General features: G+C 61.1%; 100 protein-coding genes, 3 tRNA genes and 3 rRNA genes (2 of these 106 running past the window's edge). 58 read left to right on the plus strand and 48 right to left on the minus strand.

Annotation, left to right across the window (positions count from 1 at the left end; all coding sequences use genetic code 11):
• Both ACUN0E_RS22095 and ACUN0E_RS22100 read left to right on the plus strand, forming a co-directional pair.
• Nucleotides 1-510, plus strand: partial view of an MFS transporter gene (locus ACUN0E_RS22095; RefSeq protein ID WP_408235961.1) — the 3' portion only. It extends 774 nt beyond the left edge of the window; the window shows 510 of its 1,284 coding nt (coding positions 775-1,284); its start codon lies off the left edge, out of view; its stop codon occupies nt 508-510.
• A gap of 185 nt (nt 511-695) precedes the next feature.
• The gene (locus ACUN0E_RS22100; RefSeq protein WP_408235958.1) at nt 696-1,289 is read left to right on the plus strand and encodes a nitroreductase family protein; all 594 of its coding nucleotides are present in this window, start codon (nt 696-698) and stop codon (nt 1,287-1,289) included.
• A gap of 135 nt (nt 1,290-1,424) precedes the next feature.
• Here the strand turns inward: ACUN0E_RS22100 and ACUN0E_RS22105 are convergent, their stop codons facing one another.
• On the minus strand, nt 1,425-2,900 hold the full coding sequence (locus ACUN0E_RS22105) for an MFS transporter (protein WP_408235955.1): 1,476 nt from the start codon (nt 2,898-2,900) through the stop codon (nt 1,425-1,427).
• A 190-nt stretch (nt 2,901-3,090) separates the two neighbouring features.
• Between ACUN0E_RS22105 and ACUN0E_RS22110 the strand changes: the two genes are divergently transcribed.
• Entirely contained in the window at nt 3,091-4,341 is a 1,251-nt protein-coding gene (locus ACUN0E_RS22110) for an Hsp70 family protein (protein ID WP_408235952.1), read from the plus strand.
• Nucleotides 4,342-4,452: 111 nt separating this feature from the next.
• Here the strand turns inward: ACUN0E_RS22110 and ACUN0E_RS22115 are convergent, their stop codons facing one another.
• Nucleotides 4,453-4,656 carry a cold-shock protein gene (locus ACUN0E_RS22115; protein WP_035554962.1) on the minus strand — a complete coding sequence of 68 codons (204 nt, stop codon included), beginning with the start codon at nt 4,654-4,656 and terminating at the stop codon, nt 4,453-4,455.
• A gap of 482 nt (nt 4,657-5,138) precedes the next feature.
• On the opposite strand from ACUN0E_RS22115, the gene ACUN0E_RS22120 reads away from it, so the two are divergent.
• The gene (locus ACUN0E_RS22120) at nt 5,139-6,734 is read left to right on the plus strand and encodes an APC family permease (RefSeq protein WP_408338250.1); all 1,596 of its coding nucleotides are present in this window, start codon (nt 5,139-5,141) and stop codon (nt 6,732-6,734) included.
• Nucleotides 6,735-6,880: 146 nt separating this feature from the next.
• Here the strand turns inward: ACUN0E_RS22120 and ACUN0E_RS22125 are convergent, their stop codons facing one another.
• The 7 genes from ACUN0E_RS22125 to ACUN0E_RS22155 form a co-directional block, all read right to left on the minus strand.
• Entirely contained in the window at nt 6,881-7,666 is a 786-nt protein-coding gene (locus ACUN0E_RS22125; protein WP_408235946.1) for a DODA-type extradiol aromatic ring-opening family dioxygenase, read from the minus strand.
• Nucleotides 7,667-7,803: 137 nt separating this feature from the next.
• On the minus strand, nt 7,804-8,403 hold the full coding sequence (locus ACUN0E_RS22130; RefSeq protein ID WP_445567952.1) for a UbiX family flavin prenyltransferase: 600 nt from the start codon (nt 8,401-8,403) through the stop codon (nt 7,804-7,806).
• Nucleotides 8,404-8,452: 49 nt separating this feature from the next.
• The gene (gene grxD, locus ACUN0E_RS22135; RefSeq protein WP_012434475.1) at nt 8,453-8,764 is read right to left on the minus strand and encodes a Grx4 family monothiol glutaredoxin; all 312 of its coding nucleotides are present in this window, start codon (nt 8,762-8,764) and stop codon (nt 8,453-8,455) included.
• A gap of 115 nt (nt 8,765-8,879) precedes the next feature.
• Nucleotides 8,880-9,722 (minus strand): peptide chain release factor N(5)-glutamine methyltransferase, encoded by an 843-nt coding sequence (gene prmC / locus ACUN0E_RS22140; protein ID WP_445567953.1) that lies wholly within the window; start codon nt 9,720-9,722, stop codon nt 8,880-8,882.
• 6 nt (nt 9,723-9,728) lie between these two features.
• Nucleotides 9,729-10,811, minus strand: a complete 1,083-nt coding sequence (gene prfA / locus ACUN0E_RS22145; protein ID WP_408235937.1) for a peptide chain release factor 1 — start codon at nt 10,809-10,811, stop codon at nt 9,729-9,731.
• Between the two features lie 120 nt (nt 10,812-10,931).
• On the minus strand, nt 10,932-12,218 hold the full coding sequence (gene hemA, locus ACUN0E_RS22150) for a glutamyl-tRNA reductase (RefSeq protein ID WP_408235934.1): 1,287 nt from the start codon (nt 12,216-12,218) through the stop codon (nt 10,932-10,934).
• A 62-nt stretch (nt 12,219-12,280) separates the two neighbouring features.
• Nucleotides 12,281-12,991 (minus strand): response regulator transcription factor, encoded by a 711-nt coding sequence (locus ACUN0E_RS22155; protein ID WP_408235931.1) that lies wholly within the window; start codon nt 12,989-12,991, stop codon nt 12,281-12,283.
• Nucleotides 12,992-13,216: 225 nt separating this feature from the next.
• On the opposite strand from ACUN0E_RS22155, the gene ACUN0E_RS22160 reads away from it, so the two are divergent.
• From ACUN0E_RS22160 to ACUN0E_RS22170, 3 genes are read left to right on the plus strand one after another with little or no spacing between them, the layout of a single operon-like run.
• Entirely contained in the window at nt 13,217-13,471 is a 255-nt protein-coding gene (locus ACUN0E_RS22160; RefSeq protein ID WP_408235928.1) for a hypothetical protein, read from the plus strand.
• Nucleotides 13,472-13,490: 19 nt separating this feature from the next.
• Nucleotides 13,491-15,305, plus strand: a complete 1,815-nt coding sequence (locus tag ACUN0E_RS22165) for an aminopeptidase P family protein (protein WP_445567954.1) — start codon at nt 13,491-13,493, stop codon at nt 15,303-15,305.
• Between the two features lie 33 nt (nt 15,306-15,338).
• Nucleotides 15,339-15,962: an HAD family hydrolase gene (locus tag ACUN0E_RS22170; RefSeq protein ID WP_445567955.1), complete on the plus strand. Its 624-nt coding sequence runs from the start codon at nt 15,339-15,341 to the stop codon at nt 15,960-15,962.
• A gap of 70 nt (nt 15,963-16,032) precedes the next feature.
• Here ACUN0E_RS22170 and ACUN0E_RS22175 read toward each other — a convergent pair whose 3' ends face one another.
• Nucleotides 16,033-17,154: a DUF748 domain-containing protein gene (locus ACUN0E_RS22175; RefSeq protein ID WP_445567956.1), complete on the minus strand. Its 1,122-nt coding sequence runs from the start codon at nt 17,152-17,154 to the stop codon at nt 16,033-16,035.
• 115 nt (nt 17,155-17,269) lie between these two features.
• Between ACUN0E_RS22175 and ACUN0E_RS22180 the strand changes: the two genes are divergently transcribed.
• Nucleotides 17,270-17,527, plus strand: a complete 258-nt coding sequence (locus ACUN0E_RS22180; RefSeq protein ID WP_445567957.1) for a hypothetical protein — start codon at nt 17,270-17,272, stop codon at nt 17,525-17,527.
• Here the strand turns inward: ACUN0E_RS22180 and ettA are convergent.
• From ettA to ychF, 6 genes are all read right to left on the minus strand, one after another.
• A complete protein-coding gene (gene ettA / locus ACUN0E_RS22185) occupies nt 17,506-19,170 on the minus strand; it encodes an energy-dependent translational throttle protein EttA (protein WP_408235916.1) in 1,665 nt (554 codons plus the stop codon). The genes ACUN0E_RS22180 and ettA overlap by 22 nt on opposite strands.
• A 237-nt stretch (nt 19,171-19,407) precedes the next feature.
• Nucleotides 19,408-20,496, minus strand: coding sequence for a sn-glycerol-3-phosphate import ATP-binding protein UgpC (locus ACUN0E_RS22190; RefSeq protein WP_445567958.1), 1,089 nt, complete (start codon nt 20,494-20,496; stop codon nt 19,408-19,410).
• A 91-nt stretch (nt 20,497-20,587) separates the two neighbouring features.
• Nucleotides 20,588-21,433, minus strand: coding sequence for a sn-glycerol-3-phosphate ABC transporter permease UgpE (gene ugpE, locus ACUN0E_RS22195; protein WP_408509872.1), 846 nt, complete (start codon nt 21,431-21,433; stop codon nt 20,588-20,590).
• Nucleotides 21,430-22,314 (minus strand): sn-glycerol-3-phosphate ABC transporter permease UgpA, encoded by an 885-nt coding sequence (gene ugpA, locus ACUN0E_RS22200; protein ID WP_408338268.1) that lies wholly within the window; start codon nt 22,312-22,314, stop codon nt 21,430-21,432. Before ugpA ends, ugpE begins: the two co-directional genes overlap by 4 nt.
• Nucleotides 22,315-22,385: 71 nt before the next feature.
• Nucleotides 22,386-23,711 (minus strand): sn-glycerol-3-phosphate ABC transporter substrate-binding protein UgpB, encoded by a 1,326-nt coding sequence (gene ugpB / locus ACUN0E_RS22205; RefSeq protein WP_408235902.1) that lies wholly within the window; start codon nt 23,709-23,711, stop codon nt 22,386-22,388.
• 294 nt (nt 23,712-24,005) lie between these two features.
• The gene (ychF, locus tag ACUN0E_RS22210) at nt 24,006-25,100 is read right to left on the minus strand and encodes a redox-regulated ATPase YchF (RefSeq protein ID WP_408235899.1); all 1,095 of its coding nucleotides are present in this window, start codon (nt 25,098-25,100) and stop codon (nt 24,006-24,008) included.
• A 294-nt stretch (nt 25,101-25,394) separates the two neighbouring features.
• Here ychF and ACUN0E_RS22215 point away from each other — a divergent pair, with 294 nt between their 5' ends.
• The 5 genes from ACUN0E_RS22215 to ACUN0E_RS22235 all read left to right on the plus strand — a co-directional run bounded on the left by ACUN0E_RS22215 (nt 25,395) and on the right by ACUN0E_RS22235 (nt 30,480).
• Nucleotides 25,395-25,757, plus strand: a complete 363-nt coding sequence (locus ACUN0E_RS22215) for a hypothetical protein (RefSeq protein WP_445567959.1) — start codon at nt 25,395-25,397, stop codon at nt 25,755-25,757.
• Between the two features lie 65 nt (nt 25,758-25,822).
• Nucleotides 25,823-26,995, plus strand: coding sequence for a UbiH/UbiF family hydroxylase (locus ACUN0E_RS22220; protein WP_445567960.1), 1,173 nt, complete (start codon nt 25,823-25,825; stop codon nt 26,993-26,995).
• Between the two features lie 122 nt (nt 26,996-27,117).
• Entirely contained in the window at nt 27,118-27,843 is a 726-nt protein-coding gene (locus ACUN0E_RS22225) for a DsbC family protein (protein ID WP_445567961.1), read from the plus strand.
• A 95-nt stretch (nt 27,844-27,938) separates the two neighbouring features.
• Nucleotides 27,939-29,729, plus strand: coding sequence for a M61 family metallopeptidase (locus ACUN0E_RS22230; protein WP_445567962.1), 1,791 nt, complete (start codon nt 27,939-27,941; stop codon nt 29,727-29,729).
• A 154-nt stretch (nt 29,730-29,883) separates the two neighbouring features.
• Entirely contained in the window at nt 29,884-30,480 is a 597-nt protein-coding gene (locus tag ACUN0E_RS22235; RefSeq protein WP_325045505.1) for an FMN-dependent NADH-azoreductase, read from the plus strand.
• A gap of 187 nt (nt 30,481-30,667) precedes the next feature.
• On the opposite strand, the gene ACUN0E_RS22240 is transcribed toward ACUN0E_RS22235, so the two are convergent.
• From ACUN0E_RS22240 to rpe, 8 genes are all read right to left on the minus strand, one after another.
• Nucleotides 30,668-31,507, minus strand: a complete 840-nt coding sequence (locus ACUN0E_RS22240; protein WP_445567963.1) for a uracil-DNA glycosylase — start codon at nt 31,505-31,507, stop codon at nt 30,668-30,670.
• Nucleotides 31,508-31,680: 173 nt separating this feature from the next.
• The gene (locus ACUN0E_RS22245; RefSeq protein ID WP_445567964.1) at nt 31,681-32,307 is read right to left on the minus strand and encodes a CYTH domain-containing protein; all 627 of its coding nucleotides are present in this window, start codon (nt 32,305-32,307) and stop codon (nt 31,681-31,683) included.
• 39 nt (nt 32,308-32,346) lie between these two features.
• Nucleotides 32,347-33,132, minus strand: a complete 786-nt coding sequence (trpC, locus tag ACUN0E_RS22250) for an indole-3-glycerol phosphate synthase TrpC (RefSeq protein WP_408235878.1) — start codon at nt 33,130-33,132, stop codon at nt 32,347-32,349.
• 18 nt (nt 33,133-33,150) lie between these two features.
• Entirely contained in the window at nt 33,151-34,182 is a 1,032-nt protein-coding gene (gene trpD, locus ACUN0E_RS22255) for an anthranilate phosphoribosyltransferase (protein WP_408235875.1), read from the minus strand.
• Nucleotides 34,183-34,199: 17 nt separating this feature from the next.
• The gene (locus ACUN0E_RS22260; RefSeq protein ID WP_445567965.1) at nt 34,200-34,787 is read right to left on the minus strand and encodes an aminodeoxychorismate/anthranilate synthase component II; all 588 of its coding nucleotides are present in this window, start codon (nt 34,785-34,787) and stop codon (nt 34,200-34,202) included.
• Nucleotides 34,788-34,800: 13 nt separating this feature from the next.
• Nucleotides 34,801-36,294, minus strand: a complete 1,494-nt coding sequence (gene trpE, locus ACUN0E_RS22265; RefSeq protein WP_445567966.1) for an anthranilate synthase component I — start codon at nt 36,292-36,294, stop codon at nt 34,801-34,803.
• Nucleotides 36,295-36,664: 370 nt separating this feature from the next.
• The gene (locus ACUN0E_RS22270; protein WP_445567967.1) at nt 36,665-37,381 is read right to left on the minus strand and encodes a phosphoglycolate phosphatase; all 717 of its coding nucleotides are present in this window, start codon (nt 37,379-37,381) and stop codon (nt 36,665-36,667) included.
• A 37-nt stretch (nt 37,382-37,418) separates the two neighbouring features.
• Nucleotides 37,419-38,102: a ribulose-phosphate 3-epimerase gene (rpe, locus tag ACUN0E_RS22275; RefSeq protein WP_408235866.1), complete on the minus strand. Its 684-nt coding sequence runs from the start codon at nt 38,100-38,102 to the stop codon at nt 37,419-37,421.
• A 277-nt stretch (nt 38,103-38,379) separates the two neighbouring features.
• Here rpe and apaG point away from each other — a divergent pair, with 277 nt between their 5' ends.
• Nucleotides 38,380-38,754 (plus strand): Co2+/Mg2+ efflux protein ApaG, encoded by a 375-nt coding sequence (gene apaG / locus ACUN0E_RS22280; protein WP_325043016.1) that lies wholly within the window; start codon nt 38,380-38,382, stop codon nt 38,752-38,754.
• A gap of 46 nt (nt 38,755-38,800) precedes the next feature.
• Here apaG and ACUN0E_RS22285 read toward each other — a convergent pair whose 3' ends face one another.
• The gene (locus tag ACUN0E_RS22285; protein ID WP_181448382.1) at nt 38,801-38,962 is read right to left on the minus strand and encodes a hypothetical protein; all 162 of its coding nucleotides are present in this window, start codon (nt 38,960-38,962) and stop codon (nt 38,801-38,803) included.
• 28 nt (nt 38,963-38,990) lie between these two features.
• Here ACUN0E_RS22285 and mltA point away from each other — a divergent pair, with 28 nt between their 5' ends.
• Complete coding sequence (gene mltA / locus ACUN0E_RS22290; RefSeq protein WP_408235863.1) at nt 38,991-40,115, plus strand: murein transglycosylase A; 1,125 nt, start codon at nt 38,991-38,993, stop codon at nt 40,113-40,115.
• A gap of 270 nt (nt 40,116-40,385) precedes the next feature.
• On the opposite strand, the gene paaK is transcribed toward mltA, so the two are convergent.
• From paaK to paaN, 5 genes are all read right to left on the minus strand, one after another.
• Nucleotides 40,386-41,690 (minus strand): phenylacetate--CoA ligase PaaK, encoded by a 1,305-nt coding sequence (gene paaK, locus ACUN0E_RS22295; protein WP_445567968.1) that lies wholly within the window; start codon nt 41,688-41,690, stop codon nt 40,386-40,388.
• Nucleotides 41,691-41,817: 127 nt separating this feature from the next.
• Nucleotides 41,818-42,279, minus strand: a complete 462-nt coding sequence (gene paaI / locus ACUN0E_RS22300) for a hydroxyphenylacetyl-CoA thioesterase PaaI (RefSeq protein ID WP_445567969.1) — start codon at nt 42,277-42,279, stop codon at nt 41,818-41,820.
• Nucleotide 42,280: 1 nt separating this feature from the next.
• A complete protein-coding gene (gene paaG / locus ACUN0E_RS22305) occupies nt 42,281-43,072 on the minus strand; it encodes a 2-(1,2-epoxy-1,2-dihydrophenyl)acetyl-CoA isomerase PaaG (RefSeq protein WP_445567970.1) in 792 nt (263 codons plus the stop codon).
• A 58-nt stretch (nt 43,073-43,130) separates the two neighbouring features.
• Complete coding sequence (gene pcaF, locus ACUN0E_RS22310) at nt 43,131-44,333, minus strand: 3-oxoadipyl-CoA thiolase (protein WP_445567971.1); 1,203 nt, start codon at nt 44,331-44,333, stop codon at nt 43,131-43,133.
• 126 nt (nt 44,334-44,459) lie between these two features.
• Entirely contained in the window at nt 44,460-46,160 is a 1,701-nt protein-coding gene (gene paaN, locus ACUN0E_RS22315; RefSeq protein ID WP_445567972.1) for a phenylacetic acid degradation protein PaaN, read from the minus strand.
• 132 nt (nt 46,161-46,292) lie between these two features.
• Here paaN and ACUN0E_RS22320 point away from each other — a divergent pair, with 132 nt between their 5' ends.
• From ACUN0E_RS22320 to rrf, 6 genes are all read left to right on the plus strand, one after another.
• Complete coding sequence (locus ACUN0E_RS22320; protein WP_445567973.1) at nt 46,293-47,069, plus strand: enoyl-CoA hydratase; 777 nt, start codon at nt 46,293-46,295, stop codon at nt 47,067-47,069.
• A gap of 502 nt (nt 47,070-47,571) precedes the next feature.
• Nucleotides 47,572-49,102 (plus strand): 16S ribosomal RNA (locus tag ACUN0E_RS22325).
• 79 nt (nt 49,103-49,181) lie between these two features.
• Nucleotides 49,182-49,258: transfer RNA gene (locus tag ACUN0E_RS22330), tRNA-Ile, on the plus strand.
• A 70-nt stretch (nt 49,259-49,328) separates the two neighbouring features.
• Nucleotides 49,329-49,404: transfer RNA gene (locus ACUN0E_RS22335), tRNA-Ala, on the plus strand.
• Nucleotides 49,405-49,720: 316 nt separating this feature from the next.
• Nucleotides 49,721-52,600, plus strand: a 23S ribosomal RNA gene (locus ACUN0E_RS22340).
• Nucleotides 52,601-52,800: 200 nt separating this feature from the next.
• Nucleotides 52,801-52,913: ribosomal RNA gene (gene rrf / locus ACUN0E_RS22345) — 5S ribosomal RNA — on the plus strand.
• Together the 16S, 23S and 5S rRNA genes with 2 tRNA genes alongside form the textbook arrangement of a ribosomal RNA operon.
• A 214-nt stretch (nt 52,914-53,127) precedes the next feature.
• On the opposite strand, the gene ACUN0E_RS22350 is transcribed toward rrf, so the two are convergent.
• A complete protein-coding gene (locus ACUN0E_RS22350; RefSeq protein WP_445567974.1) occupies nt 53,128-54,324 on the minus strand; it encodes a M20 aminoacylase family protein in 1,197 nt (398 codons plus the stop codon).
• A 178-nt stretch (nt 54,325-54,502) separates the two neighbouring features.
• Here ACUN0E_RS22350 and ACUN0E_RS22355 point away from each other — a divergent pair, with 178 nt between their 5' ends.
• Together ACUN0E_RS22355 and ACUN0E_RS22360 are read left to right on the plus strand one after the other, a co-directional pair.
• Complete coding sequence (locus tag ACUN0E_RS22355) at nt 54,503-56,581, plus strand: molybdopterin-containing oxidoreductase family protein (RefSeq protein WP_445567975.1); 2,079 nt, start codon at nt 54,503-54,505, stop codon at nt 56,579-56,581.
• A 149-nt stretch (nt 56,582-56,730) separates the two neighbouring features.
• Nucleotides 56,731-58,404 (plus strand): long-chain fatty acid--CoA ligase, encoded by a 1,674-nt coding sequence (locus ACUN0E_RS22360; protein WP_408511218.1) that lies wholly within the window; start codon nt 56,731-56,733, stop codon nt 58,402-58,404.
• Between the two features lie 200 nt (nt 58,405-58,604).
• On the opposite strand, the gene ACUN0E_RS22365 is transcribed toward ACUN0E_RS22360, so the two are convergent.
• Nucleotides 58,605-59,774: a porin gene (locus tag ACUN0E_RS22365; RefSeq protein WP_445567976.1), complete on the minus strand. Its 1,170-nt coding sequence runs from the start codon at nt 59,772-59,774 to the stop codon at nt 58,605-58,607.
• Between the two features lie 302 nt (nt 59,775-60,076).
• Here ACUN0E_RS22365 and coq7 point away from each other — a divergent pair, with 302 nt between their 5' ends.
• The 18 genes from coq7 (at nt 60,077) to lpxC (ending at nt 80,848) form a co-directional block, all read left to right on the plus strand.
• Nucleotides 60,077-60,709 (plus strand): 2-polyprenyl-3-methyl-6-methoxy-1,4-benzoquinone monooxygenase, encoded by a 633-nt coding sequence (coq7, locus tag ACUN0E_RS22370; protein WP_445567977.1) that lies wholly within the window; start codon nt 60,077-60,079, stop codon nt 60,707-60,709.
• A 513-nt stretch (nt 60,710-61,222) separates the two neighbouring features.
• Nucleotides 61,223-61,651 (plus strand): division/cell wall cluster transcriptional repressor MraZ, encoded by a 429-nt coding sequence (gene mraZ / locus ACUN0E_RS22375; RefSeq protein WP_006053203.1) that lies wholly within the window; start codon nt 61,223-61,225, stop codon nt 61,649-61,651.
• A gap of 15 nt (nt 61,652-61,666) precedes the next feature.
• A complete protein-coding gene (rsmH, locus tag ACUN0E_RS22380; protein ID WP_445567978.1) occupies nt 61,667-62,620 on the plus strand; it encodes a 16S rRNA (cytosine(1402)-N(4))-methyltransferase RsmH in 954 nt (317 codons plus the stop codon).
• The gene (gene ftsL, locus ACUN0E_RS22385; protein ID WP_445567979.1) at nt 62,617-62,967 is read left to right on the plus strand and encodes a cell division protein FtsL; all 351 of its coding nucleotides are present in this window, start codon (nt 62,617-62,619) and stop codon (nt 62,965-62,967) included. Before rsmH ends, ftsL begins: the two co-directional genes overlap by 4 nt.
• Nucleotides 62,964-64,829, plus strand: coding sequence for a peptidoglycan D,D-transpeptidase FtsI family protein (locus ACUN0E_RS22390; protein WP_445567980.1), 1,866 nt, complete (start codon nt 62,964-62,966; stop codon nt 64,827-64,829). The genes ftsL and ACUN0E_RS22390 overlap by 4 nt, the downstream gene beginning before the upstream one ends.
• The gene (locus ACUN0E_RS22395) at nt 64,826-66,388 is read left to right on the plus strand and encodes a UDP-N-acetylmuramoyl-L-alanyl-D-glutamate--2,6-diaminopimelate ligase (RefSeq protein ID WP_445567981.1); all 1,563 of its coding nucleotides are present in this window, start codon (nt 64,826-64,828) and stop codon (nt 66,386-66,388) included. Before ACUN0E_RS22390 ends, ACUN0E_RS22395 begins: the two co-directional genes overlap by 4 nt.
• Nucleotides 66,385-67,812 carry a UDP-N-acetylmuramoyl-tripeptide--D-alanyl-D-alanine ligase gene (locus ACUN0E_RS22400; protein WP_445567982.1) on the plus strand — a complete coding sequence of 476 codons (1,428 nt, stop codon included), beginning with the start codon at nt 66,385-66,387 and terminating at the stop codon, nt 67,810-67,812. The genes ACUN0E_RS22395 and ACUN0E_RS22400 overlap by 4 nt, the downstream gene beginning before the upstream one ends.
• 17 nt (nt 67,813-67,829) lie before the next feature.
• Complete coding sequence (mraY, locus tag ACUN0E_RS22405) at nt 67,830-68,999, plus strand: phospho-N-acetylmuramoyl-pentapeptide-transferase (RefSeq protein WP_408218445.1); 1,170 nt, start codon at nt 67,830-67,832, stop codon at nt 68,997-68,999.
• Nucleotides 69,000-69,022: 23 nt separating this feature from the next.
• A complete protein-coding gene (gene murD, locus ACUN0E_RS22410) occupies nt 69,023-70,537 on the plus strand; it encodes a UDP-N-acetylmuramoyl-L-alanine--D-glutamate ligase (RefSeq protein ID WP_445567983.1) in 1,515 nt (504 codons plus the stop codon).
• On the plus strand, nt 70,534-71,802 hold the full coding sequence (gene ftsW, locus ACUN0E_RS22415) for a putative lipid II flippase FtsW (RefSeq protein WP_408340985.1): 1,269 nt from the start codon (nt 70,534-70,536) through the stop codon (nt 71,800-71,802). Before murD ends, ftsW begins: the two co-directional genes overlap by 4 nt.
• 246 nt (nt 71,803-72,048) lie before the next feature.
• Nucleotides 72,049-73,167: an undecaprenyldiphospho-muramoylpentapeptide beta-N-acetylglucosaminyltransferase gene (gene murG, locus ACUN0E_RS22420; RefSeq protein WP_408393470.1), complete on the plus strand. Its 1,119-nt coding sequence runs from the start codon at nt 72,049-72,051 to the stop codon at nt 73,165-73,167.
• Nucleotides 73,164-74,567: a UDP-N-acetylmuramate--L-alanine ligase gene (gene murC, locus ACUN0E_RS22425; protein ID WP_445567984.1), complete on the plus strand. Its 1,404-nt coding sequence runs from the start codon at nt 73,164-73,166 to the stop codon at nt 74,565-74,567. Before murG ends, murC begins: the two co-directional genes overlap by 4 nt.
• Before the next feature lies 1 nt (nt 74,568).
• Complete coding sequence (locus ACUN0E_RS22430) at nt 74,569-75,510, plus strand: D-alanine--D-alanine ligase (protein WP_445567985.1); 942 nt, start codon at nt 74,569-74,571, stop codon at nt 75,508-75,510.
• 35 nt (nt 75,511-75,545) lie between these two features.
• Nucleotides 75,546-76,298: a cell division protein FtsQ/DivIB gene (locus ACUN0E_RS22435; protein ID WP_408231181.1), complete on the plus strand. Its 753-nt coding sequence runs from the start codon at nt 75,546-75,548 to the stop codon at nt 76,296-76,298.
• A 27-nt stretch (nt 76,299-76,325) separates the two neighbouring features.
• Entirely contained in the window at nt 76,326-77,558 is a 1,233-nt protein-coding gene (gene ftsA, locus ACUN0E_RS22440; RefSeq protein ID WP_007180311.1) for a cell division protein FtsA, read from the plus strand.
• A 132-nt stretch (nt 77,559-77,690) separates the two neighbouring features.
• Nucleotides 77,691-78,887 (plus strand): cell division protein FtsZ, encoded by a 1,197-nt coding sequence (gene ftsZ, locus ACUN0E_RS22445; RefSeq protein WP_408231184.1) that lies wholly within the window; start codon nt 77,691-77,693, stop codon nt 78,885-78,887.
• 250 nt (nt 78,888-79,137) lie between these two features.
• A complete protein-coding gene (locus tag ACUN0E_RS22450) occupies nt 79,138-79,641 on the plus strand; it encodes a peroxiredoxin (protein ID WP_445567986.1) in 504 nt (167 codons plus the stop codon).
• 289 nt (nt 79,642-79,930) lie between these two features.
• The gene (lpxC, locus tag ACUN0E_RS22455; protein WP_445567987.1) at nt 79,931-80,848 is read left to right on the plus strand and encodes a UDP-3-O-acyl-N-acetylglucosamine deacetylase; all 918 of its coding nucleotides are present in this window, start codon (nt 79,931-79,933) and stop codon (nt 80,846-80,848) included.
• 80 nt (nt 80,849-80,928) lie between these two features.
• On the opposite strand, the gene ACUN0E_RS22460 is transcribed toward lpxC, so the two are convergent.
• Complete coding sequence (locus ACUN0E_RS22460) at nt 80,929-81,414, minus strand: DciA family protein (RefSeq protein ID WP_325046550.1); 486 nt, start codon at nt 81,412-81,414, stop codon at nt 80,929-80,931.
• Nucleotides 81,415-81,704: 290 nt separating this feature from the next.
• On the opposite strand from ACUN0E_RS22460, the gene secA reads away from it, so the two are divergent.
• The 4 genes from secA (at nt 81,705) to ACUN0E_RS22480 (ending at nt 87,249) form a co-directional block, all read left to right on the plus strand.
• Nucleotides 81,705-84,515: a preprotein translocase subunit SecA gene (gene secA / locus ACUN0E_RS22465; protein WP_445570503.1), complete on the plus strand. Its 2,811-nt coding sequence runs from the start codon at nt 81,705-81,707 to the stop codon at nt 84,513-84,515.
• A 150-nt stretch (nt 84,516-84,665) separates the two neighbouring features.
• A complete protein-coding gene (argJ, locus tag ACUN0E_RS22470) occupies nt 84,666-85,907 on the plus strand; it encodes a bifunctional glutamate N-acetyltransferase/amino-acid acetyltransferase ArgJ (RefSeq protein WP_445567988.1) in 1,242 nt (413 codons plus the stop codon).
• Nucleotides 85,908-85,960: 53 nt separating this feature from the next.
• Nucleotides 85,961-86,830, plus strand: a complete 870-nt coding sequence (locus ACUN0E_RS22475) for an ATP-binding protein (RefSeq protein ID WP_408231197.1) — start codon at nt 85,961-85,963, stop codon at nt 86,828-86,830.
• Nucleotides 86,827-87,249: an NUDIX domain-containing protein gene (locus ACUN0E_RS22480; RefSeq protein WP_325046547.1), complete on the plus strand. Its 423-nt coding sequence runs from the start codon at nt 86,827-86,829 to the stop codon at nt 87,247-87,249. The genes ACUN0E_RS22475 and ACUN0E_RS22480 overlap by 4 nt, the downstream gene beginning before the upstream one ends.
• A 102-nt stretch (nt 87,250-87,351) precedes the next feature.
• Here the strand turns inward: ACUN0E_RS22480 and ACUN0E_RS22485 are convergent, their stop codons facing one another.
• From ACUN0E_RS22485 to ACUN0E_RS22525, 9 genes are all read right to left on the minus strand, one after another.
• Nucleotides 87,352-87,549, minus strand: a complete 198-nt coding sequence (locus tag ACUN0E_RS22485; protein WP_445567989.1) for a DNA gyrase inhibitor YacG — start codon at nt 87,547-87,549, stop codon at nt 87,352-87,354.
• Nucleotides 87,550-87,663: 114 nt separating this feature from the next.
• The gene (gene zapD, locus ACUN0E_RS22490; protein ID WP_325046545.1) at nt 87,664-88,419 is read right to left on the minus strand and encodes a cell division protein ZapD; all 756 of its coding nucleotides are present in this window, start codon (nt 88,417-88,419) and stop codon (nt 87,664-87,666) included.
• 316 nt (nt 88,420-88,735) lie between these two features.
• Nucleotides 88,736-89,338 carry a dephospho-CoA kinase gene (coaE, locus tag ACUN0E_RS22495; RefSeq protein ID WP_445567990.1) on the minus strand — a complete coding sequence of 201 codons (603 nt, stop codon included), beginning with the start codon at nt 89,336-89,338 and terminating at the stop codon, nt 88,736-88,738.
• A gap of 3 nt (nt 89,339-89,341) precedes the next feature.
• The gene (locus ACUN0E_RS22500; RefSeq protein WP_445567991.1) at nt 89,342-90,283 is read right to left on the minus strand and encodes a prepilin peptidase; all 942 of its coding nucleotides are present in this window, start codon (nt 90,281-90,283) and stop codon (nt 89,342-89,344) included.
• A gap of 28 nt (nt 90,284-90,311) precedes the next feature.
• Nucleotides 90,312-91,541, minus strand: coding sequence for a type II secretion system F family protein (locus ACUN0E_RS22505; protein ID WP_445567992.1), 1,230 nt, complete (start codon nt 91,539-91,541; stop codon nt 90,312-90,314).
• The gene (locus tag ACUN0E_RS22510; protein ID WP_445567993.1) at nt 91,538-92,845 is read right to left on the minus strand and encodes a GspE/PulE family protein; all 1,308 of its coding nucleotides are present in this window, start codon (nt 92,843-92,845) and stop codon (nt 91,538-91,540) included. Before ACUN0E_RS22510 ends, ACUN0E_RS22505 begins: the two co-directional genes overlap by 4 nt.
• A 130-nt stretch (nt 92,846-92,975) precedes the next feature.
• Entirely contained in the window at nt 92,976-94,280 is a 1,305-nt protein-coding gene (locus ACUN0E_RS22515) for an HlyC/CorC family transporter (RefSeq protein WP_408510459.1), read from the minus strand.
• 203 nt (nt 94,281-94,483) lie between these two features.
• A tRNA-Pro gene (locus ACUN0E_RS22520) sits at nt 94,484-94,560 on the minus strand.
• Between the two features lie 38 nt (nt 94,561-94,598).
• Nucleotides 94,599-95,591, minus strand: coding sequence for a polyprenyl synthetase family protein (locus ACUN0E_RS22525; protein ID WP_408231218.1), 993 nt, complete (start codon nt 95,589-95,591; stop codon nt 94,599-94,601).
• A 238-nt stretch (nt 95,592-95,829) separates the two neighbouring features.
• On the opposite strand from ACUN0E_RS22525, the gene rplU reads away from it, so the two are divergent.
• From rplU to proB, 4 genes are all read left to right on the plus strand, one after another.
• On the plus strand, nt 95,830-96,141 hold the full coding sequence (gene rplU, locus ACUN0E_RS22530) for a 50S ribosomal protein L21 (protein ID WP_007180329.1): 312 nt from the start codon (nt 95,830-95,832) through the stop codon (nt 96,139-96,141).
• 25 nt (nt 96,142-96,166) lie between these two features.
• Nucleotides 96,167-96,430, plus strand: coding sequence for a 50S ribosomal protein L27 (rpmA, locus tag ACUN0E_RS22535; RefSeq protein WP_007180330.1), 264 nt, complete (start codon nt 96,167-96,169; stop codon nt 96,428-96,430).
• 241 nt (nt 96,431-96,671) lie between these two features.
• Nucleotides 96,672-97,793: an Obg family GTPase CgtA gene (cgtA, locus tag ACUN0E_RS22540; protein WP_445567994.1), complete on the plus strand. Its 1,122-nt coding sequence runs from the start codon at nt 96,672-96,674 to the stop codon at nt 97,791-97,793.
• 73 nt (nt 97,794-97,866) lie between these two features.
• Nucleotides 97,867-98,985, plus strand: a complete 1,119-nt coding sequence (proB, locus tag ACUN0E_RS22545; protein WP_408231224.1) for a glutamate 5-kinase — start codon at nt 97,867-97,869, stop codon at nt 98,983-98,985.
• Between the two features lie 113 nt (nt 98,986-99,098).
• Here proB and ACUN0E_RS22550 read toward each other — a convergent pair whose 3' ends face one another.
• The gene (locus ACUN0E_RS22550; RefSeq protein WP_408231227.1) at nt 99,099-99,650 is read right to left on the minus strand and encodes a CNP1-like family protein; all 552 of its coding nucleotides are present in this window, start codon (nt 99,648-99,650) and stop codon (nt 99,099-99,101) included.
• A 77-nt stretch (nt 99,651-99,727) separates the two neighbouring features.
• Nucleotides 99,728-100,471 (minus strand): RNA pyrophosphohydrolase, encoded by a 744-nt coding sequence (locus tag ACUN0E_RS22555; RefSeq protein ID WP_408231230.1) that lies wholly within the window; start codon nt 100,469-100,471, stop codon nt 99,728-99,730.
• A 360-nt stretch (nt 100,472-100,831) separates the two neighbouring features.
• Between ACUN0E_RS22555 and ACUN0E_RS22560 the strand changes: the two genes are divergently transcribed.
• Complete coding sequence (locus ACUN0E_RS22560) at nt 100,832-102,568, plus strand: proline--tRNA ligase (RefSeq protein ID WP_445567995.1); 1,737 nt, start codon at nt 100,832-100,834, stop codon at nt 102,566-102,568.
• A gap of 12 nt (nt 102,569-102,580) precedes the next feature.
• Entirely contained in the window at nt 102,581-103,180 is a 600-nt protein-coding gene (locus tag ACUN0E_RS22565) for a MarC family protein (RefSeq protein WP_408231236.1), read from the plus strand.
• A gap of 136 nt (nt 103,181-103,316) precedes the next feature.
• Here ACUN0E_RS22565 and ACUN0E_RS22570 read toward each other — a convergent pair whose 3' ends face one another.
• Nucleotides 103,317-103,868, minus strand: a complete 552-nt coding sequence (locus tag ACUN0E_RS22570) for a hypoxanthine-guanine phosphoribosyltransferase (RefSeq protein WP_408231239.1) — start codon at nt 103,866-103,868, stop codon at nt 103,317-103,319.
• A 170-nt stretch (nt 103,869-104,038) separates the two neighbouring features.
• Nucleotides 104,039-105,406 (minus strand): signal recognition particle protein, encoded by a 1,368-nt coding sequence (gene ffh / locus ACUN0E_RS22575; RefSeq protein WP_408231242.1) that lies wholly within the window; start codon nt 105,404-105,406, stop codon nt 104,039-104,041.
• Between the two features lie 81 nt (nt 105,407-105,487).
• On the opposite strand from ffh, the gene ACUN0E_RS22580 reads away from it, so the two are divergent.
• The 7 genes from ACUN0E_RS22580 (at nt 105,488) to ACUN0E_RS22610 (ending at nt 113,869) form a co-directional block, all read left to right on the plus strand.
• Nucleotides 105,488-106,405, plus strand: a complete 918-nt coding sequence (locus ACUN0E_RS22580) for a cytochrome C assembly family protein (protein ID WP_408231245.1) — start codon at nt 105,488-105,490, stop codon at nt 106,403-106,405.
• Nucleotides 106,406-106,415: 10 nt separating this feature from the next.
• Nucleotides 106,416-106,751, plus strand: coding sequence for a PP0621 family protein (locus tag ACUN0E_RS22585; protein WP_408231247.1), 336 nt, complete (start codon nt 106,416-106,418; stop codon nt 106,749-106,751).
• Nucleotides 106,748-107,344, plus strand: coding sequence for a 1,6-anhydro-N-acetylmuramyl-L-alanine amidase AmpD (ampD, locus tag ACUN0E_RS22590; RefSeq protein WP_445567996.1), 597 nt, complete (start codon nt 106,748-106,750; stop codon nt 107,342-107,344). The genes ACUN0E_RS22585 and ampD overlap by 4 nt, the downstream gene beginning before the upstream one ends.
• Before the next feature lie 531 nt (nt 107,345-107,875).
• The gene (locus ACUN0E_RS22595) at nt 107,876-110,872 is read left to right on the plus strand and encodes a ribonucleoside-diphosphate reductase subunit alpha (protein WP_445567997.1); all 2,997 of its coding nucleotides are present in this window, start codon (nt 107,876-107,878) and stop codon (nt 110,870-110,872) included.
• 671 nt (nt 110,873-111,543) lie between these two features.
• The gene (locus ACUN0E_RS22600) at nt 111,544-112,776 is read left to right on the plus strand and encodes a ribonucleotide-diphosphate reductase subunit beta (protein WP_325043204.1); all 1,233 of its coding nucleotides are present in this window, start codon (nt 111,544-111,546) and stop codon (nt 112,774-112,776) included.
• 85 nt (nt 112,777-112,861) lie between these two features.
• The gene (locus ACUN0E_RS22605; protein WP_445567998.1) at nt 112,862-113,188 is read left to right on the plus strand and encodes a hypothetical protein; all 327 of its coding nucleotides are present in this window, start codon (nt 112,862-112,864) and stop codon (nt 113,186-113,188) included.
• A 30-nt stretch (nt 113,189-113,218) separates the two neighbouring features.
• Nucleotides 113,219-113,869: a histone H1-like DNA-binding protein gene (locus ACUN0E_RS22610; RefSeq protein ID WP_445567999.1), complete on the plus strand. Its 651-nt coding sequence runs from the start codon at nt 113,219-113,221 to the stop codon at nt 113,867-113,869.
• Nucleotides 113,870-114,149: 280 nt separating this feature from the next.
• On the opposite strand, the gene ACUN0E_RS22615 is transcribed toward ACUN0E_RS22610, so the two are convergent.
• Both ACUN0E_RS22615 and ACUN0E_RS22620 read right to left on the minus strand, forming a co-directional pair.
• Complete coding sequence (locus ACUN0E_RS22615) at nt 114,150-114,626, minus strand: outer membrane lipoprotein (protein WP_445568000.1); 477 nt, start codon at nt 114,624-114,626, stop codon at nt 114,150-114,152.
• A 25-nt stretch (nt 114,627-114,651) separates the two neighbouring features.
• A protein-coding gene (locus ACUN0E_RS22620; RefSeq protein WP_445568001.1) for a carbohydrate kinase family protein crosses the window boundary here: on the minus strand, nt 114,652-114,750 show its 3' end. It continues 840 nt past the right edge of the window; only the last 99 of its 939 coding nucleotides appear in the window; its start codon lies off the right edge, out of view — the gene reads right to left on this strand; the stop codon is at nt 114,652-114,654.

Raw genomic sequence — 114,750 nt, forward strand, 5'->3', positions numbered from 1 at the left:
ACGCACCTGATCGCGATGTGCGGCGACTACGGCATGACCGAAGTGCAGGGCGCATCCTTGCTCGCGGCAATGGGCATCTTCGATCTGTTCGGCACGACGTTGTCCGGTTGGCTGTCGGACCGTTTCAATAGTCGCGTGCTGCTGTTCTGGTACTACGGCCTGCGCGGTTTGTCGCTCATGTATCTGCCGCACGCGTTCGGTATCGATTTCTTCGGCCTGCCGTTGTTCGCGGTGTTCTACGGTCTCGACTGGATCGCCACCGTGCCGCCCACCGTACGTCTCGCAACCGATGTCTACGGCAAGGAAGCGGCGCCGGTCGTGTTCGGCTGGATCGTTGCCGGCCACCAACTCGGCGCGGCCTTTGCGGCACTCGGCGCGGGCATGCTGCGCGCGAGCCTCGGCACGTACACGGTGGCGTCGATGATTTCCGGCGGGCTGTGCCTGGTTGCCGCCGTGATCGTGCTGCGGATCAACCGGCCGGCCAAGGTACCGGAGCCGCAAGCGGTATAAAGCCGCGCCTCAGAGCACGGCGAACAACGCGAACCAGCGCAAACGGCCTCATACGGTCCGTTTGCCATTGCAGCCGACGTGAAAACTAACTGCGCACTTGTTGGAGCGCGAGCGGCCCAGCCCGGTTATGCTATGAGACCCCGGGCAGCCGCCCGTCGATCATGAATTTCGACCGAGAGAAGCGCATGACCAACAAACCCGCCCCTACCGCAGTTGCCATTCACGAGCTGATTGCAGGTCGCTGGAGCCCGCGCGCGTATTCGAGCGAGCCGGTGAGCCGCGAGCATCTGCATTCGGTGCTCGAAGCGGCACGCTGGGCGCCGTCTTCGTATAACGCGCAACCGTGGCGTTTCCTCGTATTCGACCGCAGCGTCGATGAAGTCTCGTTCAAGCAGGCTTTTGCCACGCTGGTGCCGTTCAACCAGGGCTGGAATGCACCGGCGCCGGTGTTGATCGCGGTGACCACGCACACGCTCACCAACAAGGGCGAAGTGAACCGTTGCGCGCCGTACGACGCGGGTGCCGCGGCGATGGCGCTGGTGTTGCAGGCGCACGCACTGGGTCTCGCCGCGCATCAGATGAGTGGCTTCGATCCGGCCGCGTTCCGCACGGCGTTCAAGCTGCCGAACGACGTCGACGTGATCGCCATGATTTCGCTTGGCCACTACGGCGACGTCGATAAGCTCGATCCGGTGCTGCGCGAGCGCGAGAAGTCGGTGCGCCAACGTCTGCCGCTTGCCGACATCGCTTATGGCGGCGGCTGGAAGAAGGCGTTCTGAGCGTCTTGCAGCCTTGGTGGTGACAAAAACGCGCGGCGCTGACCGCGCGTTTTTTTATTCCGCATCGCATTTGCTGCGACTTCGGAGGGGCGTTGGTCCAGTCCGCGCCTTCCTCGACACGTTAATGGGCGTGATTCATTCCGCGCCGTCCGTGACGCTCGAAAGTGGCGCGGCGACATTCTCGAGCGACTTCCGCTCCGCATCCACGCCCCATATCGCAGCGATCACCGCGGCTGCGAGCATCAGCCCCGAGCCGACCAGATAGCCCGAAAACACTTCGCTGCGCTGATGCGTATCGATCAGCCGGCCGAAGAACGCCGGGCCAATGATGCCGCCTAGCGCTGTACCGAATGCGTAGAACACCGCGATCGCCAGCGCGCGGATCTCCAGTGGAAACGATTCGCTGACCGTCAGATATGCCGAACTCGCTGCCGCCGAGGCGAAGAAGAAGACCACCATCCACGCAATCGTCTGCGTCACGACGGTGAGCATATGCTGCTCGAACAGGTAGCCGCTCAGCGTCAGCAGGATGCCGGACAGCGCGTAAGTCGTAGCGATCATTTTGCGTCGCCCGATGACGTCGAAGAGCCGGCCGAGCACCAGCGGTCCAAGAAAGTTACCGAGTGCGAACGGCAACAGATACCAGCCAATGTGGTCACCCGGCACGTGATAGAAATCGGTCAACACCAGCGCGTAGGTGAAAAAGATCGCGTTGTAGAAAAACGCCTGAGCGGTCATCAGCGACAGGCCAACCAGCGCGCGCCGTCGGTGCACATTGAACAGCGTGTGAAACACCTCGCGCAACGGCGTATGTCCGCGTGCGCGCAGTTTTAGCCGCGTGAGGTCGTGGTCGGAGAGTGCATGGCCTTCCTTGCGAAGGCGTGTTTCGATGCCTTCCACGATCGAGCGCGCATCGCGTTCGCCGCCGTGTGTAAGCAGCCAGCGAGGACTTTCGGGTACCCAGATGCGCATCGGCAGAATCGCCAGCGCCAGCACCGCGCCGATGAAGAAACAGGCGCGCCAGCCCCAGTCGCCCGGCAGTAAATTCGGATCGAGCAGGATCAGTGAGCCCGCCGCGCCGAGTCCCGCACCGATCCAGAAAGTGCCGTTGATGCCGAGATCGGTCCAGCCGCGCACCCGCGCCGGCGTGAATTCCTGGATCGTCGAATTAATCGCCGTATATTCGCCGCCGATGCCTGCGCCGGTCAGAAAGCGAAACAGCAGAAAACTGGCGAGATTCCATGACAGCGCGGTCGCCGCGGTGGCGGCCAGATACAGCGCGAGTGTGATGAAGAACAGTTTGCGGCGGCCGAGACGGTCGGTCAGCCAGCCGAAGCCGAGCGCGCCGAGCACGGCGCCGGCAATGTAGGCGCTGCCGGCAAGCCCTACGTCGGCGTTGGTAAAGTGCAACGATTGGCTAGACTTCAGCGCACTGGCCACAGCGCCCGCGAGCGTGACCTCAAGACCGTCCAGCAGCCACGTTATGCCCAGCGCGACAACGATCAGCGAGTGGAAGCGCCCCCAGGGCAAACGGTCGAGCCGCGAGGGCAGGTCGGTTTCAATGACAGCGGCGTTTTTCTCGTGAACAGCGGCGGTAGGCGGCGCGCTCATTGCTGTAAGTCTCCTGATTGTCGAAAATTGGCGGCGTATCCTGTCGAATCCAGCAATTTTTGTTCCGTCGAGCGGGCTTGGGACATTATTGCGGGCGTCCCGGAAAGCGTCAGTTGATGCTGATTGGGCTTTCGTGTTACAAAGCCGCTCCCCTTTCTGTCCGCGCCAGCCGTGAGCGGCGATTCCTGCCATGAACTATTGCGCGATTGATTTCGGTACTTCCAATTCGGCCGTAGCCGTCCCTGACGGCGCTGCGCTTAGGCTTGCGCCGGTCGAGGGCGCCTATACGACGCTGCCGACCGCCGTCTTTTTCAACACCGACGAGAACACCCACGAGTTCGGGCGCTCGGCGCTTGCGGCGTACATCGACGGTTTTGACGGCCGTCTGATGCGCTCGATGAAAAGTATTCTCGGCTCGCCGCTCGCCGAGAATTCGACCGATCTCGGCGACGGCTCGGCGATCAAGTACACGGACATCATCGCGATTTTCGTCGACCACCTGAAGCGCTCCGCCGAGAAGAGCGTCGGTGGACCGATCAGCCGTGCCGTGTTGGGCCGCCCGGTGTTCTTCGTCGACGACGATCCGCGCGCGGACCAGATGGCGCAGCAGCAACTCGAAGCCGCGGCGCGTTCAGTCGGTTTGCGGGAGATTCACTTTCAGTATGAGCCGATCGCGGCCGCGTTCGACTACGAATCGCATCTGACAGAAGAGGGACTCGTGCTGGTGGCCGATATCGGCGGCGGCACGTCGGACTTTTCGCTGGTGCGAGTGGGGCCGGAGCGGGTGACGCGCGTCGAGCGGAAGGACGACGTGCTGGCTCACCACGGTGTGCACGTTGCAGGCACCGATTTCGACCGCCGCGTCGAACTGGTGACGATCCTGCGCGAACTCGGCTACCAGACGCTTGACCCCGAAGGCCGTGAGATTCCTAGCCGCATCTATTTCGACCTGGCGACCTGGCACCTGATCAACACCGTCTACGCACCGAAGCGCGTCAGCGAACTCGCGCTCATGCGGCATCTGTTCATCCAGGCCAAACATCACGATCGCCTGATGCGCGTCGTGGAGCGCCGCTTGGGGCATGCGCTGGCGGCTCATGCGGAAGAGGCGAAGATTGGCGTGGCGGCGGGTGGCGAAACCGTGATCGACCTCGACGAGGTGGAAGACGACTTACGCCTCGCATTCGACGAAGCGCAACTCATCAAGGCCGGTCAGGATGAGACGCAGCGCATCGTGCAGGCGGCGCGCGATACGGTGCAGGCGGCTGGCGTCGCCCCGCGTGACGTCAACGCGATTTATTTCACGGGTGGCTCGACCGGATTAGCGTTTCTATCGAGTGCCTTGGCGGCCGCATTTCCGGATGCCAAAGCGGTATTCGGCGACCGTCTTGCCAGCGTTGCGACAGGTCTCGGTATTCACGCGCGACGTCTATTCGGATAACCAGACTAACCAATCGCATACTGCCGGGATAATCACTGTATGCAATGGCGATGGATATAAAAAACCCCGCCGAGGCGGGGTTTTTTTGCGTCCAGAAGGAAGCGTGCCTGCTTACGCCGGCTTGATGTCAGCAGCTTGCTTGCCCTTCGGGCCCGTCTTCACTTCAAACGTAACCTTTTGGTTTTCTTGCAGCGTCTTGAAGCCTTCCGTACGGATTTCCGAGAAATGCGCGAACAGATCTTCGCCACCGCCGTCCGGCGTGATGAAGCCAAAGCCCTTTGCGTCATTGAACCACTTGACGGTACCGGTTTCCATATTACTTGTTCCTAAAGATGGTAAATAAGGCCGAAGCCCAATGGGTGCGCATGAAAATCAAGGAAGGGGGTAATGGGACCAACCGGAGTACCGTTGATGGGCGAACTACGAAAGACCAATTCACTCGCCGCTTGAAATCCTGCCCGAACGTTATACGGCCATTTCAGGCCAAGGTCAACACTCCGGGCCGAACTTTACGATATTTTGATAGATTGGCGCAAAAGTTGCTTACAAAGCTTGCTATTCGCCCGAGAATTTTGCTAGGGAGAACCCTTGGTTTCGCTGCAACGTACGGGTGCAACCGTTAAACTACGCGCCGCGCGTCGGTTGCACCTGATTGGAATGGGCCGTCGCGTATGCATGCGCGTCACCCGTCTCCAGCGCCACAAGCGTTGTCACGCGGTGCCGACATGGTCTGCTGCAACTCGCATGGGACCGGAGTAAGTGCTAAAGCACGCACTCCGGCCGACACAGGAGAAGATGTGAAAAGTTCTATACAACGGAACATCGGGCCAGTCGCGCTCTTGCTGACCGGCTTGGGTTCGATCATCGGATCGGGCTGGCTTTTCGGCGCGTGGAAGGCTGCAAAAATTGCCGGGCCGGCTGCCATTTGTGCATGGGTCATTGGGGCGGTCGTGATTCTCGCGATTGCATTGACGTACGCAGAACTCGGCGCGATGTTCCCCGAGTCCGGCGGCATGGTGCGTTACGCGCGCTATTCGCACGGTGCACTGGTTGGTTTCATCAGTGCATGGGCCAACTGGATCGCCATTGTCTCGGTGATTCCAATCGAGGCTGAAGCCTCCATTCAATATATGAGTACATGGCCGTATCCATGGGCGCATGCGCTATTCGTGGACGGGTCATTAACGACTACCGGGCTATTGCTGTCCGCAGCGCTCGTGATCATTTACTTCCTGCTGAACTACTGGGGCGTGAAACTGTTCGCGCGCGCCAATTCGGCAATCACGATCTTCAAGTTCCTGATTCCGGGGGCGACGATCCTCGGTTTGATGCTGACGGGCTTCCACAAGGAAAACTTCGGCGAAGCGAGCACCTTTGCGCCGTATGGCTGGTCGGCTGTGCTGACGGCAGTGTCGACGAGCGGTATCGTGTTTGCCTTCAACGGTTTCCAGAGCCCGATCAACCTCGCGGGTGAGGCGCGCAATCCGGCCAGGAGCGTACCGTTTGCGGTGATCGGCTCGATCCTGCTGGCGCTGGTGATCTACGTGCTGCTGCAGGTCGCGTATATCGGCGCGGTGAGCCCGGGCGACGTGATGAAGGGCTGGAGCCACTTCAACTTCGCTTCGCCGTTCGCCGAACTGGCGATCGCGCTGAACCTGAACTGGCTGGCTATCCTGCTGTACGTCGACGCGTTCGTCAGCCCGAGCGGCACGGGCACGACCTACATGGCCACCACTACCCGCATGATCTACGCGATGGAGCGCAACAACACGATGCCGAAGATGTTCGGCAACGTGCACCCGTTCTACGGGGTGCCGCGTCAGGCGATGTGGTTCAACCTGCTGGTGTCGTTCATTTTCCTGTTCTTCTTCCGCGGCTGGAGCTCGTTGGCGGCGGTGATCTCGGTTGCGACCGTGATCTCGTACCTGACCGGCCCGATCAGCCTGATGGCGCTGCGCCGCGCGGCGACGGATCTGGAGCGCCCGCTGCACATTCCGGGCATGAAGATCATTGCGCCGTTCGCGTTCGTGTGCGCGTCACTGATCCTGTACTGGGCAAAGTGGCCGCTGACCGGCGAAATCATTCTGCTCATGGTCGTCGCGCTGCCGGTGTACTTCTACTTCCAGGCCAAGTCGGGTTTCGGCGGCTGGGGGCGTGATCTGAAGGCCGCATGGTGGCTCGTGGCCTACCTGCCGGTGATGGCGATCCTGTCGCTGATCGGCAGCAAGGAATTCGGTGGCCGTGGCGTCCTGCCGTATGGCTGGGACATGCTGGTGGTGATCGCGTTCTCGCTGGTGTTCTACTACTGGGGCGTGCATAGCGGCTATCGCTCGGACTACCTCGAGGAGCGTCAGACGCACGACGAAGTTCTCGAAGGCATGGGCGCACATTAAGAGTTGCTGCGCTAAGTCTTCCGCCGGATCAGCTTGATCCGGCACAGTACGAAAAAGCCCGCCTGGTTGCTCAGGCGGGCTTTTTTGTTTGCGACGGCGCTCAGATCCTGTTTGGGTGTTTCCGATGGCGCTGGGTTGCCGTCGAATCAGGCCGTGCCGAACACGTAATTCGTCATGGCGAGCGACCGTTGGTAGGTCCCAAGCGACTGGATTGCCAGCGAATAATCGTCGTCCGCCGCCCCAAGGGCCGCGAATACGGGCAGCAGGTGCTCGTCGGTGGGATGCATCAGCACCGCGTGCGGCGCCTGACGGCGGTAGTCGAGCAACGCCTCGATGTCATGCGCAGCGAGCTTTGCCTCGAACCAGCCGGTGAATTCGGCCACGCGCGGGTCGGCGTCCTCCGGGCGCGCGGAAAAGTCGGCTGCGCGCAGGTTGTGCGTGATCTGGCCCGAGCCGATCACCATCACGCCGTCGTCTTTCAGTGAGCGCAGCGCGCGACCCACGCGGAAGTGATGGGCGGCGTCCTGGTGCGGCTGGATCGACAACTGTGCGACCGGCACGTCGGCGGCCGGGAACATCAGCAGCATCGGCACCCACGCGCCGTGATCGAGCCCATGCGGCTGGGCGTTGGTAAGGATGCCGTGTTCACCGAGCAGTACGGCGGCACGGCGCGCCACAGCGGGCGCACCCGGAGCCGGATACTGAATTTCATACAACTGACGCGGGAAGCCGTAGAAATCGTGGATGGTTTCCGGTGCGGTGGAGGTGCTCACCTCAGGCTGTGCCGTGCCCCAATGGGCCGACAGCATCAGCACGGCTTCAGGACGCGGCAATTGCGCCGACAGTGCGCCGAATTCGGCGGACGGCATGGATGGGTCGATTGGCAGCGTAGGTGCGCCGTGGGAAAGGAAAAGCGACGGTAAGCGATTCATGGCAGCAACGCCGCCGCAGGGATGCGGCGCGGAAGTGGGGTTGCTATCAATATAGGTCCGTACCGACGTTTGATAAACGGGTGAAAACGGAATTGATTGTGTCGCCGGTGTTATTAATCGATATCCCGCCGCGCGTGTTATTCCTGCTGGTCGCGCAATCCTTGCCACGCCGGCGACAAAGCAGGTCCAAGCGCGAAGAGATCCAGCACACGCGCCACCGTGTGATCGACCATTTCGTCGATCGAGGTGGGGTGGTTGTAGAAGGCAGGTAAGGGCGGGAAGATCACGCCGCCCATTTCGGTCACGGCCGTCATATTGCGCAGATGCGCGAGATTGAACGGCGTTTCGCGCACGAGCAGCACGAGCCGACGGCGCTCTTTGAGCGTGACATCGGCGGCGCGGGTGATCAGGTTGTCGGAAAAGCCATGTGCGACGCTGGCGAGCGTCTTCATCGAGCAGGGAGCGATCACCATGCCATCGGTCGCAAATGAGCCGGACGCGATGCTCGCGCCGACATCGCGTACCGAATGAACGACATCCGCGAGCGGATGCACGTCTTCTTTGCTCAACTGGAGTTCGTGCTGGATATTGAGCCAGCCTGCGCTCGAAATCAGCAGATGGCTTTCGACGCCGCCCAGCCTGCGCAACGTCTCGAGCAACCGGATGCCGTAGATGGCGCCGGTTGCGCCGGTAATCGCAACGATCAGCCGGCGTGGCGCCGCAGCGCGTGTTTCCATGGCTCGCGGCGCCTTATCGGAGGACAACAAACGTTCGGACAGCGGCCGCTTAAGCCGCGGCAAACAGCTGCTGCAGTTCGCCCGATTCGTACATTTCCATCATGATGTCCGAGCCGCCGACGAATTCGCCCTTCACATAGAGCTGCGGAATGGTCGGCCAGTTCGAGAACTGCTTGATGCCCTGGCGGACTTCGTCGTCTTCCAGCACGTTGACGGTTTTGATTTCGCCGACGCCACATGCCTTCAGAATCTGGATGGCGCGGCCGGAAAAGCCGCACATCGGGAACTGAGCGGTGCCCTTCATGAAGAGCACGACATTGTTTTCGTCGACGATTTGCTTGATGCGTTGTTGCGTATCCATGACTGACCTTGCGGTTCCGTTATGTGTAGGGAATAGGCTGAAATGATAGCGGATTTCGGTACGACCGGCCGAGGGCCGCTTTGTCACCCTTGGAGATTGAGGCCATTCATCGAGGTCAACCGTGCAACAGGCCGCCGCTGATTCGCTCGATGCCGGCCAGATCCTGCTCCGAGCGGACTTGCTCAAAACCTTGCGCCGTCAGCAGGCCGCGTACGGCTTCCGCCTGATCGTACCCGTGTTCGATCCACAATACGCCGTTGGCGGCCAAACGCGCGGGCGCCCCGGCGATGATCGCGCGGATCGCGCTGAGTCCGTCGGACTCGTCGGTGAGTGCGCCGCGCGGTTCGAAGCGCAGATCGCCTTCCGACAAATGCGGATCGTTGCTCGCGATGTACGGTGGATTGCTGACGATCACGTTAAGGTGCAATGCTGCGTCGAGCGAGCTGTACCAGTTGCTTTGCTGCAATACCACGGCCCCGCCGGGGCGTTTGGTATCCAGCAGACGTGCGGCGTTGCGTGTGGCTACCGCCAGCGCTTCGGCGGAACGGTCCAGCGCCCAGACCTGCGCGTCGGGCCGCATCGAGGCAATCGCCACGGCAATCGCGCCGGTGCCCGTGCCGAGATCGAGCACGCACGGCCGCGCGATGTTTTCCATTGCCGCTAACGCCGTTTCGACCAGCAATTCGGTTTCTGGACGTGGAATCAGCACGTCGGGCGTCACTTCGAAATCAAGCCCAAAAAATTCGCGTGCGCAGACCAGCTGCGCCACCGGCTCTCCGGCGACACGTCGCGCTTCCAGCAACCGGTATCGTTCAACTAGCGTGCCGTCGAGCGCTTCATCGCTGCGTGTAATCAATTGCGTATGCCGCCAGCCGAGCACGTGCGTGAGCAGAATCCGCGCTTCGAGCGACGGCAGTGGCGAGGCGCGCAACAACGCGGCAGGGGTGACCGGATCCATCCGCGCTTAGTCCGCGTCGCCCAGCGATGCCAGCAACTCGGCCTGATGCTCGCTGACCAGGGCCGCGATCAATTCATGGAGATCGCCGTCCATGATTGCGTCGAGGCGATACAGCGTCAGATTGATCCGGTGATCCGTCAGACGTCCTTGCGGGAAGTTGTAGGTGCGAATCCGTTCCGACCGATCACCCGAGCCGATCAGGCTCTTGCGCGTTGCGGCTTCCTTCTGCTGCTGCTCGTGTGATTGCTTGTCCTTGATGCGCGCAGCCAAAACCTTCAGCGCCCGATCCTTGTTCTTGTGCTGCGACCGGTCGTCCTGACATTCGACGACGATACCCGTCGGCAAGTGTGTGACGCGCACGGCTGAGTCCGTCTTGTTGATGTGCTGGCCGCCCGCACCGGACGCGCGGAACGTGTCGATGCGCAGATCGGCCGGATTGATCTCGACTTCGCCGATTTCGTCCGCTTCCGGCATTACCGCGACCGTGCACGCCGACGTGTGAATGCGGCCCTGCGTTTCGGTAGCCGGCACGCGTTGTACGCGATGGCCGCCCGACTCGAACTTGAGCTTGGAATAGGCCGCTTCGCCGGCGATCCGCACGATCACTTCCTTGTAGCCACCCAGATCCGATTCGCTCGCCGACATCATCTCCACTTGCCAGCGATTGCGCTCGGCAAAACGCAGGTACATGCGCAGCAAATCGCCCGCGAACAGCGCCGATTCGTCGCCACCTGTTCCGGCACGGATTTCGAGAAAGATGTTGCGGTCGTCGTTGGGGTCTTTGGGCAGCAGCATTTTCTGCAATTCGGCGCCGAGTTTTTCCATCCGCTCGCGCGCCGCGCGGATTTCCTCTTCCGCAAAGTCGCGCATCGACACGTCCGCCAGCAGTTCCTGCGCGGTCGCTGCGTCGTTCATTGCGTGGCGCCACAGCGCGTAGTGCTCGACGACCGGCCCGAGCTCGGCGTGTTCACGCGTGAGCTTGCGGTATTGGTCGAGATTCGAGGTGATGTCCTCGCGGCTCAACAGGTCGTTCAGTTCGGCCAGCCGGGTAGTGAGCTGGTCGAGCTTGCGTTGCATGCTCGTTTTCATCGGACGGGTATCGGAGCGGACTCCGGCAAAGACGACGACTAGGGAAGTGGGCGGATGCCCTGGTCAGAAGCACGTCGCGGGCCACAGGGTGGCGCGGACGTTGCGGCAGTGGCTGCGCCGCTAACGCTCCGTAGAACCGGAGTGTTTGTAGAAGCCGCTCATCAACTCGATGAGCGTGTCACGGTTCTCGCTGCTCGCGCGATTGAGCGCGTGCGTGGGGCCGTGGATCAGTTTGTTGGTGAGCGATTGCGACAGCGCTTCGAGCACCGCCGCCGGGTCGTCGCCGCGCGCGAGCATTTTCTGTGCGCGTTCGACTTCGGCGCGACGCAGCACGTCGGCCTGAGTATGCATGTGACGGATCACTGGCACGATGCTGCGCGCGTCGAGCCATTGCATGAAATTCTGCACACGCGTTTCGATGATTGCCTCGGCCTGGGCAACCGCGGCTTGCCGCGACGCGTTGCCTTCGCGCACGATCGCGCCGAGGTCGTCGACGGTGTAGAGGAACACGTCTTCCAGCTGGCCGACTTCGGGTTCGATATCGCGTGGCACGGCCAGATCGACCATGAAAATCGGCCGGTGACGGCGTGCTTTCACCGCTCGCTCGACCGCGCCCAGACCGATGATCGGCAGGGTGGAAGCCGTACACGACACGATGATGTCGAATTCATGCATGCGCGTGGGCAGTTCCGAGAGCGGGATCGCCCGGCCGTTGAAGCGTTCGGCAAGGCGGGTGCCGCGCTCTGCGGTGCGGTTTGCGACCACGAGTTCACGTGGCTGCTGCGCTGCGAAGTGCGTAGCGCACAACTCGATCATTTCGCCCGCGCCGATGAACAGCACGCGCTGGTTCGAGACCTTGTCGAAAATCCGCTGCGCGAGCCGCACGGCGGCTGCCGCCATGGAAACCGACTGCGCGCCGATTTCGGTCGTGCTGCGCACTTCCTTCGCAACGGCGAAGGTGCGCTGGAACAACTGGTTCAGATAGGTGCCAAGCGCGCCGGCTTCAGACGCCGTACGCACCGCATCCTTCATTTGTCCGACGATTTGCGTCTCGCCGAGCACCATCGAATCGAGGCCCGATGCGACGCGGAACGCATGGCGCACGGCCTCCGACTGCGGCAGCGCATATACATGCGGCGCGAGTTCGTCGATGGGCAGGTTGTGGTACTTCGAGAACCACTGGATCGCGGCTTCCCGCGCGGCCTGGTCGTCGGTCGCACAATAGAGTTCGGTGCGATTGCAGGTGGACAGAATTGCCGCTTCCGGCGCCGTGCGGGCGGTGCGGCCGAGCCAGATGCTCTTGAAGGTGTCCAATGCAGGCTTGATCTGTTCGAGCGGAAACGCCACGCGTTCGCGCAAGGCGACAGGAGCAGTGTGGTGATTGATTCCGATCGTTAGAAGCTGCATATGGGGAGCTATGGTTTAGCCCAATATTATAGCGTTTTCATCATTCTTACATTGTTCACACGTCATTTGGCCTCTACAACGGCCTCTGGCGGGATTGCATCGAGTTGATAGCCGTAGCCGTAAAGCGGTGTCAGGCAATAACCATACTCCGGGCGCAACTGCAGTTTGGTCCGCACGCGCGACGCGTGGGTGTCGACGGTGCGCGACTTTACGTCGCGGCGGCGTGTCCAGACGGTTTCGAGAATATGCGCGCGCGACACCGGCCGTGACAGATTGGTAAATAGCAGCAATGCGAAGCGAAATTCCTTCGGCGTCAGGGCGACCGTATGGTCACGAAATGTGACGGCGAAGCGCGCCGCGTCGAACGCATAGCCGCCGATCGTGTCACGCCGCCGGTTGGGCGGCCGCCGCAGGCCCGCCCGTCGCAGCAGTGCGTCCACTCGGGCCAGCATTTCCGGGCCGCGGACCGGTTTGGTCAGGCAGTCGTCGGCGCCAGCGTGCAGCGCGGCAACAATCTGGCTCTCGCGTGGCTCCGACAGCAGCACGATCACCGGCAAGCTCGGCAGGATAGAGCGGGCACGCGGGATCAAGTCTTCAGCGGAATGGTCGCCGGCCCAGCCGTCAGTAATGAGAAGATCGAAGAATTCGTCGGCGGCGCGATGCAGGAACGGGGCGCTCGCAGTGAAGTGTTGGCACATATGGCCGCCGGCAAAGATCAGTCGGCCGACTAATGTGGCGTGCCGAAGGTCCGGCTCGATAAGGGCGATTCGCATGGCGCGCTTTCAGCCTGGCAATAATCGAGGACCGGGATTCTCCGTAAGGCTTACAGCTTGCCTAACATCACCCCGACCCCTAAACTCAACCGCTATGCGGAAAGCGCCGTGCTGAACCTTTATAGTTAATGAGACAAAAATGCTAGCTGCCCAAACCTCCGGCGCCCATGAGACGAATCTGAAACTGCGCGGGACGAATCTAAAACTGCGCCAGACCCGCCGCTAATGGGTTGGTCCGGAATCCTGGTACTGGGCGCCGTGATCGGCCTGGCGGGATGGTGGCTGCATCCGCTGCGCCGTTCGAGCCGTGCCCAATGGTGGGTCGCGCTACTGGCCGGCTTGTTGGGCGCGGGTGTCGCACGCATGGCCGGCAACGTGGTCGGTCTCTTTCATGATGGCGGTATGCTCGAATGGCCGGTATGTACCGCCATCGCGCTGGTCGCCGTTGCCGTGACGGTCGGCTTGCTTTCCCGTCGATGAATACTTGCAGGTGACTCTGATGAATGCCCGACTTCCCGAAACTTCCTCCATCCCTGAACGACTCGCGACATTGCGCAATGCGATGGCGCGCGAAGGCGTAGCCGCTTATCTGGTGCCGTCCGCGGATCCGCATCTTTCCGAATATCTACCCGGGCGCTGGCAAGGCCGGCAGTGGCTGTCGGGTTTCACCGGATCGGCCGGCACGCTGGTCGTGACCGCCGATTTCGCCGGCGTGTGGACCGACAGCCGCTATTGGGAACAAGCCAATGCGCAGCTGGCCGGCACCGGCGTTCAGTTGATGAAGATGACCGGCGGCCAGCAGACCGTGCCGCATTTCGAATGGCTCGCGCAGAACGTCGCAACCGGTGGCACGGTTGGCGTGGACGGGGCCGTGCTCGGTGTGTCGGCGGCGCGTGCTTTGAGCCAGGCGCTCACCGCGCATGGCGTGAAACTGCGCACCGACGTCGATCTGTTCGACGCGATCTGGCCGCAGCGTCCGTCGCTGCCTGTCGCCGCCGTGTTTGAGCATGCCGCCCCGCACGCAAGCGTCGCCCGTTCGGAAAAGCTCGCGCAGATTCGCCGGGCGATGGCGGAAAAGGGCGCGCAGTGGCACTTTATTTCCACGCTCGACGACCTTGCATGGCTTTTGAATCTGCGCGGCGCCGACGTCAGCTATAACCCGGTGTTCGTGGCGCACGCGCTGGTCGGTCAGGAGAGCGCGTCTCTGTTCGTCGCCGACGGCAAAGTGCCACAAGCGTTGGCCGATGCGCTCGCGCTTGATGGTATCAGCGTCGAGCCGTATGCAAAGGCGGCCGATGCACTGGCCGCGCTGCCGGCCGGCAGCACACTGCTGATCGACCCGCGCCGCATTACGTATGGCTCGCTGCAACTGGTGCCGTCTACGGTGAATGTCGTCGAGGCGGTCAATCCGTCCACGTTCTTCAAGTCGCGTAAGACCGAGGCAGAAGCAGAGCACGTGCGCGAGACGATGGAGCAGGACGGCGCGGCACTTGCTGAATTCTTCGCGTGGTTCGAGGGCGCGTTGGGCCGTGAAACGATCACCGAACTGACGATCGACGAGCGCCTGACGGCAGCCCGCGCGCGCCGTCCGGGCTTCGTATCCCTGAGCTTTGCGACGATCGCCGGCTTCAACGCGAACGGCGCGATGCCGCACTACCGCGCGACCGATGATGCGCATCTGGTGATCGAGGGCAATGGCCTGTTGCTGATCGATTCGGGCGCACAGTATCTGAGCGGCACGACCGACATCACCCGCGTTGTGCCGGTCGGCACCATCAGCGAGGCACAGCGGCGCGATTTCACGATTGTGCTGAAAGGCACCATGGCGCTGTCGCGCGCGAAATTCCCGCGCGGCATCCGTTCGCCGATGCTTGACGCGATCGCCCGCGCGCCGATCTGGGAAGCTGGTGCCGATTACGGTCACGGCACGGGTCACGGCGTGGGCTATTTCCTGAACGTGCACGAAGGCCCGCAGGTGATTTCGCACTACGCGCCGGCCGAACCATGGACGGCGATGGAAGAAGGCATGATCACGTCGGTCGAGCCGGGCATTTACCGGCCGGGCAAGTGGGGCGTGCGGATCGAGAACCTGGTGCTGAACGTGCCCGCGGAGAAAACCGAGTTCGGTGATTTTCTCAAGTTCGAAACGCTGACGCTGTGCCCGATCGACACGCGTTGCCTCGATCTGTCGCTGTTGCGTGACGACGAGCGCGCATGGCTCAATGCGTATCACGAGATGGTGCGCACGCGCCTGTCGCCGCATGTGTCGGGTGAGGCCAAAGCGTGGCTGGAGTTGCGCACACAGCCTATCTGATCGTGTCGCCACGACCTTACTGACGGAGAGTGCATGGGCATCAAGGCAGTCGTGTTCGATTTCGGTGGCGTGCTGATCGACTGGAACCCTGAGTATCTATATCGTCAGTTGATTCCTGACGAAACGGAGCGCCGCTGGTTTCTGACTCACGTCTGTTCGATGGACTGGGTGGTCCGTCAGGACGGCGGCCAGCCGATAGTCGAGGCAACAGACGAACTGATCGCGAAGTTTCCCGATCACGCGCCGCTGATCCGTGCGTTCTACGAGCGCTGGCACGAGATGGTGGCCGGCGTGCTGGAAGAGGGCGTGGCAATCATGGAAAAGCTCGAAGCCGCCAATGTGCCGCTTTTCGGGCTGACGAACTGGTCGGCGGAGACGTTTCCCTATGCGTGGGAGCATTACCCCGTGCTGCGGCGGTTCCGCGATATCGTCGTATCGGGCAGGGTGAAGCTGGTAAAGCCTGATCCGGCGATCTTCGCGGAAATGCGTCAGCGGATCGAGGCGCAACTGCCGGGCATCCAGCCGGACGAACTTGTCTTCATCGACGACAATCTGAAAAACGCCGAGGCCGCAACGGCGCTCGGCTGGCACGGCGTGCATCACACGGGCGCCGCGCAAACCGAAGCGAAATTGCGCGAACTGGGGTTGCCGGTTTAAGCGCGGGACGCCGGTTAAAGCGGTGACGCGGCGCGACTTCGCTTTAACGGCGCCGTCGGCCTCGGCCCGCTTACTGACCAAGCAGATTCTTCAACGCGTTACCCAATCCTTTCACTGTCTCCCCGGCGCCCTTCGCCACGCCTTCGACGCTCACGCCCATCGCTTTCGCAAACCCGGCGCCGAGGCGCGTCATCAGACTTTCCTGAACCGAAAACTTTGGGTCGCGCAAATTCCCATCCAGCACGAAATGCAGCGTGATGTCGCCATCGTGCGTCTTGAGCGCGGCGATGGCGGCTTTGGTCGGAATCGACATGAAGGTGTCGAGCGGGTTGTCGCTGTCGGCGAGTTGCAAATGGTGGATCGTCACCGTGCCAGGCGCGTGCAACTGATAGTTGCGCACCGTCGAGTCGACCGTCAGGTCGATCGTGCCGCCCGTCACTTGCGCCTTTGCGCCGGTTTTTTTCAACAGGTATGGATCGAGCATCACGACATCGACGTCGCGCAGTTTGCTGGTGGTCTGCGAATCCTTGCTGGCGATCTTGATCCACCCGTCGAACGAAACCGTGCCCGTGTGTGCCGGGCCCTTGATTGAGCCGGTGACGCTGACGTTGGTCGGTTCGCTGAGCGCGGGCAGATGCAGGTGGTCGACGGTCGCGTTGGCGTTACTGACCGTCACTTTGAATGCCGGCGGACCGACCGTCATGTCGTAAAAATGGAAGTTACCTTGCTCGAAGCTGATGTGGTCGATCAGTTTTTCGCGGGGAGCGGTTGCCGCTACGCCGCTGGCTTCTTCGTCGGACTTGTTGACGGATTGCCGTAGATTCGGCAGCAGGCGGATCGCGCCGTCCTTGGTGCGCAGTACTGCGAGGTCGAAGCCGCGCACCACCACGCTACGAATATGCATGCGCCGCACGAGCAGATCGCGAATATCGGGCGTGAGCGTGATTTCGTCGGCGCGTAGCGGATCACCGGCGGGCCAGCCGGGCGGCGCTTTGAGCAGAACGTTGGTGAGATGGACTGAGGTGAGGCCGACCCGGATGCTTTCGGCGCTGCCCAATGGACCGAGCGCCGCAATCACCCGCTCTTTGACTTCGCGCTGCGCGAACTGCAGCGCACCGACCGCGACGACGATTAGCACCAGCAGCACGCCGCCTATCGCAATGGCCCAGCGCTTGCCCTTCGACATCGCCATGCTTGCCTCCTCGTCGCCGCGCTGTGCACGGTGTGGATGTGATTGGCCTGAGCGTGCGCGGGTTGAACGCACATTGGTTTGATATGGCGGAGTTGCCGCATCCCGCCGGGACAACGTGTATCACGCCGTGGCACGCAATGCGTGTGCCCTGCCGTTCATCGGACAAACGCAAGGCGTTTCCGGCGTGTGCCATGGAGGGCAGAAGGACCGGCTGATCGGCCAGGAGCTAACTGAGACCCGCAAAGCGGCCGACCTGGCGGTCAGTAAAGCGGTCAGCAATCCTGTCAGCAAGAAAACGACCAGCAAAACAGCCCGCTCGTCGACCGACGAGCGGGCTGCCAAGCTTGCGATTTATCGTGCGATCGGCTTGTAACGCAGACGCTTCGGGCGTGCAGCTTCTTCACCGAGGCGTGCGCGCTTGTCCGCTTCGTATTCCTGGTAGTTGCCGTCGAAGAACGTGATTTGCGAATCGCCTTCGAATGCGAGGATGTGCGTCGCGATCCGGTCGAGGAACCAGCGATCGTGCGAGATCACCATCACGGAGCCGGCGAATTCCAGCAATGCATCTTCGAGTGCGCGCAGCGTTTCGACGTCCAGATCGTTCGACGGTTCGTCCAGCAGCAGTACGTTGCCGCCCGCGATCAGCGTCTTCGCCAGATGGAGCCGGCCGCGTTCACCGCCCGACAGATTGCCGACGGTCTTCTGCTGGTCGCCACCCTTGAAGTTGAAGCGGCCGATATACGCACGCGACGGCGTCTCATACTTGCCGACCGTCAGCACGTCAGCACCGCCGGAGATTTCCTCGAATACGGTCTTCGAGCCGTCGAGCGCGTCGCGGCTTTGGTCCACGTAAGCGAGCTTGACCGTCGGGCCTTGCACGATTTCGCCCGAATCCGGCTGTTCGCGGCCGGTCAGCATGCGGAACAGCGTCGACTTACCGGCGCCGTTCGGTCCGATGATGCCGACGATCGCGCCAGCCGGAATCTTGAAGCTGACGTCGTCGAGCAGCAAACGGTCGCCATACGACTTGCTGACGTTCTTGAACTCGATCACTTCATTACCGAGGCGATCGCCGACCGGGATGAAGATTTCCGAGGTTTCATTGCGCTTCTGGTAGTCCTGGCTGTTCAGTTCCTCGAAGCGGGCAATACGCGCCTTCGACTTCGCCTGACGGCCCTTCGGGTTCTGTCGTACCCACTCCAGTTCCTTCTTGATCGCCTTCTGCCGCGCCGATTCCGACGATTCTTCCTGCTTCAGGCGCTCTTCTTTCTGATCGAGCCAGCTGCTGTAGTTGCCCTTCCACGGAATACCGTGGCCGCGGTCGAGTTCGAGAATCCACTCGGCGGCGTTATCGAGGAAGTAGCGATCATGGGTCACGGCGACAACGGTGCCCGGGAAGCGTGTGAGGAACTGTTCTAGCCAGTCGACCGATTCCGCGTCCAGGTGGTTGGTCGGCTCGTCGAGCAGCAGCATGTCCGGCTTTTCGAGCAGCAGCTTGCAGAGTGCCACACGACGCTTTTCACCGCCCGACAGGTGCTCGATTTTCGCGTCCCACGCCGGCAGACGCAGCGCGTCGGCGGCGATTTCGATTTGCTGTTCGGCGCTGCCATCAGTGGTGGCGAGAATGGCTTCGTACTTTGCCTGATCGGCGGCGAGCGCGTCGAAATCGGCGTCTGGCTCCGCGTAGGCGGCATAGATTTCGTCGAGTTTCTTCTGCGCGCCGAAGACGTCGCCGAGACCTTCTTCGACCGCTTCACGCACCGTCTTGTTCGGATCGAGTTGCGGCTCCTGCGGCAGATAGCCGATGTTCAGGTTCGGCATCGGCGTGGCTTCGCCTTCGATGTCTTTGTCCACACCGGCCATGATGCGGATCAGCGTCGACTTGCCCGAGCCGTTCAGGCCGAGCAGGCCGATCTTCGCCCCGGGGAAGAACGACAGCGAGATGTCTTTCAGGATCTGACGCTTGGGCGGCACGATTTTGCCGACCCGGTTCATGGTGAAGACGTATTGGGCCATTTGCTTGCAATAGACGTTGACGACGCCGGCCGCATGGGGGCGGGCGGTCGTGGGTGGATGGGTAATCGGTGTGTTGGCCGGGCAGTGCGCCCGGCGCCGGCCGGCGCGGCGTCGAGCGCGGCTTCGAGCCCCGCGACGCCCCACGCGCGGGCGGGTGGTTCAGGTGGCATTGTACTTCGGGGCGGGGCGGGGCGGGGCGGGGCGGGGCGGTGGCGGCAGAGGGCGTCCGCAGCGACGTCAGTTCGCGCGCCGTCCCGTCGACGGATCGAAGAAATGCAGATGGTGCGCGGGCAGCGCGACTTGCAGCGCTTCGCCTGCTACGGGGCGATGCGTGTGCGGCAAGCGCACGGTCACGTCGTGCTTGCCCCAGCGGCCATGCGCGAGGTTGTCCGCGCCGAGCAGTTCGCAGGAATCGACGGTCAGCGTCGCATGAGATGCGTCAGCTTGACCCGGTGTCATGTGCTCCGGACGAATGCCGAGCGTCCATTCGCGGCCCTTCGCAACTTCCCGGCCGATCGCCGCCGCGCCTGTGAGCGGCAGCTTGGGTCCGTTGCCCGCTACCTCGAATGTAGAACCATCATCCGACACCCGGCCTTCCAGCAGATTCATCCCCGGCGAGCCAATGAAGCTCGCGACGAACACCGTCGCCGGCCGCTCGTAGACCTCGGTCGGCGCACCGATCTGCTCGGCGTGACCCTTGTTCATCACGATCACGCGTTGCGCCAGCGTCATTGCTTCGATTTGATCGTGGGTGACGTACAGGCTGGTTGTGGCAAGCCGCGCATGCAGGCGCTGGATTTCGAGGCGCATCTGTACCCGTAAGCGGGCATCCAGATTCGACAGCGGCTCATCGAACAGAAACACGGCCGGCTCGCGCACGATCGCGCGACCCATGGCGACGCGTTGCCGCTGACCACCGGACAACTCGCGCGGCTTGCGTGCGAGCAGCGGTTCAAGCTCGAGAATCTGCGCCGCGGCCTGCACGCGCTTCGTAATCTGTGCACGATCGACGCCCGCAATCTTCAGCGCATAGCCCATGTTCTCGGCGACGCTCATATGCGGATACAGCGCGTAGTTCTGGAACACCATCGCGATGTTGCGATCCTTCGGCTCCAGTCGATTGACCACCTTGCCGGCAATCGAGATGGTGCCTTCGGAAATGCCTTCGAGCCCGGCCACCATCCGCAGCAAGGTCGATTTGCCGCAACCCGACGGGCCGACCATCACGACGAACTCGCCGTCCGCGACGTCTACGTCGATGCCGTGCAACACGAACTGTTTGCCGTCGTAGGTTTTTTTAACGCTTTGCAGAGTCAGTGCAGCCATGCTGTTTTAGCCTTTTCGTTGCTTGCCGCGCTTGCTACGCCTCGCGCGGTGCGTTCTATTCCAATCCACGAGCACGCCCAAACGGCGCAGCTCATTTTTCTGAGTCCACCAGTCCGCGCACGAACCAGCGCTGCATCGTCAGCACCACGGCGAGCGGCGGCAGCATGGCGAGCAGTGTCGCGGTCATCACCAGGTGCCATTCGGTCGCGGTGTCGCCGGACGCGATCATGCTCTTGATGCCGACCACAGCCGTGGTCAGCGATTGCTGGCTCGTAATCAGGATCGGCCACAGATACTGATTCCAGCCGTAAATGAACGTGATGACGAACAGCGCCGCCATATTCGTTTTCGACAGCGGCAGCACCACGTCCCAGAAGAACCGCATCGCGCCGGCGCCGTCGATACGCGCCGCTTCCATCAATTCGTCTGGCAGCGTCATGAAGAACTGGCGGAACAGGAATGTCGCAGTGGCCGAGGCGATCAGCGGCAACGTCAACCCGCTATAGGTATTGCTCAGATGCATCGACGACACGACCTGCACGGTCGGGAAAATACGCACTTCGACCGGCAGCATCAGCGTGATGAAGATCAGCCAGAACGCGAGATTGCGAAACGGAAAGCGGAAGAACACGATCGCGTACGCGGAGATCATCGAGACAGCAATCTTGCCGATCGAAATCACCAGCGCCATCACGAGGCTGTTGAAGAGCATGCGGCCGAACGGCGCTGCCGCATTGCCGCTGCCTTGTGACCAGACGGTGGCGATGTTCTCGAACAGATGCGTGCTCGGCACCAGCGACAGCGGCACGCTGAACACTTCATGCTCGCTCATCGTCGCCGCGCAAAACGCGACGTACACCGGAAACACCACTAGCACGACGCCCAGAATCAGCACCGCGTGGCAGAAGAGGTCAAAACCGCGGCGGTTCTCGATCATGAGTATTGAACCCTGCGTTCGATAAAGCGGAACTGCACGACCGTCAACGCGACAACGATCACCATCAGGATGACGGACTGTGCACCCGAGCTGCCGATGTCCAGCCCCTGGAAACCTTCGGCGAAGATCTTGTAGATCAGCGTACGGGTGGATTGCGCCGGGCCGCCGCCGGTGGCGGCGTCAATTACCGGGAAGGTGTCGAAGAACGCGTAGGTAATGTTGATCACCAGCAGGAAGAAGCTGGTCGGTGAGAGCAATGGCAGTGCGATACCGAAGAAACGCCGCACCGGCCCGGCGCCGTCGATGGCCGCCGCTTCGATCAGCGAACGTGGGATTGCCTGCAAGCCGGCATAGAAGAACAGAAAGTTATAGCTGACCTGTTTCCATACGGAAGCCAGCACGACCAGAAACATCGCCTGTCCCGAATTCAACGCGTGATTCCACACGATGCCGTACTTCGCGAGCGTATAGGTGACGAGGCCGATGCTCGGATTGAACAGGAACGACCACAAGACAGCTGCGATCGCGGGTGCGACCGCATACGGCCAGATCAGCAGCGTCTGATAGGCCCTCGCGCCGCGCGTCACGCGATCCGCGCAGACTGCCAGCAACAACGAAATCACCAATCCGGACACGGTGACAAGCGCGCAGAAAATCAGCGTCGTATTGAACGACGACAAGTAGAGTGGATCGGCGAGTAACTGCTTGAAATTGGCCAGACCCACAAACTCGCTGGACGTGCCGAACGCATCCTGGCTCTGCGTGGATTGCCACAGCGCCTCGCCCGCCGGCCACAGAAAGAACAGCAGCGTGATCGCGAGTTGCGGCGCAACGAGCAGATAGGGCAGGACGCTGGTGCCGAAGCTGGAGCGCTTTTCCATCGAGAATTCCCAAGGTTCTGCTGCAACATCGGGTTTCGGCGCGAGCGCACCGAAACCCTGCTGGCGAGTACTTAATTACCGGCTTTCTCGAATCGGCGCAGCAACTCGTCGCCTCGCGACACGGATGAATCAAGCGCCTGTTGCGGCGTCTTTTTCCCCGCCCAGACCTGTTCGAGTTCTTCGTCGATAACGGTGCGGATCTGCGGCATGTTGCCAAGACGCAAACCCTTCGTGTACGGCAGCGGCGGCTTGTTGAGCATCTGTTTGATCGCCGTGTCGCTGCCCGGATTCTTCTCGTAGAAGCCTTGCTGCTGCGTCAGTTGATACGCGGCGGTCGTGACCGGCAGATAGCCCGTGTCCTGATGCCACTTCGCGGCAACCGGCGCCGAAGACAGATACGCGAGGAATTTCGCCACGCCCTTGTAGACGGCCGGGTCTTTACCCGAGAGCACCCACAGACTTGCGCCACCGATGATCGCGTTCTGCGGCGCACCCTTCACGCTCGCGTCGTACGGCATCATGCCGGTGCCGAAGTTGAATTTGGCGTACTTCTTGATCGTGGCAAGCGAGCCCGACGAGTTCGTGATGATCCCGCAGTCGCCGCTATAAAACTTCGACACCGGCTCGTCTTTGCGCCCGACATACGTGAAGGTGCCTTCCTTCTGCATGTTCTGCAGGAACTGGATGTGCGCGACCTGCAGCGGCTTGTTGAATTCGAGCTGCGCGTCGAGGCCGTCGAAACCATTGTTCTTCGACGCGAACGGCGCGCCGTGCCAGGCGCTATAGTTTTCGAGCTGAATCCAGCTTTGCCAGCCCGACGAATAGCCGCACGCCATGCCCGACGCCTTCAGCTTCTGCGCGTCCACCTGCAATTCGGCCCAGGTTTTCGGCGGCTGATTCGGATCGAGCCCCGCTTTCTTGAACGCGTCCTTGTTGTAGTACAGCACCGGCGTCGAGCTATTGAACGGCATCGAAATCAGTTCGCCGGTTTTGGCGTCGCTGTAATAGCTCGCGATGGTCGGCACGAAGGCCTTTTCGTCGAGCGGCACGCCGGCTTGTTTGAACACTTCCGAAACCGGGATGACGGCCTTTTTCGCCTGCATCATCGTGGCGGTGCCGACTTCGTAGACCTGCAGAATGGCGGGCGCATTGCCGCTACGATAAGCGGCGATGCCGGCGGCGAGAGTCTGGTCGTAGGTGCCTTTGAACACCGGCACGATCTTGTAGTCGCTTTGAGACGCGTTGAACGCGTTGGCGATGTCGTTCAGACGCTCGCCGAGGGCGGCTTCCATGCCGTGCCAGAACTGGATTTCAGTGGCGGCGTGGGCGGCCTGGCTAATGCCGAAGCTCAATACGGCAGCAACGGAAAGCGAACGGAACAGCGGCTTGCAACGCATCGATTTGTCTCCTGATCGGAACGGGCGCGGATGGGAATCGCGCGATTCTAGTTGTGTTCGATGACAGTTCGGCGTCGGCTACCGGGCGGCGGTCCGCTTTTGACTGGCGCCAACTGCCGCAATTTAACACCGGCTGTCACGAAACGGAAACAATGCGGATCTGAGGCGGCAGGTTTGCACGACGTGCGGAAGTCAAAGCGGGGCGGCGCGAAAAAGCCCGCATTTAGCGGGCCTTCTTTGAGTCTGGCGGCGCTCAGCGTTTCGCTGGCTGCCGTCCCGAGCAGAGACTGAACGTCAAACGTTGAACAGGAAGTTCATCACGTCTCCGTCGTGCACGACGTATTCCTTGCCTTCCGCACGCATCTTGCCGGCTTCCTTCGCGCCTTGCTCACCTTTGTAGGTGATGAAGTCATTGAAGGCGATGGTCTGTGCGCGAATGAAGCCGCGCTCGAAGTCGGTGTGGATCGCGCCGGCTGCTTGCGGTGCGGTATCGCCGACATGGATCGTCCACGCGCGTACTTCCTTCACGCCTGCCGTGAAGTAGGTTTGCAGGCCCAGCAACTTGAAACCCGCACGAATCACGCGGTTCAGACCAGGCTCTTCCATGCCCATGTCGGCGAGAAACACTGCCATGTCCGCTTCTTCGAGGTCGGCGATTTCCGCTTCGATTGCCGCGCACACGGCGACGACCGGTGCGCCTTCGGCTGCCGCGAATTTCGTGACTGCGTCGAGGTGCGGGTTGTTGTGGAAACCGTCGTCCTTCACGTTGGCGACGTACATGGTCGGCTTGGCGGTGATCAGGCAGAACGGCTTGAGGGTGGCCTTTTCTTCATCCGACAGATCGAGCGCGCGGACCGGCTTGGCCTGGTCGAGCTGAGCGCGTACTTTTTCCAGCACCGCGGCGTTCTTGATGGCTTCCTTGTCGTTACCCGACTTGGCGGCTTTCGAATAGCGCGACAGCGCCTTTTCGACGGTCGCGAGGTCGGCCAGCGCCAGCTCAGTGTTGATCACTTCGATATCCGAGAGCGGATCGACCTTGTTCGCGACGTGGATCACATTCTCGTCTTCGAAGCAGCGCACGACGTGCGTGATCGCGTCGGTTTCGCGGATGTTCGCGAGGAACTGGTTGCCCAGACCTTCGCCCTTGCTCGCACCGGCCACGAGGCCGGCGATGTCGACGAACTCCACCACGGCCGGCAGGATACGCTCCGGCTTGACGATTTCGGCGAGCGCCTTCAGACGTGCATCCGGTACTTCGACGATGCCGACGTTCGGCTCGATCGTGCAGAACGGATAGTTTTCGGCGGCGATGCCCGCCTTGGTCAGCGCGTTGAACAGGGTGGACTTGCCGACGTTAGGCAGGCCGACGATGCCGCATTTGAGGCTCATGGAAATCCTTCAGTGAATCAGTAAGTTGCGTGATGCGCTCGACGCTGTGTGCAGGATTCGAAAAGCCTTCGCGCCTGGCGTGGCGGAGGAAGCGCAGCGGAGCGGGACAAGACACCAGATCGGGGCGTTGCCTCGACGATTCTGGGCGAGTTTTGTCACGGAAAATGCAATTGTAACCCGTTCGGATAGGGTTCCTGGGAAGGGGGCGGGAAACCGGGCTTACCCGGAAATATTTTGTCGGAACATTGTAATATGCGGGTCCGGGGCCGCTAGAGCCCTTTCCGGGGAAGCACGATGACAATAAAAACATGGGCCAGATGGGTAGTGTGGGCAGCGCTGCTTGGCGCCGGCGTGGTTGCCTGGCTGTCGCCGAACTACGAAGACGCCCAGGCGGCGACCGATCGCCAGACGGTGGACTGCATGGTGAAGCAGCTTACTCAGGACGATAAGCGCAGCATTGCGCAATTCGCCGATACCAATGATTTCGACTCGCTGTGGCGCGTGTACGACCGGGTTTTCCCAGACTGTACGATACGAGGGGACCAGCGGGACCGTCAGAGCGAGCTGGTGATGAGCGCGTGGAACGTCCTTTCAACCGACCGTGAATTCACGCGTTTTCGCGAAGCCGATGCGGCGCACGCCGCGCTGGGACACTAGGTTTCAGGCCGAAATGCCGCACGCCTCGATCCGTCCCCCGCAACCCCCGCAGCTATAATGCGCGGATGAATGCACACCACCAGACCTTTGATGCCGCCGTGATCGGCGGCGGGCTCGTCGGCAAGACCGCAGCGCTGGCGCTGACGCAAGGCGGCCTGCGCGTGGCGCTGCTCGCGCAACCCTGTGCGGCGCTGCCGCCGGGTGCTACCTTCGACTCGCGGGTCTACGCGCTGTCGTCGAGTTCGCAGGCTCTGCTGGAGCGGTTGCGGGTCTGGCAGGCGCTTGATCTGTCAAAGCTTGCGCCTGTCTACGACATGCGCGTCTACGGGGACGCGCACGCCGAACTTCATTTCTCCGCGTTCCAGGCTTCCGTGCCGCAGTTGGCGTGGATTGTCGAGTCGTCGGTCATTGAGCGCGCGCTGGACGCGGCGCTGCGTTTCCAGCCGAATCTCACCTGGATCGACACGCGCGCGCAGGCACTCGACTTTACCGCCGACGGTGCCAGCGTCGGTCTTGCCAATGGCAATGTGCTCGAGGCCGATCTGGTGGTCGGGGCGGATGGGGCGCATTCGTGGGTGCGCGCGCAGATCGGCTCGAAGATGAACCGGCGCGACTATAAGCAAACCGGCGTGGTCGCGAATTTCACGGCCGAAAAACCGCACGGCGAAACCGCTTATCAGTGGTTCAAGGACGGCGAAATCATCGCGCTGCTGCCCATGCCGGACGGCCACGTGTCGCTGGTCTGGTCGGCACGCACCGAGCACGCCGAACAACTGCTCGCGCTCGACCCTGCGCAACTCGCGGCGGAAGTCGAACGTATGACAGGCGGTCAGTTCGGCGCTCTGGAATGCGTGACGCCCGCCCAAGGCTTCCCGCTCGCGCTGCAAACCGTCGATAAGCTCGTGGCGCCGCGCGTTGCGCTGGTCGGCGATGCCGCGCATCTGATTCACCCGTTAGCGGGCCAGGGTATGAACCTCGGCTTGCGCGATGTCGCGGCGCTCGCCGGGACGGTCGCAGGCAAGGAAGCGTTTCGTGATCTCGGCGACATGGTGCTGCTGCGTCGTTATGAACGCGCTCGCCGCGAAGACATCCGCGCGCTGATGATCGCCACCGACGGCCTGCAAAAACTCTTCTCGGCGCCCGGTCCGTTTGCCAAGGTGCTGCGCAATACCGGCATGGCGTTTGTCGGCGCCCAGCCGTTCATCAAACGCTGGCTGGTGTCGGCCGCGCTGGGGTAAAGCCTCCAGCCCGCATGCCCGTTCGGCGAGACGGGTATCATGAACGGATGGACGCCATTCCGGTCAGACCAGAAACGTCCCAAAAACGCGCATCGCGCGCGATTGAACTCCAGGAATTCAGCATGAAAAAATCCTTCCGCATTGCGGCCGTCGCGCTCGCGATCGCTGCCGTGGCGATCGGTTGCTCCGCACAGGCCGACCAAACCACCGACAAGCTCAAGGCCACGCTGCAAACGCGTCTGGCCGACGTGACGATCAAGAGCGTGACGAAGTCGCCGATTGCCGGCCTCTATGAAGTGAATCTTGGCACACAGATCATCTATAGCGACGCAAACGGCGACTATCTCATGCTCGGCGACATGGTCGACGCGAAGACCCGCAAGAATCTGACTGAAGCGCGTCTGTCGGAGACCAATCGCATCGACTTCGCGAGCCTGCCGTTCGCGAACGCGGTGAAGGTTGTGAAGGGCAACGGCGCGCGCAAGATCGCTGTGTTCTCCGATCCGAACTGCCCGTACTGCAAGCAGCTCGAAACGACGCTCAAGTCGATCGATAACGTTACGGTCTACACCTTCCTGTACCCGGTGCTGTCGCCTGACTCGACTGCCAAGTCGAAGTCGATCTGGTGCTCGACCGACCGCGCGAAGGCGTGGGAATCATGGATGCAGAACCATCAGGCGCCCACCGCCGCCGGTACCTGCGACACCGCCGCGATCGACAAGAACCTGGCACTCGGCCGTGCGATGAGCGTTGACGGCACGCCGACCGTGTTCCTCGCCGACGGCCGCCGCCTGCCTGGCGCCGTGCCGGCAGACCGGTTGGACAAGGAAATGTCCGCCGTGCACTGAGCACGCAACGTCAGTCGAGGAAAGGAGGCGCGAAGTGCGCCTCCTTTCACATCAAGCCCCGAACATCCCCGCCAGAAAACTTCTAATCGCCGCCGATGAAGCCGATCCGCTACACCATCGTTCCGAAGCAACCCGCCGCCCACCTGTTCGAAGTCACCGTCACCGTCACCGATCCCGATCCGGCCGGCCAGCGTTTCATGCTGCCGGTGTGGATTCCGGGCAGCTATATGGTGCGCGAATTCGCTCGCAACATTGTCACGCTGCGCGCCGTCAACGACGCGGGGCGGAAGGTGCGCGTCGAAAAGACCGACAAGCACACGTGGCAGGCAGCGCCGGTCAAAGGCGCGCTAACACTGCGCTACGAAGTGTATGCATGGGATCTGTCGGTGCGCGCGGCGCATCTTGACGACACGACGGGCTTTTTCAATGGCACTAGCGTGTTTCTGTCGCCGCTCGGTCACGAGGAAGCACAATGCGTGGTCGACATCCAGAAGCCGGAAGGCGCGGCGTACCGCAACTGGCGCGTCGCGACTGCGTTGCCGGAAGCGCGTGGCACGAAGCGCTACGGCTTCGGCGAGTATCGCGCGCAGAACTACGACGAGCTGATCGATCATCCGGTTACGTTGGGGGAGTTCGCGTTGGCGACGTTCAAGGCGCACGGCGTGCCGCACGACATCGTGATCGCGGGGCGCGTGATCGGGCTCGATATGGCGCGTCTGTCCGCCGATCTAAAGCGCATCTGCGAAGCGCAGATCGCATTGTTCGAGCCGAAGTCGAAGAAGGCGCCCATGGATCGCTACGTGTTCATGACACAGGCCGTCACCGACGGTTATGGCGGACTGGAGCATCGCGCTTCGACGGCGCTGATCTGCAATCGCGGAGATCTGCCGGTGGAAGGCCGCGACGCGCCCACCGAAGGTTACCGAACCTACCTCGGTCTGTGCAGCCATGAATACTTCCACACCTGGAATGTGAAGCGTATCAAGCCGGCCGTGTTTGCGCCGTACGACCTGAGCGTCGAAAACACCACGTCGCTGCTGTGGCTGTTCGAAGGCTTCACGTCCTACTACGACGACTTGATCCTCGTACGCAGCGGCCTGATCTCGCAAGACGACTATCTCGTCCTACTCGGCAAGGTAGTCGGTGGCGTGCAGCGTGGCAGTGGCCGTCTGAAGCAGACGGTGGCCGAAAGCTCGTTCGACGCGTGGGTCAAATACTATCGGCAGGACGAAAACGCGCCGAACGCGATCGTCAGCTATTACACCAAGGGTTCGCTCGTCGCGCTCGCATTCGATTTGACGATTCGCGCGCAGACCAATAACCGCAAATCGCTCGACGACGTGATGCGTCTGCTTTGGCAGCGGTTTGGGCGCGACTTCTATCGTGGCAAGCCCGTCGGCGTCGAAGAAGGCGAGATCGAGGCGATTTTTGCCGAAGCGACCGGCGTGCAACTGGGCGAATTGCTCGCCGAAGCCGTGCACGGCACGCGCGATCTGCCCCTCGACACGTTGCTCACGCCGTTCGGCATCACGCTCGCGCCGGAGCTGGACAAGAACGGCAAGCCGTCGCTCGGCGCGCGCATGCGCGGCGGCGCGGATTGCACGCTGGCGGCGGTTCACGAAGGTAGCGCGGCGCAAAAAGCAGGGCTTTCGGCGGGCGACGTGCTGATCGCGCTCGACGGTCTGCGTGTGACGGGCTCGAATCTTGATTCCCTGCTGTCGCGCTATCTGCCGGGCGCAAAGGTCGAAGTCCACGCCTTCCGCCGCGATGAACTGCGTACCGCACAAGTCAAGCTGGACGGGCCAGAGGTGTCGCGCTACAAGCTGACTGTGAGCGATAAACAGCCGGCGGCGCGCAAGGCGCGGGAGCGCTGGCTGACAAGCTGATCGTAATCCGGAACGATGTTAATCGCTGTTTCAAAGCGGGGGATTGTTCTACCAGTGCAACAATCCTTCGCTGCCACACGGCTTTTTCCCGGGTTGGTAAAAAATCACAATGGCTCCACTCGCGCAAAACTGCGCGCCCCTACTGGAGTCAACCATGACCACGATCCTGCAAATCAACTCGGCAGCCCGCTCGCAAGGCGCGAACTCGACCCTGCTCCTCAACGAGCTGACCGCAAAGCTACAACAATCGAATCCGGGCGCGCAAGTCGTCGTCCGTAACCTGCAAGCCGAACCGCTGCCGCATCTGGACGACGCCGTCCTCGGCGCGTTCTTCACGCCGGCTGACCAGCGCACGCCGGAACAAGCCGCGATCTCTGCTCGCAGCGAAGCGCTGATCGCCGAACTGCAAGCCGCCGACATCGTTGTGATCGGTGCACCGATGTACAACTTCGGCATCTCGTCGCAACTGAAGACGTATTTCGACTTCATCGCACGCGCCGGCATCACGTTCCAGTACACGGCAAATGGTCCGGAAGGTCTCGTGAAGGGTAAGAAGGTGTTCGTGGTTTCGGCTCGTGGCGGCAAGTATCTGGGCACCCCGAACGACACCCAAACGCCGTATCTGAAGAGTTTCCTCGGCTTCCTCGGTATGACCGATGTGGACTTTATCTACGCCGAAGGTCTGAACATGGGCCCCGACGCTGCTACCGCCGCGCTGGCTGGTGCGCGTGAAGCGATCGCCGCTGCGTAAGGTGTGAGGTTGGTCCCTGCTGCGTGATCGCAGCGGGATGAATGAAAAAACGCCACGGGGTGTAATTCCGTGGCGTTTTTGCTTTTGCGGCGGCTGCGACTTTGGTTCCCGACACCGGATCCTTTGGCCCTTTGGTTCCTGGTGTACGGTCTCTGGCTAGTGTCGGTGCGTTTCGCGCGATTTGGCCTTACGCCAGCATCTGCGCTTCGTCGGGCAAACGCCAGTCGATCGGTGTGCGGCCATGCTTCACGAGATATTCGTTGGCCGACGCAAAATGCCCGCAGCCGAGAAAGCCGCGATGCGCCGACAGCGGCGAGGGATGCGGCGCCTCCAGCACGTAATGCGACTTGCCGCCAAGCAGCGCGCGTTTGGCTTGCGCATGCGCGCCCCACAGCATGAACACGAGTCCGTCATGGCGCATGGCCAGCTCATGGATCAGCGTGTCGGTGCATTTTTCCCAACCGCGCTTTGCATGACTCGCGGCCGCATCGCGCTCGACGGTCAGCACCGTGTTCAACAGCAGCACGCCCTGTTTGGCCCACGTGTCGAGGCAGCCATGGCGTGGCGGCTCGTGGCCGAGGCTCGCGGCGATTTCCTTGAAGATGTTGCGCAGCGACGGTGGCGTGCGCACGTTCGGCGCCACTGAAAACGCCAGTCCGTGCGCTTGCGGCGTGCCGCGGTCTTCGCCGTGATACGGGTCCTGCCCGAGGATCACGACTTTGACTTCGTCGGGGCTGGTGAGGCGCAGGGCCCGGAAGACGTCGGCGGGATAGACGGTTTTGCCCGCCGCGCGTTCACCGTCGACGAAACGGCATAGCGGCGTGTAGGCGTCGCTTTCGATGAACGGTTTAAGGTGCGCGCCCCAGGCCGGGGGCAGGGCGGCGAATTGGGCTTCGAGCGTCGGCGGTGGCGAGCCAGCGGCTGTTTGCGCCGGCTGCTGCGCGGTGGCGTTGGACGGCGTGGTCGAGGCGTCGCCGAACAACGAGGCTTGCGACGGATTGGAGCGGGTGCGGGAAGCTGAGGTCATGGCGAGGAAGTGTCGCAGCAAACGCGGGCTAGCTCAAGTTTGCGCCGCGTGAGGGCCGCGCATTGTGCTGGCGAGCGGCGAGCAGCGGGCAGCCTGGCCGGCGGTACCGAGAAAGGGTTCTGGCGCGCGGCGCAATCGGAGAAACAAACCCGTGCGTCGCACACGCCGAGGGCTTAACTTGCCCGCAATTGATAACCGCGTTGCGCTTTACTGATGTTGTCCGGCGCAAGACCGGTTACCTGTTTGCCGAGTTCTGTCGAGAGCGTGTTGAGCGTTGCTTCGTTGCCGGACTTCAGTTCCAGTTCGACTTCGGAGATCGGCGCGCGGCGTGTCTCGCCGTTCACCTCCGCGATAACGTCGCCCTGATCGATTGCGGCTTCAACTTCCGAACCGTCCAGTTCGACATTCCACAGCGTGCGCGTGAAATTCGTGCGAAACAGTTCGATCAGGTCCGGCGCGGCCTGACGCAGGGCTTCAGCGGCTGTCGGTTCGTCACACTCACGCAGCAGTGCGTCGATTTCGAGTTTCTCGCCCGCAACGGGCATTTCCCATTCGTGCCGGCTGTGCAAACCGTCCTTGGCATTGCCCACAGTCTTGAACGTTTGCAGCCAGCCGTCCGGCGTGTGCCGCAGTCGCAGCGCGCTTTTCGAAGTGGCCAGCGCCAGCTTCGGCGTATCGAAGTAGATATTCGCCAGTTTGATGGGGCGGCCCTCGCTACCGGTGCGCGCGACGAACCACTGCGTCGCCGCTTTCACCTGGCTCACCGGCAGTGCCAGCTTGATTTCACGTTCCATGGCCATTGTGTGCTCCGCTGCGTGCGCTAAATGTTGAAACTGTGCTTAGAAAAACATGCGCGCAAGTTCCACACCCGGCTCTTCCGCGCGCATGAACGCCTCGCCGACGAGGAACGTATGCACGTCCATCGCCCGCAGACGTTCGACATCGACGCGCGACAGAATGCCTGACTCCGTGACCACGATGCGGTCGTCGGGAATCGATTCGAGCATGCCGATGGTTGTCTCGATCGACGTTTCGAACGTACGCAGATTGCGGTTGTTGACGCCGATCAACGGTGTCTTCAGCGTGAGCGCTTCCATCAGTTCGTTGCTGTCATGCACTTCGACCAGCACCGCGAGGCCCAGCGAATGCGCCAGCGCTTCGAGGTCCTGCATCTGCGAAGTTTCGAGTGCGGCGGCGATCAGCAGGATCGCGTCGGCGCCCATCGCGCGGGCTTCGACGATCTGGTACGGGTCGACGATGAAGTCTTTGCGCAGCACCGGCAAATTGCAGGCGGCGCGGGCCTCTTCGAGATACGCCACGCTGCCCTGGAAGAACTGCACGTCGGTGAGCACGGACAAGCAGGCCGCACCGTGCTTTTCGTACGAGCGCGCAATGTCGGCAGGGACAAAGTTTTCGCGCAGCACGCCTTTCGACGGACTCGCTTTCTTCACTTCGGAAATGACAGCGGCGAGGCCGGCCGCGTGTTTCGCGCGCAATGCGCCGACGAAATCGCGGATGTCGCGCGACGATGCTTCGAGGCGCAGTTCTTCGAGCGGCGCGCTTTGTGCGGCCGCGCGGACTTCTTCGCGTTTGACCGCGATGATGCGGTCGAGAATGTCGCTCATGAGTGTCTCGCTACGTAGTTACTGCTTGAATTGCTGGGTGAAGCGGATCAGATCGTCGACCTTGGCGCGTGCCTTGCCGCTCGCGATCGCTTCGCGCGCCAATTGGATGCCGTCCGCAATCGACGCCGCCACGTTCGCCGAATAGAGGGCCGTGCCCGCGTTCAGTGTGACGATTTCACGCGCGACGCCCGGTTTGTTGTCGAGCGCTTCGAGCAGCATCAGTTTGGATTCGGCGGCGTCGGCCACTTTCAGCGTGCGGTTCGACACCATCTGCATGCCGAAGTCTTCCGGATGGATTTCGTACTCGTGGATCTGGCCGTCGCGCAACTCGCCGACCTGCGTGGCCGCGCCGAGCGAGACTTCGTCCATGCCATCCATACCGTACACCACCAGCACGTGCTTGGCGCCCAGACGCTGCATCACGCGCACCTGAATGCCGACGAGGTCGCCGTGGAACACGCCCATCAGTTGATTCGGCGCGCCGGCCGGATTGGTCAGCGGTCCGAGAATGTTGAAAAGGGTCCGTACGCCGAGTTCGCGGCGCACCGGCGCGATGTTCTTCATTGCCGGATGATGGTTCGGCGCGAACATGAAGCCCATGCCGGTTTCCGCAATCGAGGCCGCCACCTGTTCCGGCTGCAGATCGATATTCACGCCGAGCGCTTCGAGCACATCTGCGCTGCCCGACTTGCTCGACACGCCGCGATTACCATGTTTCGCAACCTTCGCGCCGGCCGCGGCGGATACGAACATCGTCGCCGTGGAAATGTTGAAGGTGTGCGAGCCGTCGCCGCCGGTGCCGACGATATCGACGAAGTTTGAGTTGTCCGGTACCTCGACGTGCCGGGCAAATTCACGCATCACCGTGGCGGCAGCGGTGATTTCGCCGATGGTCTCTTTTTTGACGCGCAGGCCGGTGATGATCGCCGCCGACATCACGGGCGACAGTTCGCCGCGCATGATGAGGCGCATCAGATGCAGCATTTCGTCGTGGAAAATTTCGCGGTGCTCGATCGTGCGTTGCAGCGCTTCCTGGGGCGTAATCGACATGATTTCGTCTCTCTTTATCAAGCGCTATGGTGGGCAATCTTCGATTGCTTGACGAAATTCTCAAGCAGCGCGTGCCCGTGTTCGGACAGGATCGATTCCGGATGGAACTGCACGCCTTCAACGGCCAGTTCCTTGTGACGCACGCCCATGATCTCGCCGTCTTCGGTCCATGCGGACACTTCAAGGCAGTCGGGCAGCGATTCGCGTTCGATTGCGAGCGAGTGATAACGCGTCACGACGAAATGCTTCGGCAGGTCGGCGAATACGCCTTTGCAGTCGGTTTCGATCGTGCTCACTTTGCCGTGCATGATGGTTTGCGCGCGCACAACGCGGCCGCCGAATGCTTCGCCGATCGCCTGATGGCCGAGGCACACGCCCAGAATCGGCGTCTTGCCGGCGAACTCACGCAGCACGTCGAGCGTAATGCCGGCGTGTTGCGGATTGCTTGGGCCGGGCGACAGACAAATGCGTTCCGGGTTGAGCTTCGCAATTTCGTCTAACGTGATTTCGTCGTTCCGATAGGTGCGCACGTCTTCGCCGAGTTCGCCGAAGTACTGCACCAGGTTGTAGGTGAACGAGTCGTAGTTGTCGATCATAAGCAGCATGGTGTGTCTCCGGTCAGAAGTCGCTATCGAGGCCGTCTTGAACCTGCTCGGCGGCGCGTAGCACAGCGCGCGCCTTGTTCTCGGTCTCTTGCCATTCGGATTCCGGCACCGAATCCGCGACTACGCCCGCTGCCGCCTGCACATACAGATTGCCGTTGTGGATCACGCCGGTGCGGATCGTGATCGCCATATCCATTTCGCCGGTGAACGACAGATAGCCGACCGCACCGCCGTACAGGCCGCGCTTCACCGGTTCCAGTTCGTCGATCAGTTCCATCGCGCGGATTTTCGGCGCGCCGGACAGCGTGCCGGCGGGGAAAGTGGCGCGCAGCACGTCGAAGTTGGTGGTGCCGGGTTTCAGCTTGCCTTCGACCGAGCTCACGATGTGCTGCACATGTGAGTACTTTTCAATCGCCATCTGATCGGTGACGACCACCGAGCCGATCTGCGAAATCCGGCCCACGTCATTACGCGCGAGGTCGATCAGCATCACGTGTTCGGCGATTTCCTTCGGGTCGTTCAGGAGTTCGGTGGCGAGCTCTGCATCGCGTTCCGGCGTGTTGCCGCGCGGACGTGTGCCGGCAAGCGGCCGGATCGTGACGATACGGTTCTCGCCGCGCTTTTCCTGGCGCACCAGAATTTCCGGCGACGCACCGACCACGTGAAAGTCGCCGAAGTTGTAGTAATACATATACGGCGACGGATTTAGCGAACGCAGCGCGCGATACAGCGACAGCGGATTGTCGCGGTATGGCTTGGTCAGACGCTGGCCGACCTGCACTTGCATCAGCTCGCCGGCGGCGATGTATTCCTTCGCCTTGCGCACGGCGGCCAGATAATCGTCTTTCGCGAATTCGCGATAGGTCTCGGTGCGCACGCTGGCCGACGTGACCGGCGGCTGCACGGTTGTACGCAAACGCTGACGCAATTCACGCAGACGCTGCCTGGCTTTCGTGTACGCCTCGGGTTGCGTCGGATCCGCATACACCACCAGGTAGAGCTTGCCTGCGAGGTTGTCGATCACTGCGACTTCTTCGGTGAGCAGCAACTGAATGTCCGGCAGGTTCAGATCGTCTTTCGGTGCCGTGTGCGCGAGCTTTTTCTCGATGTAGCGCACCGCGTCGTAGCCGAAGTAGCCCGCCAGACCGCCCGCGAAACGCGGCAGACCGGGGCGCTGCGCCACTTTGAAGCGACCCTGGAACTGCTGGATGAATTCGAGCGGATCGCCTTCATGTGTTTCGACGACTTTGCCGTCCCGTACCACTTCCGACACCCCGTTGCGGGTGCGCAGTAGCGTGCGCGCCGGCAGGCCGATGAACGAATAGCGGCCAAAGCGTTCGCCGCCCACCACCGATTCCAGCAGGAACGAGTTGGCGCCGTTCCGTTCGCTCTGCGCGAGCTTCAGGTACAGAGAGAGCGGCGTTTCGAGGTCGGCGAGTGCTTCGGCGATCAGCGGAATGCGGTTGAAACCCTCGTTGGCGAGGGACTGGAATTCGAGTTCGGTCATGTTCCGATCCTGTACGTACGTCAGACGGCACTATGCGTCGGACAAAGCGGGGCGCGGCGCGCCCGGTCAGGCGTTCGTTCGACGTTTCGACACGATGATACCGACCGGCGCGAGTTTCCCATCGACGCGTGCACGGGGTTTCAGCGCACACATGTACTTTGTGGGTACACGAAGGCCGAATCAACCGGTGCAGCGAAACAAGATGATGGAAAAAACGCGTGAGCGCAGCGAAGTAAAAAACGGTTGCCGAAGACGAGCTTCAGCGTACCTCAGGCGAGGTTAGCGCGACCAGCGACGCCAGGGCCAAGCTCCCCGGTCGATGCTAATCAGACTCCGTTTTTTATTCAGAAACATGAGGATGAGGGACTTTTCAAGTCGTGGAATGGTGCGCTGCGATAGCCTTGGCGGCATCGAGCAGCGAGGCAACTATACCATCGGATTTTATTTCTTGTATAGCTCGGCCGTGGTTGTAGCCATACGGCAGTGTCAGCGTTGCCATGCCCGCCGCGCGGCCCGCCAGCGCGTCGTTTTCCGAATCGCCGATGGCGACCGTGGCTTGCGGCAGAACGCCTAGCTGTTCGGCGGCGGTGAGCATGGGAAGCGGATCTGGCTTCTTTTTCGGCAAGCTGTCGCCGCCGAGCACGACGCTGAAATACTCGCTGAGCCCGTATTGCTCCAGCAAATCGACCGCGAAACGGTGCGGTTTGTTGGTGACGCAGGCGAGTTTGAGGCCGGCTTTGCGCATGGCGCTGAGACCGGCTTCCACCTCGGGGTACAGCCGCGTGTGCACGCCGTTGATCTTTGCGTACTCGTCCTGATAAATGGCGAGTGCTTCGTCGAAACGGTCCTGTGCGTGGTCTGTTTCGAAGCGCTGGGCCAGCACGCTGCGGATCAGATTCTCCGAGCCCTTGCCGATATAACCGATCACTTCCTCGCGGGAGGTTTCCGCCGCGTCGAGTTGCGCGAGCATGCCGTTCAGGCCGGCAGTGAAATCGTCGGCGGTATCGATCATCGTGCCGTCCAGGTCGATGATCGCGGCCTGCAGGCGCGGGCTGGTGAAGGTCGGAGCGGGGTATGAAGTCGTCATTTTCAGTGCGGGATCCCGGTGATCGAGTGGTGCTCGATCAGTGCTGGATGTTGGCGAGGGCGGCGCGCATCTTGTCGATCACCACCTTGTGATCCGGCGCGCCGAAGATCGCCGAGCCTGCCACGAACGTGTCCGCGCCAGCTGCTGCAATTTCTGCGATGTTGTCGACCTTCACACCGCCGTCCACTTCGAGATGAATCTCGCGACCGGTCTTTTCCTTGTAGGCATCGATCCGCTTGCGCGCTTCGCGCAGTTTGACGAGCGCCTCAGGAATGAACGATTGACCGCCGAAGCCCGGATTCACCGACATGATCAGCACCAGATCGACCTTGTCCATCACGTAGTCCAGATGGTTCAGCGAGGTGGCCGGGTTGAACACGAGGCCGGCCTTGCAGCCATGGTCGCGAATCAGTGACAGCGTGCGGTCGATATGGTCCGAGCCTTCCGGATGAAAGCTGATCAGGTTCGCGCCGGCCTTGGCGAAGTCCGGCACGATGCGGTCGACCGGGCGCACCATGAGGTGCACGTCGATTGGCACGTCCACGTGCGGGCGGATCGCTTCGCAGACGAGCGGGCCGATCGTAAGGTTCGGCACGTAATGGTTGTCCATCACGTCGAAGTGAATCCAGTCGGCGCCGGCGGCGACAACGTTGCGGACTTCTTCGCCAAGGCGCGAGAAATCGGCAGACAGAATGCTGGGGGCAATGCGGAATTGCGTCATGGCGGGGGCGGATGCAAGCGGGAAAACGCCATTTTACCGTTTTGTGCGCTTCTGAATCGTCTTACGGGCAGTTTGAGGCCGGTGCCGGGCCGTGCTGCAAAGGTGACAAAACGCCTTAGCGGCCCTTGGCCAGAGGGATTTGTCCGGTTGCGGGCGTGCCGCGCATCAAGCAGAATGCCAAACCATAAGCGCTGCTTCGCCAATGCGCCCGCAAACCATTGGCGTTCGGGGCTTCCCGCGATTTTTTACACCCCCGTTTCACCAGACCGGAATCAGGATGAGCCAGTACGAATTCAGCGTCTCGGCGCAGGTGCAGTACCTGCCCGAAGAGTCGGACCCGGAGCGCCGCCAGTATGCGTTTGCATACACGCTGACTATCCGTAACAGTGGCCAGGTGCCCGCACAGTTGATTGCGCGGCACTGGGTGATCACCGACAGCGATAACAACGTGCAGGAAGTAAAAGGACTGGGCGTGGTCGGGCATCAGCCGCTGCTCAAACCGGGCGAGCACTTCGAGTATACGAGTTGGGCCGTGATCGCGACGCCTGTCGGCACCATGCGCGGCGACTATTTCTGCGTGGCGGAGGATGGCGAGCGCTTTGACGCACCCGTGCCCGAGTTCATTCTGCGTATGCCGCGTACTTTGCATTGAACCGCAGGCGCGGCTGGCGGTCTTTAAAAAGCTTCACGGCGCAGCTTTACTGAGATTTTTGCTGCTTTTGCTGCTCATTGGTGGCGGCGCGCGCGGCCTTTTTCTTGCCGGACGACGTCCATACAACGATAAAGACGAGCAGGAAGAGCGCGAGGAGCGATTCCAGCGCGAAGATGAGCATTGGGTATTCGTCGAACAGATCAGACATGGCGGTTTCCATCAAGAACGAACATTGTATGCGTTTTGTCCGCACGGCCGGAGCATGGCTCGGGGCGCTTTCGGTTGCGGTGATGCTGGCTTCCTGCGGTGGCGGCAGCGCGGTCCGGCCTTCGGTTTCGCCGCCCACGGGTGCCGCGATCATACCCGGGCAGATCGCAGCGACGCGACTCACTGCGGTAGCGTGGCAGCAGGTGCCGGGCTGGCAGGACGATTCGCTGATCGGCGCAACGGCTGCGTTGCGGCAAAACTGCGTGAGGCTTGCGCGTCAACCGAATTGGGCTCGCGCATGCGCGGCGGCCTCGCAGATCGATGATCTGGACGTCACCAGTGCGCGGGCGTTTTTTGAGGCGTATTTCACACCGTTCCAGTTAGCCAATAACGACGGCACGCTCGATGGTCTCGTCACCGGCTACTACGAACCGTTGCTGCGCGGCTCGCGCACGCGGCATGGCGTGTATCAGACGGCGCTGTACCGCTGGCCATCCGGTTATCGCGCGGGCGCTCAGTTGCCGACGCGCGCGCAACTCGAGCGTGCGGGCGTGCTCAACGGCAATGAACTCGTGTGGGTAGACGATCCGATCGAAGCCTTCTTCCTGCAGGTGCAGGGCTCCGGGCGCGTCGTGATGGAAGACGGCAGCGTGATGCGGGTTGGCTTTGGCGGCACGAACAATCAGCCGTACAAGTCGATTGGGCGATGGTTGCTCGATCGCGGCGAACTGACGCCGGCGCAGGCAACCATGCAGGGCATCAAGGCATGGGCACGTGCGAACCCCACGCGGGTCGACGCGCTGCTCGATATCAATCCGCGCTTCGTGTTCTTCCGCGAGATGCCCTCCGGCGAGAGTGCGCCGAGCGGCGGGGCGGATGGTCCGATCGGTGCACTGGGTGTGCCGTTGACGCCGGAGCGATCGATCGCGGTGGATCCGACTTCGATTCCTCTGGGTACGCCGGTGTTCCTGCAGACCACGCGTCCGTTGACGAACTCGCCGATGAATCGTCTCGTCTTCGCGCAGGATACGGGTTCCGCGATCAAGGGCGGTGTACGTGCGGACTATTTCTGGGGTCTCGGCGACGATGCAGGTGATCTGGCCGGCAAGATGAAGCAGGGCGGTCGGATGTGGTTGTTGCTGCCGAATTCGTGAGGGTTGGCGGGGCTGCGGCGGGTTTCCTGGTTCCTGGCTGAAACCCGCGCGTGGCTAATTTGCCTGGCAGGTGGCATTTGTCAGCGGCACAGCTTGCAAATACGGACCCTCCCGCTGGGGTTGGCTCTCTCAGCCTTCGCTTGGCCGCGACACGCTGTGCTTTGCCCGGCGCACGGATAATCCCCCTTCACGGCAAGCACATTTGATGGCGGCGTTGATGCCGATCAACTCCGCCATCAAGCATCAATTTTCGGCATTTGGGCGCATGGCTTAAAGCCCCGATTTCCGCTTGTCCACTACCCGCCGCGCTTTGCCGACCGAACGCTCGATTCCGTTTACACCCAGCACATTCACAACGGCGCTCACACCGATCAGCGCCTTGATGTCATAGGTCAACGCCTGCTTCGCCGTGCTCAGTGCGGCAGTATCCGGCGCCGACTCCGGGCAGGGCTCGACGTTCAACGTCAGTACGTCGAGCGGCCCTTCCTTGGTTAGCACGATCTGATAGTGAGGCGCCAGGGCGTGCTGCTTGAGCAGCAATTCTTCGATCTGCGTCGGGAACACGTTGACGCCGCGCACGATCATCATGTCGTCCGAACGGCCCGTGATCTTTTCCATCCGGCGCATGGTGCGCGCGCTGCCCGGCAAGAGGCGCGTCAGATCGCGCGTCCGGTAACGGACGATCGGCAGCGCTTCCTTGGTCAACGACGTGAAGACCAGTTCGCCGAGCGCCCCGTCCGGGAGCACTTCTCCGGTTTCAGGATCGATGATCTCCGGATAGAAATGATCTTCCCAGATGGTCGGACCGTCCTTGGTCTCCACGCATTCCGACGCGACGCCAGGTCCCATCACTTCGGATAGGCCGTAAATATCGACTGCGTCGATGCCCATGCGCTTTTCGATTGCCTGACGCATGTCATTGGTCCATGGTTCCGCGCCGAAGATACCAAGGCGCAGCGAGCAAGTCGCCGGATCGACGCCTTGGCGTTCGAGTTCGTCGGCGATCGACAACATATAGCTCGGCGTCACCATGATGATGTCCGGCCGGAAGTCCTGAATCAGTTGCACCTGCTTTTCAGTCTGGCCGCCGCCAAACGGAATCACCGTCAGCCCCGCGCGCTCGGCGCCGTAGTGTGCGCCCAGGCCGCCAGTGAACAGGCCGTAGCCGTAGCTCACGTGAACCTTATCGCCGCGCTTCGCGCCTGCGGCGCGGATTGAACGTGCGACGAGATTCGCCCACGTATCGATATCGCGTGCCGTGTAGCCGACAACCGTCGGCTTACCCGTCGTCCCAGACGACGCGTGGATTCGCGAGATCTGTTCCTGCGGCACCGCGAACATGCCGAACGGGTAGCTGTCGCGCAGATCCTTCTTGGTGGTGAAGGGGAAGCGTGCCAGGTCCGAGAGGGTCTTCACTTCGCTTGGGTGGACGCCGGCTTCATCGAATTTGCGCCGATAGACCGGCGAATTTTCATAAGCGTGGTTCAGCGACCATTTGAGCCGTTCGAGTTGGAGCGCGGCAAGTTCGTCGCGGCTGGCTGTCTCGATGGGATCGAGCGGGAGGGCGGTGGTCATCGAATGTCTCCTTGCTGCCTCAATGCTTGGGTCTGGTGTGTGGCGCGCTTGCGCGCAAAAACCGCGGACTTGCTGCTGTCTATGTAGGTGCTGCCAATGTGTCGCGAACGCGCCGCGACTCCGCTGTTCAATCGCTCGCAGGAATCAGGTTGCCTTTGATCTGCGCAGATTTGCCGCGAAACATTGCCACGGTCTCCTCAGCGCGATTGGTGACGCGAATATCGTAAATGCCGGTGCGGCCGCTCAGCGTTTGCTCGACTGCTTCGGCCGTCAGCACGTCGCCGCCTTGCACGGGCCGCAGGAACTCAATCGAGCAGCCAGCTGCGACGGTGTTGATGTTGTACGTGTTGCACGCGAAAGCGAACGTCGAATCAGCGAGCGTGAAAATCAGGCCGCCGTGGCAGATCTGATGGCCGTTCAGGAAGTCGGGGCGTACGGCCATGCGCAGGCGCGCGTACCCTGGGCGCACTTCTACGATTTCGAGTCCGAGCGCCCGGCTGCACGCGTCGTTTTCGTACATGGCGGCTGCGGTTGCGCGAGCGAGTTCTTCGGGTGTCATCTGGGCGGGGTGGTTCGGTTGTGCGGACATATCAGCGACCCTCGAAGCGCGGCGCGCGTTTTTCCACGAATGCTTGCACGCCTTCCGCGTAATCGTGGGACGCACCAAGTTCACGTTGCAGATCGCGTTCGAGGTCGAGTTGCTGATCCAGGGGCTGCGTCGTGCCCGCGCGCATTGCCTGCTTGATCGCTGCGATGGCGCGCGTGGGTTGCTGCGCCAGGCGTGCCGCGAGTTTGCTTGCTGTGGCGGCTAGCTCGGCGTCATCAACTGTTTGCCAGATCAGCCCCCAGCTTTCGGCTTTCTCCGCACTGAGTTTGTCGCCGGTGATAGCAAGACCCAAGGCGCGCGCCATGCCGACGCGTTGTGGCAGGAACCAGGTACCCCCTGAGTCCGGTACAAGACCGATCTTCACGAATGCCTGGATGAAGCTGGCTGAACGAGCAGCAAGCACGAGATCGCAAGCCAGCGCGAGATTGGCGCCAGCGCCGGCGGCCGTGCCGTTGACCGCAGCAATCACGGGCAATCGCAGCCCTTGCAGGCGGCGAATCAGCGGATTGAAATGCGCGTCGATCAGTTCGCCCAGATCGGTCATCGCGCCCGGCGTGAAGTCGAGATCCGCGAGATCTTGTCCCGCGCAGAAGCCGCGGCCCGCGCCCGTCAGTACGAGTGCACGGGCGCCAGAGGCTTCGACCTGGTCGAGTGCGGTGCTCAATTCCAGGTGCATTGCACGCGTAAAGCTATTGAGCTTGTCCGGGCGGTTCAGCGTGATGGTCGCTACATGGTTCGATGCGTCCAGGTCGACGCGAATCGCTTCATATGACATTGGGTGTCTCCTCAAGGTCTCTTTGACCGGTGGGGCAGTTGGTGAGACGGCGTTGGTGTCAGAGCCGTTCGATCACCAATGCGATACCTTGACCCACGCCGATACACATCGTGCAAAGCGCAAAGCGGCCATTGATCCGCTCCAGCTGATAAAGCGCAGTGGTGATCAAGCGTGCGCCCGATGCGCCGAGCGGGTGGCCGAGCGCAATTGCTCCGCCATTCGGATTGACGCGCGGATCGTCGTCGCGCAGACCGAGCGTGCGCAAGACCGCCAGCCCCTGCGATGCGAAGGCTTCGTTCAACTCGATCACGTCGAGCTGGTCGAGTGTCATGTTCAGTTGCGTCAACAGCTTTTGCGTGGCCGGCGCCGGGCCGATACCCATAATGCGCGGTTCCACGCCCGCCGTTGCCATGCCCACCACGCGCGCGCGGGGACGCAAACCGTATTGATCGGCAGCTTCCTTGTTCGCGAGCAGCAGTGCGCACGCACCGTCGTTCACGCCCGATGCATTGCCGGCGGTCACGCTGCCGTCGGGGCGGACCACGCCCTTGAGCTTGCCCAGGCTTTCGAGCGACGTTTCGCGTGGATGCTCATCGAGCGTCACGCGTACGGGGTCGCCTTTCTTTTGCGCAATTTCAACGCCGACGATTTCCTGGGCCAAAGTGCCGTCGCGCTGTGCGCGGGCTGCCTTTTGCTGGCTCGAGAGTGCAAACGCGTCCTGATCCGCACGGCTTATGCCGAACTCCACGGCGACGTTTTCCGCGGTCTCCGGCATCGAATCGACGCCATATTGGCGCTTCATTAGCGGATTGATGAAGCGCCAGCCGATAGTCGTGTCGTAAATGTCGGCCTGCCGCGAGAACGCACTGGTGGCCTTGCCCATCACGAACGGCGCGCGCGTCATGCTTTCGACCCCGCCGGCGATCATCAACCGCGCTTCGCCAGCCTTGATGGCGCGAGCAGCGGTGCCGACGGCGTCCATGCCCGAGCCGCACAGGCGGTTGATGGTTGCGCCGGGGGCATCTTTGGGCAAGCCGGCCAGCAACGCCGCCATGCGGGCGACGTTGCGGTTGTCATCACCGGCCTGATTGGCGCAGCCGTAAATCACGTCGTCAATTGCCCGCCAGTCGACGCCGGGATTGCGCTCGATCAGCGCCTTGATCGGCACCGCACCGAGGTCATCCGCGCGGACATCTTTCAGGGCACCGCCGTAACGGCCGATTGGGGTGCGAATCGCATCGCAAATGAAGGCGTCGTTCATGTGAGTTCCTACTGGGACGGATCGGCGGGACATGCCGATCCGATGTCTCATGTTAGTTGGGGCGCACGGCTCGGTCTATTCGGCCAAACGGCATAGGACGAAAGCCGTGCTTTTGTCTTATGCCATTCAGCCAGCTACCGCTGGTGCCGCTTTCGGTTCAACATGAATGCGACTTTGAACGACGCGGAAGCGGTTCGCGACAAAGGCTGCGTCGGCCAGTGCGGCATTTGCCGCCGGGTTTGCGCCCGTGCCATGGAAGTCGGAGAAGGCCGCAGACTGATTGACGAAAACGCCGCCCGTCAAATTGATCGAGAGTGCTACGCCACCGCGGATCGATGCTTCGTGCGCATCTTCGAGCACGGCTTCATCCGTGCTGTAGACCGACAGCGTCAGCGCGCCGTGCTCGGCGGCGATTGCGCCGGCAAGGTCGAGCGACTGCGCTGTCGAGTCCGTCGCGATCACGAACGAGATCGGGCCGAACCATTCTTTGGTGAACTGTGCGTGATCGGTGGCGGCATCCAGTTGGAGCACGAGCGGTGTGCGCACGCGGGCACCGGCAAACGCTGGATGTTCGAGCGATTGGCTTTCTACTAGAACGTGCCCAAGCTTGGCAGCTTCGTCGATGCGTTGGGTTACGCCTTCGTTCTGGATCGCGCCGAGCAGCTCGACGGCGCGCGCTGGGTCCGCAACCAGTTTTTGCACCGTGCCGGCGATAGCTTGGGCGACTTCGTCGAAGCCGAGTTTGCCTTCAGCGGTGCGGATGCCGTCGCGCGGTACGTAGATGTTTTGCGGGGCGGTGCACATCTGGCCTGAGTACAGCGCAAGTGAGAAGGCGATATTGCGAGCGGCGGCTTTGATGTCGTCCACTGAGTCGATCACGATCTGGTTGACGCCGGCTTTTTCGGTGTAGACCTGAGCCTGATGCGCATTGCGCTCGAGCCACGCGCCGTTTTGCGTGCTCCCCGTGAAGTCGATGAGCTTGATTTCAGGGCGCAGTGCCAGGTCCTGGACGAGCGCGCCGTCGTTCGGTTCCGTGGCCAGCAACGTGACGACGTTCGGATCGAAACCGGCCTCGCGCAGCACATCACGTGCGAGGCGGACAGTCAGTGCGAGCGGCAGAATTGCGCCCGGATGCGGTTTGACGATGACCGTGTTGCCCGTGGCCAGATCGGCGAAGAGGCCTGGGTAACCATTCCATGTCGGGAAGGTGCAGCAGCCGAGCACAAGACCGGTGCCGCGCGGCACGACGGTGTAGCGCTTGTGCATGGCGAGCGGCGGATTTTTGCCTTGCGGCTTTTCCCAGTGGGCGTTAGCAGGGATGTGGCGTAATTGGTCCCAGGCGTATACGACCGCTTCGAGCGCACGGTCTTGTGCATGCGGGCCGCCGGCCTGGAAGGCCATCATGAATGCCTGACCGGTTGTGTGCATCACGCTGTAGCCGATTTCGAAGCTGGCGCGATTAACGCGCGCGAGGATTTCGAGGCATACGCCGATCCATGCCTGGGGGCCGGCCGCGCGCCAATCGCGCTGCGCGACGGCGGCTGCGGAGATCAACGCGTCAGGATCGGCTTTCGGATAGCGCACGCCGAGCGGGAACCCGAACGGCGAGACTTCGGCGCCGACGGTTTCTCCGGTCGACGGTTGGTCCAATTCGAACGTCTTGTGCAGATGTGCCTTGAATGCGGCTTCGCCGTCTGCGCTAGCTGTTTCCCCGTACACTTTCGGACTGGGCATCTCGACGAACGGACTCCAGTAGCCGCGCGTTTCAATCGCGGTGAGTGCCTTTTGCAGCGTGTCTTCGTGCTTGGTGAATAGCGGATGTGTCATGGCAGAGGGGCTTTGCTATGCGTTGGGGAAAGCCTGTCGAATAATTGACCGACCGGTTGGTTGGTGAATGGTAGCATTATTAAGACGGCCGCGCGAAGCGTTTTCGCGTGCCATTAACCATTAGGAGGCGGCATGGTTTACGAGAACATCCTGGTTGAGACGCGGGGAAGGGTCGGTTTGGTCACGTTGAACCGCCCGAAGGCGCTGAACGCGCTGAACGACGCGTTGATGGACGAACTGGGCGCTGCGCTGCGCGAGTTCGATGCCGACGAGGCGATTGGTGCGATCGTGATCACAGGCAGTGAGAAAGCGTTCGCCGCCGGAGCCGACATCGGCATGATGGCGACCTATACCTATATGGACGTCTACAAAGGCGACTACATCACCCGCAACTGGGAAACGGTGCGCTCCATTCGTAAGCCGATCATTGCCGCAGTGGCGGGCTTCGCGCTCGGCGGCGGTTGCGAGTTGGCGATGATGTGCGACATTATTTTCGCCGCCGACACGGCGAAGTTCGGCCAGCCGGAAATCAAGCTCGGCATCATGCCGGGAGCAGGCGGCACGCAGCGACTGCCGCGCGCCGTCTCAAAGGCGAAGGCGATGGATCTTTGCCTGACCGCCCGCTTCATGGACGCCGCGGAGGCCGAGCGCGCAGGATTGGTCTCGCGGGTGATTCCCGCGGCTTCCCTGCTTGACGAGGCTATGGCCGCGGCCGCAACCATTGCAGAATTCCCGTTGCCGGCGGTGATGATGGTCAAGGAATCGGTTAACCGTGCGTACGAAACGACACTCGCTGAAGGCGTGCATTTCGAGCGCCGCCTCTTCCATTCGCTCTTCGCTACGGAAGATCAGAAGGAGGGGATGGCTGCGTTCGTTGAGAAGCGCAAACCGGTTTTCAAGCATCGGTAATACGCTTGTCAAAATAACGCTTGCAAGGCGTGGTTGGGCTCGCTAGAATCTCGCTCTTTCGTGTTCCGGACGCCGGGGCACGGGAGGCGGGAGAGCCAGCAGTGGCAAGGCTTTGCGCGAAGTGAGCGGGTTGAGAAAGTTGGAAAAACCTGTTGACGGCGTAGCGAAAGTTCTTCATAATCTCGTTTCTCTGCTGCAGATGCAGCGACGCAGAACGAAGCGGTGCCGGGCGGTTGTGAGGTTGACGACACGCGGTGCGGTTTTTGGTAGTGAATGCGAAATCGATCTTTAAAAATTAACAGCCGATAAGTGTGGGCGCTTGATGCGCGACGCGGCGGTGGGTCCTTCGGGGCCTGCTGCAAAAGCGAAAGTATCAAGTCTCACACTAGTATTAAAGGAAGGTTTTCCTGCTGGGGTGGAAACACGGCGGCAGGATGATCATTCGTCAGTACGTTGAGTGAGCGACCGGGTTCGAAAGAGCCCGAAAAACAGTAACAGGTTTGAACTGAAGAGTTTGATCCTGGCTCAGATTGAACGCTGGCGGCATGCCTTACACATGCAAGTCGAACGGCAGCACGGGGGTAACCCTGGTGGCGAGTGGCGAACGGGTGAGTAATACATCGGAACGTGTCCTGTAGTGGGGGATAGCCCGGCGAAAGCCGGATTAATACCGCATACGCTCTACGGAGGAAAGGGGGGGATCTTAGGACCTCTCGCTACAGGGGCGGCCGATGGCAGATTAGCTAGTTGGTGGGGTAAAGGCCTACCAAGGCGACGATCTGTAGCTGGTCTGAGAGGACGACCAGCCACACTGGGACTGAGACACGGCCCAGACTCCTACGGGAGGCAGCAGTGGGGAATTTTGGACAATGGGGGCAACCCTGATCCAGCAATGCCGCGTGTGTGAAGAAGGCCTTCGGGTTGTAAAGCACTTTTGTCCGGAAAGAAAACTTCTGCCCTAATACGGCGGGAGGATGACGGTACCGGAAGAATAAGCACCGGCTAACTACGTGCCAGCAGCCGCGGTAATACGTAGGGTGCAAGCGTTAATCGGAATTACTGGGCGTAAAGCGTGCGCAGGCGGTCCGCTAAGACAGATGTGAAATCCCCGGGCTTAACCTGGGAACTGCATTTGTGACTGGCGGGCTAGAGTATGGCAGAGGGGGGTAGAATTCCACGTGTAGCAGTGAAATGCGTAGAGATGTGGAGGAATACCGATGGCGAAGGCAGCCCCCTGGGCCAATACTGACGCTCATGCACGAAAGCGTGGGGAGCAAACAGGATTAGATACCCTGGTAGTCCACGCCCTAAACGATGTCAACTAGTTGTCGGGTCTTCATTGACTTGGTAACGAAGCTAACGCGTGAAGTTGACCGCCTGGGGAGTACGGTCGCAAGATTAAAACTCAAAGGAATTGACGGGGACCCGCACAAGCGGTGGATGATGTGGATTAATTCGATGCAACGCGAAAAACCTTACCTACCCTTGACATGTATGGAACCTGGCTGAAAGGTCGGGGTGCCCGAAAGGGAGCCATAACACAGGTGCTGCATGGCTGTCGTCAGCTCGTGTCGTGAGATGTTGGGTTAAGTCCCGCAACGAGCGCAACCCTTGTCCCTAGTTGCTACGCAAGAGCACTCTAGGGAGACTGCCGGTGACAAACCGGAGGAAGGTGGGGATGACGTCAAGTCCTCATGGCCCTTATGGGTAGGGCTTCACACGTCATACAATGGTCGGAACAGAGGGTCGCCAACCCGCGAGGGGGAGCCAATCCCAGAAAACCGATCGTAGTCCGGATCGCACTCTGCAACTCGAGTGCGTGAAGCTGGAATCGCTAGTAATCGCGGATCAGCATGCCGCGGTGAATACGTTCCCGGGTCTTGTACACACCGCCCGTCACACCATGGGAGTGGGTTTTACCAGAAGTGGCTAGTCTAACCGCAAGGAGGACGGTCACCACGGTAGGATTCATGACTGGGGTGAAGTCGTAACAAGGTAGCCGTATCGGAAGGTGCGGCTGGATCACCTCCTTTCTCGAGCTAGACGTGTCAAAGCGTTGAGCGCTCACGCTTATCGGCTGTGAAATCAGGACAGATACGCAGACAGACTCAGGGGTCTGTAGCTCAGTTGGTTAGAGCACCGTCTTGATAAGGCGGGGGTCGATGGTTCGAATCCATCCAGACCCACCACTGTTTCTGCGGTGGCTGCAGCTAACCGGTGAGGACCCCGGGGCGAACAGGTTGCGTGATCTGTATGACTGGGGGATTAGCTCAGCTGGGAGAGCACCTGCTTTGCAAGCAGGGGGTCGTCGGTTCGATCCCGTCATCCTCCACCAATCTTCAATGCCTAGCGTTCGGTATTTACCGAGCTTTATGCATTGGCGATTGAGCCAGTCAGAGTGATATGAAGCAGAGCTTTATATCGGCTGTCGTTCTTTAACAATCAGGAAGAAGTAGTAAAGAGATTCACGAAAGCGTGTCTAGAGATGGGCATGTGAGTAGGTGAATCAGGGTTGTGATTGTATCAATGTATGAAAAGGGAAATCGAAAGATTGCTCTTGGAATACGGCGCAACACGAATACTCAACCTGTAGCGACTGTGACGAAACACTTCATCCCCCGTGGATGCAGTGCGAGACACACCCGTTATAGGGTCAAGCGAACAAGTGCATGTGGTGGATGCCTTGGCGATCACAGGCGATGAAGGACGCGGTAGCCTGCGAAAAGCGGGGGGGAGCTGGCAAACGAGCTTTGATCCCCCGATGTCCGAATGGGGAAACCCACCTCTATTGAGGTATCCATGGCTGAATACATAGGCCATGAGAAGCGAACGCGGTGAACTGAAACATCTAAGTAACCGCAGGAAAAGAAATCAACCGAGATTCCCAGAGTAGTGGCGAGCGAAATGGGACCAGCCTGTACTCTTTATCTTCATTGTTAGTCGAAGGCTCTGGAAAGTGCCGCCATAGCAGGTGATAGCCCTGTAGACGAAAACAGCGAGGAAGAACTGGGTGTACGACAAGTAGGGCGGGACACGTGAAATCCTGTCTGAAGATGGGGGGACCATCCTCCAAGGCTAAATACTCGTGATCGACCGATAGTGAACCAGTACCGTGAGGGAAAGGCGAAAAGAACCCCGGGAGGGGAGTGAAATAGATCCTGAAACCGCATGCATACAAACAGTAGGAGCCTCCTTGTGGGGTGACTGCGTACCTTTTGTATAATGGGTCAGCGACTTACATTCAGTGGCAAGCTTAACCGATTAGGGAAGGCGTAGCGAAAGCGAGTCCGAACAGGGCGTTCAGTCGCTGGGTGTAGACCCGAAACCAGGTGATCTATCCATGGCCAGGATGAAGGTGCGGTAACACGTACTGGAGGTCCGAACCCACTAACGTTGAAAAGTTAGGGGATGAGCTGTGGATAGGGGTGAAAGGCTAAACAAACCTGGAAATAGCTGGTTCTCTCCGAAAACTATTTAGGTAGTGCCTCGTGTATCACCTTCGGGGGTAGAGCACTGTCATGGTTGTGGGGTCCATTGCGGATTACTACGCCATAGCAAACTCCGAATACCGAAGAGTGCAATCACGGGAGACAGACATCGGGTGCTAACGTCCGGTGTCAAGAGGGAAACAACCCAGACCGCCAGCTAAGGTCCCCAAATATTGCTAAGTGGGAAACGAAGTGGGAAGGCTAAAACAGTCAGGAGGTTGGCTTAGAAGCAGCCATCCTTTAAAGAAAGCGTAATAGCTCACTGATCGAGTCGTCCTGCGCGGAAGATGTAACGGGGCTAAGCAATATACCGAAGCTGCGGATGCACATTTATGTGCATGGTAGGAGAGCGTTCCGTAAGCCTGCGAAGGTGCATTGAAAAGTGCGCTGGAGGTATCGGAAGTGCGAATGCTGACATGAGTAGCGATAAAGGGGGTGAAAGGCCCCCTCGCCGTAAGCCCAAGGTTTCCTACGCAACGTTCATCGGCGTAGGGTGAGTCGGCCCCTAAGGCGAGGCAGAAATGCGTAGCTGATGGGAAGCAGGTTAATATTCCTGCACCATTGTTAAATGCGATGGGGGGACGGATCGCGGAAGGTTGTCCGGGTGTTGGAAGTCCCGGTTCCTGTGTTGGAGAAGGCGCTCAGGCAAATCCGGGCGCGCAATTCAAGGGCATGGGACGAGCCGCTTAGGCGGTGAAGCAACTGGAAGTGGTTCCAAGAAAAGCCTCTAAGCTTCAGTTTAACAAGACCGTACCGCAAACCGACACAGGTGGGCGAGATGAGTATTCTAAGGCGCTTGAGAGAACTCGGGAGAAGGAACTCGGCAAATTGGTACCGTAACTTCGGGATAAGGTACGCCCCTGTAGCTTGATGCGCCTGCGCGCAAAGGGTGAAGGGGTTGCAATAAACTGGTGGCTGCGACTGTTTAATAAAAACACAGCACTCTGCAAACACGAAAGTGGACGTATAGGGTGTGACGCCTGCCCGGTGCCGGAAGATTAAATGATGGGGTGCAAGCTCTTGATTGAAGTCCCGGTAAACGGCGGCCGTAACTATAACGGTCCTAAGGTAGCGAAATTCCTTGTCGGGTAAGTTCCGACCTGCACGAATGGCGTAACGATGGCCACACTGTCTCCTCCCGAGACTCAGCGAAGTTGAAGTGTTTGTGATGATGCAATCTCCCCGCGGCTAGACGGAAAGACCCCATGAACCTTTACTGTAGCTTTGCATTGGACTTTGAACCGATCTGTGTAGGATAGGTGGGAGGCTATGAAGCGTGGACGCCAGTCTGCGTGGAGCCGTCCTTGAAATACCACCCTGGTTTGTTTGAGGTTCTAACCTTGGCCCGTGATCCGGGTCGGGGACAGTGCATGGTAGGCAGTTTGACTGGGGCGGTCTCCTCCCAAAGTGTAACGGAGGAGTACGAAGGTACGCTAGGTACGGTCGGAAATCGTGCTGATAGTGCAATGGCATAAGCGTGCTTAACTGCGAGACCGACAAGTCGAGCAGGTGCGAAAGCAGGTCATAGTGATCCGGTGGTTCTGTATGGAAGGGCCATCGCTCAACGGATAAAAGGTACTCTGGGGATAACAGGCTGATACCGCCCAAGAGTTCATATCGACGGCGGTGTTTGGCACCTCGATGTCGGCTCATCTCATCCTGGGGCTGTAGCCGGTCCCAAGGGTATGGCTGTTCGCCATTTAAAGAGGTACGTGAGCTGGGTTTAAAACGTCGTGAGACAGTTTGGTCCCTATCTGCCGTGGGCGCTGGATATTTGAAGGGGGCTGCTCCTAGTACGAGAGGACCGGAGTGGACGAACCTCTGGTGTACCGGTTGTCACGCCAGTGGCATCGCCGGGTAGCTATGTTCGGAAGAGATAACCGCTGAAAGCATCTAAGCGGGAAACTCGCCTTAAGATGAGATATCCCCGGGGCTTCGAGCCCCTTGAAGGGTCGTTCAAGACCAGGACGTTGATAGGTCAGGTGTGGAAGCGCAGTAATGCGTTAAGCTAACTGATACTAATTGCCCGTAAGGCTTGATCCTATAACAGGTGTGTTTTGCGTGATGAGTTAGCACTTCAGTGCTTACTCAGGACCACCCCCGAAGGGGGCAGGGACACGCGACGCACGGTTGAGATCAGTGTTGTGCCAGAAACAACACAACTCCCGCTGGTGAGCATCACCAGAAACTACTTCTTCCAGATTGGCTGTATTGCTCCCCGAGCAGTACGGCAACAAGTCATGCCTGATGACCATAGCGAGTCGGTCCCACCCCTTCCCATCCCGAACAGGACCGTGAAACGACTCCACGCCGATGATAGTGCGGATTCCCGTGTGAAAGTAGGTAATCGTCAGGCTCCCCTGCAGTAACAGAAACCCCACCCCTCAACGGTGGGGTTTCTGCGTTTACCGCAGCAAAAACGGCGCTCACTCTCTCCCGATCCGCAACGCGTTCGCGTAACCCGTCAGTTCCAGATAAGCGCGCCTGACCTCAATAGCGCGTCACACATAGACAGACACGCGTGACGGTGCGACGGCATACAAGCCGTCGACCAGATCCACCCAACCACTTTATTTCTCTTGTGCCAGGAATCGTTGCGCCAGCCGCACCCAATACGTTGAGCCGATCGGCAATAGCTCGTCGTTGAAGTCATAGCTCGCGTTATGTAGCATGCAAGGCCCGGCACCATGTCCTGAGTCCCGGTGCCCACCGTCGCCATTGCCGAGAAATGCGTAACAGCCCGGCTTGGCCAGCAACATGAACGAAAAATCCTCGGCGCCCATTGTCGGCTCGACCGCGTCGTCGACATTTTCCGCGCCAACAATCTCCTTCATGACCGTCGCAGCAAAGCGCGCCTCGTCGCTACTGTTGAGGGTCGGCGGATAGTTGCGGTGGAAGTGGATATTCACCGAGCAATCGTAAGCCTCTGCCGTACTTGCGGCGATCTTGCGCATGCGTGCTTCGATCAGATCAAGCGTTTCGGTGGTAAAAGTCCGTACGGTGCCTGCGATCCACGCATCGTCAGGGACGACATTGAGGGCGTCGCCAGCGTGGATCTGGGTGATGGACAGTACTGCGGTATCGAGCGGTTTCTTGTTTCGCGTGATGATGCTCTGCAACCCGTTCGCGATCTGCACCGCCGTAAACACGGGGTCGCGGCCATTGTGCGGCAGTGCCGCGTGCGAACCCACACCTTTGATTTCAATGCGAAATTCGTTGCTGGACGCCATGATCGGGCCTTCGGTCACACCGAAGTGACCCGCCGGCATGCCCGGCCAGTTGTGAACTCCGAAAACCGCATCGACCGGAAATTTCGTGAACAGGCCATCGTCGATCATTGCCTGTGCGCCGGCACCGCCTTCTTCTGCTGGTTGAAAGATGAACACGATCGTGCCATCAAATTCGCCGTGCTTGACCAGATGTCGCGCCGCGCCGAGCAACATCGCGGTATGTCCATCATGGCCGCACGCGTGCATTTTGCCGTCGTTGTGAGAGCGGTGGTCGAAGCTGTTTAGCTCCTGAATCGGCAGCGCATCCATGTCGGCGCGCAGTCCGATCGAGCGCGATCCATTGCCGCGTTTCAGTATGCCGACTACGCCTGTTTTGCCCAATCCGCGATGAGTTTCGATGCCCCAGGACTCAAGTGTCCTGGCAACAAGGTCCGCTGTGGCTGTCTCTTCGTAACGCAGTTCGGGGTGTGCATGAATCGCTCGGCGGAGGGTTTGAATTTCGCCGTGGGCGGCCTGGATTTCTGGGATCAGTTTCATGATGGTGCGCTTGTGCTTTGCTTTGCGTGGGATCGCTCGGGGCCATATCGCCCGGGCACGTCGATAACCGATTCTACGCCGAAGGCGTTTTTGACGGCACCATGTAGGTCAACGAGCAATGGACGTAATAAAATCCGGGATCGCCTCACCGCTTGCCGCTCTCCTGGACGGATCGCCAATGAATGCTCCGACTGAATTCACCCGCGCGGTGTGCCCGCACGATTGCCCTGATACCTGCGCGATGCGCGTGACCGTTGAAAACGGACGGGCGATCAAGGTCGTTGGAGATCCCGACCATCCTCCGACTCAAGGTGCGCTATGTACCAAAGTTAGTCGTTATGCCGAGCGGGTGCATCATCCGCATCGATTGACGACACCGATGAAACGCGTCGGCCCCAAAGGCGAAGGCCGTTTTGAGCCGATCAGTTGGGATGAAGCGTACGAGTTAGCTGCAGCACGCCTGTCGAAGATCGCGAACCGAACGCCAGAAGCCATCATGCCGTACAGCTACGCGGGCACAATGGGCTTGGTTCAGGGCGATAGTATTGCGCAGCGTTTTTTTCACAAACTCGGCGCATCGCAGTTAGACCGCACGATTTGTGCTGCCGCTGGTGCGGCGGGGCTGAAATACACCTACGGCGCCAGTCTTGGCATGCTCACTGAGTTTTTCGCCGAGAGCGAGGTTATTCTGATCTGGGGCTCGAATCCCATCGTGTCGAATCTGCACTTCTGGACACGCGCCCAGGAAGCCAAGCGTCGCGGTGCACGGTTGATCGCCATCGATCCGTACCGATCACTGACGGCGGAAAAATGCCACCAGCACATTGCTCTGAAACCTGGAACCGACGGTGCTTTAGCGCTCGGCATAATCAACGTGCTGATTACGGAGAATCTGCTCGATCACGCCTACATCGTCGCTCATACGTTGGGCTTCGCTGAACTCGAGGTCCGTGCGCTCAGCTATCCGCCGTCACGTGCCGCGCAAATTTGCGGTGTCGAAGAGCAGGTGATCGTCGATCTCGCACGCCTTTACGGCAGCACGAAAAAGGCCGCGATCCGGATGAACTATGGTCTGCAGCGGGTGCGGGGCGGCGGTAACGCCGTGCGCGCCATTGCCTGTCTGCCGGCGCTGACCGGAGCATGGCGCGAGCGGGCCGGCGGTGTGTTGCTGTCGTCGGGTGGCTGGGCACCGGTAGATTCGCACGCGTTGCAGCGCCCGGACCTGATGCCGGGCTGGCCGGCGAAGCCATCGCGCGTCATTAATATGAACGCAATCGGCGACGCATTGCTGCACCCGGGCGACGCCGTGTTCGGCCCGAAAGTCGAAGCGATCATCGTTTATAACTCGAATCCTGTGGCGGTCGCGCCGGACTCGGAACGGGTCGCCGCAGGTTTTGCACGCGAGGACCTGTTCACGATCGTGCTCGAGCACTTTCAGACCGACACTGCGGACTACGCCGATCTGCTTTTGCCTGCCACGACGCAACTCGAGCACCTCGATGTGCACAAGTCGTACGGACACACGCACGTAATGGTCAACTTGCCGGCGATTGCGCCGGTCGGCGATGCGCGCCCGAACACGGAGATCTTTCGCGGCCTGGCGCGTCATATGGGCTTTCAGGAGCCGGCGCTTTACGACAGCGACGACGCTATCGCACAGTCGGCATTCCGCTGGGACGACACAACGCTGCAAGGCGTCAGCTGGGACTCATTAAAGAAAGCCGGCTGGGCAAAGCTGAACCTGCCTGACGCGCCATTTGCTGAGGGTGGTTTTCGCACACCGTCCGGCAAATGCGAGTTCTTCAGCGAGCGCCTCGCGCAGCAAGGGCTCGATCCGTTGCCGGATTATCTGCCGCCTTACGAATCCGCAGATGGTGCGCCCGAACTTGCCGCCCGTTACCCGCTTGCGATGATCTCGCCGCCGGCCCGCAACTTCCTGAACAGTACCTTCGTCAACGTTGAAAGTTTGCGCTCGACGGAAGGTGAGCCGCACCTGGACATTCACCCGGCCGATGCGCAGCAGCGAAACATTGCTGACGGCATGCAAGTGCGCATATTCAACGATCGCGGCGCGATGCAAGCGCGCGCCCGTGTCACTGACAAGGCACGTCAAGGGCTAGTGGTCGGACTGTCGATCTGGTGGAAAAAACTCGCGCCCGATGGCCGCAACGCCAACCAGGTGACTAGCCAGGCGCTCACCGATCTGGGCGGATCGGCCACGTTCTACGACTGCCTCGTCGAAGTCGAACGCGCCTGAAAATCTGCTCAAAAATCCCGCGCAGTTACGGCCCTCAACGGGTTCGAGGCTGCAGTCTAACCCAGCCGCTTTTCGCGAATAGCAAAGGGTTGCCCATGCTACGATGCGTTTTTAGCACGACCATTCGAAAATAAAGGAGGAGACGCTGCATGGACAAAATCTGGCTGAAATCTTATCCGCCCGGCGTTCCCGCAGAGATCGACCCGACCCGCTATACGTCCGTCGCCGAACTGCTCGAAGAAGCCTTCCGCGACTACCGCGCCAAACCGGCGTTCGTGTGCATGGGCAAGGAGATCAGCTACGGCGAGCTTGACGTGCTTTCGCGCAAACTGGCCGCGTGGTTTCAGTCGAAGGGCCTTGCCCGCGGCGCGCGCATCGCAATCATGATGCCGAACGTGCTGCAATATCCGGTGGCAATTGCGGCGATCTTGCGCGCGGGCTACGTGGTGGTGAATGTGAACCCGCTTTACACTCCGCGGGAGCTCGAGCATCAGCTCAAGGACAGCGGTGCGGAAGCGATCATCCTGCTCGAAAACTTCGCTGTCACGTTGCAGGCGATCGTACGCAATACGGCGATCAAGCACGTCGTTGTCGCCGCAATGGGCGATCTGATGGGCGTGAAAGGCGCGCTGGTGAACTTCGTCGTGCGCCGAGTGAAGAAGATGGTGCCGACGTGGAGTCTGCCGGGTCACGTCAAGTTCAACACCGCAATCGCCGAGGGTGGCCGCCAGAGTTTCAAACCGGTCCAGCAGGGTCCGGACGACGTCGCGTTTCTACAGTACACGGGTGGCACGACAGGCGTGGCCAAGGGCGCGACGCTCCTGCATCGAAACCTGATCGCCAATGTGCTGCAGTCGGAAATCTGGCTCGATCCGGTCCGCGCTAACCGCAAGGACATCGATCAGTTCATCACCGTTGTCGCATTGCCGCTTTATCACGTCTTTGCGCTGACGGTTTGCGGACTTCTGACGATCCGTACCGGCGGCCTCGGCGTGTTGATTCCAAATCCGCGCGACATCCCCGGGATGATCAAGGCGCTGCAAGGCTATCCGATTACGACGATTCCCGCCGTCAACACGCTGTACAACGCGATGCTGAACAGTCCTGATTTCCACAAACTGGATTTTTCGAAGCTGATCGCAGCAAATGGCGGCGGTATGGCGGTGCAGGAAGCTGTCGCCAAGCGCTGGTTCGAACATACGCATACACCGATCATCGAGGGCTACGGTCTGTCGGAGACGTCGCCGTGCGTCACCTGCAATCCGGTCACCGTCACGGAATATAGCGGCACGATCGGTTTGCCGCTGCCGTCGACGGAAATCTCGATTCGCGACGATGATGGCAATGAGGTGCCGCTCGGCCAGCCGGGAGAAATCTGCATTCGTGGCCCGCAGGTGATGGCTGGCTACTGGAATCGTCCGGACGAAACGGCCAAGGTCATGACGCCGGATGGCTTCTTCAAATCGGGCGACGTCGGTTTGATGAACGAAAGCGGCTTCGTCAAGATCGTCGACCGAAAGAAGGACATGATTCTGGTCTCTGGCTTCAACGTCTATCCGAACGAAATCGAGGACGTGGTCGCCAAGCTGCCGGGTGTGTTCGAAGTCGCCGCAGTTGGCGTGCCGGATCAGCATTCGGGCGAAGCAGTAAAGCTGTTCGTCGTAAAGAAAGATCCGGCGCTCACTGATGCGGATATCTTCGCGTACTGCAAACAGCAGTTGACCGGCTACAAGCGGCCGAAGATCGTCGAATTCCGAACGGAGTTGCCCAAGAGCAATGTCGGCAAGATTCTGCGTCGCGAATTGCGCGACGGCCGGGCATAGGCGCATCACGCGCATCAAGCCCATCGTCCGGATCAAAGCCGACTAGACGTAACGCATTGCAGGAAAGAAAGAGAAAGGCCCGGCAGATGAAAGTCTGCCGGGCCTTTCTCTTTGATCCGTCTAGTCGACGTGTGCGTCGCGCGGCCATAAAAAAAGGCGCCCGAAGGCGCCTTTGAGGCAGACTGCTTTATTACGACTTATTAGAACTTGTGGCGAATGCCAACGCGAGCTGCGAGCTGGTTCTGGTTCGACGAACCCGACAGACCGTTGATGCCAGCCGTTGCGTCGACCGTAGCGCCCGCTGCATTCAGCGTTTCGCCCAGAGCGTGCTGGTACACACCAATCACATACACGTCGGTACGCTTGGACAGGAAGTAGTCCACGCCAACCGAGCCTTGGTGGTACTGAGCACGCGATGCGCCGTTGATTTCCGCGCCGCGCGTGTAGTCATACGCTGCGCCGACCAGCAATGCCGGGGTCAACTGATACTTGAAGTTGAGTTCGGCGTTGTTGAACGTAGCCGTCTGACCCTTGAACGGCGACGTGAACGAAGCGCCCAGGTTGCCGAAACGGATGTTCGAGTACGTTGCACCGATCGTTGCTGCGCCGAACGTGTATGCGCCGCCTGCACCGATCACCTGGTACGTGTTAGCCGATGCGAAGCCAGCGTAGACCGGCGACGTCACAGCTGCGTTCGCTGCCGTCGTCGTGCCGCCGTTGTTGAACAGGCCACCCGATGCCGACGGCGTGCGCGCGTTCAAGTAGCCGACGCCCAAGACCAACGGACCGTTGTTGTAGCCAGCGCCCAACGACCAGATCTGGTTCGACGTGACGTTGCCAGCAACGCCGCCGAAGCTGTACGTGCCGCCGAACGTCAGGCCGCCGTAGTTTGCGCTCGTGTACTTGACCGTGTTGTTGGTGCGGTACGCGTTGTTGAAGTTGTCGATGTCACCCGGGTGAGCAGCGATGTAGCCGCCCCATTGGTCACCGGCTTCCAGCGGACCGACGTAGTCCACGACGGAGTCGTACTGACGACCCAGCGTGACCGTGCCGAGTTGGCTCGACAGACCGACGTAAGCTTGACGACCGAACATCAGGCCGCCTTGACCCAGCTTGCCGTTGTTCACGTCAAAGCCGTTTTCCAACACGAAGATTGCCTTCAGACCGCCGCCCAGATCTTCCGTGCCGCGCAGGCCGAAACGCGAGCCTTGCATGACGCCGCTGGACAGGTTGTACAGGTGCTTGCCACCCGAGTTGGTGTTGATGTTGAAGCCTTCGTCAATGATACCGTACAGGGTCACGCTGCTCTGAGCATGTGCGACGCCTGCGAATGCGCCCAGTGCTGCGAGAGCGAGAAGCGACTTTTTCATCGAATGATCTCCAAGGATTACGAATCTTTTGTACAAGGCGAATATTTATGTAGCGTTGAGGCCTTGCATGTCCAACTTCGCGAGAAGTTGCACGTAATGTAACAAAAGGCATACATGCCACAAAGAAAAAGGAGACGGCCAGGACGGTTCCTGTTTCGTTTACGCAACATGGTCTAAAATTCAGAATTGGCCGTTGGATTCGCCCGAATTCACGGTTCGCGGAACGCTGGTTTTGCCTTGCAAAGCCTTGCCACGCGGACCTGCCGGCGTGGCGTAGCGGTTGTCGAATCAGGGAGTGCTGAATGTTTCTGGACGAGTTAATTAGCGAGTTTGATCGGGGTTTACGCTCAATGACTGGCGTGTCGCGGATGAGTCGTCCGTTGCCAGTTCCGCAAGAATCGGCGGCGGAGCCCGCCGAGCTCTCCCAGGCGGAACGTGCGCATGCGGCCGGCTTGATGCGTGTGAACCATGTCGGCGAGGTGTGTGCCCAGGCGCTTTACCAGGCTCAGAAACTCGCTACCCGGTCGCCGTCTTTGCGGGCTGTGTTTAATCACGCTGCCATAGAAGAAGAGGATCATCTGGCGTGGACCGCCAAACGCCTCGAGGCGCTCGATTCGCGTCCAAGTCTGTTGAACCCGCTTTGGTATACAGGTGCGTTGGCAATTGGCCTCGCGGCAGGCCGGCTGGGTGATCGGGTAAGTCTGGGCTTTATGGCCGAAACCGAGCGGCAGGTTGAACAGCATCTGGATAGCCATCTGGATCAGTTACCCGCGGCCGACCGCGAGTCACGCGCGATCGTCGAACAGATGCGCGTGGACGAAGCGGAGCACGGTAAATCCGCCATGGACGCAGGCGGCGTCGAGTTGCCGTTTCCTGCGCGCGCGCTCATGCGGGCGGTATCGAAAGTCATGACACGCACTGCCTATTACATATAAGGTCGAGACATCTGCTCACGCACTGTCTGAGTATGGGGCGGCGCTTCGCGCGCCGTCCGCCCGAAATACCCGGAACGCCAGCAAACACCTTCCAATCCTGCTTCACGATCTCTTACATTCCGCGCCTTTCCCTCGCACTTTTCACGTATCACCTTCACAAGTTTCACTAGCTCATTCATTTATAACGGTTTTCCGTTTTATGTCTGACGTGAAGGAGTCGCGCTAAGTCCTTGTTCTAACAAACAAAATTCGCTCGAAAAGCGCGCATCTCCCTTGACCCCTGTTTAGCGTTACTCTAAAGTGGGAGACAGTGTGAGAAAGTGTATTTTTGTGTGATCTCACGGGCAGTTTCGGGTAGATTTTCACGAATCGGGCAGCCGGCGCAAAAACGCCGCGAGCAACCAGGTTGCATGGGACCAGAGTAAGTGCTCTGCATGGGGCCGGAGTAAGCGCTAAAGCGCTTACTCCGATCGACAGCTAAAGCGCCCACTCTGGTCGACAAGGGAGAGTGAAGTGTTCCAAGGGGCGTCGGCGCTGACACTCGATGCGAAAGGGCGGATGTCGATCCCCTCTCGCTATCGGGATGCGCTGCAAACACAGGCAGAGGGCCGGGTGACGATCACCAAGCACCCGGACGGCTGCCTGTTGCTCTTTCCGCGCCCAGAGTGGGAGATCTTCCGCGACAAGGTCGACAAGCTGCCTATGAACGCGGCCTGGTGGAAGCGCATTTTTCTCGGCAACGCCATGGACGTCGATATGGACGGTGCGGGCCGCGTGCTCGTGTCGCCGGAATTACGCGCGGCCGGCTCGCTGGAGAAAGAAGTGACCTTGCTCGGTATGGGTCGTCACTTCGAGTTGTGGGACGCACAAATTTACGCAGCAAAGGAACAGGCAGCGATCGCCGAGGGCATGCCCGAAGCGTTAAAGAATTTCACGTTCTGATCGCGGATTACATATATGGCACCTGCGATGAGAAACGAATTGCAGCATCGCACGGTGCTGCTGGAAGAGGCGGTCGAAGCGCTGGTTACACGCGCCGACGGCGTTTATGTGGACGGTACGTTCGGGCGCGGCGGTCACAGCCGGTTGGTGCTGGAGAAGCTGGGTGAATCGGGGCGGCTGATTGCGTTCGACAAAGACCCGCTCGCCATCGCCACGGCTCAGCAGATTGCCGATCCGCGCTTTGGCATCGTGCACGAGAGTTTTGCTTCACTGCGTGACGCGATTGCGGAGCGCGGAGTAGGGCGGGTGTCGGGCGTTTTATTGGATCTGGGCGTGTCGTCGCCGCAAGTCGACGATCCGGAGCGGGGTTTCAGTTTCCGCGCCGACGGCCCGCTCGACATGCGGATGGACCCGACGCGCGGCGAGTCAGCTGCTGACTGGCTGGCGCGGGTCACGGTGCAGGAACTGACGGAGGTGATACGAGATTATGGGGAAGAACGGTTTGCTTTTCAGATTGCAAAGGCGCTTGTTGCTCGCCGGGCAGAGTCCGACCGTCTTGGGCCTCTCGTCAGCACGGGCGAGCTTGCCCAAATCGTGGCTAACGTCGTCAAAACCCGTGAGAAGGGCAAGGATCCGGCAACCCGCACCTTTCAAGCTATACGGATTCACATCAATCAAGAGCTTGCGGAGCTGCAAGTCGTTTTAGAAGCAGCGTTGTCGCTGTTGGAGCAAGGGGGGCGGCTGGTGGTCATCAGCTTTCATTCGCTCGAGGACCGGATCGTCAAGCGATTCATGCAGGCGCACGCCAGTACGCCTACGGTGGATCGCCGTCTGCCGATTCGCGCAGTCGATCTGCCGAGCCCTCCGCTCAAACTCATCGGCCGCGTGTTCGCCAGCGACGCTGAAGTTGCCGCGAACCCGCGCGCCCGTTCTGCCGTGATGCGTGTGGCGGAGCGGATTGCACCATGAATCGCCTCAATATCTTCCTGCTGATGATCGTGATGGGCTGCGCTTTGTCTGTCGTCAACGCAACCAATCAGCAGCGTCAGATCTTTATCCAGTTGCAGCGCGCTCAATCGCAGGAGCGCCAGCTGCAGCAGGACTATTCACAGCTTCAATATCAGCAGAGCGCGTTGTCGAAGACCTCGCGCATCGAGCAGATCGCCACTGATTCCCTGAAGATGCAAGCGGTCACGACTGGTCGCACTCAGTACCTGACGCTCGACCCGGGCGCCGCCAAGGCTGAGGACGCGCCGATCCCGACGTCCGGCCCGGCCTCGGCACCGGCTGCGACCGGTCGCGGAGGCGTGCGATGAAAAAATCGTCGACTCGCAAAAGCGTCGCCTTTTCGGCGAACCCGATCCTGTCGGTGCGCCTGCCCATGTGGCGGTCGAAACTTGTCGTGTTCATGCTGTTCATGGCGTTTGTCGCGCTGACCGCGCGCGCCTTCTGGATTCAGGGGCCCGGAAACGCCTTCTATCAGAAGCAGGGTGAGATCCGTTACCAGCGTCGCCTCGAATTGCCGGCCACGCGCGGCAAGATTCTCGACCGCAACGGTCTCGTGCTCGCCACGAGTCTGCCGGTGCGCGCTATTTGGGCGATTCCTGACTCGGTGCCGGACGACCTTGGCGCCGACAAGCTGAACCAGCTCGGCAAGCTGCTCGGCATGACGAACAAGGAGTTGCGCACCAAGCTCTCGGAAGACAAGAACTTCGTCTACGTGAAGCGCCAGGTGCCGGTCGACGTCGCCGCGAAAGTCACCGCGCTGGACATCCCCGGCATTTATGCGCGCGACGAGTACAAGCGCTTTTATCCGGAAGGCGAGATCACGGCTCACCTGATCGGCTTCACCAATGTGGAAGACGAAGGCCAGGAAGGCGTCGAACTCGGCGACCAGAAGTTGCTGGCCGGCATGTCGGGCAGCCGCCGCGTCATTAAAGACCGCATGGGCCACATCATCGAAGATGTGGACGAGCAAGTCGTACCGCACAACGGGCAGGACGTCGATCTCTCGATCGACAGCAAGATACAGTACATCGCTTATACGAACCTGAAAGCGGCCGTCGAGAAGTTCAAGGCGAAGGCCGGTGCGGCGATGGTGATCGACGTGCGGACCGGCGAGGTGCTGGCGCTGGTTAACTACCCGACGTACAACCCGAACGACCGTTCGCACCTTACGGGCGATCAGCTGCGCAACCGCATCTTGACGGACACCTTCGAGCCGGGTTCGATCATGAAACCGTTCACGATCTCGCTGGCACTCGACTTGCACCGCGTGACGCCGACTACACTGGTAGATACGGGGCCGGGCCGCTTTGTGCTCGACGGTGCGCCGATTACCGACGACAGCGCGTTCGGCGTGCTGACGGTGGGCGGCGTGATCCAGAAGTCGAGCAACATCGGCGCGACGAAGATCGCCATGCAGCTCAAGCCCGAAGAGATGTGGAACATGTACACCAGCATCGGTCTCGGCCAGGCGCCGAAGGTCGGCTTCCCAGGCGCGGCGGCGGGCCGTCTGCGTCCATGGAAGAGCTGGCGCCGTATCGAGCAGGCGACCATGTCGTACGGCTACGGCTTGTCGGTGTCGCTGTTCCAGTTGGGCCGCGCATACACCGCGATCGCGCATGACGGCGAGATCATGCCGGTGTCGATTTTCCGTACGCCTAGCGATCAGCCGGCAACCGGGCCGCAAATTTTCGCGCCCACCACGGCTCGCGAAGTGCGTGCAATGCTCGAAACCGTCACGGCGCCGGGCGGCACGTCGCCGGATGCGGCCGTGCCGGGCTATCGCGTCGGCGGCAAGAGCGGTACCGCCTACAAACACGGCGCTCACGGCTACGACCACTCCAAATACCGCGCTTCGTTCGTCGGCATGGCGCCAATGCCGAATCCCCGCATCGTCGTCGCCGTGTCGGTCGACGAACCGACGGCGGGCAGCCACTTTGGCGGTCAGGTGTCGGGTCCGGTGTTCTCGGCGATCGTCGGCGATACGCTGCGCTCGCTGAATGTGCCGCCGGACATGCCGGTCAAACAGATGGTCGTGTCGGACGATTCGGCGCCTGCCGCGCCGAGTGCACCCGCCTCGCCTGGGGCGGTCAAGAAACTGTCCACCAGCAGTGGCGCAAAAAAGATGACGATCTCCGCCAATGCGAGAAGCCATCCCGGAGTTGTGCGATGAGCGCGCTGCGTAAGAAGCATCCAGCGCACCGGCAGATCGCCGCCGCACTCAACTGGCTGCACGCTCGCGTGCAGCCAGGCGCGCATCTGCACGCCGACACGCGCTCGATCGCTGCCGGAGACGCGTTCTTCGCCTATGCGGTCGACGGTGCGGACAACCGCCCGTTCATTAACAGCGCGATCGAACGTGGCGCAGCAGCCGTACTCGTCCAGCCCGAAGGCTTTAGCGACGCGATCGATTCGTCCACGACGCTGGCCGTGCCGGCGTTGAACGAACTCGCGGGGTCGATTGCGAGCGCCTGGTATAACGATCCGAGCGACGGCATGCTGGTGGTCGGCATCACCGGCACCAACGGCAAGACGTCGTGTAGCCAATGGATTTCCGGGGCGCTAACCGCGCTTGGCAAACGTTGCGCGATCATTGGTACGCTCGGCACCGGTCTGCCGGGTCAACTCGTACACACCGGTTTCACGACGCCTGACGCGCCGCAGTTGCAACGCAGTCTCGCGCAGTTGCGCGACGCGGGTGCTCAGGCCGTGGCAATGGAAGTGTCGTCGCACGCGTTGCATCAGGGCCGCGTGAACGGCACGGCGTTCGACATCGCCGTGTTCACGAATCTTACCCAGGACCATCTCGACTATCACGGCACGTTCGAAGCGTACGAAACCGCCAAGGCGCGGCTGTTTGCCTGGCCGGAACTGCGCGCGGCGGTGATCAATCGCGACGATGCTGCTGGTCGCCGTCTGCTTGCCAGCACACAAGGCCGCACCCGTACGATCGCGTACGGTCTCGACGAGACGCTGAAAGACGCGTCGGGCGCCGATGCGCCGCAAGCCGATGCCTTGCTGCTCGCGTCGAATGTACGCGCAACCGCGACTGGCACCGCGTTTCATCTGACCACATCAGCTTGGGGCAACGCCGAAGTCGAAGTGCAAACGCTCGGCGCATTCAACGTCAGCAATCTGCTCGGCGTACTTGGCGCATTGCTCGCCGCCGACGTGCCGTTCGACGCGGCGCTCGCCGAACTCGCAAAGCTCGAACCGGTCAACGGCCGCATGCAACGTCTCGGCGGCCGGTTGCAAAACGACGAGCCGCTCGTCGTGATCGATTACGCGCACACGCCGGACGCGCTGGAAAAGACACTCGAAGCCCTGCGCCCGATGGCGGCTGCACGAGGCGGCGAACTGATCTGTATGTTCGGCTGCGGAGGTGACCGCGACGCGACCAAGCGTCCGCTGATGGGCGCGATCGCCGAGAGGATCGCTGACGGTGTGGTCGTGACCAGCGACAACCCGCGCAGCGAAGATCCGCAGTCGATCATCGAGCAGATCGCCGTAGGCATGAAAGACGCGTCGAAGGCGCGCCGCATCGAGGACCGCGCGAGCGCGATCCTGCAAGCGATCCGCAGCGCCGCACGCGAAGACGTCATCGTGCTGGCCGGCAAAGGGCATGAGGCAACACAGGAAATCATGGGTAAGAAGCGCGCTTTCTCCGATCAGGACCACGCTCGCCTCGCGCTCGCCGCGCGGGCGACGCACGCACGCGGAGGTGGCGAATGACCCTGCGAGATGTCGCGATGTTCTCGCTGCGTGAAGCCGCGGCGCTGATTCCCGGCGCAACCGTGCTGGGTGACGAAAGCGTCACGTTCGAACGCGTTTCGACTGATAGCCGTAGCGCCGGCCCAGGCGATCTGTTCGTTGCGGTCAAGGGCGACCGTTTCGACGCGCACGACTTCCTGCCGGAAGTCGCGTCGCGCAACGTCACGGCTGCGCTGGTGACGCGCACGCCAGGTGACTGGCACGTGCCCGCGTTGCGTGTGGCCGATACGCGTGTCGCGCTCGGCGCACTCGCACGCGGCTGGCGTCGCAAGTTCAGCATGCCGCTCGTCGCCGTGACGGGCAGCAATGGCAAGACGACGGTCAAGGAAATGATCGCGTCGATCTTCGCCGCCGCGGTCGGCGCGGACGCACGCCTCGCGACTGCCGGCAACTTCAATAACGATATCGGCTTGCCGCTCACGCTGTTCCGTCTGCACGCCGCGCATCAACTGGCGGTGGTCGAACTCGGCATGAACCATCCGGGTGAAACCTCGTTGCTCGCAAAGATCGCCGAGCCGACGGTCGCGGTGGTGAACAACGCGCAGCGCGAGCATCAGGAATTCATGGCGACGGTCGAAGCCGTCGCGCTCGAGCATGCGAGCGTGATTCACGCACTCACGCCGGAAGGTATCGCCGTGTTCCCGGCCGACGATGCATACGCGAGCATCTGGCGCGTCGCGGCAACGGGCAGCCGCATCATCGACTTTGCTTTGAACGACGCTGAGCGCATGACCGAAGCCGCGGTAACCGGCACGTTCGCGGACAACATACTGAGCATCGACACGCCGGAAGGCCACGTCGACGTCACGCTGCAAGTGCTCGGTAACCACAACGCGCACAACGCGTTGACCGCGACTTCGGCCGCGCTCGCCGCAGGCGTTCCGCTCGACGCGATCAGGCGCGGTCTCGAATCGTTCGGTGCAGTGAAAGGCCGCTTGCAGGTGAAGCACGCCGCGCTCGGCACGCTCGCTGGCGCCACCGTGATCGACGATACCTACAACGCGAATCCCGACTCGATGCGCGCAGCGATCGACGTGCTCGCGTCGTGCGAGTCCCCGCGCGTGCTGGTGATGGGCGACATGGGCGAAGTCGGAGACAACGGCCCGGCGTTTCACCGCGAAATCGGTGCCTACGCTAAAGAACGCGGCATCGACGCGCTGTACGCCATGGGCGACGCCTCGCGCGACGCCTGCACCGCGTATGGCGCGGACGCGCATCACGTTGCCGATGTCGGCACGCTGATCGCGCAATTGCAGCAGGCGGGTTTCGGCTCTGCTGCAACGCTTCTCGTGAAAGGCTCGCGCTTCATGCAAATGGAGCGCGTGGTGGACGCCGTAACGAGTCCACAACCGAACGCAGCGGGCAACACGCCCGCTGCACATTGAAATAGAAGGACCGAAGCATGCTACTGGCGCTGGCGCAATGGCTGCAGAATGACGCAAGCTTCTTGCGCGTGTTCAGTTATCTGACTTTCCGTGCAGTGATGGCCACCATTACCGCGCTGCTGATTGGGCTTGTCTGCGGCCCGGCGGTGATCCGCAAGCTGACCGCGATGAAGGTCGGTCAGGCCGTTCGTAAAGACGGTCCGCAAACGCACCTCGTCAAATCCGGTACACCGACGATGGGCGGCGTGCTGATTCTGCTCGGCATCGCCGTGTCGACGTTGCTGTGGGCCGATCTGACCAATCGTTTCATCTGGATCGTGATGCTCGTCACGTTTGGTTTCGGTGTGATCGGCTGGGTCGACGATTACCGCAAGGTGGTCTACAAGGACCCGCGCGGGATGTCGTCGCGTGAAAAGTATTTCTGGCAGTCGGTGATCGGCCTGTTCGCGGCGGTGTATCTCGCGTTCAGCGTGTCCGAGGCGAGCAACGTGCGCGTGTTCGATCTGTTCATGGCGTGGGTGCGCAGCGGCTTGTCGATGGGCTTGCCGGCGCGGGCCGACCTGATGCTGCCGTTCGTCAAATCGATCAGCTATCCGCTCGGCGTGTGGGGTTTCATCGTGCTGACGTATCTGGTGATCGTGGGTTCGAGCAACGCGGTGAATCTCACCGACGGTCTCGACGGCCTCGTGATCATGCCGGTCGTGCTGGTCGGCGCATCGCTCGGGGTGTTCGCTTATGTGATGGGTAGTTCGGTCTATTCGAAATACCTCTTGTTTCCGCATATCGCCGGGGCGGGTGAGTTGCTGATCTTCTGTTCGGCGATGGGTGGAGCGGGGCTCGCATTCCTCTGGTTCAACACGCACCCGGCACAGATGTTCATGGGCGACGTCGGCGCATTGGCGCTAGGTGGCGCGCTCGGCACGGTCGCGGTGATCGTGCGTCAGGAAATCGTGCTCTTCATCATGGGCGGCATTTTCGTCGCGGAGACGCTCTCCGTGATGCTGCAGGTTACGTGGTTCAAGTTCACCAAGCGTCGCTTCGGCGAAGGGCGGCGTCTCTTCAAGATGGCGCCGCTGCATCACCATTTTGAATTGTCGGGCTGGAAGGAAACGCAGGTGGTGGTGCGTTTCTGGATCATCACGTTGATGTTGTGCCTGTTCGGTTTGTCCACGCTCAAGTTGCGTTAAGTCGTATTTAGGGGAAGCAGGCGATGTTTGGCGAGAAGTTTCGGGATCGGCAAAAGCCGATGGTGCTCGTGCTGGGACTCGGTGAATCCGGTCTCGCGATGGCGCGCTGGTGCGCGCGGCACGGCTGTCGGCTGCGTGTGGCCGATACGCGCGAGGTACCGCCGAACCTGTCCGCTATGGAAGCGCATGGCGTCGATGCCGAGTTCGTCGGCGGCCCGTTTTCGCCGGTGCTGCTCGAGGGTGTCGAACTCGTGGCGATCAGCCCGGGTTTGTCGCCGCTCGCCGCCGACTTGCTGCCGTTGATCTCGGCGGCGCGTGAGCGGGACATCCCGGTGTGGGGCGAACTCGAATTCTTCGCGCAAGCGTTGAAGACGCTTGGCGAAAGCGGCTATGCGCCGAAGGTGATCGCGATCACCGGCACCAACGGCAAGACCACAACGACGAGCCTGACTGGCTTGCTGTGCGAACGCGCCGGCAAGAAGGTCGCGGTGGCGGGCAATATCAGCCCGGCCGCGCTGGACAAGCTCAGCGAAGCGATCGACAACACAGCCTTGCCTGACGTGTGGGTACTGGAGTTGTCGAGCTTCCAGCTGGAAACCGCCCATACGTTTACGCCGGACGCAGCGGTCGTACTGAACATCACCCAGGATCACCTGGACTGGCACGGCGGCCTCGATGCGTACGCCGCCGCGAAGGGCCGTATCTTCGGTACACAGACCGTGCGTGTACTGAACCGCGACGACTCGCGCGTGATGGCGCTTGCTCCTTCCGCGGGCAGCGAGGCGACGATGATCACGTTCGGCGTGACCGAGCCGAAGAACGATGGTGACTACGGTCTGCTGCGCGACAACGGCATGGTCTGGCTGGTGGAAGCACACGATCGTGACGTGAGTGACGAACCTGCGCCGACGCGCCGTCGCAAGAGCGAAGTGGCGGCACCGAAGAACATCGCACTCAAACGTCTGATGCCGGCGGACGCGCTGCGTATTCGCGGCCTGCACAACGCCGCAAACGCATTGGCCGCCTATGCATTGGCGCGCGCGGTCGGTCTGCCTGGCGCGCCGCTCCTGCACGGCTTGCGTGAATACCGTGGCGAGCCGCATCGCGTGGAATTGATCGCGTCGATCGAAGGCGTCGATTACGTCGACGACAGCAAGGGCACCAACGTCGGCGCGACGGTTGCCGCGCTCGACGGTCTCGCGCAACGCGCGGTGCTGATCGTTGGTGGCGACGGCAAGGGTCAGGATTTCGAACCGCTCTCCACGCCTGTGATGCGCTGGTGCCGCGCCGTGATGTTGATTGGCCGTGACGCACCGCAGATTCGCGCCGCGCTGGAAGACAGCGGCATCGCAATGACCGATCACGCGACGCTCGAAGAAGCGACGCGGGCCGCCACCGCATTGGCGCAACCCGGGGACGTCGTGCTGCTGTCGCCGGCTTGCGCGAGCTTCGACATGTTCAAGGGTTACGCACATCGTGCGGCGGTGTTTCGCAGCACGGTGGAAGACATCGCGGCCGAACGGGGGACGATGATATGAGCTGGTCGGAACGCTTCGGTTCGCGCCTTGCCGGCAATGGCGATACAGCTAGCGCGGGCCGCACCTCCAGCCGCACTGGCGGGAGTGGTCTCGCGAGCGCCGTGAACGGCGTGCGTCCACTGCGCTCGCGGATGCTCGACTACGATCACTCGCTGCTGTGGGTGGTCGTGGCGCTGCTTGGCCTTGGCGTCGTGATGGTGTATTCGGCGTCGATCGCGATGCCCGATTCGCCGAAGTACGCGTCGTACCGCGATTACGCATTTCTGGTGCGCCAGCTCATTTTCGTGGTGATGGGCTCGGTAATCGGCGTCGTATCGTTCCGCATCCCGATCTCGACGTGGGATAAGTACGCGCCAAAGCTCTTCCTGCTTTCGCTGCTCGCGCTGGTGATCGTGCTGATCCCGCACGTCGGTAAGGGTGTGAACGGCGCGCGTCGCTGGATTCCTCTCGGCATTACGAATATGCAGCCGTCGGAAATCATGAAGCTCGCCGTGACGATTTACGCGGCCAACTACACGGTGCGCAAACAGGAATACATGCAGAGCTTCGCCAAGGGCTTTCTGCCGATGGCGGTTGCAGTGGGTCTCGTCGGCGCGTTGTTGCTGCTCGAGCCGGACATGGGCGCGTTCATGGTGATCGCCGCGATCGCGATGGGCGTGCTGTTCCTCGGAGGCGTGAATGGCAAGCTGTTCGGCGGCCTTGTGGCCACTGCGGTCGGTACGTTCAGCTTGCTGGTGTGGGCGTCCCCGTGGCGTCGTGAGCGGATCTTCGCTTACCTCGATCCGTGGGACGACCGTTACGCGCAGGGCAAGGCCTATCAATTGACGCACTCGCTGATCGCTTTCGGGCGCGGCGAGTGGTTTGGCGTGGGCTTGGGCGGTAGTGTCGAGAAGCTCAACTATCTGCCCGAAGCGCATACCGACTTTATCCTCGCGGTGATCGGCGAGGAACTCGGTTTTGTCGGCGTGCTCGTCGTGATCCTGATGTTCTACTGGATCGTGCGCCGCTCGTTTGAGATCGGCCGCCAGGCACTCGCGCTCGACCGCACGTTCGCGGGGCTGGTGGCGAAGGGCATCGGCATCTGGTTCGGCGCGCAGACCTTTATCAACATGGGTGTGAACCTCGGCCTGCTACCGACCAAGGGCCTTACGTTGCCGCTCGTCAGCTACGGCGGGTCGGGCATCTTGCTGAACTGCGTCGCGATAGCCGTGCTGATGCGTGTCGACTATGAAAATCGTGTGCTGATGCGTGGGGGGAAGGTATGACCCCCATGCAGCAGCGCACGATTTCGGCGGAGGCTAACTTCGTGCGCAAAGCGCGCGAAGTTAAGCGAAGCGGCCGGAGCCAAAACGAATTCCTTTTTTTGCTGATGCGTGGGGGGAAGGTATGACCCCCATGCAGCAGCGCACGATTTCGGCGGAGGCTAACTTCGTGCGCAAAGCGCGCGAAGTTAAGCGAAGCGGCCGGAGCCAAAACGAGTTCTTTTTCTTGCTGATGCGTGGGGGGAAGGTATGACCGCTCTTCCGCAACGCACGCTGATGGTGATGGCCGGTGGCACCGGGGGACATGTGTTCCCGGGGCTCGCGGTCGCGCACCTGATGCAGGCGTGGGGCTGGAAGGTCGTATGGCTTGGCAACCCCGCGGGCATGGAAGCCACGCTAGTGCCGAAACACGGCATCCCGATGGAATACGTGCGCTTTGGCGGACTGCGCGGCAAAGGCCTGAAGACCAAGCTGATGTTGCCGCTGAATCTGCTGCGCGCCTGCTCGCAGAGTCTGAGCGTGTTGCGTCGCGTGAAGCCGGACGTCGTGCTCGGCATGGGCGGCTACATCACGTTCCCGGCAGGTTTGATGACTGCGTTAAGCGGCCGTCCGCTGGTGCTGCATGAACAGAATTCGATCGCGGGTCTCGCGAACAAGGTGCTTGCGAAAGTCGCCAAACGCGTGCTGGTGGCATTTCCGAATGCGCTGCCGCACGGCGAATGGACCGGAAACCCGATTCGCGCGGAACTTGCGCGCGCAATTGCACCCAAAGCACGCTACGCGCAGCGCAGCGGTCCACTGAATGTGCTGGTGGTGGGCGGCAGTCTGGGCGCGGCGGCGTTGAATGAAGTGGTGCCGCGCGCGGTTGCGCTGCTGGCGCCGAATGAACGTCCGCGCATCGTGCATCAGGCGGGCGCGAAGCATATTGACGCGCTGCGTGAGAACTACGCGGCAGCGGGTCTGCAGGCTGGTGCCGATGTAGAACTCGTACCCTTCATCGACGACATGACGAGCGCGTATGCAAATGCGGATCTGGTGATCTGCCGTTCGGGCGCGATGACGGTGTCGGAAATTTCAGCAGTAGGGGTGGCGGCGTTTTTTGTGCCGTTCCCATTTGCAGTAGACGATCACCAAACCACTAATGCAGCGTTCCTCGCCGATAACGGCGCGGCGCTGGTCGTGCAGCAACGCGATCTGTCGGCGGAAAAGCTCGCCGACTGGTTGCGCAGCCAGACGCGAGAGACGCTCGCGGAAATGGCGGAGCGTTCGCGCTCGCTCGCGAAACCCGACGCCACGGAACAGGTCGCACAGATTTGCGCGACAGTGGCGGGTTCGATTTCGGGCGCGAGCCCAGAAGGAAAGCAATGAAACACATCGTCAAACATATTCACTTTGTCGGCATCGGCGGTGTCGGCATGAGCGGCATCGCGGAGGTGCTGGTCAACCTCGGCTATCAGGTGAGCGGTTCGGATCTTACGAGCAACGCGATCACCGATCGCCTCGCCGCACTCGGCGCGCGGATCGCGATCGGTCACGCGGCGGAGAACATCGAAGGCGCCAACGCCGTGGTCGTTTCCACAGCGGTGCGCAGCGACAACCCGGAAGTGCTGGCCGCGCGTCATCGCCGCATTCCGATCGTGCCGCGCGCGGTGATGCTCGCGGAACTGATGCGCCTGAAGCAGGGCATCGCGATTGCCGGCACGCACGGCAAGACCACAACCACGTCGCTGGTGGCGAGCGTGCTGGCGGCGGGCGGCCTGGATCCGACGTTTGTGATTGGCGGCCGTCTGATCAGCGCGGGCGCGAATGCGCGTCTGGGTACGGGCGACTTCATCGTTGCTGAAGCGGATGAGTCGGATGCGTCGTTCCTGAATCTGTTCCCGGTGATCGAGGTCATCACGAACATCGACGCCGATCACATGGACACCTACGGTCACGACTTCGCGCGGCTCAAGCAGGCGTTCATTGAATTCACGCACCGTCTGCCGTTCTATGGGATCGCGGTGCTGTGTGTCGACGATCCGAACGTGAAGGAGATTCTGCCGTTCGTGTCGAAGCCGATCATCCGCTACGGTTTTGCTCCGGACGCGCAAGTGCGCGCGGTCAATGTAGAAGCACACAACGGCAAGATGCATTTCACGGCAATGCGCGAAGACGCGGCGCCGATCGACATCGTCCTGAACCTGCCGGGCGAGCACAACGTGCAGAACGCTTTGGCCGCAATCGCAATTGCGACTGAACTTGAAGTGAAAGATGCCGATATCCAGCGAGCACTCGCGGATTTCAACGGCGTGGGACGGCGCTTCCAGCGTTACGGTGAAGTGCCGGTCGTGTCGGAAGGCAAACCTGCCGGCGCGTACACGCTGGTCGACGACTACGGTCATCACCCGGTTGAAATGGCGGCTACGGTAGCGGCGGCGCGCGGTGCGTTTCCGGGGCGGCGTCTGGTGCTGGCATTCCAGCCGCACCGCTTCACGCGCACGCGCGATTGCTTCGAAGATTTTGTGAAGGTGCTGTCGACCGTCGACGCTCTTGTGCTGACCGAAGTCTATTCGGCCGGTGAAGCGCCGATCGTCGCCGCGGACGGCCGCGCCCTGGCACGCGCACTGCGCGTGGGGGGCAAGGTCGAACCGGTGTTTGTCGATACGGTGGATGAAGTGCCGGACGCGCTCTCAGCATTGGTGCGCGACGGCGACGTGGTGATCACGATGGGCGCGGGTTCGATCGGCGGTGTGCCGGGTCGCCTGGCGCAAGAAACGAAGGTGTGAGATGAGCAGCATCGACCCTAAACAATTCGGCAAAGTGGCAGTGCTGCTCGGTGGTGTATCTGCCGAGCGCGAAGTGTCGCTTACGTCCGGCCGCCTGGTGCTGCAAGCGCTGCGCGATGCCGGTATCGACGCCCATCCTTTCGACCCGTCCGAGCGTCCGCTCGCCGAGCTGAAGGCAGAAGGTTTCGACCGTGCGTTCATTGCACTGCATGGCGGCTATGGCGAGAACGGCCAGATTCAGGGCGCGCTCGATTTTTACGGCATCAAGTACAACGGCAGCGGCGTGCTCGGCTCGGCGCTCGGTCTGGACAAGTTCCGCACCAAGCTCGTGTGGCAGCAACTCGGCATTCCGACGCCGCCGTTCGAGGCCGTGCTGCGCGGCGACGACTACGAAGCACGCGCGAAAGACATCGTCGCGAAGCTCGGCTTGCCGTTGTTCGTGAAGCCAGCGAGCGAAGGCTCGAGCGTCGCGGTGATCAAGGTGAAAAGTGCCGACGCATTGCCAGCAGCGCTGATCGAAGCGGTCAAGTACGACAAGATCGTCGTGGTCGAAAAGAGCATTGAAGGCGGCGGCGAGTACACCGCGTGTATCGCCGGCGATCTCGATCTGCCGGTGATCCGCATCGTGCCGGCCGGCGAGTTCTACGACTACCACGCTAAGTACATCGCTAACGACACGCAGTACCTGATTCCATGCGGTCTGGCAGCCGACGAAGAGGCGCGTCTGAAAGTGCTGGCGCGCCGTTCGTTCGACGTACTCGGCTGCACCGATTGGGGCCGTGCCGATTTCATGCTGGATGCGGACGGCAATCCGTATTTCCTGGAAGTGAACACGGCGCCTGGCATGACCGATCACTCGCTGCCGCCGAAAGCGGCGCGTGCGGTGGGCATCAGCTATCAGGAACTGGTTGTCAGCGTGTTGGCGCTGACGCTTAAGGACTAACCAAGGACTAAGCGGGGCAACCCGAAAGCAACACCATGTGGAACAACGTTCGCCAGCTCAATCTCGCCGCCAACGCATTGCATGCGTTGCTGGTGCTCGTGCTGCTGGCGGCAGGCGGTTACTGGCTGATCCAGCGTCCGAATTTCGCGTTGCGCGAAATCCAGATCGACGGCGACACGGAGCACATCAATTCGCCGACGGTGCGCGCCGGTGTAGTAGGGCGGTTGAAAGGCAACTTTTTTACGGTGGATCTCGATGTCGCGCGGCAGGCGTTCGAGCAGATGCCGTGGGTGCGTCACGCGAGCGTGCGGCGAGTCTGGCCGAATGCGCTGGCTGTCACGCTCGAGGAGTACAAACCGCTTGGAACGTGGGGCAGCGATCAACTGGTGAGCGTGGACGGCGAACTGTTCACCGCGAACCAGGGTGAGCTCGAAGAAGAGCTGCCCGCGTTCGACGGCCCGGACGGTACGGCAAAAGAAGTCGTCGCGCGTTATAGCGATTTCAAGAAGTGGTTTGCGCCGTTAGGCGCGACGCCGGATGAAGTCACGCTGTCGCCGCGTTACGCGTGGACGGTGAAGCTGTCGAACGGAATGCAGGTGGAACTTGGGCGCGAACGCAATCAGGACACGTTGCTGGATCGCAGCAAGCGCCTGACCGCGGCGTGGAACGCGGTGACGCAACGTTGGGGGAAGGATATTGAGTATGCGGACTTGCGCTATCCGAACGGTTTCGCGATTCGTGCCGCTGGCATGCGCTTCATCAGCGAACCCGACAAGGGCAAGAAGTAAACGGACATCACACGCAATGAGCACGCTATGAGTAAAGACTATAAAGATCTGCTGGTCGCCCTCGACATTGGGACGTCGAAGGTAGTGGCTATCGTCGCCGAATTGAAGGGCGAGGGTCACTACGAGGTGATCGGCCTCGGCCAGAGCGAATCGAAGGGGCTCAAGAAAGGCGTGGTGGTGAACATCGAAGCCACCGTGCAGTCCATTCAGCGCGCGCTTGAAGAAGCCGAACTGATGGCCGACTGCAAGATTACGAACGTGTTTACCGGGATCGCCGGCAGCCATATCCGCAGCTTCAATTCGAGCGGCATGGTGGCGATCAAGGAGAAGGAAGTCACGCAGACCGACGTCGCGCGCGTGATCGAGACGGCGAAGGCGATCAACATCCCGACCGATCAGCAGGTGCTGCACATCCTGACGCAGGAATTCATCATCGACGGTCAGGAAGATGTGCGCGAGCCGATCGGTATGAGCGGCATCCGGCTGGAAGTGAAGGTGCATATCGTCACCGGCGCGGTGAGCGCGGCGCAGAACATCGTCAAGTGCGTGCGCCGTTGCGGGCTAGAGGTCAACGATCTGATCCTGCAGCCGCTCGCTTCGTCGCTGGCGGTGCTGACAGAAGATGAAAAAGAACTTGGCGTGGTGCTGGTCGATATCGGCGGCGGCACGACTGATATTGCGATTTTCAGCGAAGGCGCGATTCGTCACACGGCGGTGATTCCGATCGCCGGCGACCAGATCACGAGCGACATCGCGATGGCATTGCGTACGCCGACGCCGGACGCGGAAGACATCAAGGTCGACTACGGCATTGCGAAGCAGGCCTTGGCCGACCCGGACGAAATGATCGAAGTGCCGGGTCTCGGCGAGCGCGGTCCGCGCACGCTGTCGCGCCAGGCGCTGGCGGCGGTGGTCGAGCCGCGTGTCGAAGAACTGTTTTCGCTCGTGCAGCAAGTCGTGCGCGAGTCGGGTTACGAGGAATTGCTGAGCTCCGGCGTGGTGCTGACTGGCGGCGCGTCGATGATGCTCGGCATGGTCGAACTCGGCGAGGACATTTTCCTGAAGCCGGTGCGCATTGGTGTGCCGGAATACGCGGGCGGTCTCGCTGACGTAGTGCGGAACCCGCGCTACTCGACGGCGATGGGTCTGCTCGTCGAAGGGCGCTCGCAACGGATGCGCGGGCGCAAGGTCGCAGTGCAGTCGGGGTCGATGGGTCAGGTCTTCACGCGAATGAAAGACTGGTTCCTCGGCAACTTCTGACGAATTCGAGTTTTGAACGGTTTGACGTAAACACGCGCTGGTGCCGGCGGCTGGCGCGCGACAGGGGGTTGCCCGATCTCCTGCCGAATAACGGCCGAAGTGGCTGCAATTTTTTATCTTGACGGAGGCAACATGGAATTCCAGATGCTGGAAACCGAAACGAACGGCACCATCATCAAGGTGATCGGAGTAGGTGGCGCTGGCGGCAATGCCGTTCAGCACATGATCAACAAAGGCGTGCAAGGCGTCGACTTCATCGTGATGAACACGGACGCGCAGGCTCTGTCGCGTTCGCGCGCTTCCGCGGTGATCCAGCTCGGCAACACGGGTCTGGGCGCTGGTGCCAAGCCGGAAATGGGCCGCGCCGCTGCAGAAGAAGCACGTGAGCGCATCGCAGACGCACTGCGCGGCGCCCACATGGTGTTCATCACCGCAGGCATGGGTGGCGGCACGGGTACGGGTGCAGCACCGGTGGTCGCACAGATCGCCAAGGAAATGGGTATCTTGACTGTTGGCGTGGTCAGCAAGCCGTTCGAATTCGAAGGCGGCAAGCGCATGCGTGTGGCAGAAGCGGGTTCGCAGCAACTGGAGGATCACGTCGACTCGCTGATCGTCGTTCTGAACGACAAGCTGTTCGAGGTGATGGGCGATGACGCCGAGATGGACAAGTGCTTCCAGTGCGCAGACGACGTTCTGAACAACGCAGTTGCCGGTATCGCGGAAATAATCAACGTTGATGGTCTGGTGAACGTCGACTTCGAAGACGTGAAGACGGTAATGGGCGAGCAGGGCAAGGCGATGATGGGCACGGCGACGGTTGCCGGTGTCGATCGCGCACGTCTGGCTGCTGAGCAGGCTGTGGCCAGCCCGCTGCTGGAAGGGGTGGATCTGTCGGGCGCGCGTGGCGTGCTGGTCAACATCACGTCGAGCCGTTCGCTGCGTCTGTCGGAAACGCGCGAAGTGATGAACACCATCAAGAGCTATGCTGCAGAAGACGCAACCGTGATCTTCGGCGCGGTGTACGACGATGCAATGGGCGATGCACTGCGTGTGACGGTCGTGGCAACGGGTCTGGGCCGTGCGGCGAAGAAGCAGCAATCGGCACCGATGACGCTGCTGCGCACCGGCACGGACAATCAGCCGATCAGCACGCATGCTGCCTACACACCGTCGTCGTCGCATGCAAGCACGGCCGATTACGGCGCGCTGGACACGCCGGCTGTGTGGCGCACGTCGCGCGATACGGCGGCTTCGCACGTGCAGGCGCTGCAGGAAAAGGGCGTCGATACGTACGACATTCCGGCGTTCCTGCGCAAGCAGGCGGACTGAACGCACGAGCAGGCTTTCGTTGCCGCGTTGTTTTTAGCAGCGCTGGCGGACGAATGCACGAGCGTGGCGGGTGAACGGCAAACACGCCGCGTATCGTCTGATTCGCGGCAAGGACAAGTGCCCTCTTCGGATTCGCGAAGCGGATGGGGCGACTGTCGCCGGATGGCGGAGTCTGTAGTTAGGCAGACGCTGAATTCACTGCGACACGACAACGTGCGAGCGTGCTTCGCATCGATGCAAAGGACTGAGCATGATTCAGACAGGTGAAAAGCTGCCCGACGCGACGCTCTTCGAATTCGTCGAAGACGCGCGAGCGGGCTGCACGCTGGGGCCTAACAGCTTCAACGTGCACGAGCAGACGGCGGGCAAGCGCGTGGTGATCTTCGGGTTGCCGGGCGCGTTCACGCCCACCTGTTCGGCCAAACATGTACCGGGTTACGTCGAGCACGCCGAGCAGTTGCGCGCTCTTGGCGTCGACGAGATCTGGTGCGTGTCCGTCAACGACGCGTTCGTAATGGGCGCGTGGGGACGCGATCAGCACGCCTCGGGCAAGGTGCGCATGATGGCGGACGGCAGTGCGGCTTTCACGCGGGCGCTCGGTCTTGAGCAGGATTTGTCGGCGCGCGGCATGGGAATCCGTTCCCAGCGCTACGCAATGGTTGTCGACGACGGCGTGGTCAAGACGTTGGACGTCGAGGCTGCCGGCAAATTCGAAGTGAGCGATGCAGGGAGTATTCTCGCCACGTTGAGCTAGTTACGATTGCGTTAGATTGCTTCGCCTCGAGCCTGCGCGGTTACCGCGTTGTATCAGGGCAACGGCGCTTAAGACGCTTTTGTGACAGGCCGTTACGCGGGCCGATGACCGGAAACGCCTCCGTTCCGGACATCGGCCCGTCACGCTTTCCCTGACGGGCGCCCATTGGGTAATGCAGCGAAACAGATTGATACGTTCCGCGCAAAGACGCTCCTAGGGTATTGGAGTATACTTCGCGCTATGGAATAAAAAGTCCCGATTGGGATTTTCAATCGAACAGAAGATCACCATGTTGAAGCAGCGCACTATCAAATCAATCGTCAAGACAGTCGGCATCGGCCTGCACTCCGGCCGCAAAGTCGACCTGACGCTCCGCCCGGCGGCGGCGGACACTGGCATCGTGTTTTCGCGCGTGGATTTGGCCACGCCGGTGGACATTCCCGCGTCGGCGTTGGCGATTGGCGATACACGTCTGGCTTCCGTATTGCAGAAAGACGGCGCGCGCGTGTCGACCATCGAGCATTTGATGTCCGCATGCGCAGGCCTCGGCATCGATAATCTTTATATCGACGTTACCGCTGAAGAAATTCCGATCATGGACGGCAGTGCAGGTTCGTTCGTGTTTCTGATTCAGTCGGCCGGTATTGAAGAGCAGAACGCGCCGAAGAAATTCATCAAGGTCACCAAGCCTGTGGAAATTCGCGACGGCGATAAGTTCGCGCGTCTCGATCCGTATTTCGGTTTCAAGCTCAAATTCACCATCGATTTCCGTCACCCGGCTGTGGATAAAACCGGTCAGGCGCTGGAAGTGGATTTTGCCCATACGTCGTATGTGCGGGACATCGCTCGTGCGCGTACGTTTGGTTTTGCGCATGAAGTAGAAATGATGCGCGAACTCGGTTTGGCACGCGGCGGCAGCATGGATAACGCCATCGTGCTGGACGAATACCGCATTCTGAACAACGACGGGCTTCGTTACGACGACGAATTCGTGAAGCATAAGATGCTCGACGCGATCGGCGATCTGTATGTGATCGGTCATCCGTTGCTGGCTTCGTACACGGCGTACAAGTCGGGCCACGGGTTGAACAACGCACTGCTGCGCGAACTTCTGGCGCACGAGGATTCGTACGAAATCGTCACGTTTGACGACACGCAGAAGGCGCCGCGCGGCTTCGCGTACGAAACGCAGACGGCGTTTGCGTAATCTGAATAGCGGCTTCGGATGAAATTTCCGAAGCGAATGGATGAAAAATAAGCGGCCCATCAGGGCCGCTTATTTTTTGTTCAGCGATTTCTCCGATGCCGCGCAGCCATTTTGGCCAACGCTTCCTGCAGCGGCGAAGGCGCGAGCGATTCGGAGAGCGCTTGCAGCGCATCCGCGCCGACCGGCGTCATGCGCGCCTGCTTGACCGGCGGCGGCTCCTTCAAAGGCTGTGGCCGCACACGAATCCGCAACGCATTGACCGGCCAGCCGCGCTGCTGCAGGTCCGATAGGAGCCTTGGCTCGATCTGGCGCAGGCGCGCTGCCAGTGCGTTGTGCGCGGCAAACAGGGCTAGCACGCCTTCCTTGATGAAGCTCGGTTCGACGCTCGTGGCCAGATAATCCGGCAACAGCTCGCGCAGATCCTTTTCCAGCGCAGCAATCTGCTCGACGCCCGCGCGCAGTGCCACGAACGCGTCGGTGCGATTCAGCACTTCGGCGACGGGCTGCGGGCGGCGCGCTTTGAACTGCTTGGGCGGCGGCCTTGAAAAGGACGGAAAACGGCTCATGTTTAGTCGTGACGGCGTGTTCGCACCCTATGCGCGTTCACGCCGCGATTGTACCGCGCGGGATGCACGCGGACCCGCCTCAATGCGACCCGTTGGAGGTCGCTGCGGCGGGCTTTCTGTGCCTTGCCGCCGTCGCGCTGCTGACACAGGCGCGGGCGGGGGCGCGTGCTAAAATGCCCGATTCGAATTCACTCTTGGACTAAGCCGCCGAGGCCCTTCCGACCCCGGAGCGCACGTGCATGAACCGCACGCCGCGAACCAGCCGAAGCCGCGACGCAGACACCGATCCGATGACCACCGGTTTTCTACAGAAGATTTTTGGCAGCCGCAACCAGCGGCTAGTCAAGCAATATCAAAAGACCGTCACGGCGATCAATGCGCTCGAGCCGCAGATCGAGCAATTGACGGACGACCAACTGCGCGCCAAAACGGGTGAATTCCGCCAGCGTGTCGCGAGTGGCGAGTCGCTCGACAAGCTCCTGCCGGAAGCCTTCGCGGTGTGCCGCGAGGCCAGCAAGCGGGTGCTGAAAATGCGCCACTTCGACGTTCAGCTGATCGGCGGCATGGTCCTGCACTACGGCAAGATCGGCGAAATGCGTACCGGCGAAGGCAAGACGCTCGTCGCTACGTTGCCGGTGTACCTGAATGCGCTGTCCGGCCGCGGCGTGCACGTCGTCACGGTCAACGACTACCTGGCTCAGCGCGACGCGGAATGGATGGCGCGTCTGTACAACTTCCTCGGTCTGTCGGTCGGCATTAATCTGTCGCAGATGGATCATGGCGCGAAGCAGGAAGCGTACGCCGCTGACATTACCTACGGCACCAACAACGAATTCGGCTTCGATTACCTGCGCGACAACATGGTCTACGAGACCGACGCGCGCGTGCAGCGAGCCCTGAATTTCGCGGTGGTCGACGAGGTCGACTCGATCCTGATCGACGAAGCCCGCACCCCGCTGATCATCTCCGGCCAGGCCGAAGATCACACCGAACTCTACGTGCGCATGAATGCGCTGCCGCCGCTGCTCGAACGCCAGATCGGTGAAGAGAAGGCGGACGGCACCGGCGTCGAAAAGCCGGGCGACTACACGCTGGACGAGAAAGGCCGCCAGGTTTTCCTGACGGAATCGGGCCACGAAAAGGCCGAGCGCCTGCTCGGCGAATGGGGCCTGATCGGTGACGGCGAAAGCCTGTATGCGCCGCAGAACATCACGCTGATGCACCACGTGTATGCCGCACTGCGCGCGCACACGCTGTTCTTCAAGGATCAGCACTACGTCGTGCAGAACGGCGAAGTCGTGATCGTCGACGAATTCACCGGCCGTCTGATGTCGGGCCGCCGCTGGTCGGATGGCCTGCACCAGGCGGTTGAGGCGAAAGAACACGTCAAGATCCAGAGCGAGAACCAGACGCTCGCGTCGATCACGTTCCAGAACTACTTCCGTATGTACGCGAAGCTGTCCGGCATGACCGGCACGGCCGATACCGAAGCGTACGAATTCAACGAGATCTACGGTCTCGAAACGGTTGTGATCCCGACCAATCGTCCGCCGAAGAGGCTCGACAAGCAGGATCAGATCTACAAGACCGCCAAGGAACGCTACGACGCGGTGATTCGCGACATTCGCGATTGCTATGAGCGTGGTCAGCCGGTGCTGGTCGGTACGACGTCGATCGAAAACTCGGAACTGCTGTCGCATTTGCTGAAGCAGGCCGGGTTGCCGCACGAAGTGCTGAACGCCAAGCAGCACGCGCGTGAAGCTGAGATCGTCGCCGAAGCCGGCCGTCCGAAGCGGGTCACGATCGCCACGAACATGGCCGGTCGCGGTACCGACATCGTGCTCGGCGGCAATGCCGAAAAGCAGGCGTCGTTCCTCGAGTTGGATGAAACGCTTTCCGACGCTGAAAAGCAGACTCGTATCCAGAAGCTGCACGACGAATGGCAGGCGCTGCACGACCAGGTGAAGGCCGCGGGCGGTCTGCACATCATCGGCACCGAACGTCACGAATCGCGCCGGATCGATAACCAGCTGCGCGGCCGTGCCGGCCGTCAGGGCGACCCGGGTTCGTCACGCTTCTATCTGTCGCTGGAAGATCCACTGCTGCGCATTTTCGCGGGCGATCGCGTGCGCGCGATCATGGACCGCCTGAAAATGCCGGAAGGCGAGGCGATCGAGGCGGGCATCGTGTCGCGTTCGATCGAATCGGCGCAGCGCAAGGTTGAAGCGCGCAACTTCGACGTTCGCAAGCAATTGCTCGAATACGACGATGTGTCGAACGATCAGCGCAAGGTGATCTATCAGCAGCGCAATGAATTGCTCGAAGCGAACGACATCACCGAAACCATCGGCGCCATGCGTCATGGCGTGATCGCCGATATCGTTCACCAGTTTGTGCCGGCCGGCAGCATTGAAGAGCAGTGGGACGTGCCCGAGCTGGAAGAAGTGCTGCGCAACGAATGGCAGCTCGACCTCGCGATCCAGGAAATGATCAACGAGTCGAACTCGATCAGCGTGGACGAGATCCTCGAAGCTGTTGAAGCCGCCGCGGACGAAGCGTACGAATCGAAGGTCGAACAGGTCGGCCGCGAATCGTTTAGCGCGTTCGAACGTTCGATCATGCTGCAAACGCTGGACCGCAGCTGGCGCGAACATCTGGCCGCGCTCGATCACCTGCGCCAAGGCATCCATCTGCGCGGTTACGCGCAGAAGAATCCGAAGCAGGAATACAAGCGCGAGGCGTTCGAACTGTTCGCTGCGATGCTCGACGCCGTGAAGCTCGAAGTTACCCGCGTGGTGATGAACGTGCAGATCCAGTCGCCGGAACAGCTGGAACAGGCTGCCGAGCAGTACGAAGAGCAGGGCAGCCACCTCGAGAACGTCGAGTTCCGTCATGCCGAATTTGCCGAAGCGGCAGCAGCAGCGCCTGCCGCCGCGGAAGCGGCTACCGCCGCAATGATCGGCGACGCGATGAGCCACGGCTCCTCGCAAGCCCTCGCGTCGGACCCGAGCGCGGACAGCGTGCCGAAGGTCGGCCGCAACGACCCGTGCCCGTGCGGTAGCGGCAAGAAGTACAAGCAGTGCCACGGCAAGATCGCGTAATGCCGAAAGCGGCGCGCTCCGAGCGCGCCGTTTCGTTTTACACGGTGCTTTGCTGGTGATTTCGCGATGGTTCGGCAACACGCCCGAACCATCAGTTTTCGATCCCTCGATGCCGGCGCCTGCCGGCATTTTCTTCGACAGGTCGCGACCATGGCTGTCAATTTCCCCTCGATCGATCCCGCTCAACTCCGTCCCATCGCTGGCGTCACGCTAGGCTGGGCGGAGGCGAATATCCGCAAACCGAACCGCAAGGACGTGCGCGTAATTTCCGTCGGCGAAGGCGCAACGGTCGGCGGTGTGTTTACGCAGAACCGCTTTTGTGCGGCGCCCGTGACGGTGTGCCGCGAGAATCTGGAGCGCGTACGCGCCGGCGGCAAGCCGATTCGCGCGCTGGTGATCAACACCGGTAATGCAAACGCAGGCACCGGTGAGCTGGGTCTCGTGGCTGCGCGCGAAACCTGCGCCGAACTCGCGCGTCTCGCGGACATCACGCCGGAACAGGTTTTGCCGTTCTCAACAGGCGTAATTCTGGAGCCGTTGCCGGTCGATCGTTTGAAGGCAGGTCTGCCGGCTGCACTGGCGAACCGCAAGGAAGCCAACTGGTACGACGCCGCCCAGGCGATCATGACCACGGACACGCTGCCGAAAGCCACCTCGCGCCAGGTCACAATCGACGGCCACACCGTCACGCTCACCGGCATCAGCAAGGGCGCCGGCATGATCAAGCCGAACATGGCGACCATGCTCGGCTTCCTCGCGTTCGACGCTGCCGTCGCGCAACCGGTGCTCGACGCACTGGTCAAGCACGTGGCGGATCGCTCGTTCAACTGCATCACGATCGACGGGGATACGTCGACCAACGATTCTTTCATCCTGATCGCCTCGGGCAAATCGAGCCTGCCGGCGGTCACGTCCACCGATTCGCCCGCTTATGCAGCGTTGCGCGACGCGGTGACCGAAGTCGCTCAAACCCTCGCACAACTGATCGTGCGCGACGGCGAAGGCGCGACCAAATTTATGACCGTGCATGTCGAAGGCGGCTCGAGCGTCGGCGAATGCCGCCAGATCGCGTACGCGATCGGCCATTCGCCGCTCGTGAAGACGGCCTTCTATGCATCGGACCCGAATCTCGGCCGCATTCTCGCGGCCATCGGCTATGCCGGCGTGGACGATCTCGACGTCGGCAAGATCGATCTGTATCTGGACGACGTGCTGGTCGCCACTGCCGGCGGCCGCAATCCGGCCTACCGTGAGGAAGACGGCCAGCGCGTCATGAAGAAGAGCGAGATCGGCATTCGCGTCGTACTCGGCCGCGGCAATGCGCAAGCCACGATCTGGACTTGCGATCTGTCGCACGACTACGTGAGCATCAACGCCGACTATCGCTCGTAACCAGGTTCCTAATTAGGGTTTTTACGCGGCATCTGGCCGCTTACCTCACAGCCATGGACAAACTCGAACAGTTTCTGACCCGGGCCGAAGCCGTGCTCGTCCGCCTCGAAGCGATGCTTCCGCCCGCTGCACCGGAGATCGACTGGTCGGCAGCGGTTGCTTTTCGCTGGCGCAAGCGCCAGGGGCGCGGCTATTTGCAGCCGGTTCCGGCCATCTCGTCGATCACGCTCGACGACCTGCAAAACATCGATCGCCAGAAAGGCCTGATCGAGCAGAACACCCGTCAATTCGTACACAAGCAGCCGGCCAATAACGTGCTGTTGACGGGCGCGCGCGGCACTGGCAAGTCGTCGCTGATCAAGGCTTGCCTGAACGCCTATGCGAAAGACGGCCTGCGCCTGATCGAAGTGGATAAAGACGATTTGCATGATCTCGGCGACATCGTCGATCTGATCGCGCAGCGGCCGGAGCGCTTTGTGGTGTTCTGCGACGACCTGTCGTTCGAAGACGGTGAGTCGGGCTACAAAGCGCTGAAGGTTGCGCTGGACGGCTCGATCGCTGCGCAGTCGGACAACGTGCTGATTTACGCAACGTCCAACCGCCGCCATCTGTTGCCGGAGTACATGAGCGACAACGAGACGTACAAGCACACGTCCGACGGCGAGATTCATCCGGGTGAACTGGTTGAAGAAAAGATCTCACTGTCCGAGCGCTTCGGGTTATGGGTCAGTTTCTATCCGTTCAAGCAGGACGACTACCTGTCGATCATCGGCCACTGGCTGCGCCATTTCGGCTGCGACGACGCGGAAGTCGAGGCGGCGCGCGGCGATGCACTGGTGTGGGCGCTGGAGCGCGGTTCGCGCTCCGGGCGTGTCGCATGGCAATTCGCTCGCGACTGGTCCGGCCGGAAGACCCCCGTATGAGTGACGCGCAGAAGAACGCGGCAGGCCGCCCGGTGACTGAAGTCGCCGTTGGCGTGCTGATTCAGCCGGACGGACGTTATCTGCTGGCGCAGCGCCCGGCAGGCAAGCCGTACGAAGGGTACTGGGAGTTTCCGGGCGGCAAGCTGGAGGCGGGCGAGTCGGTCGAGGCCGCACTAGCCCGCGAACTGCACGAGGAACTGGGTATCGACGTCAGGGCGAGCCATCTTTGGCACACGCTCGAACACGATTACCCGCATGCGTACGTGCGGCTGTTCTTCTGCAAGGTGACGGAGTGGACCGGCGAGCCGCACGGCCGCGAAGGCCAGGCATTTGTCTGGCAGATGCTGCCGGCTGACGTCTCACCGTTATTGCCGGCGACGATTCCCGTGCTGGAATGGCTCGCGGCCGAGAAAAACTAGAAAAATGGCGAGTGGTTGCAAGCGGCGCTGCGTGAGCGGCGTCGCCTCGCGCGACTGCAGCACGCTTTTGCGTGCCTCTACAGTTGTGCAGTGCACTGGCGCTCAGTGCGGGTTGTAACCCTCACCAGGCGAGTCATCCGGTGGCGTTTCTTCCTCCGTGCCGCCTATCTTGTACTTTTCAGCGGCCCAGGCGCCAAGGTCGGTCTGCTTGCAGCGGTCTGAGCAGAACGGGCGGAAGCGGTTTTCAGGGGTCCAGCGGACATCCTTCCCACAAGTGGGGCATTTGACGACAGTAGGCATACGGTCAGGCAGTCGATCGGAAACGGAACAAGTAATGAATATAGGGGCATTGTTCGCCGCTTTAAAGGCGCGGCCCCGCGATTCGTCTCTACGAGACGGCCGTTAAAGGCTGGCTTACAGGCTGCAAAGCGTGAGTTGGAACGGCACGTCGACATCCACCGCGCGCGGCCGCAAATCGCCGTCCTGCACCGTGAACCGCACCCAGAGCATGTATTTGTTAGCGCTGGCCTCTGGAATCACCCGCAATTCAGGCGTCACCCGTACCTGCATCAACTGGTATGAGCGGCCTGACAGCATCTGCTGATAGCTGCCTTGCATCGCCATGACCTTGGACGCCTGACCGGATTCGCGCGCGAGGCGCAGCACGATTGTTGCCGCATCGCGCAACGGCAGCAGCGGAGTGACCCATTTGGCGATGTCCTGACGGCGCTGATCCGGATGAATCTGCTGCCACGCGTAGTACGAAGGCAAATCGAACTTGCAGGTGCCACCTGGGATGATCGCGCGGCTGCGGATGCTGGCGAGCCACTCGTTGTCTGCCAGATGCTGGCCGGTCTTGCCCTGCATCTGTGAAAGCCCTGACAGGGTCTGCTCGATTTCTCCCAGCACCGCCTCCAGCGCATTCTGCTCGATGCCCGGATTGCCCCGGAACGGCGCCAGGGTTTGCCGTTGGCGTTCGAGTTCCTTCATCAGATCGGACTTCAGATCCGCGCGACCGGCAACGTCTGAGATTTCGAACAATGTTGTCAGTGCGACGTGATGTTCCCTGGCGTCTTCCTGGGTCAGAAAGAACGTGAAGCGCTCGAACAGATCTTCGAGGCGCAATAGCGTCCGGATTCGCTCGTTGAAGGGATACTCGTAAAGGATCAAGCGGGCTCGCCTCGGGCGTGGTCGGTGACAGGAATGCAGAACATTCTAATGCCGTGAGACTACCCTAGCAATCACGCACTTTTTCAGCGCCCATTCACAACTTTTTTCACGTGTTTTGGACGGTTTTCTGCATGCTTCGGCTCGTGTGCCGCAGCAAAGTTCAACGGATGGGCACGAGACGTGGTGCGCATGACTGCATGTGCCGTTCGTGAGGTGCTTATACGGTGCTTACGTGGCGCGCATGTGTCGGGTCAGGGTGCATCATCGAACGCTCACCGGCGGAGATGCCGCTCTGCAAACCGCGTTCCGTGCGTTTTCACGCGCCCGCTAGCGACAGATAGACGCGGTGCTGTGCATCGACGTGCGTCTTGAGCGCGTCGAGCGGCACGTTGTCATTGTTGATTACGTCGTCGGCCGCGGCGAGGCGTGCTTCGCGCGTTGCCTGGCGGGCGATGATTGCCAGCACCTGTTCACGACTGAACCCGTTGCGACTCATCACGCGCGAGATTTGGGTCTCGACGCTGCAATCGACCGTCAGCACGCGATTCACGCGAGTCTTCCAGTTCCCCGACTCGACGAGCAGCGGTACCACGACGATTACGTATGGCCCTTGCGCCTCACGCTGTTCGCGCTCGGTCTCCGCGCGAATCAACGGATGCGTGATGCTTTCAAGGCGTTTGCGCGCGCCGTCCTCGCTGAACACCAGCGTGCGCATGCGGGCGCGGTCGAGCGAGCCGTCTGCGGCCACGAATGAGTCGCCGAACTCCGCGGCGATCTGCGGCATCGCAATCCCATGCGGCGCCGTAATGCGGTGCGCGATCAGGTCCGTGTCGACAAGTGGTACGCCGTGCGCGGCGAACAGGTCGGCCACGGTCGATTTGCCGCTGCCGATGCCGCCGGTCAATCCCACAGCAAACATGCGTTAGCCTCCCAACGCCAGATAAAGCGGTGTGCCGAGAAATAGCGTAACAGCACCGCCCGCTGCGAGAAATGGCCCGAATGGCAGCGGCTCCTCGAAGCGCATGCGGCCGCGCCACGTCGCCGCGAGACCGACCACCGCACCGGCGACCGCTGCGATCAGCACGATCTGCGGCAGCGCAGCCCAGCCGAGCCAGGCGCCAAGCGCAGCCAGCAGTTTGAAGTCACCATAACCCATACCTTCAACGCCACGCACCAGCCGGAACAGCCAATGCACGCCCCACAGCACCAGATAGCCGAAGATCGCGCCCAGCACGGCATCGTGGAGACTTGCGAACATACCATTGAAGTTGACGATGAGGCCCGCCCACAAAAGCGGCAGCGTCATGGAGTCAGGAAGCAGATGGGTGTCGATGTCGATCGCGCTCATTGCAAGCAATGCGGCGCATAGTCCGAAGGCGGCGAGTGCCATGCCGGTCGGTCCGTACAGCGCGAGTGCCCCTGTCGCAAAGCCGGCGCAGGTGATTTCGAGCAGCGGATAGCGCAGGCTTATGCGTGTCTTGCATGCGGAGCAGCGTCCGCGCAACAGCAGATAGCTCAGCACCGGCAGGTTCTCCCACGCGCTGAGCACATGGCCGCAGTGAGGGCACGCGCTACGCGGCGCCCACAGGTTGTAGCGGGCGGGCAAACCGTCGTTTTCGAGCGGTTCTTCGGTGGCTTCGCTGACCTCCTCGCGCCATGCACGCTCCAGCATGATCGGCACCCTGTGCACGACCACGTTCAGGAAGCTGCCGATCACCAGACCGACTACGATCGCGAATGCGATCTGCAGACCGCTGGGCAAGCTGCCAAAGGCGAGGCCGAGACTGGTCGCGAAGTGGCCCGGCAGCAGGTCCGAAAGCAGGCTGGAAGAAGTATCTGACACGAGCGGAATGGTGGCCTGCATAGATAAAGGGTGGGATTCGGCTGCGATGCTACACCACGTTGCCGAGTTGAATAATGGGAAGATACATCGCGATCACGAGTCCGCCGACCAGCGTACCCAGCACGATAATGACAAGCGGCTCGCACAGGCTTGAGAGCGTGCTGATCTTTTCGTCTACCTGACGGTCGGCGAGCGAGGCTACATCGATCAGCATTGTGTCGAGTGCTCCGGACTCCTCGGCAACCGCAACCGGCTGCACGACCTCCTGCGGAAAGCAGTGCGCCGCGCGCATGGCTGCGGCGAGCCGTTCGCCGCGCCGCAGCCTGGCGGCAATTTCCACGGTGGCGCGATCAAAGAAAGCGTTGCCGGTGGCGTGAGTCAGTGAATCAAACGCGTCTGCAAGCGGTGTGCCGGCCGACAGCAAGGTGCCGAGCGCGCGGCTCCAGCGCGCCGCGCACAAGGTGCGCAGCAATGGACCGGCGACCGGCATTGTCAGTGATAAGCGCGCGAGCCGGATGCGCGCCGCTTCGGAACGTCGTTGCAGAAACGTCACAGCCGAACCTGCTGCGAAAATCATGATGATCAGGGGAATGCTCCATCGCGCGGCACCTGCCGACAAAGCCAGCACGAACTGCGTCGGCGCGGGCAGTTTCGCGCCGAAGCCGTCGAAGATCTGCTTGAAGGTCGGTACGACCCACACCAGCAGTGCCGCGGTGATTGCGACTGCAAGCAACAGGATCGCGACTGGATAGGTCAGCGCCGCGCGGACCTTGGCGCGCTGTGCGGCAGCGCGTTCGCGGTCGTCGGCGATACGGGCGAGGATCGCCGCCAGCGCGCCCGCCGCCTCGCCGACTTCGACAAGCTGGCAATAGAATGCGTTGAACTGTGCAGGATGCCGCTGCAATGCCGCCGAAAAGCGCAGGCCGCTCGTGATATCGCGTGCCAGCACGCCGACGATCCGTGGCATGCCTTGCCGGCGCGAACTCTGCGCTTGTGCCAGCAGTTCCAGTGAAGGTGCGAGCGGCAAACCGGCGCGTAGCAGACTGGCAAGTTGACGGGTGAACACGGTGACGTCGGTGGTGCGGGTTTGGGGACGCGGGGCCGGTCCGCGCGCCGTGAGTTCGACGATGAATAGTTTGTCGCGCTTGAGTATGGCTCGCGCGGTGCTTACGTCCGGCGCAATGAGGGCACCGGCTTTTCGTATGCCGTCACTATTGACGCCGCGCCATTTGAAACGCATCTCGGTCGCTGGCGGTGGATGAATCGTCGCGGTGCTCATGCGACCTCGGTGGTTGCCAGCGCTTCGGCGAGGCTTGTAGTGCCGTCGCGCACACGCGCCAAGGCTGCGTTGCGCAAGGTGGCGACCTGTTCAGTTTGCGCGAGCCGAGCCAGTTCATGGGTGCCTGCGCGCGCCACGATCAACTCGCGCATCGCGTCGGACACAGGCATCACCTGATGAACCCCGACCCGGCCCCGGTAGCCGATGCCGTGGCATGCAGCGCAACCGGCGGCGCCAAAGGGTTGCCAGCAGCCGAGCTGATCGGCGGCGAAGCCCGCTGCTCGCAGCGCCGCCGCCGATTGCGGCGCGGGTACGCGACACGCTACGCAAAGCCGCCGCACGAGCCGTTGTGCCGTCACCATCCTTAGTGCGGCGGCCAGGTTATATGGCTCGACGCCGATGTCGATCAGGCGCGCGACGGCAGCAGGCGCGTCATTCGTGTGCAAGGTTGACAGGACGAGGTGGCCGGTCTGCGCGGCCTTCACGGCAACATCGGCGGTTTCGTCGTCGCGGATCTCGCCAACCATGATCACATCGGGGTCCTGGCGGAGAAACGCACGCAGCGCTATCGCGAATGTCAGGCCGGCTTTTTCGCGCACGCTCACCTGATTGATACCCGCCAATTGGATTTCCGCCGGATCCTCCACCGAGCACAGATTGCGCGCCTCATCGTTGAGCATGTGCAGGAAGCAGTACAGCGACAGCGTCTTGCCGCTACCGGTAGGGCCGGTGACGAGCACGAGGCCGTGCGGTGCGCGAATCGCGGTATCGACTGCTTCACGTTGTCGAGGATCGAGGCCGAGCGAGTCGAGCGAAAGATCGGTGGGCAGTGCGTCGAGCCTGCGCAACACCAGCTTTTCACCGAACAGTGTAGGCAGCGAGTTGACGCGATAGTCTTCGACGCGGCCGGGCGAGGTGGCAATACGCAGCCGCCCGTCCTGCGGCACGCGCCGCTCGGCGATATCCATGCGCGCGAGCACCTTCACGCGAGTGATGAACGCGTCGCGCAGATGCGCCGGGGGCTGCGGGATTTCATGCAGTACGCCGTCGATGCGCAAACGCACGCGCCAGCCATGCTCCGCGGGTTCGATGTGCAGGTCCGATGCATTGCGGCGGGTTGCCTCCTGCAACGTGTCCGTTAGCAGGCGTACGGCAGGCGCATTATCGGAATCGGAGAGACTCGAGTTGAGATTGGCACTGACGCTGGCGTCGGCCGCGAAGGCGTTGTGCCTGGGTTTGGCTGCGCTTTCGCTATCGACAGCGACAGGCCGCAACGACGCCGCGCGTTGAAAAGAATCTTGCATGGGAGACCGGTGATGAGCCGCCTGTAGAACACGACGACTCCATCATCCAGTAAGGCCACTCACACCACCATTCAGCCGATCGGCTAATGGCGCGCGCCGTGTCTATATGCGATGCTGCAGCGCATAAGTCTTAGCCGCGTGCAGTTTTGGTGGCTTTCGCACCCGCCCGAGTGGGTGGTTTGAACAGCTTGACGGTGCGAATCGCCTGGTCGTCGCTACGCATCACTTCGAGTTTCATCTCGCCGATCTGCACGCACACGTCGCCATCGGGAATCTCTTCGAGGATCTCGAGAATCAGCCCGTTGAGCGTTTTCGGTCCGTCGGTCGGCAGCGTGAGATGCAGCCAGCGGTTCAGCTCGCGTAGCGGCATGCTGCCCGCAACGATACATTCGCCGCTCTCGTTCCAGCCGCCGCGCGAATTGGCGCTACGCGGAATCGACGTGGTGAATTCACCGATCAGCTCTTCGATGATGTCTTCCGGCGTGACCAGCCCTTGCAACTCGCCGTATTCGTTCACAACCAGCGCCGTGCGGTGACGGCTCTCCTGGAAGTACTGTAGTTGCTGGAATACCGGTGTACCGGTCGGCACGAAATACGGCTCGGCCAGCAATTCGCGCAGCGTCTCGCGCTCCAGTTCCTGGTTATGCAGGGCAGCCAGTGTTTTGCGCACGTGCAGCACGCCGAGCACGCGGTCGATGTCGCCTTGATAGACGATCAGTTTGTTGTGGTAACAGGTTTCCAGCTGATGCAGGATCTGTTCGAACGGCGCGTCGAAGTCGAGTGCTTCAATGCGGCGGCGCGGGATCATCACGTCGTCGACAGAGATGTTCTCGAGGTCGAACAGGTTCAACAGAATGCTGCGGTGCTTGGTCGGCATGAAGCTGCCTGATTCGAGCACGATGGTGCGCAACTCTTCAGTGGAAAGCCGTTGATCGTGCGCGCCTTTGGTATTGATATGCAGCACTCGCAAGATGGCGTTCGCGAACAGATTGACGAACCAGACGAGCGGCTTGCCGATACGCATCATCGGTGCGATCAGCAGGCTGGCCGGCAGCGCGATCTTCTCCGGGAACGTCGCGCCGACAATTTTCGGCGTGATTTCCGCAAACACGATAATCAGAAACGCGACGATGCCGGTCGCAATCGACAGCACGACGTTATTGCGGCCGAACGTATGCAGCGCGATCGACGTGGTGAGCACCGGAATGATCGTGTTGAAGAGATTGTTGCCGATCAGGACCACGCTCAACAGTTGGTCGGTGTGCGCCAGAAGACCCTGAGTAGTCTTCGCGCCGAGCGCATTCTGATTGGCAAGATGTTTCAGGCGATGGCGGTTGATCGCCATCATCGCCGTTTCGGAAATCGAAAAGAAGCTGGAGCAGATAAGCAGCAGAAAGATGGCGCCGATCTGCGCCCATAAGGGAAGTTGTTCCACGCGTAGCGAAGGATAGGGGACAGGATGGAGAGAATATAGCAGAGGGGGCCGTGCGAACCGGTTGTGCGGACGGTCCAAGACGCTTAAGGCAAATCACACGGAACGGCAAGGCACTGGCCAGGCGCAAAAAACTGCGACCCAAAACAAAAAAACCGCCAAGCAAGCTGGGCGGTTTTTCGGGCCTTGAGCGAACAAGGCAAATCTGGTCGGGGTGAGAGGATTCGAACCTCCGGCCTCTACGTCCCGAACGTAGCGCTCTACCAGGCTAAGCTACACCCCGATTCATACTGCTGGACTCCTACGGTGTTTCAGTCTCGTTTAAGACTGTCTTGCCGTCGAGTAAGAACATAATTCTAGCAGGCTATCTTTGAAAATGGAATCCGGAAATGAAGAAATTGCTGCAGCTGCGGCGAGAGCTTCCTGCTTCGCGCATTCGAGTGTGTGGTCTAGTGCGCCGGAGCGCGTGATCGCTTCGAAAATCGTGTCGAAACGATCTGTGCCGCCTTGCTCGATGGCTTCCCGCGCGAGCGCCGACTGCTCCGGCGTGCCGCGTTCAATCAGATAGATCAACGGGAGCGTGGGCTTGCCTTCGCGCAGATCGTCGCCGGCATTCTTGCCCATGGATTCAGCCGTGCCCGTGTAGTCGAGCCAGTCGTCCATGATCTGGAACGCGGTGCCGATGCGGCGGCCGAATTCCGCCGCGGCGGCTTCGGTTTTTGCATCTGAACCGGCCAGCACCGCGCCGAGCTGGGCGGCAGCTTCGAACAGCTTGGCGGTTTTGTAGCGGATGACCTGCATGTAGCGCGCTTCGTCCACGTCGGCGTCGTGCATATTCAGCAGTTGCAGGACTTCGCCCTCGGAGATGATGTTGGTCGCCTCCGACAGGATTTCCATCACCCGCATCTTGCCCACGCCGACCATCATCTGGAACGAGCGCGAGTACAGGAAGTCGCCGACCAGGACGCTCGCGGCGTTGCCGAACAGCGCATTGGCAGTCTGGCGGCCACGCCGCAGATCGGATTCATCGACCACGTCGTCGTGCAGCAGCGTGGCCGTGTGGATGAATTCCACTACCGCGGCCAGTTCGTGCCGGTGCCCGGTGGTTTCGCCCAGCGCACCCGCCACCAGCAGCAGCAGCGCGGGCCGCAGCCGTTTGCCCCCGGCGCTGATGATGTACTCGGAGATCTGATTGATCAGCATCACTTCGGATGCCAGACGGTGCCGTATGACGCGATTGACCTGCTGCATGTCTTCGGCGATCGGAGCAAGCAGGCTGGCGGCGTTGGAGGAGGGGGTGGCAGTCGACGACATGATGGCTGAATTGGGTAGTGCCGCGAATTATAAGGCGAATCGCGACAGTTCCGGGTCGCTGGCTGCGGCACGGCACGACGGAGGTAGCGGCCGGACCGCTGCCGGGGCTGGACGGCAAGGCCCCGGGCGGTGCGCGTGGCGCCTCTCAATGAGTTTTGACCGAGCAGCTAACTCTATGTATAATCACGGGTTTCCGCGCGCGGTGCGTGGGAAAAATGAACACAGAGTGAGGTTCTCAATGTACGCGGTCATAAAAACCGGTGGCAAGCAGTATAAAGTTGCCGTCGGCGAAAAACTTAAAGTAGAACAGATACCGGCAGACATTGACGCTGAAATCACGCTCGACCAGGTTCTCGCAGTGGGCGAAGGCGAATCGATTAAGTTCGGTACGCCGCTGGTCAGTGGGGCTTCCGTCAAGGCTACCGTCGTGTCGCAAGGTCGTCACGCAAAAGTGACCATCTTCAAGATGCGTCGCCGGAAGCACTACCAGAAGCATGGCGGCCACCGCCAGAACTATACCGAACTGCGCATCGACGCGATCAACGCGTAAGCGCAACGGTTAAGGAGCAAATCAAATGGCACACAAAAAGGCAGGCGGATCATCCCGCAACGGCCGCGACTCTGAATCGAAGCGTCTCGGCGTCAAGGTTTACGGCGGTCAGGCCATCAACGCTGGCGGCATCATCGTTCGCCAACGTGGCACGCGCATGCACCCGGGCGAAAACGTCGGTATCGGCAAGGATCACACCTTGTTCGCGCTGACGGACGGCCACGTCAATTTCTCGACGAAGGGCGCAGCGAAGAAGCACATGGTCAACGTCGTCCCGGCAGCAGTCTGAGTTTAATCAGGCACGGGCTTCAGGACCGGAAAAAGGCCCCGCGAAGTTCGCGGGGCCTTTTTTATTGCAGCATCTTTTTGCTGGCTGAAATTGGCGATTCTGTGGATCGGATTGCCATGCGCTGGCAAGGCTAGCCGTTTGGCTGATTGCTCACCGCACGGCGGGCGCGGCAAAATAGCAACATCTGAAAGCATCAACCCAGCAGCACCATCTAGCAGCACATCACGGGACGGAGTTACGCATGAAGTTCATTGACGAAGCGAGGATTGAAGTCATCGCCGGCGACGGAGGGGATGGCAGCGCGTCGATGCGCCGCGAGAAATTCGTTCCGTTCGGCGGTCCGGATGGCGGCGACGGCGGCCGGGGCGGCAGCGTGATCGCGGTCGCGGACCGCAACATCAACACGCTGATCGACTACCGCTACGCGAAAAAACATTTGGCGCGCAACGGCGAAAACGGCCGCGGCGCGGACTGCTACGGCAAGGGTGGCGACGATATCACGCTGCGCATGCCGGTCGGCACGACCATCAGCGATATGGAAACCGGCGAGCTGATCGCCGATTTGACCGAGCACAACCAGAGCGTGCAGATCGCACAAGGCGGCGCAGGCGGTCTCGGTAACCTGCATTTCAAATCCAGCACGAACCGTGCGCCGCGTCAGAAAACCGACGGCAAGCCCGGCGAGCGCCGCATGGTGCGCCTCGAATTGAAGGTGCTGGCCGACGTCGGTCTGCTCGGCATGCCGAACGCCGGCAAGTCGACCTTCATCTCGTCGGTGTCGAATGCGCGGCCGAAAATCGCGGATTACCCGTTCACGACGCTCGCGCCCAATCTCGGCGTGGTGCGTGTCGGGCCGAGTCGCAGCTTCGTGATTGCCGACATTCCTGGCCTGATCGAAGGCGCGGCAGAAGGCGCCGGCCTCGGTCACCAGTTTCTGCGTCACCTGCAGCGTACCGGTCTGCTGCTGCATATCGTTGACCTGGCGCCGTTCGACGAAGCTGTCGATCCGGTTGCGGAAGCCAAGGCGATCGTCAACGAACTGCGCAAGTACGACGAACTGCTCTATGAGAAGCCGCGCTGGCTGGTGCTCAACAAGCTTGATATGGTGCCCGAAGACGAGCGCGAAGCGCGCGTGTCGGCATTCATCGAAGGCTACGGCTGGGAGGGTCCGGTGTTCGAAATCTCGGCGCTGACCGGTCAGGGTTGCGAGAGTCTTTGTTACGCGGTGTATGACCACATCGCCGCGCATTCAGACGCGCAGCGCGCAGCTGAAGCCGAAGATCTCGCCGCTGATGTGCGTTTCCGCGAGAAACCGGAAGCACCGGCCGCTGCTCCGGACGACTCCGGCGTCGACCCGCAGTAATAGCAAGCCTGAGCGCCGGCGTCCGTGAGGGCTGCCGGCATGCATCACGCGTCATCTTGGGAGACCGCGCACAATGCGTTCCGTCATCGCAGATTCACGGCGATTGGTAGTGAAAGTCGGCTCGAGCCTCGTCACTAATGACGGGCGCGGCCTCGATCATGCAGCAATCGGCCGCTGGGCCGCTCAGATTGCCGCACTGCGCGCGCAAGGCAAGGAAGTGGTGCTGGTTAGTTCGGGCGCCATTGCCGAAGGCATGCAGCGGCTTGGCTGGACCAAGCGGCCACGCGAAATCGACGAATTGCAGGCGGCCGCGGCTGTTGGTCAGATGGGCCTTGCGCAAGTCTACGAAAGCCGCTTTGCTGAGCATTCGATCCAGACCGCGCAGATTCTGCTGACTCACGCCGATCTTGCCGACCGCGAACGCTATCTGAACGCTCGCTCCACGTTACTGACGCTGCTGCGTCTGGGCGTCGTGCCGATCATCAACGAGAACGACACAGTCGTTACTGACGAAATCAAGTTCGGCGACAACGACACGCTGGGAGCATTGGTCGCGAATCTGATCGAAGGCGACGCGCTCGTCATCCTCACCGATCAGCAAGGGCTGTTTACCGCCGACCCACGCAAGGACCCGAACGCAACGCTGGTTCAGCAGGCCGATGCCGGTGCGCCCGAGCTCGAAGCAATGGCGGGTGGCGCGGGTTCAAGCTTGGGCCGTGGCGGCATGCTGACCAAGATTCTCGCCGCCAAACGCGCGGCGCACAGCGGCGCCAATACGGTGATCGCGAGCGGACGTGAAGCGGACGTATTGTCGCGGCTGGCCTCGGGCGAAGCGATCGGCACGCAGTTGATCGCGCGCACGGCACGCATCGCGGCGCGCAAGCAATGGATGGCCGATCACCTGCAGGTGCGCGGCCACGTGGTGATCGACGACGGTGCAGTCGAAAAACTGACCGAAGGCGGTAAGAGCTTGCTGCCGATCGGCATTGTCGGTGTGCAAGGCGCGTTTGCGCGCGGCGAAGTAATCGCTTGCCTGAGTGCGGCGGGCCGTGAAGTAGCGCGTGGCCTGACGAACTACAGCAGCGCGGAAACCAAGCTGATCCAGCGGCGTCCGAGTGGTGAGATTGAATCGGTGCTCGGCTATATGCTGGAGCCTGAGGTGATCCACCGCGACAATCTTGTGCTGGTCTGATTTCCCGGCAAGATACATGCGACAGACAAAAAAGCCGTTTCAGTGTGAGCTGGAACGGCTTTTTCACGTCCGCGGCGGCTTTTCAGATTCGAAGTACGCCCGCGAAAACTGGCTTAGTGAACCAGCGAAGTCTGCGTGCGCTTGTAGCGGATGTTCTCAACAATCTGCTTCGCGGTGGCCGTGGGCATCTTGTTCGCGCAGAAATAATCCTGATACAGCGCTGCCTGATAGGCGTTCAGCGCACCGTTCTCGATGCGCCTGAAGTCGTTGGCGACGGTTTGGTCCCAGCCGTCGTGATCGGCGTTCAGCCCCGCGTACTGGCGCCATTCATACGTGTCGCAGCGAATTCCTTCGTAGTTCACGTTGCGCGCGCCGCTTGGGCTCGTTACGACAACGGTGTAACGCACCACGCCGTCGGTGCCGACGCTCAGCGAATTTCTATCGATCGCGAACTGCAACGGCGTGTTGCCGGAGACCTCGAAAGGAAGAAGATTCGAGTCTTGCGGCAGTGGCGGCAAGGTGTCCACTTTGTTTTCCACCCAGTTGGTCGGCCGGTCCAGCAGGTAGGCGAACGCGCTGTCGTCTTTATTGGAGGGTTTGCTGGCGCAACCAGCCAGCAGGGCGCCGGTGGCGACGCACGCCACGACGAGAGCAAGTGCTTTCAATATGGTTTCCTCGAAACACTGGCGCGGCTCATTGAGCCGCGCCAGAGAGAGGCGGCGTGGACAGCCGCACAGAGTTGTTAATTGCGTACGCCAGGACGGAACAACGAGCCGGCGGTTTCGCGATCCGATTCGTCTTCGCGTTCCGACGCGGAGCCAACCTCGGCTACCGCCCCGGAGCCCGGACCGCAATCAGACACGATCGTCGTGTGAATCGACGTTTCGATGCTGAGGGTGGTCACCGAGGCGGTGACCGTCATCATTGTCGAATCCGGCGGACTTTCCATTGACGACGCTATCCGGGGATAACGCGGCCCATGGTGCCCGCCAGGTTTTTCCGCACGCGGCGCAGCCCGGCGCATGAAACGGGATAGCTCCGTCAGCGCCAACTGATACACATCCCGCTTGAACTCGATCACACAGTCGAGTGGCACCCAGTACTCGTTCCAGCGCCACGCATCGAACTCAGGGTGGTCGGTGGCGCGCAAGCAGATGTCGCAATCGCGTCCAACCATCCGGAGTAAAAACCAGATTTGTTTCTGGCCGCGGTAATGACCGCGTACTTCGCGCTTGATGAACTTGTCAGGCACCTCGTAACGCAACCAGTCGCGCGTGCGACCAATCACCTTGACGTGCTCAGGATGCAGCCCGGTTTCTTCGTGTAACTCCCGATACATCGCTTGCACGGGGGTCTCTCCGTACTTGATGCCCCCTTGCGGAAACTGCCAGGAATGTTCACGGAGCCGTTTGCCCCAAAACACCTCGTTGTGTGCGTTCAAGAGGATGATGCCGACGTTCGGGCGAAAGCCTTCACGATCCAGCATACAACCACCTTCGAATCCTTTAAAATTGCTTTGATTATAAACAGATAACGGACCCGACGCACCGAATCGCACCAGATTGGAACGATTCGCCGCAAAAGGCCCGCGTTTGCGGTAGCCTGTCAGTCTTTCCGTGCCTTATCCCTTGCTGCAAAGGCTTTGCGCGGTGGCTTCGGGGCCCCGGGCGGGCCGGTTTTGCGCGGGTTTTGCCTGGTATGTGCAGGGCGTTTGCCGGGGCTTGGCCAGACCTTGGCCGGGTGTTCGGCGAGTCCGTGCCGGCTCCAAGCCGGGTCTGTGTCGGTTTCCCCACCGTTTTCACCTTTCGGGCGGTCCCTCCGGAGCCGCCGCTTTTGGAAAATCTGAATGAAAGCTTCCCGTTTCTTTATCGGCACGCTGAAAGAAGCGCCCGCCGACGCCGAGATCGTCAGCCACAAGCTCATGGTGCGCGCCGGCATGATCCGCCGCGTCGCCGGCGGTATCTATAACTACCTGCCGGTCGGCCTGCGTTCGATTCGCAAGGTGGAAGCCATCGTGCGCGAAGAAATGAACCGGGCAGGCGGGATCGAGTTGTTGATGCCGTCGGTGCAGCCGGCGGAGCTGTGGCAGGAATCGGGCCGTTGGGAAAAATACGGTCCCGAACTGCTGCGCTTCAAGGATCGCAAACAATCCGATTTCGTGTTCGGACCGACCCACGAAGAAGTGGTAACAGACATCGCGCGCGGCCAGATCAAGAGCTATCGCCAATTGCCGGTGAACTTCTACCAGATCCAGACGAAGTTCCGCGACGAGATCCGTCCGCGTTTCGGCTTGATGCGTGGCCGCGAGTTCATCATGAAAGACGCCTACTCGTTCGACAAAGACGTGGAAGGCCTGCGCGAGTCGTATCGCAAGATGTACGACGCGTACGTGCGTATCTTCACGCGCCTTGGTCTGGATTTCCGTGCAGTGGCAGCGGACAACGGTTCGATCGGCGGCAGCGGTTCACATGAATTCCACGTGATCGCCGACACTGGCGAAGACGCGATCGCCTATTGCCCGACCTCGGATTTCGCAGCGAACGTCGAAGCGGCTGAAGCGTTGCCGCTCTACAAGGAACGCGCGGCGCCGGTCGAAGAAATGAAGAAGACGGCAACGCCGGGCAAGGCGAAGTGTGAAGCCGTTGCCGAGCTGCTGAACATTCCGCTCGAGCGCACCATCAAGTCGATCGTCCTCGCCACCGAAAACGAAGGCGCGGAGCCGACCATCTGGTTGCTGATGCTGCGTGGCGATCATGATCTGAACGAGATCAAGGCGAGCAAGCTGCCGGGCCTCGCAGAATTCCGCATGGCCACCGAGGCCGAGATCATCGAGACCTTCGGCACGCCGCCGGGTTACCTCGGTCCGATCAACACGAAGAAGCCGGTCAAGGTCGTTGCGGATCGCACGGTCGCGAACATGAGCGACTTCGTGGTTGGCGCGAACGAGGTGGATTACCACATCACCGGCGTGAACTGGGGCCGCGATCTGCCGGAGCCGGTCATCGCCGATATCCGCAATGTGAAGAAGGGCGATCCGTCGCCGGACGGCAAGGGCGTGCTCGACATCTGCCGTGGCATCGAGGTCGGCCACGTGTTCCAGCTCGGCACAAAGTATTCGGAAGCGATGAACGCGATGTGTCTCGACGAGACCGGCAAGCCGCGGCAGATGGAAATGGGCTGCTATGGCATCGGCATCACGCGTATTCTGGGCGCGGCGATCGAACAGAATTTCGACGACAAGGGCATCATCTGGCCGGAATCGATCGCGCCGTTTGAAGTCGTGCTGTGCCCGATGGGTTATGACCGTAGCGAAGCTGTGCGCGAACAGGCCGACAAGCTGTACGCGGAGTTGGTCGAAGCGGGCATCGACGTGATCCTCGACGACCGTGGTGAGCGTCCGGGCGTGATGTTCGCCGACTGGGAGCTGATCGGTGTGCCGCATCGTCTGGTGATCGGCGATCGTGGTCTCAAGGACGGCAAGCTCGAGTATCAAGGCCGCCGCGATGCTGAAGCGACGCTGCTGCCGGTCGAAGACGCCGCGCAAACCGTGATTGGCAAAGTTCGCGCCGCGTTGGCGCAGTAAGCGGAGCGGACTGTGGAGTACACCTTCCTGTCCGCGACGATCCTGCTGATTCTGATCACCGACCCGCTCGGCAACATTCCGCTCTTTATCAGTTGCCTGCGGGGCGTGTCGCCGAAGCGGCGCACGATCGTCATTCTCCGTGAGGTGGCGATCGCCTTCGCGATCCTGCTGGTCTTCATGGTGGTCGGCGACGGCTTCCTGCGGATGATGAGCCTGACCGATCAGTCGTTGCGCATCGGTGGCGGGATCGTGTTGTTTCTGATCGCGCTCAGAATGGTGTTCCCGCATCCAGACGGTCCGTTCGGTGGCGACACGCGGGGTGGCGAGCCGCTCATCGTGCCGCTGGCCATTCCTGCGCTGGCGGGCCCGTCGGCGCTCGCTACGGTGATGCTGCTGACATCACAGGCGCCCGGCAAGATGTACGAATGGATCGGTGCGCTGACCGTCACGATGGTTGTCTGCGCGATCGTGCTGATGCTGGCGGAGCGCATTCAGGCGTGGCTTGGCGAGCGCACCATGATGGCGTTCGAACGGCTGATGGGATTGGTGCTGGTGGCGATCTCAGTCGAAATGATGCTCGGCGGTATCCGCTCTTTCGTGCATCAACTTTGAGCGATATCTGGTGCGGGATTCAACAGGGCAGCGGAGCAGTGCGATCAGCAAGCCTGATAAACAAAAAAGCGGCCCGTGGGTCGCTTTTTTTACGTCGACGCCGCGCCTCAAATGGCGCTGTTACAGCAACCAGGCTTTAGGCACCCTCGGTCAACGCCCGAATGGTCGGCAGGTTGCGCCAGTAGCCCTTGGCGTCCATTCCACAACCGAACACGTAGCGGTCCGGCACTTCAAAGCCACAGTAATCCGGATGCAGCGGCTTCGCCTTCGGAATGATCTTCTCGCACAGCACCGCGCTCAGGAAACGCTTCGCGCCCATCGCAAGAATGCGGTCGCGGATCGCGGCCATCGTTTCGCCTTCGTCGAGGATGTCGTCGAGCACCAGCACGACGCGATCCTTCACCGACTCAGCCGGCGCCACGCGCCACTGCATCTCGCTGCCGCCCTTGGTGGTGTTGCGGTAGCGGGTCAGATGGATGTAGTCGAACTCGAGCGGGAAATCGAGGTGGGGCAGCAGCATGCCGGTGAACACCGCCGCGCCGCCCATTACCGACAGCACGAGCGGGAAGTCCTCGCTCATCTCATTGCGGATGGCGGCAGCCATGCCGCTGATCGACGCATTGACGTCGTCGGCCGAAACGATTTCTTCGGAGTGGCTAAAAATGTGGAGAGCTTCTTCGCGGTTCATGACGTCTGACGGGCGGTAACTGTATACATAGTGTGGGTGAGAACGCCCCGAAGGAAGTCCCCTTGGGGACGGCGGCGTGCGGTACAGAATAAACCCGCACCAATCCGGAGTCAGCCACGCGTGCCTTTGTTCATGCACAGAAGCACGCGCGCCGCCGTCTTTGCTAAAGCTTAGCGCATGCCGGGCATCATGCCCTTCATGCCGCGCATCATCTTCTGCAAATTGCCGCCCTTCAGCTTCTTCATCATCGTGCGCATCTGGTCGTACTGATTCAGCATGCGGTTGACTTCCTGCACCTGCACGCCTGCGCCGGCGGCAATGCGGCGCTTGCGGGTGGCCTTGATCAGATCGGGCTTGGCGCGCTCCAGGGGCGTCATGGAATTGATGATGCCTTCCATGCGGCGCATCTGCGATTCGGCCATGCCCATATTGGCGCCGGCCGCGGCCTGCTGGAACTGCGCGGGCAGTTTGTCCATGAGCGACGACAGGCCGCCCATGCTCTTCATCTGCGTTAGCTGCGCGCGGAAATCGTTGAGGTCGAAGTCGCCGCCCTTCTTGACCTTGTCAGCTAGCTTCTGCGCGGCTTGTACGTCGACGCCCTTCTGTGCTTCTTCGACGAGGGCGAGAATGTCGCCCATGCCGAGAATCCGGTTCGCCATGCGATCCGGGTAGAAAATTTCGAGCCCGTCGAGCTTTTCGGCGACGCCGACGAATTTGATCGGTTTGCCTGTCACGTGACGCACGGACAGCGCAGCACCGCCACGCGAATCGCCGTCGAGCTTGGTGAGGACGACGCCGGTGAGCGGCAATGCGTCGCTAAAGGCTTTCGCGGTGTTGACCGCATCCTGACCCAGCATCGCGTCGACGACGAACAGCGTTTCCGCCGGTTTCAGTTCGCTGTGCAACGCGGTGATTTCCTGCATCATCGCTTCGTCGATACCCAGACGGCCGGCCGTATCGACCAGCAGCACGTCGTGGTAGTGGCGCTTGGCCCAATCCACCGCGGCGCGCGCGATATCCACCGGTTTCTGATCCGGCTCCGACGGGAAGAAGTCCGCGCCGACCTGCTCGGTCACCATCTTCAACTGCGCAATAGCGGCCGGGCGGTAAACGTCGCACGAAACGGTCAGGACCTTCTTTTTGTACTTTTCGCGCAGGAGCTTGGCGAGCTTGCCGACCGTGGTCGTCTTACCGGCGCCTTGCAGACCCGCCATCAGGATGACGGCCGGCGGCGTGACGGCGAGATTCAACTCGACCGCCTTGCCTTCATAGTCGCCGCCGATGATCGCGGTCAGCTCGCGCTGCACCACGCCGACCAGCGCCTGTCCCGGCGACAAGCTGCTGATGACCTCTTCGCCAAGCGCTTTTTCCTTCACTTTGGCGATGAACTCGCGCACGACGGGCAGCGCCACGTCCGCCTCGAGAAGCGCGAGGCGCACCTCGCGCAGCATTTCCTGGGTGTTCGCCTCGGTGAGCCGGGCTTCGCCGCGCAGCGTCTTGACGACGCGCGCCATCCGTTGAGTCAGATTGTCGAGCATGGGGAGCGATGAACAGTGCGGCCGGAGCGGGGCGCGAAGTGGAAGACGTCGCGGAGCAGGGGCCTAGTGTAAACTTCGAATATGGATATTGTACTGTATGCCCTCACTGCGCTCCTCTACGGCGGTCTCGCCGTGGCCGGCTGGCGCTCGCACCGGCACGCCGCGTTGCGCCCCATGCTCGAGAGCGTGCCGGCGGTGCCCGTCGCCGCGAGCGTTTCGGCCGCCTCGGGTATGAGCACGTCGGGCCGCGCGCTGCTGTTTGTCGCGCTGCTCGCGCACGGCGTGCTGCTGCATACCACCATCTTTCCCCAGAACGCGATGGTGTTCGGTTTCGCGTTCGCGCTGTCGGCCATGTTCTGGCTTGGCGCCGGCATCTACTGGATCGAGAGTTTTTTCTTTCCGCTCGACGGCCTTCGCTTGCTGGTGTTGCCGCTGGCCTGCGTCGCTTCTCTATTACCGCTGGCGTTCAACGGCGTGCGCGTACTGCCGTATTCGGCCGCGCCGATGTTCAAGCTGCACTTCCTGATCGCCAATATCGCGTACGGTTTGTTCGCGATCGCGGCACTGCACGCGATTCTGATGCTGCTGGTCGAACGGCGTCTGCACGCGATGCGCGGCGGTGTGTCGCAACGGAACGCGGCTGCGGCGGGCAACGGCTGGCTGTCGAGCTGGCTCGACACGCTGCCGCCGTTGCTGACTTTGGAAAAGCTGCTGTTCCGTCTGATCGGCGCCGGCTTCGTACTGCTCACGCTGACGCTGCTCTCGGGCATCATGTTCAGCGAGCAACTGGTCGACCGCGCGTTGCGGCTCGATCACAAGACCGTTTTCGCGATTCTTTCCTGGGTGATGTTTGGCGCGCTGCTGACTGCGCGCAAGGTTTCCGGCTGGCGCGGCCGTGCGGCATTGCGCTGGGTGCTGGCGTCGTTCGTCGCGCTGCTGCTGGCGTACGTCGGCAGCCGTTTTGTATTCGAGGTGCTGTTGCACCGTGCTGTAGTGTGAGTGCCCTGCTATGCGACAAATTTTTCTGCTGATCCTGTTGTTCATCGTTGGCCAGTGGCTGGTCAAGGCGCTGCGTCGTCATGACGCGCAAGCGTCGCAACGCGCCGGAGGTGCCGGTGCGAATGGCGCTGCTGGTGCAAAAGGCCAGAGTGGCCCGAATGGCGGCGCGCGTGGGCCCGCCTCCGCGCAAGCGCAGCCGCAGCTCGCGGAGCCGATGATCCGTTGTGCCGAGTGCGGCGTGCACGCGCCGAAAAGCGATTCCGTGGTGGTGGCCGGGCAGCCGTTCTGCAGCGCCGCACATGCACAGCGTCACGGCGCGCATCCCACGGGCCGCGACGCTCGATGAGCGTCGCGTTCACCGTCGATGCCGACGGTTGGGTCGCCGCCGCACGCAAACTGCCTTCGCCGAATTTCGAAGCGCGGCCCGACGGGGCCGTGCCGACGCTGATCGTCATCCATAACATCAGCCTGCCGCCCAATGAGTTTGGCGGCACGGCGATCGCCGAGCTGTTCCAGAACACGCTCGACTGCGACGCCCACCCTTACTACGACACGCATTTGCGCGGCGTACGGGTGTCCGCGCACTTTGTGATCCATCGCGACGGCGCGCTTGAGCAATTCGTGTCCTGCAACGAGCGCGCGTGGCACGCCGGCCCATCGAATTTTTTCGGGCGTGAGCGCTGCAACGATTTCTCGATCGGCATCGAGTTGGAGGGCAGTGACACGACTGCTTTCGAAGCGGCGCAATACCGCACGCTCAGTGCGCTTGTGACAGCGCTCAAGGCTCGCTATCCGGTCGAGGGACTTGCCGGTCACTCGGACATTGCCCCCGGCCGCAAAACCGATCCAGGGCCCCATTTCGAGTGGCAGCGTCTGCAGCGCGACACCGCGTTAGCGGATCAGTACTTCCCCTATCTCAAGTTTTCCAACGCGCCGTAACGACCCTTCGCGCGACTTCGCGTGATACGTGCAGAGCGAGGCGCAGCCTTGTTCTGCGGGCGGCGGGTTTGCGTCGCGCGATCCAGATGTCAAGTCTTCAAAAGCAAATAAATCGATTTGACCTGTCTTGAAACTCCACTATACTTGGTGCCAGAAATTCAGTTTCGCACTATATATAGTGTCCGGTGTGTATAACTCTGTGCATAACTGAGTGCATAAGTTATGCGGCGCCTCGCTCCCCGAGCATGGCGCCGCAAGCATTCCAGGCAGCGAAAAAATTCCTGCGGCGCGGCCGGTAGTGACTTCCGGCGGCATCCAGAAGCATTCAGGAAAAGGGCACAGCAAGTGATCGCGACACACATGATGAAGACCGTTACAAGTTCGAACCAGGCTTCATCGCTGTCGCATTCCGCCACCCGGCTCAGCCGGCCTTTTTCCTGCACACCATCGCTTGCGCACGCGGCGGCGCAGCGTTCGTTTTAATAATCCGCGGCTTTCTCCGCACCATTTCCAAGACCAGGAGCTTTGCACATGCAAACCACCGACAACGTGACGACCCGGTATGAGGGCTCACCGACTGGCCAGGCCTTCGGCCAGACACAAGGCGCACAGGCGCTTGCGCCGCAGGTGACCTATGCCGACTACAAGGTGATCCGTCGTAACGGCAGCGTGGTGTCGTTCGAGCCGTCGAAAATCGCCATCGCAGTGACGAAGGCATTTCTGGCTGTCAACGGTGGTCAAGGCGCGGCGTCGGCTCGCGTGCGCGAACTGGTCGAGCAACTTACGCAGAGCGTGGTGCGTGCACTCGTGCGCAGCCGTCCGAACGGCGGCACGTTCCATATAGAAGACATCCAGGATCAGGTCGAACTCGCGCTGATGCGCGGCGGCGAACACAACGTCGCGCGTGCGTACGTGCTGTATCGCGAGAAGCGCACCCAGGCGCGCGGTCATGACGACCAGATCGTTGCTAACACGCCGGGCCTGAACGTCACCGACAACGGCGTGACGCGTCCGCTCGACATGGCTGCACTGCGCGGCATCATCGAATTGGCTTGCTCGAACCTGGGCGACGCCGTGAGCGCCGATCCGATCATCGCGGAAACGGTCAAGAATCTGTACGACGGCGTGCCGATGACCCAGGTCTACGACTCAGCGATTCTGGCTGCCCGCACAATGATCGAAAAGGACCCGGCATACAGCCAGGTCACCGCGCGCATCCTGCTGCACACGATCCGCCGCGAGATTCTCGAAGAAGAAGTCACGCAAACGGAAATGGGCGAGCGCTACGCCGAGTACTTCCCGCAATTCATCAAGCGCGGCGTGCAAGCCGAACTGCTCGACGACAAGCTGCTGCAGTTCGACCTGAAGCGCCTCGGCGCCGCACTCGACAACAACCGCGATCTGCAATTCGGCTACCTCGGCCTGCAAACGCTGTACGACCGCTACTTCCTGCATCACGACGGCGTGCGCATCGAAATGCCGCAGGCATTCTTTATGCGTGTCGCGATGGGTCTGTCGCTGAACGAGATCGACCGCGAAGCGCGCGCGATCGAGTTTTACAAGGTGCTGTCGAGCTTCGACTTCATGTCGTCCACGCCCACTTTGTTCAACTCGGGCACCCGCCGCTCGCAACTGTCGTCCTGCTACCTGACCACAGTCGACGACGATCTCGACGGCATCTACGAAGCGCTGAAGGAAAACGCGCTGCTGTCGAAATTCGCCGGCGGTCTGGGCAACGACTGGACGCGCGTGCGCGCGCTCGGTTCGCACATCAAGGGTACCAACGGCAAGTCGCAAGGCGTCGTGCCGTTCCTGAAGGTCGTCAACGACACGGCTGTGGCAGTCAATCAGGGTGGCAAGCGGAAGGGCGCGGTGTGCGCGTACCTGGAAACGTGGCACCTGGACATTGAAGAATTCCTCGAGTTGCGTAAGAACACCGGCGACGACCGTCGCCGCACCCACGACATGAACACGGCGAACTGGATTCCCGATCTGTTCATGAAGCGCGTGCACGAAGGCGGTGACTGGACGCTGTTCTCGCCGTCCACCTGCCCGGATCTGCACGACAAGTTCGGCGCGGAATTCGAAACGGCTTACACGGCTTACGAAGACAAGGTCGCGCGCGGCGAGATCAAGCTGTTCAAGAAGATCCCGGCGGCGCAACTGTGGCGCAAGATGCTGGGCATGCTGTTCGAAACCGGCCACCCGTGGATCACGTTCAAGGATCCGTGCAATGTGCGCTCGCCGCAACAGCACGTCGGTGTCGTCCACTCGTCGAACCTGTGCACGGAAATCACGCTGAACACCAGCGACGCCGAAATCGCCGTCTGCAACCTCGGCTCGGTGAACCTCGTCGCCCACCTGAAGGAACAGGCCGACGGCACGCTGGTGCTCGACCACGACAAGCTGAAGCGCACCGTCAGCGTGGCGATGCGCATGCTCGACAACGTGATCGACATCAACTACTACGCGGTTGCCAAGGCGCGTAACTCGAACCTGAAGCACCGTCCGGTCGGCATGGGCATCATGGGCTTCCAGGATTGCCTGCACCTGCTGCGCACGCCGTACGCGTCGCAAGAGGCGGTGGCGTTCGCCGATACGTCGATGGAAGCGGTTTGCTACTACGCTTACTACGCGTCGACCGAACTGGCCCAGGAACGTGGCCGTTACTCCAGCTACCGCGGCTCGCTGTGGGACCGCGGCATCCTCCCGCAAGACTCGGTGAAGCTGCTGGCCGAAGCGCGCGGCGGCTATGTCGAAGTCGATTCGAGCGAATCGATGGACTGGACCGAACTGCGTTCGCGCATCGCCATCTACGGCATGCGCAACTCGAACTGCGTCGCAATCGCACCGACGGCAACCATCTCGAACATCATCGGCGTGTCGGCCTGTATCGAGCCGACGTTCCAGAACCTGTATGTGAAGTCGAATCTGTCGGGCGAATTCACGGTGGTCAACGACTACCTGGTGCGCGACCTGAAGGAACGCGGTCTGTGGGACGAAGTGATGGTCGCCGACCTGAAGTACTTCGACGGCACGCTGTCACGCATCGACCGCATCCCGGCCGACCTGCGCGCGATCTACGCGACCGCGTTCGAACTCGATCCGGTGTGGCTGGTCGAAGCGGCCTCGCGTCGTCAGAAGTGGATCGACCAGGCGCAGTCGCTGAACATCTACATGGGCGGCGCGTCGGGTAAGAAGCTCGATGAAGTCTACAAGCTTGCATGGGTACGCGGTCTGAAGACGACTTACTACCTCCGCACGATGGCGGCGACGCACGTCGAGAAGTCGACGGTTGCTCACGGCGCGCTGAACGCGGTGAGCTCGGGTGGCGGCGAAGGTTCGGGTGGTGTCGGCGGTGGCGCGGCAGGCGGCTTTGGCGCCAGCGGCGGTGCAGCTTCGGGCGGCATCCAGGCAGCGGCGGCAGCGCCGGCCGTTGCAGTCGAAGCAGCACCGGAAGCGGATGGTCCGGTGTGCATGATGCGTCCGGGCGATCCGGGTTTCGACGAATGCGAGGCTTGCCAGTAAGAACCTCTCGCGACCGTGATTCAAGCGTGAGGCGAGTACGAAGCAGGCGGCAGGATCGCTGTTTGCTGAACGGGTTGTAGGTAAAGACCCGCATGCAGCGATCAGCAAGCCTGATAGAGGTGATGCAGAAGTGAAGTAGACGAGCGGCGCGGTGAAACGAAATCGAAGTTGCGCCGCTCGTCGACAAGCAGCGAAGCACGGCAAGCAACTGAAGTCGTGAAGCGGTAACAAGCAGTAGATGAAGCGGTCAGCAGTCGGTAACACAGACGAAGCGCTCGACATGAAGCGCTCAGCAAACGCTCCGGTCGAGGGTCGATCGACACAGCCGGCCAGATGCATCGCTCGACATTGCATTGAACTTCGCCTCGCTAGCACTGACGAACAGGCAGACACGAGGCAGCAGGAAGCAATCGCAAGACGCTGCAAACACGCTCCGCAATACAGATAGATAGAGCAGCGAAACGTCGCTTCGACACGTTGCTCTTCGAGTTCGCGAAGCACTTCGACGACACATGTTCAACACGCTTCACATGAGGCGACACACACAGTCTGTTGAACAAAGTGTTGTATGAACGTAGCAACGCGAATCGAAAACAGGATTTTTCATCAGCGAACTCTTTTATCGCTCGTGAAAAGATGGTACAAACCGTTCTAAATTGATGGTGACATTTATGCTCAACTGGGATGACGAGATCACTGCCGTAACTCCCTCGAGCGCTACGCAACAGAATGTGTTGCGCAACGCGGCGGGATCGGCTGTCGGTTCGCAAGTCGGAACGCGTTCCGCTCCTCACGCTCCCTCGGCTCAAGACGTCTTCGCGAACGACATTGCTGTCGCTCCCGTTGCTTCCGTCTCTCACGCTACCGGAACCGCTGCCGTTTCCGAGTCGCGTGTCAATGTCGCCGACAAGCGCATCATCAACGGCCAGACCGACGTCAATCAGTTGGTGCCGTTCAAATACAAGTGGGCCTGGGAAAAGTATCTGGCTGGTTGCGCCAACCACTGGATGCCGCAAGAAGTGAACATGTCGCGCGACATCGCCCTCTGGAAAGACCCGAACGGGCTGACCGAAGACGAGCGCCGCATCGTCAAGCGCAACCTGGGCTTCTTCGTGACGGCAGACTCGCTGGCCGCCAACAACATCGTGCTGGGCACCTACCGCCACATCACGGCGCCCGAATGCCGCCAGTTCCTGCTGCGCCAGGCATTCGAAGAGGCGATCCACACGCACGCTTACCAGTACATCGTCGAGTCCCTGGGCCTCGACGAAGGCGAAATCTTCAACGCGTATCACGAGGTTTCCTCGATCCGCGCGAAAGACGAATTCCTGATTCCGTTCATCCATACGCTGACCGACCCGGCCTTCAAGACCGGCACGCTCGAGGCAGACCAGACCCTGCTGCGCTCGCTGATCGTGTTCGCCTGTGTGATGGAAGGTCTGTTCTTCTACGTCGGCTTTACGCAAATCCTGGCGTTGGGTCGCCAGAACAAGATGACCGGCGCGGCGGAACAGTACCAATACATCCTGCGCGACGAGTCGATGCACTGCAATTTCGGCATCGACCTGATCAACCAGATCAAACTCGAAAACCCGCAACTCTGGACGGCTGAGTTCCGCGCGGAAATCCGCGAAATCTTCCAGCAAGCGGTCGAACTTGAATATCGTTACGCAGAAGATACGATGCCGCGCGGGGTGCTCGGCCTCAATGCGTCGATGTTCAAGAGCTATCTGCGCTTCATCTGCAACCGTCGTTGCCAGCAGATCGGTCTCGATCCGCTGTACCCGAACGAGGAAAACCCGTTCCCGTGGATGAGCGAGATGATCGACCTGAAGAAGGAACGCAACTTCTTCGAGACGCGAGTGATCGAATATCAGACTGGCGGCGCGCTAACCTGGGAGTGATCCGGGTTCGTGTCGCAGATGCATTCATTTTGGGGATGCCGGCAGGCTTCGGCCGCGGCAATTTAGTTAGGAGCAGAACCGCCTGATGCAAATTGTGCCCGGTGCGTCGCGTGCCTTCGCGGTCCACAAACATGGCTGGCACTTTGCGAACCCTTCAGTGGGATGGGCAAACTTCCCCCCGGAAAAAGCCGCCGGCGTTGTCGCCAGCGGCCCGATCAAGCAATTGCCGGCGTTGATATTCATCGCCGACCAGATCTGGCGCGCGGTGCCCAAGGGCACGGCGCGCCTTACCGCATTCATTAGCGTAAGCGCGCAGCACCTGCGTACGCCGATGAATAGCCCGCTTCGTAGCGCGCGCCCTGAGAAGCGTCCGCGAGAAACGGGTTTTGACGAAGGGTGTAGTTTGAACTGACTCTCATCTGAAAACCTGAAGGAGAAAATGATGGCAACTATCAAAAAAGCCGTAGCTAAGAAACCCGCAGCGAAGAAGGTCGTAGCCAAGAAGGCACCGGCTAAGAAGGCTGCTCCGGCGAAGAAAGTCGCTGCCAAGAAAGTCGCAGTGAAGAAGGTTGCAGCGAAGAAGGTTGCAGCGAAGAAGGTTGCAGCGAAGAAAGCACCGGCGAAGAAGGTTGCAGCGAAGAAAGCTGCTCCGGCCAAGAAGGTTGCAGCCAAGAAGGTCGCAGTGAAGAAGGTTGCAGCGAAGAAGGCGCCGGCTAAGAAGGCAGCGCCGGCTAAGAAAGCCGCTGTGAAGAAGGTTGCAGCAAAGAAGGCACCGGCGAAGAAGGCTGCAGCAAAGAAGGCGCCGGCTAAGAAGGCTGCTGCCAAGAAGGCTGCGCCTGCTAAGAAGGCTGCTGCCAAGAAAGCTGCGCCTGCGAAAAAGGCTGCCGCTAAAAAGGCTGCGCCTGCCAAGAAGGCTGCCGCGAAGAAGGCCGCTGCTCCTGCCAAGAAGGCTGCCCCTGCGAAGAAGGCTGTCGCCAAGAAGGCTGCGCCTGCACCCGCTGCGACTTCTGTCTCGAGCGCACCGGCGGCGTCGGTGAAAACCGCGCTGAACCCGGCAGCGGCATGGCCGTTCCCGACGGGCAGCCGTCCGTAACTGGCGGATAAGCGGTAGAAGTACTTCGACACGTCGTACCGTGTGTCGATGATCGAGTAGCGCTTAAGTAGCATTACCGAGCGCTACTCGGTCAGGGTCCCGTTGCCAGGGTTTCTGGCGACGGGATTTTTTTTGCCCGCCGCTCGCTGCTCGCCCATCGCTTGAAAATGCGTCGGCTCAAAACGTGCAGGCGAAAAAAAACGCATGCACAGGGGAGGGCATGCGTTTGAAGTCGCCGCGGCGGCGCGCTAAGCGTTGCCGCGCGAGAGGGGAAACTAGCTTAGTGCGTGACGCGCGTGACGCCGCCGCTCGAGAGCAGACGAACGCGGTCGCCGGCGCGGAATATTTCGCCGGTGGCGCTTTGCGTGATCGCGCGCATGTCGCCGTTATCGAGTCGCACGGTGATCTCGAGACCGTCGTGAACCGCGACGCCGTTCTCGACCGCGTTGCCTGCCACGGCGCCGGCCAGACCACCGATGATGCCCGTCACGATCGAGCCGCGACCGCCGCCGATCGCGCTGCCGGCGACCGCGCCCAACGCACCGCCGCCGATCGCGCCCAGGCCACTCGGCTGGCCGTTGTTCGAACTGATCTTCACGGCCCGAACGCTGTCGACCGTGCCCATGCGGACCGTCTCTTCGCGCTGTGCCTGCGACGCCGTGTAGACATCTGCAGAACTGCTGTTATACGCACACCCCGACAGGGCCAGTGAACCGGCAATCAAGGCGGCCACTACCAGGCGACTCGTTGTTCTCATTCCCTAACTCCAATAGCTTGCGGCATTACTGCAGGTCGTATCCGAACGCCTGCTTGAACCGTTCGTTGATCTCCGCCCGGCTGGGCGCGTAGTTTTGCGGGCCCTGGTGTTCGATCTTCAGCGC

It is taken from the genome of Paraburkholderia sp. D1E (genome assembly GCF_052682275.1).

Coding starts and splice junctions, on each gene's coding strand:
- ACUN0E_RS22100 (WP_408235958.1), top strand. CDS start 696: ATGACCAACAAACCCGCCCCTACCGCAGTTGCCATTCACGAGCTGATT.
- ACUN0E_RS22105 (WP_408235955.1), bottom strand. CDS start 2,900: ATGAGCGCGCCGCCTACCGCCGCTGTTCACGAGAAAAACGCCGCTGTC.
- ACUN0E_RS22110 (WP_408235952.1), top strand. CDS start 3,091: ATGAACTATTGCGCGATTGATTTCGGTACTTCCAATTCGGCCGTAGCC.
- ACUN0E_RS22115 (WP_035554962.1), bottom strand. CDS start 4,656: ATGGAAACCGGTACCGTCAAGTGGTTCAATGACGCAAAGGGCTTTGGC.
- ACUN0E_RS22125 (WP_408235946.1), bottom strand. CDS start 7,666: ATGAATCGCTTACCGTCGCTTTTCCTTTCCCACGGCGCACCTACGCTG.
- ACUN0E_RS22130 (WP_445567952.1), bottom strand. CDS start 8,403: ATGGAAACACGCGCTGCGGCGCCACGCCGGCTGATCGTTGCGATTACC.
- grxD (WP_012434475.1), bottom strand. CDS start 8,764: ATGGATACGCAACAACGCATCAAGCAAATCGTCGACGAAAACAATGTC.
- prmC (WP_445567953.1), bottom strand. CDS start 9,722: ATGGATCCGGTCACCCCTGCCGCGTTGTTGCGCGCCTCGCCACTGCCG.
- prfA (WP_408235937.1), bottom strand. CDS start 10,811: ATGAAAACGAGCATGCAACGCAAGCTCGACCAGCTCACTACCCGGCTG.
- hemA (WP_408235934.1), bottom strand. CDS start 12,218: ATGCAGCTTCTAACGATCGGAATCAATCACCACACTGCTCCTGTCGCC.
- ACUN0E_RS22155 (WP_408235931.1), bottom strand. CDS start 12,991: ATGCGAATCGCCCTTATCGAGCCGGACCTTCGGCACGCCACATTAGTC.
- ACUN0E_RS22160 (WP_408235928.1), top strand. CDS start 13,217: ATGGGTTGGTCCGGAATCCTGGTACTGGGCGCCGTGATCGGCCTGGCG.
- ACUN0E_RS22165 (WP_445567954.1), top strand. CDS start 13,491: ATGAATGCCCGACTTCCCGAAACTTCCTCCATCCCTGAACGACTCGCG.
- ACUN0E_RS22170 (WP_445567955.1), top strand. CDS start 15,339: ATGGGCATCAAGGCAGTCGTGTTCGATTTCGGTGGCGTGCTGATCGAC.
- ACUN0E_RS22175 (WP_445567956.1), bottom strand. CDS start 17,154: ATGGCGATGTCGAAGGGCAAGCGCTGGGCCATTGCGATAGGCGGCGTG.
- ettA (WP_408235916.1), bottom strand. CDS start 19,170: ATGGCCCAATACGTCTTCACCATGAACCGGGTCGGCAAAATCGTGCCG.
- ACUN0E_RS22190 (WP_445567958.1), bottom strand. CDS start 20,496: ATGGCTGCACTGACTCTGCAAAGCGTTAAAAAAACCTACGACGGCAAA.
- ugpE (WP_408509872.1), bottom strand. CDS start 21,433: ATGATCGAGAACCGCCGCGGTTTTGACCTCTTCTGCCACGCGGTGCTG.
- ugpA (WP_408338268.1), bottom strand. CDS start 22,314: ATGGAAAAGCGCTCCAGCTTCGGCACCAGCGTCCTGCCCTATCTGCTC.
- ugpB (WP_408235902.1), bottom strand. CDS start 23,711: ATGCGTTGCAAGCCGCTGTTCCGTTCGCTTTCCGTTGCTGCCGTATTG.
- ychF (WP_408235899.1), bottom strand. CDS start 25,100: ATGAGCCTCAAATGCGGCATCGTCGGCCTGCCTAACGTCGGCAAGTCC.
- ACUN0E_RS22215 (WP_445567959.1), top strand. CDS start 25,395: ATGACAATAAAAACATGGGCCAGATGGGTAGTGTGGGCAGCGCTGCTT.
- ACUN0E_RS22220 (WP_445567960.1), top strand. CDS start 25,823: ATGAATGCACACCACCAGACCTTTGATGCCGCCGTGATCGGCGGCGGG.
- ACUN0E_RS22225 (WP_445567961.1), top strand. CDS start 27,118: ATGAAAAAATCCTTCCGCATTGCGGCCGTCGCGCTCGCGATCGCTGCC.
- ACUN0E_RS22230 (WP_445567962.1), top strand. CDS start 27,939: ATGAAGCCGATCCGCTACACCATCGTTCCGAAGCAACCCGCCGCCCAC.
- ACUN0E_RS22235 (WP_325045505.1), top strand. CDS start 29,884: ATGACCACGATCCTGCAAATCAACTCGGCAGCCCGCTCGCAAGGCGCG.
- ACUN0E_RS22240 (WP_445567963.1), bottom strand. CDS start 31,507: ATGACCTCAGCTTCCCGCACCCGCTCCAATCCGTCGCAAGCCTCGTTG.
- ACUN0E_RS22245 (WP_445567964.1), bottom strand. CDS start 32,307: ATGGCCATGGAACGTGAAATCAAGCTGGCACTGCCGGTGAGCCAGGTG.
- trpC (WP_408235878.1), bottom strand. CDS start 33,132: ATGAGCGACATTCTCGACCGCATCATCGCGGTCAAACGCGAAGAAGTC.
- trpD (WP_408235875.1), bottom strand. CDS start 34,182: ATGTCGATTACGCCCCAGGAAGCGCTGCAACGCACGATCGAGCACCGC.
- ACUN0E_RS22260 (WP_445567965.1), bottom strand. CDS start 34,787: ATGCTGCTTATGATCGACAACTACGACTCGTTCACCTACAACCTGGTG.
- trpE (WP_445567966.1), bottom strand. CDS start 36,294: ATGACCGAACTCGAATTCCAGTCCCTCGCCAACGAGGGTTTCAACCGC.
- ACUN0E_RS22270 (WP_445567967.1), bottom strand. CDS start 37,381: ATGACGACTTCATACCCCGCTCCGACCTTCACCAGCCCGCGCCTGCAG.
- rpe (WP_408235866.1), bottom strand. CDS start 38,102: ATGACGCAATTCCGCATTGCCCCCAGCATTCTGTCTGCCGATTTCTCG.
- apaG (WP_325043016.1), top strand. CDS start 38,380: ATGAGCCAGTACGAATTCAGCGTCTCGGCGCAGGTGCAGTACCTGCCC.
- ACUN0E_RS22285 (WP_181448382.1), bottom strand. CDS start 38,962: ATGTCTGATCTGTTCGACGAATACCCAATGCTCATCTTCGCGCTGGAA.
- mltA (WP_408235863.1), top strand. CDS start 38,991: ATGCGTTTTGTCCGCACGGCCGGAGCATGGCTCGGGGCGCTTTCGGTT.
- paaK (WP_445567968.1), bottom strand. CDS start 41,690: ATGACCACCGCCCTCCCGCTCGATCCCATCGAGACAGCCAGCCGCGAC.
- paaI (WP_445567969.1), bottom strand. CDS start 42,279: ATGTCCGCACAACCGAACCACCCCGCCCAGATGACACCCGAAGAACTC.
- paaG (WP_445567970.1), bottom strand. CDS start 43,072: ATGTCATATGAAGCGATTCGCGTCGACCTGGACGCATCGAACCATGTA.
- pcaF (WP_445567971.1), bottom strand. CDS start 44,333: ATGAACGACGCCTTCATTTGCGATGCGATTCGCACCCCAATCGGCCGT.
- paaN (WP_445567972.1), bottom strand. CDS start 46,160: ATGACACATCCGCTATTCACCAAGCACGAAGACACGCTGCAAAAGGCA.
- ACUN0E_RS22320 (WP_445567973.1), top strand. CDS start 46,293: ATGGTTTACGAGAACATCCTGGTTGAGACGCGGGGAAGGGTCGGTTTG.
- ACUN0E_RS22350 (WP_445567974.1), bottom strand. CDS start 54,324: ATGAAACTGATCCCAGAAATCCAGGCCGCCCACGGCGAAATTCAAACC.
- ACUN0E_RS22355 (WP_445567975.1), top strand. CDS start 54,503: ATGAATGCTCCGACTGAATTCACCCGCGCGGTGTGCCCGCACGATTGC.
- ACUN0E_RS22360 (WP_408511218.1), top strand. CDS start 56,731: ATGGACAAAATCTGGCTGAAATCTTATCCGCCCGGCGTTCCCGCAGAG.
- ACUN0E_RS22365 (WP_445567976.1), bottom strand. CDS start 59,774: ATGAAAAAGTCGCTTCTCGCTCTCGCAGCACTGGGCGCATTCGCAGGC.
- coq7 (WP_445567977.1), top strand. CDS start 60,077: ATGTTTCTGGACGAGTTAATTAGCGAGTTTGATCGGGGTTTACGCTCA.
- rsmH (WP_445567978.1), top strand. CDS start 61,667: ATGGCACCTGCGATGAGAAACGAATTGCAGCATCGCACGGTGCTGCTG.
- ftsL (WP_445567979.1), top strand. CDS start 62,617: ATGAATCGCCTCAATATCTTCCTGCTGATGATCGTGATGGGCTGCGCT.
- ACUN0E_RS22390 (WP_445567980.1), top strand. CDS start 62,964: ATGAAAAAATCGTCGACTCGCAAAAGCGTCGCCTTTTCGGCGAACCCG.
- ACUN0E_RS22395 (WP_445567981.1), top strand. CDS start 64,826: ATGAGCGCGCTGCGTAAGAAGCATCCAGCGCACCGGCAGATCGCCGCC.
- ACUN0E_RS22400 (WP_445567982.1), top strand. CDS start 66,385: ATGACCCTGCGAGATGTCGCGATGTTCTCGCTGCGTGAAGCCGCGGCG.
- mraY (WP_408218445.1), top strand. CDS start 67,830: ATGCTACTGGCGCTGGCGCAATGGCTGCAGAATGACGCAAGCTTCTTG.
- murD (WP_445567983.1), top strand. CDS start 69,023: ATGTTTGGCGAGAAGTTTCGGGATCGGCAAAAGCCGATGGTGCTCGTG.
- ftsW (WP_408340985.1), top strand. CDS start 70,534: ATGAGCTGGTCGGAACGCTTCGGTTCGCGCCTTGCCGGCAATGGCGAT.
- murG (WP_408393470.1), top strand. CDS start 72,049: ATGACCGCTCTTCCGCAACGCACGCTGATGGTGATGGCCGGTGGCACC.
- murC (WP_445567984.1), top strand. CDS start 73,164: ATGAAACACATCGTCAAACATATTCACTTTGTCGGCATCGGCGGTGTC.
- ACUN0E_RS22430 (WP_445567985.1), top strand. CDS start 74,569: ATGAGCAGCATCGACCCTAAACAATTCGGCAAAGTGGCAGTGCTGCTC.
- ACUN0E_RS22435 (WP_408231181.1), top strand. CDS start 75,546: ATGTGGAACAACGTTCGCCAGCTCAATCTCGCCGCCAACGCATTGCAT.
- ftsA (WP_007180311.1), top strand. CDS start 76,326: ATGAGTAAAGACTATAAAGATCTGCTGGTCGCCCTCGACATTGGGACG.
- ftsZ (WP_408231184.1), top strand. CDS start 77,691: ATGGAATTCCAGATGCTGGAAACCGAAACGAACGGCACCATCATCAAG.
- ACUN0E_RS22450 (WP_445567986.1), top strand. CDS start 79,138: ATGATTCAGACAGGTGAAAAGCTGCCCGACGCGACGCTCTTCGAATTC.
- lpxC (WP_445567987.1), top strand. CDS start 79,931: ATGTTGAAGCAGCGCACTATCAAATCAATCGTCAAGACAGTCGGCATC.
- ACUN0E_RS22460 (WP_325046550.1), bottom strand. CDS start 81,414: ATGAGCCGTTTTCCGTCCTTTTCAAGGCCGCCGCCCAAGCAGTTCAAA.
- secA (WP_445570503.1), top strand. CDS start 81,705: ATGACCACCGGTTTTCTACAGAAGATTTTTGGCAGCCGCAACCAGCGG.
- argJ (WP_445567988.1), top strand. CDS start 84,666: ATGGCTGTCAATTTCCCCTCGATCGATCCCGCTCAACTCCGTCCCATC.
- ACUN0E_RS22475 (WP_408231197.1), top strand. CDS start 85,961: ATGGACAAACTCGAACAGTTTCTGACCCGGGCCGAAGCCGTGCTCGTC.
- ACUN0E_RS22480 (WP_325046547.1), top strand. CDS start 86,827: ATGAGTGACGCGCAGAAGAACGCGGCAGGCCGCCCGGTGACTGAAGTC.
- ACUN0E_RS22485 (WP_445567989.1), bottom strand. CDS start 87,549: ATGCCTACTGTCGTCAAATGCCCCACTTGTGGGAAGGATGTCCGCTGG.
- coaE (WP_445567990.1), bottom strand. CDS start 89,338: ATGTTTGCTGTGGGATTGACCGGCGGCATCGGCAGCGGCAAATCGACC.
- ACUN0E_RS22500 (WP_445567991.1), bottom strand. CDS start 90,283: ATGCAGGCCACCATTCCGCTCGTGTCAGATACTTCTTCCAGCCTGCTT.
- ACUN0E_RS22505 (WP_445567992.1), bottom strand. CDS start 91,541: ATGAGCACCGCGACGATTCATCCACCGCCAGCGACCGAGATGCGTTTC.
- ACUN0E_RS22510 (WP_445567993.1), bottom strand. CDS start 92,845: ATGCAAGATTCTTTTCAACGCGCGGCGTCGTTGCGGCCTGTCGCTGTC.
- ACUN0E_RS22525 (WP_408231218.1), bottom strand. CDS start 95,591: ATGTCGTCGACTGCCACCCCCTCCTCCAACGCCGCCAGCCTGCTTGCT.
- rplU (WP_007180329.1), top strand. CDS start 95,830: ATGTACGCGGTCATAAAAACCGGTGGCAAGCAGTATAAAGTTGCCGTC.
- rpmA (WP_007180330.1), top strand. CDS start 96,167: ATGGCACACAAAAAGGCAGGCGGATCATCCCGCAACGGCCGCGACTCT.
- cgtA (WP_445567994.1), top strand. CDS start 96,672: ATGAAGTTCATTGACGAAGCGAGGATTGAAGTCATCGCCGGCGACGGA.
- proB (WP_408231224.1), top strand. CDS start 97,867: ATGCGTTCCGTCATCGCAGATTCACGGCGATTGGTAGTGAAAGTCGGC.
- ACUN0E_RS22555 (WP_408231230.1), bottom strand. CDS start 100,471: ATGCTGGATCGTGAAGGCTTTCGCCCGAACGTCGGCATCATCCTCTTG.
- ACUN0E_RS22560 (WP_445567995.1), top strand. CDS start 100,832: ATGAAAGCTTCCCGTTTCTTTATCGGCACGCTGAAAGAAGCGCCCGCC.
- ACUN0E_RS22570 (WP_408231239.1), bottom strand. CDS start 103,868: ATGAACCGCGAAGAAGCTCTCCACATTTTTAGCCACTCCGAAGAAATC.
- ffh (WP_408231242.1), bottom strand. CDS start 105,406: ATGCTCGACAATCTGACTCAACGGATGGCGCGCGTCGTCAAGACGCTG.
- ACUN0E_RS22580 (WP_408231245.1), top strand. CDS start 105,488: ATGGATATTGTACTGTATGCCCTCACTGCGCTCCTCTACGGCGGTCTC.
- ACUN0E_RS22585 (WP_408231247.1), top strand. CDS start 106,416: ATGCGACAAATTTTTCTGCTGATCCTGTTGTTCATCGTTGGCCAGTGG.
- ampD (WP_445567996.1), top strand. CDS start 106,748: ATGAGCGTCGCGTTCACCGTCGATGCCGACGGTTGGGTCGCCGCCGCA.
- ACUN0E_RS22595 (WP_445567997.1), top strand. CDS start 107,876: ATGCAAACCACCGACAACGTGACGACCCGGTATGAGGGCTCACCGACT.
- ACUN0E_RS22600 (WP_325043204.1), top strand. CDS start 111,544: ATGCTCAACTGGGATGACGAGATCACTGCCGTAACTCCCTCGAGCGCT.
- ACUN0E_RS22605 (WP_445567998.1), top strand. CDS start 112,862: ATGCAAATTGTGCCCGGTGCGTCGCGTGCCTTCGCGGTCCACAAACAT.
- ACUN0E_RS22610 (WP_445567999.1), top strand. CDS start 113,219: ATGGCAACTATCAAAAAAGCCGTAGCTAAGAAACCCGCAGCGAAGAAG.
- ACUN0E_RS22615 (WP_445568000.1), bottom strand. CDS start 114,626: ATGAGAACAACGAGTCGCCTGGTAGTGGCCGCCTTGATTGCCGGTTCA.